The sequence below is a fragment of the Clostridium sp. AM28-20LB genome, from assembly GCF_003480665.1.
GTDB lineage: Bacteria > Bacillota > Clostridia > Lachnospirales > Lachnospiraceae > Otoolea > Otoolea fessa.
In genome coordinates, this window is the sequence record NZ_QUJN01000002.1 from 115344 (window position 1) to 230686 (window position 115343).

Annotated in this window: 106 protein-coding genes, 3 tRNA genes, 2 pseudogenes and 1 other annotated feature (2 of these 112 cut by a window edge); of the genes and pseudogenes, 88 read left to right on the forward strand and 23 right to left on the reverse strand. The window is 46.6% G+C overall.

Features of this window, described 5'->3' with window-relative positions:
* The 5 genes from DW739_RS05290 to DW739_RS05310 all read left to right on the forward strand — a co-directional run.
* Positions 1-774, forward strand: partial view of an NTP transferase domain-containing protein gene (locus DW739_RS05290; protein WP_182427944.1) — the 3' portion only. It extends 216 nt beyond the left edge of the window; the window shows 774 of its 990 coding nt (coding positions 217-990); its start codon lies beyond the left edge, outside the window; its stop codon occupies positions 772-774.
* Entirely contained in the window at positions 749-1225 is a 477-nt protein-coding gene (gene moaC / locus DW739_RS05295; protein WP_118471663.1) for a cyclic pyranopterin monophosphate synthase MoaC, read from the forward strand. Before DW739_RS05290 ends, moaC begins: the two co-directional genes overlap by 26 nt.
* Positions 1222-2202 carry a GTP 3',8-cyclase MoaA gene (moaA, locus tag DW739_RS05300; protein WP_118742751.1) on the forward strand — a complete coding sequence of 327 codons (981 nt, stop codon included), beginning with the start codon at positions 1222-1224 and terminating at the stop codon, positions 2200-2202. The genes moaC and moaA overlap by 4 nt, the downstream gene beginning before the upstream one ends.
* Before the next feature lie 132 nt (positions 2203-2334).
* Positions 2335-2772 (forward strand): MOSC domain-containing protein, encoded by a 438-nt coding sequence (locus DW739_RS05305; protein ID WP_022360487.1) that lies wholly within the window; start codon positions 2335-2337, stop codon positions 2770-2772.
* A 29-nt stretch (positions 2773-2801) separates the two neighbouring features.
* Positions 2802-3290: a MogA/MoaB family molybdenum cofactor biosynthesis protein gene (locus DW739_RS05310; protein WP_117796574.1), complete on the forward strand. Its 489-nt coding sequence runs from the start codon at positions 2802-2804 to the stop codon at positions 3288-3290.
* Positions 3291-3466: 176 nt separating this feature from the next.
* On the opposite strand, the gene DW739_RS05315 is transcribed toward DW739_RS05310, so the two are convergent.
* The 5 genes from DW739_RS05315 to DW739_RS05335 are packed head-to-tail and all read right to left on the reverse strand — an operon-like array spanning position 3467 to position 8496.
* A complete protein-coding gene (locus DW739_RS05315; protein WP_022360489.1) occupies positions 3467-4168 on the reverse strand; it encodes a response regulator transcription factor in 702 nt (233 codons plus the stop codon).
* Positions 4161-6143: a DUF4118 domain-containing protein gene (locus DW739_RS05320; protein WP_243023735.1), complete on the reverse strand. Its 1983-nt coding sequence runs from the start codon at positions 6141-6143 to the stop codon at positions 4161-4163. Before DW739_RS05320 ends, DW739_RS05315 begins: the two co-directional genes overlap by 8 nt.
* 49 nt (positions 6144-6192) lie before the next feature.
* Positions 6193-6477: a hypothetical protein gene (locus tag DW739_RS05325; protein WP_147355659.1), complete on the reverse strand. Its 285-nt coding sequence runs from the start codon at positions 6475-6477 to the stop codon at positions 6193-6195.
* Positions 6478-6494: 17 nt separating this feature from the next.
* Entirely contained in the window at positions 6495-7142 is a 648-nt protein-coding gene (locus tag DW739_RS05330; RefSeq protein WP_117796572.1) for a TrkA family potassium uptake protein, read from the reverse strand.
* Positions 7143-7155: 13 nt separating this feature from the next.
* Positions 7156-8496, reverse strand: a complete 1341-nt coding sequence (locus DW739_RS05335; protein ID WP_118742753.1) for a potassium transporter TrkG — start codon at positions 8494-8496, stop codon at positions 7156-7158.
* Positions 8497-8899: 403 nt separating this feature from the next.
* On the opposite strand from DW739_RS05335, the gene DW739_RS05340 reads away from it, so the two are divergent.
* The 13 genes from DW739_RS05340 to DW739_RS05400 all read left to right on the forward strand — a co-directional run bounded on the left by DW739_RS05340 (position 8900) and on the right by DW739_RS05400 (position 20599).
* Positions 8900-9667 carry an NAD(P)-binding domain-containing protein gene (locus DW739_RS05340; protein WP_118628377.1) on the forward strand — a complete coding sequence of 256 codons (768 nt, stop codon included), beginning with the start codon at positions 8900-8902 and terminating at the stop codon, positions 9665-9667.
* A gap of 261 nt (positions 9668-9928) precedes the next feature.
* Entirely contained in the window at positions 9929-11101 is a 1173-nt protein-coding gene (locus tag DW739_RS05345) for an ATP phosphoribosyltransferase regulatory subunit (protein WP_118672483.1), read from the forward strand.
* A complete protein-coding gene (gene hisG, locus DW739_RS05350; RefSeq protein ID WP_022360496.1) occupies positions 11095-11808 on the forward strand; it encodes an ATP phosphoribosyltransferase in 714 nt (237 codons plus the stop codon). The genes DW739_RS05345 and hisG overlap by 7 nt, the downstream gene beginning before the upstream one ends.
* Positions 11809-11814: 6 nt before the next feature.
* Complete coding sequence (hisC, locus tag DW739_RS05355) at positions 11815-12930, forward strand: histidinol-phosphate transaminase (RefSeq protein WP_118742754.1); 1116 nt, start codon at positions 11815-11817, stop codon at positions 12928-12930.
* A 109-nt stretch (positions 12931-13039) separates the two neighbouring features.
* Complete coding sequence (gene hisB / locus DW739_RS05360) at positions 13040-13636, forward strand: imidazoleglycerol-phosphate dehydratase HisB (protein ID WP_118742859.1); 597 nt, start codon at positions 13040-13042, stop codon at positions 13634-13636.
* A gap of 109 nt (positions 13637-13745) precedes the next feature.
* A complete protein-coding gene (gene hisH, locus DW739_RS05365; RefSeq protein ID WP_022360499.1) occupies positions 13746-14363 on the forward strand; it encodes an imidazole glycerol phosphate synthase subunit HisH in 618 nt (205 codons plus the stop codon).
* A gap of 78 nt (positions 14364-14441) precedes the next feature.
* A complete protein-coding gene (gene hisA, locus DW739_RS05370) occupies positions 14442-15152 on the forward strand; it encodes a 1-(5-phosphoribosyl)-5-[(5-phosphoribosylamino)methylideneamino]imidazole-4-carboxamide isomerase (RefSeq protein WP_022360500.1) in 711 nt (236 codons plus the stop codon).
* A 93-nt stretch (positions 15153-15245) separates the two neighbouring features.
* Positions 15246-16004 (forward strand): imidazole glycerol phosphate synthase subunit HisF, encoded by a 759-nt coding sequence (hisF, locus tag DW739_RS05375; protein ID WP_118742755.1) that lies wholly within the window; start codon positions 15246-15248, stop codon positions 16002-16004.
* A 336-nt stretch (positions 16005-16340) separates the two neighbouring features.
* Positions 16341-17027, forward strand: a complete 687-nt coding sequence (gene hisIE / locus DW739_RS05380; RefSeq protein WP_118742756.1) for a bifunctional phosphoribosyl-AMP cyclohydrolase/phosphoribosyl-ATP diphosphatase HisIE — start codon at positions 16341-16343, stop codon at positions 17025-17027.
* A gap of 414 nt (positions 17028-17441) precedes the next feature.
* Positions 17442-18218, forward strand: coding sequence for a hypothetical protein (locus DW739_RS05390; RefSeq protein ID WP_117796563.1), 777 nt, complete (start codon positions 17442-17444; stop codon positions 18216-18218).
* A 154-nt stretch (positions 18219-18372) separates the two neighbouring features.
* The gene (locus tag DW739_RS15295; RefSeq protein WP_270224331.1) at positions 18373-18498 is read left to right on the forward strand and encodes a hypothetical protein; all 126 of its coding nucleotides are present in this window, start codon (positions 18373-18375) and stop codon (positions 18496-18498) included.
* A gap of 311 nt (positions 18499-18809) precedes the next feature.
* The gene (locus DW739_RS05395; RefSeq protein WP_347560693.1) at positions 18810-19853 is read left to right on the forward strand and encodes an ATP-binding protein; all 1044 of its coding nucleotides are present in this window, start codon (positions 18810-18812) and stop codon (positions 19851-19853) included.
* 152 nt (positions 19854-20005) lie between these two features.
* Complete coding sequence (locus DW739_RS05400; RefSeq protein ID WP_118742757.1) at positions 20006-20599, forward strand: YHYH domain-containing protein; 594 nt, start codon at positions 20006-20008, stop codon at positions 20597-20599.
* A gap of 137 nt (positions 20600-20736) precedes the next feature.
* Here the strand turns inward: DW739_RS05400 and DW739_RS15300 are convergent, their stop codons facing one another.
* Together DW739_RS15300 and DW739_RS05405 are read right to left on the reverse strand one after the other, a co-directional pair.
* The gene (locus tag DW739_RS15300) at positions 20737-20859 is read right to left on the reverse strand and encodes a hypothetical protein (protein ID WP_279221033.1); all 123 of its coding nucleotides are present in this window, start codon (positions 20857-20859) and stop codon (positions 20737-20739) included.
* 155 nt (positions 20860-21014) lie between these two features.
* Positions 21015-24608 carry a hypothetical protein gene (locus DW739_RS05405; protein WP_147355497.1) on the reverse strand — a complete coding sequence of 1198 codons (3594 nt, stop codon included), beginning with the start codon at positions 24606-24608 and terminating at the stop codon, positions 21015-21017.
* Between the two features lie 567 nt (positions 24609-25175).
* Here DW739_RS05405 and DW739_RS14785 point away from each other — a divergent pair.
* From DW739_RS14785 to glf, 26 genes and pseudogenes are all read left to right on the forward strand, one after another.
* Positions 25176-25688 carry a hypothetical protein gene (locus DW739_RS14785; RefSeq protein WP_147355660.1) on the forward strand — a complete coding sequence of 171 codons (513 nt, stop codon included), beginning with the start codon at positions 25176-25178 and terminating at the stop codon, positions 25686-25688.
* Between the two features lie 203 nt (positions 25689-25891).
* The gene (locus DW739_RS05410) at positions 25892-26179 is read left to right on the forward strand and encodes a type II toxin-antitoxin system HicB family antitoxin (protein ID WP_243023737.1); all 288 of its coding nucleotides are present in this window, start codon (positions 25892-25894) and stop codon (positions 26177-26179) included.
* Positions 26180-26424: 245 nt separating this feature from the next.
* Positions 26425-26613 carry a hypothetical protein gene (locus DW739_RS05415; RefSeq protein ID WP_118742760.1) on the forward strand — a complete coding sequence of 63 codons (189 nt, stop codon included), beginning with the start codon at positions 26425-26427 and terminating at the stop codon, positions 26611-26613.
* Positions 26614-26977: 364 nt separating this feature from the next.
* Complete coding sequence (locus DW739_RS05420) at positions 26978-27490, forward strand: transcription termination/antitermination NusG family protein (protein ID WP_118742761.1); 513 nt, start codon at positions 26978-26980, stop codon at positions 27488-27490.
* A 25-nt stretch (positions 27491-27515) separates the two neighbouring features.
* Entirely contained in the window at positions 27516-28862 is a 1347-nt protein-coding gene (locus DW739_RS05425) for an exopolysaccharide biosynthesis polyprenyl glycosylphosphotransferase (protein ID WP_118468912.1), read from the forward strand.
* A gap of 32 nt (positions 28863-28894) precedes the next feature.
* On the forward strand, positions 28895-29842 hold the full coding sequence (locus DW739_RS05430) for a DUF4422 domain-containing protein (RefSeq protein WP_118468910.1): 948 nt from the start codon (positions 28895-28897) through the stop codon (positions 29840-29842).
* A gap of 28 nt (positions 29843-29870) precedes the next feature.
* Positions 29871-30659 (forward strand): ABC transporter permease, encoded by a 789-nt coding sequence (locus DW739_RS05435; RefSeq protein WP_118493379.1) that lies wholly within the window; start codon positions 29871-29873, stop codon positions 30657-30659.
* A gap of 9 nt (positions 30660-30668) precedes the next feature.
* Positions 30669-31430 (forward strand): ABC transporter ATP-binding protein, encoded by a 762-nt coding sequence (locus tag DW739_RS05440; RefSeq protein WP_118471628.1) that lies wholly within the window; start codon positions 30669-30671, stop codon positions 31428-31430.
* A gap of 41 nt (positions 31431-31471) precedes the next feature.
* A complete protein-coding gene (locus tag DW739_RS05445; protein WP_118742762.1) occupies positions 31472-33346 on the forward strand; it encodes a DUF4422 domain-containing protein in 1875 nt (624 codons plus the stop codon).
* Positions 33347-33386: 40 nt separating this feature from the next.
* Complete coding sequence (locus tag DW739_RS05450; protein ID WP_182427945.1) at positions 33387-35717, forward strand: glycosyltransferase; 2331 nt, start codon at positions 33387-33389, stop codon at positions 35715-35717.
* 89 nt (positions 35718-35806) lie between these two features.
* Complete coding sequence (locus tag DW739_RS05455) at positions 35807-37318, forward strand: glucosyltransferase domain-containing protein (RefSeq protein ID WP_118742764.1); 1512 nt, start codon at positions 35807-35809, stop codon at positions 37316-37318.
* Between the two features lie 26 nt (positions 37319-37344).
* A pseudogene (rffA, locus tag DW739_RS05460) lies at positions 37345-38480 on the forward strand (dTDP-4-amino-4,6-dideoxygalactose transaminase).
* The gene (locus tag DW739_RS05465; RefSeq protein WP_118742765.1) at positions 38480-39406 is read left to right on the forward strand and encodes a glycosyltransferase family 2 protein; all 927 of its coding nucleotides are present in this window, start codon (positions 38480-38482) and stop codon (positions 39404-39406) included. The pseudogene rffA and the gene DW739_RS05465 overlap by 1 nt, the downstream one beginning before the upstream one ends.
* Before the next feature lie 4 nt (positions 39407-39410).
* The gene (locus DW739_RS05470) at positions 39411-40424 is read left to right on the forward strand and encodes an NAD(P)-dependent oxidoreductase (protein ID WP_118742766.1); all 1014 of its coding nucleotides are present in this window, start codon (positions 39411-39413) and stop codon (positions 40422-40424) included.
* Positions 40421-41578, forward strand: a complete 1158-nt coding sequence (locus DW739_RS05475; protein WP_118742767.1) for an ATP-grasp domain-containing protein — start codon at positions 40421-40423, stop codon at positions 41576-41578. The genes DW739_RS05470 and DW739_RS05475 overlap by 4 nt, the downstream gene beginning before the upstream one ends.
* Positions 41571-41933 carry a transporter gene (locus DW739_RS05480; protein WP_118742768.1) on the forward strand — a complete coding sequence of 121 codons (363 nt, stop codon included), beginning with the start codon at positions 41571-41573 and terminating at the stop codon, positions 41931-41933. The genes DW739_RS05475 and DW739_RS05480 overlap by 8 nt, the downstream gene beginning before the upstream one ends.
* On the forward strand, positions 41923-42276 hold the full coding sequence (locus DW739_RS05485; protein ID WP_118742769.1) for a multidrug ABC transporter: 354 nt from the start codon (positions 41923-41925) through the stop codon (positions 42274-42276). Before DW739_RS05480 ends, DW739_RS05485 begins: the two co-directional genes overlap by 11 nt.
* 57 nt (positions 42277-42333) lie before the next feature.
* Positions 42334-42504 (forward strand): hypothetical protein, encoded by a 171-nt coding sequence (locus DW739_RS14860; RefSeq protein WP_182427946.1) that lies wholly within the window; start codon positions 42334-42336, stop codon positions 42502-42504.
* Between the two features lie 57 nt (positions 42505-42561).
* Positions 42562-43476: a sugar phosphate nucleotidyltransferase gene (locus DW739_RS05490; RefSeq protein WP_118742770.1), complete on the forward strand. Its 915-nt coding sequence runs from the start codon at positions 42562-42564 to the stop codon at positions 43474-43476.
* A gap of 1 nt (position 43477) precedes the next feature.
* A complete protein-coding gene (locus DW739_RS05495; RefSeq protein WP_182427947.1) occupies positions 43478-44530 on the forward strand; it encodes an acyltransferase family protein in 1053 nt (350 codons plus the stop codon).
* Positions 44531-44554: 24 nt separating this feature from the next.
* A complete protein-coding gene (locus DW739_RS05500; protein ID WP_118742772.1) occupies positions 44555-47026 on the forward strand; it encodes an LTA synthase family protein in 2472 nt (823 codons plus the stop codon).
* A gap of 16 nt (positions 47027-47042) precedes the next feature.
* Complete coding sequence (locus DW739_RS05505; RefSeq protein ID WP_118742773.1) at positions 47043-48269, forward strand: glycosyltransferase family 4 protein; 1227 nt, start codon at positions 47043-47045, stop codon at positions 48267-48269.
* Between the two features lie 148 nt (positions 48270-48417).
* Entirely contained in the window at positions 48418-49467 is a 1050-nt protein-coding gene (locus DW739_RS05510; protein WP_147355499.1) for a hypothetical protein, read from the forward strand.
* Between the two features lie 137 nt (positions 49468-49604).
* Entirely contained in the window at positions 49605-50537 is a 933-nt protein-coding gene (locus DW739_RS05515; RefSeq protein ID WP_118468890.1) for a MarR family transcriptional regulator, read from the forward strand.
* Positions 50537-51304 carry a hypothetical protein gene (locus tag DW739_RS05520; protein ID WP_118468888.1) on the forward strand — a complete coding sequence of 256 codons (768 nt, stop codon included), beginning with the start codon at positions 50537-50539 and terminating at the stop codon, positions 51302-51304. Before DW739_RS05515 ends, DW739_RS05520 begins: the two co-directional genes overlap by 1 nt.
* A gap of 265 nt (positions 51305-51569) precedes the next feature.
* Positions 51570-52682: a UDP-galactopyranose mutase gene (glf, locus tag DW739_RS05525; RefSeq protein ID WP_117796542.1), complete on the forward strand. Its 1113-nt coding sequence runs from the start codon at positions 51570-51572 to the stop codon at positions 52680-52682.
* A gap of 536 nt (positions 52683-53218) precedes the next feature.
* On the opposite strand, the gene DW739_RS05530 is transcribed toward glf, so the two are convergent.
* Genes DW739_RS05530 through DW739_RS05540 form a run of 3 tightly spaced genes read right to left on the reverse strand, consistent with a single transcriptional unit; the run spans position 53219 to position 57631 of the window.
* On the reverse strand, positions 53219-54319 hold the full coding sequence (locus DW739_RS05530) for an alginate O-acetyltransferase (protein WP_118742775.1): 1101 nt from the start codon (positions 54317-54319) through the stop codon (positions 53219-53221).
* Between the two features lie 27 nt (positions 54320-54346).
* The gene (locus DW739_RS05535; protein ID WP_118742776.1) at positions 54347-56890 is read right to left on the reverse strand and encodes a HAMP domain-containing sensor histidine kinase; all 2544 of its coding nucleotides are present in this window, start codon (positions 56888-56890) and stop codon (positions 54347-54349) included.
* 45 nt (positions 56891-56935) lie between these two features.
* Positions 56936-57631: a response regulator transcription factor gene (locus DW739_RS05540; protein ID WP_022360531.1), complete on the reverse strand. Its 696-nt coding sequence runs from the start codon at positions 57629-57631 to the stop codon at positions 56936-56938.
* Positions 57632-58075: 444 nt separating this feature from the next.
* Here DW739_RS05540 and DW739_RS05545 point away from each other — a divergent pair, with 444 nt between their 5' ends.
* The 9 genes from DW739_RS05545 (at position 58076) to DW739_RS05585 (ending at position 67044) form a co-directional block, all read left to right on the forward strand.
* Positions 58076-59038 (forward strand): beta-ketoacyl-ACP synthase III, encoded by a 963-nt coding sequence (locus DW739_RS05545; protein WP_118523435.1) that lies wholly within the window; start codon positions 58076-58078, stop codon positions 59036-59038.
* Between the two features lie 130 nt (positions 59039-59168).
* Complete coding sequence (gene acpP, locus DW739_RS05550; RefSeq protein WP_022360533.1) at positions 59169-59402, forward strand: acyl carrier protein; 234 nt, start codon at positions 59169-59171, stop codon at positions 59400-59402.
* Entirely contained in the window at positions 59402-60328 is a 927-nt protein-coding gene (gene fabK, locus DW739_RS05555; RefSeq protein ID WP_022360534.1) for an enoyl-[acyl-carrier-protein] reductase FabK, read from the forward strand. Before acpP ends, fabK begins: the two co-directional genes overlap by 1 nt.
* 17 nt (positions 60329-60345) lie before the next feature.
* Entirely contained in the window at positions 60346-61278 is a 933-nt protein-coding gene (gene fabD / locus DW739_RS05560; RefSeq protein WP_118742777.1) for an ACP S-malonyltransferase, read from the forward strand.
* On the forward strand, positions 61272-62012 hold the full coding sequence (fabG, locus tag DW739_RS05565) for a 3-oxoacyl-[acyl-carrier-protein] reductase (protein ID WP_118742778.1): 741 nt from the start codon (positions 61272-61274) through the stop codon (positions 62010-62012). Before fabD ends, fabG begins: the two co-directional genes overlap by 7 nt.
* 159 nt (positions 62013-62171) lie before the next feature.
* Entirely contained in the window at positions 62172-63416 is a 1245-nt protein-coding gene (fabF, locus tag DW739_RS05570) for a beta-ketoacyl-ACP synthase II (RefSeq protein ID WP_118742779.1), read from the forward strand.
* Between the two features lie 124 nt (positions 63417-63540).
* On the forward strand, positions 63541-63963 hold the full coding sequence (gene fabZ, locus DW739_RS05575) for a 3-hydroxyacyl-ACP dehydratase FabZ (RefSeq protein ID WP_022359380.1): 423 nt from the start codon (positions 63541-63543) through the stop codon (positions 63961-63963).
* Between the two features lie 20 nt (positions 63964-63983).
* Entirely contained in the window at positions 63984-65876 is a 1893-nt protein-coding gene (gene accD / locus DW739_RS05580; RefSeq protein WP_118493602.1) for an acetyl-CoA carboxylase, carboxyltransferase subunit beta, read from the forward strand.
* A gap of 61 nt (positions 65877-65937) precedes the next feature.
* Positions 65938-67044 carry a nitronate monooxygenase family protein gene (locus tag DW739_RS05585; RefSeq protein WP_107000849.1) on the forward strand — a complete coding sequence of 369 codons (1107 nt, stop codon included), beginning with the start codon at positions 65938-65940 and terminating at the stop codon, positions 67042-67044.
* 139 nt (positions 67045-67183) lie between these two features.
* On the opposite strand, the gene DW739_RS05590 is transcribed toward DW739_RS05585, so the two are convergent.
* A complete protein-coding gene (locus DW739_RS05590; RefSeq protein ID WP_118742780.1) occupies positions 67184-69058 on the reverse strand; it encodes an ABC-ATPase domain-containing protein in 1875 nt (624 codons plus the stop codon).
* Positions 69059-69338: 280 nt separating this feature from the next.
* Here DW739_RS05590 and DW739_RS05595 point away from each other — a divergent pair, with 280 nt between their 5' ends.
* The 4 genes from DW739_RS05595 to DW739_RS05610 all read left to right on the forward strand — a co-directional run bounded on the left by DW739_RS05595 (position 69339) and on the right by DW739_RS05610 (position 72005).
* Positions 69339-69980, forward strand: coding sequence for a nucleoside recognition domain-containing protein (locus DW739_RS05595; protein ID WP_117796537.1), 642 nt, complete (start codon positions 69339-69341; stop codon positions 69978-69980).
* Between the two features lie 164 nt (positions 69981-70144).
* On the forward strand, positions 70145-70681 hold the full coding sequence (locus DW739_RS05600; protein ID WP_022359373.1) for a hypothetical protein: 537 nt from the start codon (positions 70145-70147) through the stop codon (positions 70679-70681).
* 238 nt (positions 70682-70919) lie between these two features.
* On the forward strand, positions 70920-71366 hold the full coding sequence (locus DW739_RS05605) for a MarR family transcriptional regulator (protein WP_022358468.1): 447 nt from the start codon (positions 70920-70922) through the stop codon (positions 71364-71366).
* Between the two features lie 105 nt (positions 71367-71471).
* The gene (locus DW739_RS05610) at positions 71472-72005 is read left to right on the forward strand and encodes a GerMN domain-containing protein (protein WP_022358467.1); all 534 of its coding nucleotides are present in this window, start codon (positions 71472-71474) and stop codon (positions 72003-72005) included.
* Positions 72006-72078: 73 nt separating this feature from the next.
* Here DW739_RS05610 and DW739_RS05615 read toward each other — a convergent pair whose 3' ends face one another.
* A complete protein-coding gene (locus tag DW739_RS05615; protein WP_118742781.1) occupies positions 72079-73923 on the reverse strand; it encodes a DUF885 domain-containing protein in 1845 nt (614 codons plus the stop codon).
* 222 nt (positions 73924-74145) lie between these two features.
* Here DW739_RS05615 and metG point away from each other — a divergent pair, with 222 nt between their 5' ends.
* The 3 genes from metG to rsmA all read left to right on the forward strand — a co-directional run bounded on the left by metG (position 74146) and on the right by rsmA (position 77853).
* Positions 74146-76137, forward strand: a complete 1992-nt coding sequence (gene metG, locus DW739_RS05620) for a methionine--tRNA ligase (protein ID WP_118742782.1) — start codon at positions 74146-74148, stop codon at positions 76135-76137.
* A 21-nt stretch (positions 76138-76158) separates the two neighbouring features.
* Positions 76159-76926: a TatD family hydrolase gene (locus DW739_RS05625; RefSeq protein ID WP_118742783.1), complete on the forward strand. Its 768-nt coding sequence runs from the start codon at positions 76159-76161 to the stop codon at positions 76924-76926.
* 69 nt (positions 76927-76995) lie between these two features.
* Positions 76996-77853 (forward strand): 16S rRNA (adenine(1518)-N(6)/adenine(1519)-N(6))-dimethyltransferase RsmA, encoded by an 858-nt coding sequence (gene rsmA, locus DW739_RS05630; protein WP_118522242.1) that lies wholly within the window; start codon positions 76996-76998, stop codon positions 77851-77853.
* A gap of 92 nt (positions 77854-77945) precedes the next feature.
* On the opposite strand, the gene DW739_RS05635 is transcribed toward rsmA, so the two are convergent.
* Both DW739_RS05635 and DW739_RS05640 read right to left on the reverse strand, forming a co-directional pair.
* A complete protein-coding gene (locus DW739_RS05635) occupies positions 77946-78746 on the reverse strand; it encodes an ATP-binding cassette domain-containing protein (RefSeq protein ID WP_118742784.1) in 801 nt (266 codons plus the stop codon).
* Positions 78740-79222: a hypothetical protein gene (locus tag DW739_RS05640; protein ID WP_118742785.1), complete on the reverse strand. Its 483-nt coding sequence runs from the start codon at positions 79220-79222 to the stop codon at positions 78740-78742. Before DW739_RS05640 ends, DW739_RS05635 begins: the two co-directional genes overlap by 7 nt.
* Before the next feature lie 382 nt (positions 79223-79604).
* Here DW739_RS05640 and dfrF point away from each other — a divergent pair.
* The 9 genes and pseudogenes from dfrF to DW739_RS05690 all read left to right on the forward strand — a co-directional run bounded on the left by dfrF (position 79605) and on the right by DW739_RS05690 (position 87258).
* Positions 79605-80100: pseudogene (dfrF, locus tag DW739_RS05645) on the forward strand (trimethoprim-resistant dihydrofolate reductase DfrF).
* Positions 80101-80203: 103 nt separating this feature from the next.
* Positions 80204-80536: a DUF3784 domain-containing protein gene (locus DW739_RS05650; RefSeq protein ID WP_055304369.1), complete on the forward strand. Its 333-nt coding sequence runs from the start codon at positions 80204-80206 to the stop codon at positions 80534-80536.
* A 40-nt stretch (positions 80537-80576) separates the two neighbouring features.
* Positions 80577-81023 carry a hypothetical protein gene (locus tag DW739_RS05655; protein ID WP_118742786.1) on the forward strand — a complete coding sequence of 149 codons (447 nt, stop codon included), beginning with the start codon at positions 80577-80579 and terminating at the stop codon, positions 81021-81023.
* A gap of 184 nt (positions 81024-81207) precedes the next feature.
* Positions 81208-81738: a dihydrofolate reductase family protein gene (locus tag DW739_RS05660; RefSeq protein WP_002303421.1), complete on the forward strand. Its 531-nt coding sequence runs from the start codon at positions 81208-81210 to the stop codon at positions 81736-81738.
* Positions 81739-82283: 545 nt separating this feature from the next.
* A complete protein-coding gene (locus DW739_RS05665; protein WP_002303262.1) occupies positions 82284-82526 on the forward strand; it encodes a DUF3781 domain-containing protein in 243 nt (80 codons plus the stop codon).
* Positions 82523-82993, forward strand: a complete 471-nt coding sequence (locus tag DW739_RS05670; protein ID WP_002303261.1) for a GyrI-like domain-containing protein — start codon at positions 82523-82525, stop codon at positions 82991-82993. Before DW739_RS05665 ends, DW739_RS05670 begins: the two co-directional genes overlap by 4 nt.
* 127 nt (positions 82994-83120) lie before the next feature.
* Positions 83121-84335 (forward strand): XRE family transcriptional regulator, encoded by a 1215-nt coding sequence (locus tag DW739_RS05675; protein WP_002303260.1) that lies wholly within the window; start codon positions 83121-83123, stop codon positions 84333-84335.
* Positions 84336-85323: 988 nt separating this feature from the next.
* On the forward strand, positions 85324-85533 hold the full coding sequence (locus DW739_RS05685) for a hypothetical protein (protein ID WP_002303258.1): 210 nt from the start codon (positions 85324-85326) through the stop codon (positions 85531-85533).
* Between the two features lie 111 nt (positions 85534-85644).
* Positions 85645-87258 carry a recombinase family protein gene (locus DW739_RS05690; RefSeq protein ID WP_002303255.1) on the forward strand — a complete coding sequence of 538 codons (1614 nt, stop codon included), beginning with the start codon at positions 85645-85647 and terminating at the stop codon, positions 87256-87258.
* Between the two features lie 22 nt (positions 87259-87280).
* Here DW739_RS05690 and DW739_RS05695 read toward each other — a convergent pair whose 3' ends face one another.
* The gene (locus DW739_RS05695; RefSeq protein WP_118742787.1) at positions 87281-87769 is read right to left on the reverse strand and encodes a hypothetical protein; all 489 of its coding nucleotides are present in this window, start codon (positions 87767-87769) and stop codon (positions 87281-87283) included.
* Between the two features lie 221 nt (positions 87770-87990).
* On the reverse strand, positions 87991-89037 hold the full coding sequence (locus DW739_RS05700) for an ABC transporter substrate-binding protein (RefSeq protein ID WP_118742788.1): 1047 nt from the start codon (positions 89035-89037) through the stop codon (positions 87991-87993).
* A gap of 189 nt (positions 89038-89226) precedes the next feature.
* Positions 89227-89477 (reverse strand) — a binding site (T-box leader).
* A gap of 292 nt (positions 89478-89769) precedes the next feature.
* Here DW739_RS05700 and DW739_RS05710 point away from each other — a divergent pair.
* Positions 89770-89842 (forward strand) — tRNA-Phe (locus DW739_RS05710).
* Positions 89843-89864: 22 nt separating this feature from the next.
* A tRNA-Gly gene (locus DW739_RS05715) sits at positions 89865-89935 on the forward strand.
* Positions 89936-90269: 334 nt separating this feature from the next.
* On the opposite strand, the gene DW739_RS05720 is transcribed toward DW739_RS05715, so the two are convergent.
* The 5 genes from DW739_RS05720 to DW739_RS05740 all read right to left on the reverse strand — a co-directional run bounded on the left by DW739_RS05720 (position 90270) and on the right by DW739_RS05740 (position 94309).
* Positions 90270-91403 carry an SLC13 family permease gene (locus DW739_RS05720; protein ID WP_182427948.1) on the reverse strand — a complete coding sequence of 378 codons (1134 nt, stop codon included), beginning with the start codon at positions 91401-91403 and terminating at the stop codon, positions 90270-90272.
* Positions 91404-91507: 104 nt separating this feature from the next.
* Positions 91508-91580, reverse strand: a tRNA-Gly gene (locus tag DW739_RS05725).
* Positions 91581-91730: 150 nt separating this feature from the next.
* Positions 91731-92363, reverse strand: a complete 633-nt coding sequence (locus DW739_RS05730) for a YitT family protein (RefSeq protein WP_243023738.1) — start codon at positions 92361-92363, stop codon at positions 91731-91733.
* A gap of 196 nt (positions 92364-92559) precedes the next feature.
* Positions 92560-93714: a transposase gene (locus DW739_RS05735; RefSeq protein WP_347560983.1), complete on the reverse strand. Its 1155-nt coding sequence runs from the start codon at positions 93712-93714 to the stop codon at positions 92560-92562.
* On the reverse strand, positions 93662-94309 hold the full coding sequence (locus DW739_RS05740; RefSeq protein WP_182427954.1) for an IS607 family transposase: 648 nt from the start codon (positions 94307-94309) through the stop codon (positions 93662-93664). The genes DW739_RS05735 and DW739_RS05740 overlap by 53 nt, the downstream gene beginning before the upstream one ends.
* Positions 94310-94528: 219 nt before the next feature.
* Between DW739_RS05740 and DW739_RS05745 the strand changes: the two genes are divergently transcribed.
* Positions 94529-95419, forward strand: a complete 891-nt coding sequence (locus tag DW739_RS05745; RefSeq protein ID WP_118742793.1) for a DMT family transporter — start codon at positions 94529-94531, stop codon at positions 95417-95419.
* Positions 95420-95556: 137 nt separating this feature from the next.
* A complete protein-coding gene (locus DW739_RS05750) occupies positions 95557-96366 on the forward strand; it encodes a hypothetical protein (RefSeq protein ID WP_118481959.1) in 810 nt (269 codons plus the stop codon).
* A gap of 298 nt (positions 96367-96664) precedes the next feature.
* Here the strand turns inward: DW739_RS05750 and DW739_RS05755 are convergent, their stop codons facing one another.
* Positions 96665-97375, reverse strand: coding sequence for a response regulator transcription factor (locus DW739_RS05755; RefSeq protein WP_107000834.1), 711 nt, complete (start codon positions 97373-97375; stop codon positions 96665-96667).
* Between the two features lies 1 nt (position 97376).
* The gene (locus tag DW739_RS05760; protein WP_118742794.1) at positions 97377-98642 is read right to left on the reverse strand and encodes a DUF4118 domain-containing protein; all 1266 of its coding nucleotides are present in this window, start codon (positions 98640-98642) and stop codon (positions 97377-97379) included.
* 295 nt (positions 98643-98937) lie between these two features.
* Here DW739_RS05760 and DW739_RS05765 point away from each other — a divergent pair, with 295 nt between their 5' ends.
* The 15 genes from DW739_RS05765 to DW739_RS05835 all read left to right on the forward strand — a co-directional run.
* Positions 98938-99810, forward strand: a complete 873-nt coding sequence (locus tag DW739_RS05765) for a methionyl aminopeptidase (RefSeq protein WP_118637744.1) — start codon at positions 98938-98940, stop codon at positions 99808-99810.
* A gap of 424 nt (positions 99811-100234) precedes the next feature.
* The gene (locus DW739_RS05770; RefSeq protein ID WP_022358670.1) at positions 100235-101176 is read left to right on the forward strand and encodes an AEC family transporter; all 942 of its coding nucleotides are present in this window, start codon (positions 100235-100237) and stop codon (positions 101174-101176) included.
* Between the two features lie 337 nt (positions 101177-101513).
* Complete coding sequence (locus tag DW739_RS05775) at positions 101514-101822, forward strand: hypothetical protein (RefSeq protein ID WP_107000830.1); 309 nt, start codon at positions 101514-101516, stop codon at positions 101820-101822.
* A gap of 19 nt (positions 101823-101841) precedes the next feature.
* Positions 101842-103857 (forward strand): V-type ATP synthase subunit I, encoded by a 2016-nt coding sequence (locus DW739_RS05780; RefSeq protein WP_118493581.1) that lies wholly within the window; start codon positions 101842-101844, stop codon positions 103855-103857.
* Positions 103858-103859: 2 nt separating this feature from the next.
* Positions 103860-104327 (forward strand): V-type ATP synthase subunit K, encoded by a 468-nt coding sequence (locus tag DW739_RS05785; RefSeq protein ID WP_022358667.1) that lies wholly within the window; start codon positions 103860-103862, stop codon positions 104325-104327.
* A 45-nt stretch (positions 104328-104372) separates the two neighbouring features.
* On the forward strand, positions 104373-104966 hold the full coding sequence (locus DW739_RS05790; protein WP_118493578.1) for a V-type ATP synthase subunit E: 594 nt from the start codon (positions 104373-104375) through the stop codon (positions 104964-104966).
* 27 nt (positions 104967-104993) lie between these two features.
* A complete protein-coding gene (locus DW739_RS05795) occupies positions 104994-105968 on the forward strand; it encodes a V-type ATPase subunit (RefSeq protein WP_107000827.1) in 975 nt (324 codons plus the stop codon).
* Positions 105961-106281, forward strand: coding sequence for a V-type ATP synthase subunit F (locus DW739_RS05800; RefSeq protein WP_107000826.1), 321 nt, complete (start codon positions 105961-105963; stop codon positions 106279-106281). Before DW739_RS05795 ends, DW739_RS05800 begins: the two co-directional genes overlap by 8 nt.
* A 24-nt stretch (positions 106282-106305) precedes the next feature.
* Positions 106306-108075 carry a V-type ATP synthase subunit A gene (locus DW739_RS05805; protein WP_118493575.1) on the forward strand — a complete coding sequence of 590 codons (1770 nt, stop codon included), beginning with the start codon at positions 106306-106308 and terminating at the stop codon, positions 108073-108075.
* Positions 108076-109449, forward strand: a complete 1374-nt coding sequence (locus DW739_RS05810) for a V-type ATP synthase subunit B (RefSeq protein ID WP_022358662.1) — start codon at positions 108076-108078, stop codon at positions 109447-109449. It abuts the gene before it with no gap.
* A gap of 113 nt (positions 109450-109562) precedes the next feature.
* A complete protein-coding gene (locus DW739_RS05815) occupies positions 109563-110234 on the forward strand; it encodes a V-type ATP synthase subunit D (RefSeq protein WP_022358661.1) in 672 nt (223 codons plus the stop codon).
* Between the two features lie 332 nt (positions 110235-110566).
* The gene (locus tag DW739_RS05820) at positions 110567-111808 is read left to right on the forward strand and encodes a family 10 glycosylhydrolase (protein ID WP_117796524.1); all 1242 of its coding nucleotides are present in this window, start codon (positions 110567-110569) and stop codon (positions 111806-111808) included.
* A gap of 294 nt (positions 111809-112102) precedes the next feature.
* Positions 112103-113023: a sugar phosphate nucleotidyltransferase gene (locus tag DW739_RS05825; protein WP_118493572.1), complete on the forward strand. Its 921-nt coding sequence runs from the start codon at positions 112103-112105 to the stop codon at positions 113021-113023.
* Positions 113024-113218: 195 nt separating this feature from the next.
* Positions 113219-114190 (forward strand): hypothetical protein, encoded by a 972-nt coding sequence (locus DW739_RS14865; RefSeq protein ID WP_182427949.1) that lies wholly within the window; start codon positions 113219-113221, stop codon positions 114188-114190.
* Positions 114191-114525: 335 nt separating this feature from the next.
* A protein-coding gene (locus tag DW739_RS05835) for a hypothetical protein (RefSeq protein WP_118742795.1) crosses the window boundary here: on the forward strand, positions 114526-115343 show its start. It continues 1663 nt past the right edge of the window; 818 of the gene's 2481 nt are visible here — the first part of the coding sequence; its start codon is at positions 114526-114528; the stop codon falls past the right edge of the window.

Below are 115343 nucleotides of genomic sequence, written 5' to 3' on the forward strand. Positions count from 1 at the left end.
CGAAACAAGCGGTATGAGACATCGCAGATGTACGGCTCAATCTGCATGGGACTGCGCCATATCCAGAAAAAAGCCGATCGGGTGCTGTTGTTCCCTGCCGACGTGCCGATGATCACGGCGGACACAATCGAGAAGATGGCGCAGGCGCCCGGAAGCATGGCAGTACCGGTCTGTCAGGGAAAAAAAGGACACCCGGTCATGCTGTCGAAGGAAGTGTTTGGACATATCTTAACGTACCGGGGTGGAAAAGGACTCCGCGGCGCAATGGATGCGTGGGGCGAAGGTGTCCGGGAGATCGAGGTTGAAGATCCGGGTGTTTTACTGGACACCAACACGAAAATGGACTACGAATCGCTGCTTGCCTACGAAAAAGACAGGCAGAAGCGCGGGGAGCTGGCATTTCGGGCGTCGATTTCGCTGAGCCGCGAGGAAGAATGCTTCAGCGCGCTGACGGCGGATTTTCTGGAGGCAGTTGCTGAGAGTGGTTCAATGCTCGGTGCCTGTCAGATCCGGGATATTTCTTACAGCAAGGGCTGGAAAATGCTCAAGATCGCGGAGGCGCAGCTGGGAATCCAGTTTTTAGAGCGCCAGACGGGCGGAAGCAAGGGCGGATTTTCTGTGCTGACGCCGGAGGGAAAGGTATTTTTAGAAAAATTCCGCCGGATGGAAGCAGCAGTGCAGGCGGCAGCAGAAGCAGCGTTTGAGAAAATCTTTCTGGAGCCGGAAGAAGAGGAAAAGGAGGATACAAATGGAAGAGAAATTAACGCATTTTGATGAAAAGGGAAATGCGATCATGGTAGATGTAACGGAAAAGAAGATTACCAGCCGGACGGCGACGGCATCCGGCAAGATTCACGTCAATGAAGCTGTCATGAAGGCGGTTCTGGAGGGAACGGTTGCCAAGGGCGATGTGCTGGGGGTGGCGCGTGTGGCGGGAATCATGGCGGTGAAGCAGACCGCACACCTGATCCCGATGTGCCACACACTTCTCATCACGAAATGCAGCGTGGATTTTGAGGTAGATGAAAAAGAGCTGACGATCAAGGCATTTTGTACTGCGAAGCTGGAAGGAAAGACCGGCGTCGAGATGGAGGCGCTGACCGGCGTCAGCGTGGCGCTTCTGACCATTTATGATATGTGCAAGGCGATCGACAAGCGGATGGAGATCGGAGAGATACATCTCGATGCAAAATCGGGAGGAAAGAGCGGGGAATTTGTGCGATGATAGACGGATACGGCAGAACGATCGACTACGTCCGGATCTCCGTGACCGACCGATGCAACCTGCGCTGTGTGTACTGTATGCCGGAGGAAGGCGTCAGCAGCATTTCCCATGAAGAGATCCTGCGGTTTGGTGAGATCGAGCGGGTCTGCCAGATTCTGGCAGAGAACGGCATTCAGAAAATCAAGCTGACCGGCGGCGAACCGCTGGTGCGCCGGAGACTGCCGGAGTTAGCAGCAGCGTTAAAACAGATTCCGGGAATCAAGAGCCTGACGATCACGACGAACGGTGTTTTATTAGAAGAAATGTACGATGCGCTGGCGGATGCGGGGGTTGATTCAGTCACGATCAGCCTGGATACGCTGGATGCGTCGGTGTACCGGCAGCTCACACGCCGGGATGAGATCGAAGCGGTCAGACGCGGCCTTCGGACGGCGATCCAGAAAGGCAGGATGCAGATCAAGATAAATTGTGTGCCGGTGCTTGGGATCGAGGAGCAAAAGCTTTTAGAGGTGGCGGAACTGGCGAAAAACCATAACGTGCACGTGCGTTTCATCGAAATGATGCCGATCGGCATGGGGACGCAGTTTGCCTTTGTGAAAGAAGATGCGTTGAAGCATGCGCTGGAAGAGGCATTTGGAACCTTTACCCCGTGCGGGGACGTGGCAGGAAATGGCCCGTGCCATTATTTCGCAGTCCCTGGCTTTCAGGGACGGATCGGTTTTATCAGCGCGGTCAGCCATAAATTCTGTTCCGAATGTAATCGGATCCGGCTGACATCGGAAGGATTCTTAAAGACCTGTCTCCAGTATGACAATGGGGTGGAATTAAAGACCATTCTGCGCGGCGGCGGTACCGATGAAGACCTGCGCCGGGCGATCGGACAGGCGCTTGCGGAAAAGCCGAAGGGACATAATTTTGAGAAAAAGACGGAATTTACGGATCGGGAACACCGGGGAATGTCCCAGATAGGCGGATAAGCAGGGTGTTTGTGAGGATTATGATTATGGTTTCTGCGGTGAAAGTGTGAGCCGGCGGAATGTTACAAGTGAAATATCGTATATGAAATATGAAATCGGAAAATTTATGGATAAAGAAAAGGGGAAACAATCATGGGAAAAGTAATCGCAACGTGTACCAGTGAAATCAAAGGTGTTCAGAAGAAAAATGTCCATCAGGTCTGTCTTATCGAGGACTATGGAATCGAGGGTGACGCCCATGCGGGCAAATGGCACCGTCAGGTCAGCCTTCTTTCATATGACCGGATTCAGGAATTCCGCGCGCGCGGTGCAAAGGTCGAGGACGGCGCATTCGGCGAAAATCTGGTCGTGGAAGGAATCGATTTCAAGACGCTCCCGATCGGGACAAAATTTAAATGCAACGATGTCGTGCTGGAATTGACACAGATCGGAAAAGAATGCCACCATGGGTGTGCGATCTTCCAGGCGATGGGCGACTGCATCATGCCGCGCGAGGGCGTATTTACAAAGGTGCTGCACGGCGGCGTGATCAAAGAGGGAGATAATCTGGAGATTCTGGAAGAAGCGTAGGAAAGAGATCAAAGAGAGGTGGGAAACCAATGAGAGCAGCAATTATTACATCCAGTGACTCCGGGTACGCGGGAAAACGGGAGGACGTGAGTGGTCCGGTAATCGCAGAAATGGTGAGAGAGGCTGGTTATGAGGTGGTCTGGCAGAAGGTGCTGCCGGACGACCAGGCGATGTTGGAAGAGGCGATGAAGGAGATCTGCGATGAGGGAAAGGCCGATCTGCTCTTAACAACGGGCGGAACGGGATTTTCTCCGCGCGACGTGATGCCGGAGGCGACGCTGGCGGTCGCGGAACGGATGGTTCCGGGTATCCCGGAGGCGATGCGGGCATACAGCTTACAATTTACAAAGCGGACGATGTTAAGCCGAGCGGCAAGTGGGATCCGTAAACGCACGCTGATCGTCAACCTGCCGGGCAGTCCGAAGGCGGTGCGGGAGTGTCTGGAGTACATTCTGCCGCAGCTGGATCATGGATTAAAAATCCTTTTGGGGCTTGATGGGGAGTGTGCTAGAAAGTAGGGAAAGCAGCAAAAACGAAGATGGAAAAACAGATATAATATATAAGACGATGTATGCTAATAGCGAGGACTTTCAAGTCCTCGCTATTTCAACGATGGTCAGCTTATTTGGGGCAGAATGGAATGACCACAAGAAATCTACTCCATTCAGTCATGAATGTTCAGTTCAGGAATTACTTACTCGATGCGGAGCATCCGATAGCCGATTCCGATGTGTGTTTGTATGTATTGCTGCCCGTCTTTTCCGCGTTCCAGCTTTTTGCGCAGGGTTGCCATGAACACCCGCAGAGAAGCGATATCGTTTTCCCAACTGCTGCCCCAAATCTGCTGCGTGATATAGGTGTGTGTCAGAACCTTACCAACATTTTTGGAGAGCAGGCACAGCAGCTTGTATTCGATGGGTGTCAGGTGCAGCTCTGTGCCGTCAAGATATGCGCAGCCTGCCGCATAGTCGATTTTCAGCGCACCATTCGTAAAAATCGGAGAATCCTGCACGGAGTCTGTTTTCATCATCGACAGTCTCCGCTGCGTCACCCGCAGTCGTGCCAACAGTTCGTCCACGGAAAAAGGCTTCGTTAGATAATCATCCGCCCCAGCATCCAGTGCCCCGATTTTATCGGAATCCTCTGTTCTGGCGCTGATCACAATGATCGGCATATTCGACCACGACCGGATTTTTTGGATGACTTCTACGCCGTCCATATCCGGCAGCCCCAGATCAAGCAGTACAATGTCCGGGTTGTGAGACAGCGCTTCCATCACGGCACTTGCGCCGTTTTGCGCCGAAAGATACCTATATTCGTGAGTTTTTAGTGTCATCGTTATTAAATTTCGCACCGGGGTATCATCTTCTACAACGAGGATGAGCGGCTTATTCATTTAAGTTCACCTCACTAAGTGGTATTGTAAAGGAAAAGATGCAGCCATGCGGCGAATTGTCTTTCAACGTCATTTCACCATGATGTGCATGGACAATAGTTTGACAGAGCGTAAGTCCAAGTCCAAGACTTCGGCGGCTGTCGCCAATTGGATTGCCCCCAGTAAAGAACATTTCAAAAACACGTTCCTTCAGTTCATTCGGAATACCGGGACCGTTATCGCTGACACATATTTCAGCCATATTTTCTCGCGGGATTGCCGTGATCCGGATGTTCGAGCCAACTGGAGTATATTTGACTGCGTTATTCACCAGATTGATGAGCACCTGCATGATGAGTCCTGCGTCCATCCGTGCCAGCAACAGTACGTCTCCGCAATCTACTGCGATGTGATGTTCTGCCGCTCTTCGGTCAATATGCCTGAGTGCTTCCGATATGATGTCATCCACGACCTGATCAGAAAGGTGCAGCTTTACGCTGCCGTCTACAATTTTCGTAATGGAAAGCAAGTTCTCAACCAGTCCCGTCAGCCATTGTGCATCGTCATAAATGTCCGTAAAAATCTGTTTCCGTGTCTGCTCATCCAACACGTCATAGCTGTGCAGCAGCGTATCTGCGTTGCCGGAAATCGAGGTCAGTGGTGTCCTGAGATCATGAGAAATCGAACGCAAAAGATTGGCGCGAAGCTGTTCGTTCTTTGCAAGAACGGCAGCTTCTTCCTTTTCTCTGGCATTTCGCAGGTTATCCAGCGCCAGAGAGCACTCGCCGAGGATGGAGAACAGAACGCTGGATGTAAATGCGTCAGGCTGCGTTTGCTTTTCCATCGGAATCCCGACAACACCGTAAATCTGCTGCCCGGTACGGATGGCAAGATACAGCCGTTTTGCTTTTGGAAAGTTTTGCGTCGTTGCTCCGGCGCGCTTGCGGTTTTGCCAGACCCATTGAACCACGTTCTGTTCCCGGTCGGTATCTGGGATGCTGTATGGACTACTTCCGTCAGCCGGATAAATGTTCCCATCCAGCAGAGCGTTGCCCTGTGCCGGGTAAATCAGAACGTCTCGCTGCATGAGCTTTTGTATCTGCGTCGCGGTCATCCGATAGACCTCCTCCGGCGTTTCCGCTTTTTGGAGCTGTCTGTTCATATCAAAAAGGAGCTTCGTGCGATAAGCGTCCCGTGCGGATAGCTGTGCGTGGGCTTTGAGCTTGGCCGCAAGTGTACTTGTCAAAAGTGCAGCCGCGAACATGACGGCAAAGGTTATCGGGTATTTGCTGCCATAGGCTGCCAAAGACAGCCGGGGCTCCGTCAGAAAATAATTGAACAGGAGGACACTCAAAAAAGCGGACAGCACACCGCAGGTATATCCGCTGGTAAAAGTGGAAGTCAGAAGCACACCCAGCAGGTAAACCATGATGATATTGTCATTTGCAAAGCTGAGCCGCAGAAAGATCCATCCGATGACCGTCGTAACTGCCAGAATTCCGATGGTCAGAAGTAGTTCCCGGGCGGTCGGAAACGCCGGGCGGATAGTAAGCGGCTGATTTCTGCGGCAGTTCTTATAGGCTTCCACATCCGGAATAATATAAATATCTACCTCCGGTGCAAGCGTAATGAGCTGTTCTGTCAGCGTCGATTCGCTCCAGAAATGCCGCCGCTGTACGCCGCTTCGCCCAATCACAATTTTGGTCACATCAGAGAGCCGCACATATTCCGCGATCTGTGTCGCCACATCTTCACCATGCGTTGTGACAATTTCTGCGCCAAGCTGCTGCCCCAGACGCATATTCGCCTGCAAACGGACGGTATCTTCCGCGTTCATATCAGCGTCTCCGGGGGTCTGCACGTAAAGTGCGGTAAGACTGGCGCAAAATGCCTGTGCCATTTTCCCTGCCATTCGTACAATGCGTTCATTGGATGGAGACGAGGACAGGCACACAAGAATATGCTCTTTTGGCATTTCGTTTCCTTTATTCTGCACATTTTCACCCCCTCTTAAACAATATTATAGCACCAAAATGTGGAGGTTTCTACTGCGCCCAATCGGATTCGTTGTCCGGAAAAGAAATTTGCTCTGAATCATAGATCACGATTTCTACATGGGCATGACTATTGCGAAATCGGGAAAACGTTTCCTCAAGTTCGTCAGGAGAAATATTTCCGACCAGATGCACGCACGGTTCAGCCTGCTGTTGTTCGGATGATTCTTTGATGTGCTTCTGATTTTCGTCCAGAAAGCAATCCAGCCGTTTCATCAAAAACCAGCCGAACAGGAACATTAGCGCCGTCCCAGCGATCAAAACGCTATCTTCCATATACCCTCACCGTCCATTCAGATTCGGAAGCACTTTTGCAGCGCTTTGTATTCGCCCAACGCTAAAATCGTTATTTCCCCGGACAGCACCGTATCCGGCGTAATGGAAGCGTCGATTTTTCCTGAATGTTTGATGCCGAGAATGTTAATGCCATACTTTCTGCGAATATCCAGTTCACCAACGCTTTTGCCGATCCACCCGGCCGGAACTTCTACTTCAAAAATGGCGTGCTGCTCGTCGATCTCTATGTAGTCGAAAATATGGTCGGCAGTGTATCGGATCGCTGCCCATTTTGCCACCTGTTTTTCCGGGTAGACTACCTGGTCGGCACCGTTGCGAAGCAGAAACTTTGCCTGCACATCACGCTCGGCACGCGACACCACGCACTTCGCCCCCAGCTCTTTCAGCAGCGAGGTGGTTTCCAGCGAGTTCTGAAAGTTACCGCTGATGGTTACGATGCAGACATCAAAATTTCCGATGCCAAGAGAGCGAAGAAACTCCGCGTTTGTACTGTCGCCAATTTGTGCATTGGTGACATATGGCAGCACATCATTGATTCGTTCCTCGTTTGTATCGACCGCCATGACCTGATGCCCCAGCTGAGAAAGCTGTATTGCAATATGCCGTCCGAAGCGGCCTGTGCCAATCAATAGAATGTTTTTCATGTGAAAAGACTCCTTATCCAATCGTGATTTTTTCCTGCGGCAGCTTTGCATTCCCCACCTTTTTGCTGGAAAATGTCGCATAAATAAGGGTAAGACCGCCGACTCTGCCCAGATACATGAGCGTGATCAACACCATTTGCGATGGAATGTGCAGCTGCGGTGTAATACCAAGTGTCAATCCCACCGTCCCGACCGCTGATGCCGTTTCATACAGGCAGACAGACAGCGGAAGATTCTCATATGCGCTGATAAAGACAGCACCGCCAAAGAACAGCATCAAGTACATCGTCAGAATGGTCGCGGCGGTCTTGACGGCGCTGCAATCGACTCTGCGTCCGAAAAATCGGGCACTATCGCGCTGGCGGAAGGTTGCAGTGGCATTGGCAAGCAGAACCGCCAGTGTCGTTGTTTTCATACCGCCTGCTGTAGAACCTGGAGAACCGCCGATCAGCATCAAAAGGATTATTACGCCCTGTGATGCACCGGACATCGTGGAAAGATTTACCGTGTTGAAGCCCGCTGTCCTCGGCGTGACAGACTGAAAAAAGGATGCCAGCAGCCGGTTTCCGGCGGGAAGCGCGGAAAAGTCTGAAAAGAAGAAAAACATAGCAGGCAGAAAAATTAAAAAACCTGTCGTGACCAGAATCACCTTGCTCTGCATTCGGTAGCGATGAAACCGCCACTTGTTTTCAAAGATGTCATCCCACGTCAGAAATCCAATACCGCCGATCACGATCAGCAGCATAATCGTGATATTGATTACCGGGCTGTCCGCGTAGCCGGTAAGAGATGGATAGTGGTTGCTTTCTGTCCCAAGAATGTCAAACCCGGCGTTGCAAAAAGCGGATATGGAATGAAATACCGCCATCCAGATGCCGCGCCATCCATAGTCCCGGCAGAATACCGGCAGCACGGCAAGCGCTCCCAGCAGCTCAATCAGAAACGTCCCTCGCAGGATGAAGCGTGTCAGACGGACGATTCCGCCGACCTTTGGTGCTGAAATTGCATCCTGCATGGTGCTGCGCTGCATCAGAGAAATTTTTCGCCCGGACAACAGCGCAAACGATGCTGCTACGGTTACGACACCAAGACCACCAATTTGGATCAGTGCCAGAATAACCGCCTGCCCAAAGGTTGACCAGTAGCAGCCTGTATCCTGTACTACAAGCCCTGTCACGCAGACGGCAGAGGTCGCAGTAAACAGCGTTTCATTGAATGGAGTAATATTCTCTCCAGTCGTGGAGATCGGCAGCATCAGCAGTAGCGCTCCGAGTAGAATGACCCCGGCAAACCCTAATGTGATAATTTGAAAAGACGAAAGGCGGCGCTTTCGACGAATAATCTCTTCCGGCATAAAGGCAACTCCTTATTTCTGTGATGGTCATATTATACAGCTGGAGATTTTAAGAGCGGATAAGGGAGATTTAACGATGTATTAAGATTGAATAAAGATGAGGAGATGGCTTATTTCAATCGCTTTATTTGCGGAAGTGGACAATTTCAAAAAAATGGCAAGGAGGATATGAACGATAAAATAAGGCGCCGGATCAAAGGGGGGTGCGAAGGTTGAGGGAGGAATTACGATGAAAACCCGGAAAAGTGCGCCGAGATATGAGTAGGATGCTGGAAAATATGTGTTTTTGGTTGTATACTGTGTATGTGAATAAAATCGGGGGAGTAACTATCAGAAAAGTTCGCTCGGAATCGTCTGGAAAAATTTCGGGTAAACGGAGAGGAGAAAGAGAAGGTAGAAGTTTATGAAACTGGGATTTATTGGAACGGGAATCATTACGACGTCCGTCGTGACTGGATTCTGCGAGAGCGGAATGGAGAATCTGCAGATCGTTGTATCGCCGAGAAATAAAGAACGGGCGCAGATGCTGCATGAGAAATACCCGGAGATCGTGTCGGTCGCGGCGGATAACCAGGAAGTTGTGGACCGGTCGGACTGGGTCTTTGCGGCGCTCCTTCCGAAGGCGGCGGAAGATATCTTAAAACCGCTTCATATCGGACCGGAGAAGAAGTTTATCAATCTGGTTGCAACGCTGAGCTTAAAGCGCATTGAGGAAATGTTTGGACAGAGAGAGATTCTGGCGGATGTTGTGCCTCTGACCTTCGCGGCGAACCGCTTCGGACCGGTGGTGATTTACCCGGATATCCCGGAGGTAGTCGATCTGATGAGTCACGTCGGCAAGCCGGTTCCGGTCGATACGCCGAAGCAGATCGCGATCCTTAGGAGCACGACGGGCCTGATGAGCGCTTACTATATGCTTCTGACCGTCATTATCCAGTGGTGTGAGAGAAACGGGCTGGATGAGCCATCCGCACGGGCATACATCACCGAATTTACTGGGGCGCTGTCCCGCAAGGCAGCGACGTGGGACGGGGATCTGGAAGACCTTGCCAGAGAAATGACACCGGGAGGACTGAACTGGATGGCGCTGACGCATCTGGAGGAAAAGGATGCGTATACGCCTTGGACGGAGATTCTGGGGCCGATTTTGGAGAAGGTTATAAAAGAATAGAGTCGAGGTGGAAAAACTCGGGGCGCACATTTCTCACGCCCCGAGTTTTTCTTTTAATTAAAGTGTGAGTATTCTAAAAAAGTAGTTGCTTTTTTTAAGAAGGAATGATAGTATATAGAAAACACTTTAGTACGCTACCATGATAGCAAGATAAACAAAAGTGATGGGAGCTATAACGGCAGGATATAGACGAGCGGGTGATTGTCCGGCGGATTTTGTTGAGCCGGGGCGGTTGCGGCGGCAGTTGAGAGGAGATAGAGCATGAATTTAGAGATTCAGAGCCTTCGGAGGGCGGAGGCGGCGACGCTTCGCCTGAGAGGTCTTTATGAGAGCTATGGATACCGCAAGTACCGGATGGGGCGGTTTGAGGAATATAGTTTGTATGCAGCGAATAAAAGTTTCCTGCTGGGGGAAAATGTGCCGACATTTACGGATCTGGACGGACGCTTGATGGCTCTCAAGCCGGACGTGACGCTGAGCATCGCGAAGAACACCAAGGCAGATAAAAATACGTGCGAGAAGGTCTATTATCTGGAGAGTGTGTATCGTGAGAGCAAGGAAAGTCACACTTACAAAGAGATCAGCCAGATGGGACTGGAGTGCATGGGCGGCGTGGATGACTGCGTGATCGCGGAGGTGCTGGCGCTGGCGCTCAAGAGTCTGGCGGATTTTGAGACGGACTATGTGCTCAAGATTTCTAACATGGATTTCGTGGTGGGACTGATGGAAGAGCTTCCGGTCAATGCCGAACAGAAAGATATCATTTTAGGGCTGATTCGGACGAAAAACCGCAGCGGATTGGAAAAATTGTGCGCGGATCTGGCACTGCCGGAGGGCGATACAGAGAAATTGATGAAGGTTTCCGGGCTGTACGGAGAGTTTGGGCGGGTGCTGGCAGAGGCAGGTGCGATCGCGGATACGCCGAAAATGAAGGAGGCGGTTGCCCTGTTATCCCGCCTGTATGAGGTTCTGGAGGCGATGGGACTGGGCGGACAGCTTGACAAGGTGCGGCTGGATTTCTCGATGATCAATGACATTGAATATTATAACGGTATTATTTTCCAGGGATTCTTAGATGGTCTGGCACGCCAGGTTCTTTCCGGCGGCCAGTACGACGGTATGATGGCAAAATTAGGAAAGAAAGCCGATGCGATCGGATTTGCCATCTATTTGAAAGAGCTGGAGCGCCTGCCGGAAAAGAGCATCCGCTACGATGTCGATGCGCTGGTACTCTATGAGCCGGATGTCGATGTAGTGCGCCTGTGCCAGGCGGTTGAAAGCCTGCGCCGTCAGGGACTGCGCGTGCGGGTGGAGAAAGCTGTGCCGGAGGATCTGCGTTACTGCTATCTGTACCGGTATGACGGACGTCTTTCCCTGGAAGAGGACCGGGAAAATGCCTTTCAGGAGAATGGAAAGGAGGGCGCGAGATGTTAAACATAGCACTGCCAAAGGGAAGACTGGGCGATCAGGTGTATGAGCTTCTGGCGTCGGTCGGATATGACTGCAAGAGTATTTACGACGAAAATAGAAAACTGGTGTTTGAGAACCCACAGACGGGTGTCCGCTACCTGCTCGTAAAGCCGAGTGATGTGGCAATCTACGTCGAGCACCATGCGGCAGACGTCGGAATCGTCGGAAAAGACATTCTGATGGAGAGCAACCCGGATGTATACGAGCTTCTCGATCTGGGACTTGGAAAATGCCGGATGTGCGTGGCTGGAAAAGAGGATTACGTCGAGGACAAAGACCGACCGGTGCGCGTGGCAACGAAATTTACGAATATTGCGAAAGAGCATTACGCGAAGCTGGGACGCGATATTGACATTATTAAATTAAACGGAAGCATTGAGCTGGCGCCGATTCTGGGACTTTCGGACGTCATCGTGGATATTGTCGAGTCGGGCAGCACGATCCGTGAAAATCACCTGAAAGTGCTGGAAGAGTTCCTGCCGATCAGCGCCCGTTTCATCGCCAACAAGAGCAGCTTTGAGTTTAAAAACAAGCAGATCACCGAGATGGCGGAGAAGCTGAAGGGTGCGGTGGAAGCACACCAGAAGAAAAAGGAACAGGAAAAGAAAGAAAAAGAAGCGAAAGAGAAAGCGGAGAAAGAAACCGCAGCAGAAGATAAAAAGGAGGCGTAGGCAGATATGAGCCGTTTTTTGAGCAAAGCAAGCGAATCACTTCTTCCGTATACACCGGGTGAGCAGCCGCAGGGACGGAAATTTATCAAGCTGAACACAAACGAATGCCCGTATCCGCCGAGCCCGAAGGTTGCGGAAGCGATTCTGGCGGGGTATGAGGAAAAATCTTCTAAAATTATGCCGCTGGAACTTGCAAATTTACGCCTTTATTCGGATCCGGAAGAGCGCGTCCTCATCGAGGCGATCGCCGACCACTACGGCGTGGGAACAAACCAGGTCATCGCGGGCAATGGTTCCGACGAGATTTTAGGTTTTGCATTCCGGGCATTCTGCGACCAGAACGCGCCGCTGCAGTTCGCAGATCTGACGTATGGCTTTTATCCGGCACTCTGCGGGTTCTATGGAATCCCGTTCAAGGTAGTTCCGCTGGAGGAAGATTTTACCTTAAATATCGAACCGTATAAAAATTGCGGAAATAATGTGATCATCGCCAATCCAAATGCCCCGACAGGCATGAACCTGCCGCTTTCTGCGATTGAGGAAGTAGCGGCGTCCAACCCGGACCGCGTTGTGATGGTGGATGAGGCGTATGTGGATTTCGGCGGCGAATCGTGTGTATCACTGCTTCCGAAATACGAAAATCTGGTGATTATCCAGACCTTTTCCAAATCCCGCAGCTTAGCCGGCGCGCGCGTCGGATTTGCGATTGCAAACCCGGAACTTATCGCGGATATGAACCGGATCAAATACAGTTTTAACCCGTACAACGTCAACCGCCTGTCGATTCTGGCTGGCGCGGCGGCGATGCGCGACTGGGACTACACGAAAGAATGTACCGGGCGCATCTGCAAAACGCGTGAAAAAACGACCGAGGCGCTCCGGGCACTTGGATTTACTGTGCTGGATTCGAAGACCAACTTCATTTTTGCCAAGAGCGGCGATATGCCGGGAAAAGTCTATTTTGACGGACTGCGCGAGGCAGGAATCCTGGTAAGACGCTGGGACAGCGAGCGGATCAAAGATTACGTCCGCATTTCCATCGGATCCGAGGAAGAGATGGAAACGTTTGTTGAGGAGACGAAGAAGCTGGTGGAAGCGGCGAGAAGTGCAGTTGTAAGATAGGCTGGAATTCAATAGGTTCACGCATTTACTGTGGGAACCGTATGAAAATGCTGGCAGCATGGTTTTTGTAGATGGGGCAGCTGTGAATAAGAAAGGAAGGCTGGCAGAAATGTCAAGAGAACGCAAGATTTCATTAGAACGAAACACGGCAGAGACGAAAATCCGCCTGTCGATTGATTTAGATGGAACGGGAAAATATCAGGTCGATACGGGCTGCGGATTTTTAAACCATATGCTGGAGCTCTTTGCCAGACATGGACGGTTTGACCTCACATTGAAATGTGACGGAGATACGCAGGTCGATTACCATCATACGACAGAGGACATCGGAATCGCCATGGGACAGGCAATTTTAGAGGCGCTGGGTGATAAAAAGGGCATCCGCCGTTATGGCAGTTTCCTGCTTCCGATGGATGAAACACTGGTAATGACGGCGCTCGATTTAAGCGGACGTTCCTATCTGGTCATGGATGTGGAGATTCCGACCGAAAAAGTGGGCGATTTTGATACCGAGCTTGTAAAGGAATTTATGATTGCACTGTCCTCCAACAGCCGGATGACGCTGCATTTTAAAATGTTCCACGGCGAAAACAGCCACCATATCATCGAGGCGATGTTCAAGGGACTGGGACGCGCGCTCGGCGAGGCGGTGTCGATTGACGAGAGATACCGGGACGAGATTCCATCGACAAAAGGGGTATTATGATCTAAGATAAAAGGTAAGTATAACAAATCTATTTAATGGGTTTATAATGATTCAGCGGGTTCCTGCGTTGACTGCGGGAACATACATGAATTGATATAGGAGGCTGCAAATGATAACAATTATTGACTACGGCGTGGGAAACCTGTTTTCCCTCAGTTCCTCCCTCAGTTACCTGGGACTGGAAAATAAAGTCAGCCGCGATCCGGAAGATTTAAGAAAAGCGGATCACATCATTTTACCGGGCGTCGGCGCGTATGGCGATGCGATTGCGAAACTGCGCGGATCCGGAATGGCAGAGCCGCTGCTGGATGAAGCAAAAGCAGGCAAACCGATCATGGGAATCTGCCTCGGAATGCAGCTTCTCTTTGATAAAAGCTATGAATACGGCGAGCATCAGGGTCTGGGACTGATTCCGGGCGTGATGGCAGACTTAAAAGAAGACATTCCGGCAAACCTAAAAGTGCCGCACATGGGCTGGAACAGCCTGCATCTGACGGAAAAAGGAAAGAAGCATCCACTGTTTAAATACAGCAAAGAGGGCGATTACGTCTACTTTGTCCACAGCTTCTATGGAAAAGATTGTGATGAGAGTCTGCTGGCAACCTCGGAGTACGGCATTCCGGTCACGGCGTCCGCGGCAAATGAAAATGTCATGGGCTGCCAGTTCCATCCGGAGAAGAGCGGGGAAGTGGGACTGCGGATTCTGAAGGCGTTTTCGGAGATATAATTAATAGAAAAACAAGAAAGGTAACTGTTTTTTCAGGCTTGTAGATTGGATTTAAACAGTTATGGAGAGGAAACGGACATGGAGCTATTTCCGGCGATTGATTTACGGGACGGCAAGGCGGTGCGCCTGGTGCAGGGCGATTATAACCAGATGACAGTATTCAGCGACCGGCCGGAAGAGGTGGCGCTGGGATTCAAGGAGCAGGGCGCGAAAAACCTGCATGTGGTCGATCTGGACGGCGCGAAAGACGCGGCGCTGGCAAATTTTGACACGATAGAGAAGCTGATTAAGACAACGGGATTATTTGTAGAAGTCGGCGGCGGCATCCGCAACGAGGCATCCATCGACAAATACCTGTCGCTCGGAGCCGGACGCGTGATTCTCGGCACGGTGGCGGTCACAAATTATCCATTTGTCGAAGAAATGGTCCGCAAATACGGCGATAAAATTGCAGTCGGTGTGGACGCGAAGGACGGTTTTGTGGCGACTCACGGGTGGCTTGAGACGAGCGAGGTAAGAGGCGTTGACTTCTGCCGCCGCCTGCGCGATACGGGAGTGAAAACGGTCATTTACACCGATATTTCCCGCGATGGAAAGATGCAGGGAACGAACCTGGAGCTTTATAAAGAATTATCGCAGATTGAAGGGCTGGATATCGTGGCGTCCGGTGGAATCAGCAGCCTCAAGGAGATTGAGATCTTGAAAAATGAGGTGTATGGTGCGATTTTAGGAAAAGCGCTGTATCTGGGTGCGATTGATTTGAAGGAAGCACTGAAATATTCCGTTTAGGAGAAGCGCCGTATAAAAAGCGGCAAAAAAATCATTCGAATCATTCGAATCGTTCGAATGAATAATCAGAAAAAGAAATCAGGAGGGAACGGCATGATTTCAAAACGTATTATTCCGTGTCTGGATGTAAAGAACGGGCGTGTCGTGAAAGGCGTCAACTTCGAGGGAATCCAGGATGTGGCGGATCCGGTCGAGATGGCAGAATTTTACAACCAGAGTGGCGCGGACGAGCTGGTATTTTATGATATTACGGCAAGTGTAGAAGGAAGAAAAATCTTTACCGACATCCTGACTGAGGCGGCAAAACGGGTTTTCATCCCGCTGACGGTCGGCGGCGGCATCAGTACGCTGGATGATTTCGACCGCGTTTTAAAATGCGGCGCGGACAAGGTCAGCGTCAACAGCGGCGCGATCAAAAATCCGGAGCTTATTACCGAGGCGGCACACCGCTACGGCGATCAGTGTGTGGTGCTTTCGATGGATGTTAAACGTGTTGGAGACGAATACCACGTATTTAAGCAGGGCGGGCGTGTCGATACAGGCATTGATGCGCTGGAATGGGCAAAATCCGGCGTCAGACGCGGCGCAGGCGAGCTGGTGGTCAACAGTATTGATACGGACGGTGTGAAGCAGGGATTTGACATTCCGATGCTTTTGGAGATCGCGAAGCGTGTCGATGTGCCGATTATTGCATCGGGAGGCGCGGGAAAGAAAGAAGACTTTTTAGACCTCTTCCAGTATCCGCAGATCGACGCGGGACTGGCGGCGAGTATTTTCCACCGGAAGGAAGTAAATATTAAGGAACTCAAGCAGTATTTGGCGGAGAATGGGGTGGAGATGCGGTTGATCTAAATCGCATAGATTTCCCAAAAGTTTGAGGGCGGCGCTTTTTCGTGAGAGGGACGGAAAACAGGCATCCAGAAACTTCCGAAAAACGCTTTCGCTCTTGCGCCTACGCAGCGGTGCTAAGTTCGAAAAGACCTCACTAAGCACCGGCGTATGCGATGTTTTCTACAGTTTTTGGATGCCTGTTCTCCTGTGGAGCACGAAGGAGAGCGTCGGCGCTGCGCTGATCGTACGAAAACATGAGCCAGCAGGCAATTTTTAATGGAATTTTGCGCGTGACTGTGAAGGTACTGAACAGTTACGATGTAATTAAAATTTTATGTGATAAGGCAGGATAAAAATATGAGTGAGAATATCAACGAGATTGCAGGCGTAGAGCCGTCGTTTAAGATTGATGAGTTAAAGTTTAATGAGAAAGGTCTGATTCCGGCGATTGTGCAGGATCATTATAGCAAAAAGGTTCTGATGATGGCCTGGATGAATAAGGAGAGTCTGGAGATCAGCCTTCGTGAGAAGAAAACCTGTTTTTACAGCCGCAGCCGTCAGGAACTCTGGAGAAAGGGTGAGACGAGCGGGAATGTGCAGCATATTTCCAGTATTTATGCGGACTGCGATAAGGACACCTTGATTGTCGAGGTAGTCAAGGAAGGTCCGGCATGCCATACGGGCGCGGAGAGTTGCTTCTTTGATCCGGTTTACCAGAACGAGGAGATCACGCCGTTTTCCTATGAGGGACTTTACGACCTCATTATGGGACGTAAGACGAATCCGAAGGAAGGAAGCTATACGACTTACCTGTTTGATAAAGGTCTGGACAAGATTCTGAAGAAAGTCGGCGAGGAGTGTACCGAGGTTATCATCGCGGCAGCGAAGAAAGACAAGGACGAAACGATCTACGAGCTGGCAGATCTGTGTTACCATGCCATGGTTCTGATGGCAGACGCGGGCATCAGTGTAGAGGATGTGACGAAAGAGCTGGCGAAGCGGCATGTGGTGGATCATAAGGTGAAGCAGGAGTATATGCGGTAGAAAGCTCTTTTAAGTTTTTGGAGAGTGACGAATATAGTAGAAGGTAAGAATGGGCTATTGCGGATGCAGGTGTTTGCAATAGCCTATTTTTATACGAAAATTATATATATTAAGTGTATGGAATGCCTGGAGAATCAGGTTAAAAATAGGAGTGCAGAAGGAAAAAATGAAATTTGTGAAACAGCAAATGACAACAGATGCTGTTTCGCAAAATATAAGAAAAATGATATGGTCTTTTTTAATGATATGTGCACTCAATTTTAAATTTACAATGTAAAAAACATAGTTTTTACGAGAATGGACGTAAATAAGAATCAAATTTTGAGCACATTGAGAATCAAATTAAGTTTAAGTCTTGACGAAGTGGATGGTAGATGCTATACTAGACGTGGATTTAAGGAGGGAGATTCTCAGATGGCACAGTCGGCTGAAAAAAATATAAAGGAAAGAAGTTCACTGTATCCCATGTTTTCTATTAAAGAAATTGTGGATTTCATTAATGAAATTGTAAAAATCGGTGGAAAGCGTGTATCTATCAATACTATTGCAAGTGTTCTTGGATTTAGCGTGAAGACAAATTCCTTTCGGGCAAAGATTAGTACTGCAAAGCAGTTTGGATTGATTCGAGGTTCAAATGGAGCGGTTGAACTGACAGAACTTGCCAAGCGGATTGTCTATCCGGTTAATGAATTAGATACCAGACGCGCTATCGTAGAAAGCTTTTTATCGGCTCCGCTATATCGTAAGATCGTGGAAAGATATGAAAACCAGGCCCTTCCTAGTCAAGATAAGCTTAGTAATATACTTCTTTTAGAATACAATCTAACGAAAAGCGCTAAGGATATTGCCGCTGCGAAATTCATTGAAAATGCAGAGCAGGTAGGAATACTGAAAAACGGCATTATTCTTTTGGAATCAGATGAGAATGATATTGACTCCTTTGAGGATGAAAGTTCTTCTAAAGATTCTAAAGAGGTTAGTGAAAATAGTACCGCTGAATCCAAAGAGGAAGTTCTGACGTCGATGGAGCCGTCGGCGTATTGTTTTACAATACCAACACTTTCTGGTTCTGTGGCAAAGGTTATCATTCCCCAGAATGTGACCGAAAAAGATTTAGATTTCATCACACTTTACATTGAAAACATGTTACCCACTTTTATTTCCAACTTAAAAGAAGAGTTGGAAAAATAAAAGCAGACCACCCATAGGTGTTCTGCCTCTTGAATCTGTGTTGCAGCACAAATTCTGCCGACGAGTATGCCGGGATACGTATTTACATTTTTAAATGTATCATACTTTGTCGGGGATTTCAAGAGGAACCTTCAAAAAAGGAGGTGACCGCCTTATGGATAAGGAATATGTCTTAGTATATACTCCATATATTACTCGTAAGGGCGTGCGCATCTGGGCTTCACAATATGGCCTCAAGGTGTTCTGCCTGCGAATCCCTCGCGAAAAGTATCGCGGCTAATTGATGATCAAGATTCTATTCCGGCATAGAATCTTGATTTTTTTTGTAATTGAGAGAGACGGATAGAGTAATTATGAAACATAAAATCAATAAAATAACGGAAAAATCACAAAAATGTTGATATAAAAATCAGAAATTTGTATATTATATAAAAAGAAGGTACAAAACATGTTGGTGCAATTTAAAATGAAAAACGTTCTTTCCTTTAAAGAAGAAACGATTTTTGATATGACAGCAATCAGCGCTTATAAAGAGCACCGTCGAACCTGATTGATATAGATACCAAGGAAAAATTCCTGCGGGTAGCAGCTATTTATGGCGCCAATGCCAGCGGAAAGTCCAATTTCGTGTGGGCACTACAGCTTTTTCGGTGGATTGTTTCCCAATCTTTGAACAATGTTGATGACGGAGCTGAGTCCGTACTCAAAAAATGCAGTAAACCATTTTCTTTTGAAGAGAACAAAGGTAATTCAGAATTTGAGATTGTACAGATTCTGCGGGACGAGGAGTATCAGTATGGGTTTGAGTACAATTCTGAGAAGATCGTGATGGAATGGCTGTACAGAAAGAGTTTAAAGATAAACCGTAAAGTGACGATTTTTGAGAGGACGATGCAAAAAGTAAATTTAGGGGTGTCCGTTAGAAAAGAATGTGAAGCTTATAAAGATCAAATTCCACCAGAGACATTATTGTTATCTTTCTTTAATAAGCTCAAGTTAAAAACAGGTATTTTTAAAACGGTTTATTCAGGAATTACAGATGTACTGGTTTTTATGTCGGATGACTATGAAGATACAAGGTTTTTAGATGCTCTTTTACCTAAGGTGATTGATGGAAAAAAGGAAAAGTTATTAGAGTTTCTTACCGCAATAGATATTGGAATAAAGGATATTACTTATAAAGAAAAAGAAACGCTGTTTTTTACATTTCATAAAGGGGCGGATGGGGAATTATATCCTTTGAATTTATACGATGAGTCAGAAGGTACAATCAAGAGTATCATGCTTTTTATCCATGCACATATGGCAATTATCAATGATTATGTACTGGTGATGGATGAGCTAAATGTAAAATTACATCCATTGTTGTTAAAATTTTTTATTGATTTATTTTATGATAACAATTCAATGGCTCAGCTGATTTATACTACACATGATACGACATTAATGGATAAAAAATTCTTCCGAAGGGACCAGATTTGGTTTGTACAGAAAGACGAGCTGGGACATTCGGAATTATGTGCGCTTTCGGACTTTAAGGTGCGTTCCGATGCATCATTTGAAAAGGATTATCTGGCGGGGGTATATGGAGGAATTCCATTTCTTAAGGAGTTTTCCTTGAAAGAAGGTGAGTAAGAAGAGTATGTGTCAGCTGTGTAATGGCAACCGCATGGTTTTATAAGGCAGAATTAGTGCGGTATTATGGCAATTTTCTTGTGTTTTCTGTATGGAAATGTTACAATTAAATTGGAGAGCATTTCATTTTACAGTTACAAGGGGGAGTTATTATGAAACGTTTTAAAAAGTTTGGAACTGCGCTTTTATCCTGCATGATGCTGACGACATCGTTCGCGACTGTCTCAAACATGACGATGATTACAGCTGAGGCGCATCCGGGACGGACGGATGCACAGGGCGGACATCATGACTACAAGAATAAGAGCGGTCTGGGAAGTTATCATTATCATTGTGGCGGCCATGAGGCACATCTTCATCCAAATGGAGTTTGCCCGTATAAGAATGGGGCGGTTTCGAATGGAAATACGTCCGGTCAGACGCAGACTCAGACACAGGCACAGTCCGCAGGTAATCAGAATCAGGTAGCGGAACAGATGAACATGTATCAGCCGGTGTTTGATGCAAATTATTATTATATGAATAATCCAGATTTGCAGTCGGTCGTTGGCTTGGATTCGCAAAAGTTATTTGAGCATTTTTATACGTGCGGTATGGCAGAAGGACGCAGGGCATCGGAGAATTTCGATGTCAGTGTATATAAGGCAAATAACCCGGATTTGGCGGCAGTGTTTGGAGACGATTTGAAGGCTTACTATACACATTATGTGCAGAGTGGGCAGTTGGAGAACCGGGTTTGCAAATAAAAATAGGTGATGGAAGAGAAAAGCCGTGCGGTTGTGTAATAAAGCCGCATGGCTTTCTATTTTCGCTTTTCTAAAACCAACTTCCGCATCCTTCGTTTCATGGAAGACCAAAACGGGGGCGGGAAAACTGCCCTGTTCTAGAGCTTAGAGAAAGCTGAAAGCATATCTATAAAAGTTAACTGTCCATGTTTCTTTTCAATGTGATACTTTCCAGTATGAAAAACATTTAAAGCATATATGGTTAAACCTATTTTTTTCATGGCATTGGCCTCCGAGGTAATATTTATAAATCTGTAATTTGTAAATGCTAACAAGCCAATTATAGAACTTATGTTCTGCGATGCCAACTGAGTTCGCTATCAGTCCGATATGTATTTCTAAGTAAATATAGAATTTTGCCTTTGTACCCTTTATTTTAAATCAACTCCCGCAAGAAAAAAGCAATCTGCGATCCTCGATTTACCATATACTCCAGCACCGTCTGAGTCTTCAAAGCCAGTTCCACATCGTTCCTGAAATCCATGCGATGGCGTGATACAAAAAGGCCGACGTACTCTTCCATATAATACAAGGTTTGCTGATAAAGCGGTAACTGGCAGTCAGGATCGCGCGTGACCAGTTTATACATCCAGTCGATCCCGTTTTCAAGATAAGGTTCCCGCCCAACGGTATAGAGCAGCCGGGAAATCGCGTAGAACAGGGCTTTGAGACTTCCTGATTTGTCGATAAAATCGTCAAAGAAAGCCGCGTTTCCTTCTGGAAGGAAGGCGCATCGGTGAACATCGGATCTCCAGGGAGAATTGCCAAATAAATAGCTGATAATCACCTTGTCCAGTCCATAAGGATGGCGGTTATCAAAAGAAACCTGTGGTTTGCTGCTTAATGCAAGAAAGTGAGGTTTCAGTAATTCCCATACATTCCAGAAAGCATCTGTTTTCCCGTTGATATCCTGTATCCGGATGAGCTCGGTGAGCAGATATCCTGAGTTATCATTTCGAGTCAAATCTGCATATTGGAAAAATGCATCGATCAGGTTAGTCTGCTTTGTCTGTTCACAATGGAGCAGAACATCTGCCAGCCAGGAAACATAGTTTATTGTATAGCCAGAAAGCTCCCTGCGTTCGGCGCGTAAATCCCTGTTATCTGTAAAAACAAGTTCCATGACAAGATCTTTTGTTGCGTCCGCGAATTTAAATGCCTCTGCTGCTTGGGGAGAGACCAAGGAAAGAAGCGTGAAAATCGTCATATTCTGGAGCTTGGAAAAATCAAAGTCGGTTATATCAACTGAGTCTTTCGCAAGCGCACAGGCAACTACATCCTCATTCTGTTTGAAAAAGTCATCGCTGGAAAATGACTCATTTTTCAAAAGCGCGTCTTCATATGAATCGGCGAGGAGTGAAAACAGATATAGGAAATGCCACGCAGCATTCTGGCTGTGCGCCCAGATGGTTGACGCGATTCCGTTCACGATACGGCTGTTGTAACTCCAGTCATTCAGTGCCAATTTAAGAAGCAGGCACAGAGGATTTTCGTCATTTATGGCGTTTATATTATCTTCATTGCTTAAAAGAACCAGTCCAACGGCAATCGCATCGATTCCATTTCCAGCCTGAACGATTTCAAAGTGAGAAGCGTGTGCAAATAAATCAGCAATAGAGAAAATGATACATTCGCATAATGTCCGATCTTCATGTGACAATGTTTCCTTAAAATCCCGAAGTAAAACAGCACTGGTGTAAGATGCGATCGCGGTAAAGCGGTGCACGATCACAGATATATCGTCGGAAGTGAGTTCCTCATTGCGAACTTCAGCGTTCATATATGCCCAGATTTCGTTCAGCTCTGAGCAAATGGTGCGGACATTCTCATACTTTTTATATTCCCGGAATTTAACGTCATGGTGGAATTTATAATCGCTCCATAACTGTAAATCCATATATTTCAGATGAGGTTCATAGGCGGCAGCGCTCTTCTGGCTTAATGCTTTCATGTCTTCTGTAAAATCAGGGAGAACCGTACAGAGTGTCTGCCCGTGCTCATTTTCCCGAACATCAACAATTTCCTGATAATGTCGTAAATCCATCCGGTAATAGGCAAATTTGTCATTGGATGACCAGGTATCGATATCGGCAGCCGCTCGGTCAATCGCTTGATAAAGTGTTTGTTTTCGGAAATTGAAGGCTTCTGTTGAAAGACCGCTGGAATTTGTTTGATACGATAAAATAACTTCTTCCAGACGTTTTTTCCTGAAAGGAAGCCGGTTACTTTCTAGCCGTTCTTTTTCAAGAAGATCTTTTCCGGTCAACAAAAAGGAAGCTGAGGATTCGGCGGTAAAGCGGTATGAATCCAGATGAAACAGTTCTTTTGTACGCAGAAGCTCACAGGCAATCTCAAATAATTTATCTGGATAAGCTTCTGCGGCGCTGACGATCACGGAAGTTAACATAATATTGCGGGACTTCTGCAGGATATAGCGGCAATAATTAACAACAATAAGAGTTTCTGAATGCTCGATAACCATAAGAAGCCATTTTTCAAACCCCATCAAGAGACTAATCAGAAGATTTGGACCAACCGAAGTTCCGCGGTACATTTTCCAGAGTCGGTCAGATGCAATTTGTTCTACAGGTATATCGTTTACATAAATAGTAATGTTTGTACATTCCCCATAATCCTCATTTAAAGATGAATGTGCGTAGGAATTACCAGCTTGATTGCAAAAATCAATTAACCAATCAGTTGCAAGATTTTGTTCGGCTTGCAGCAATGGGATAATTGGTGTTGCATAAGCACTTGCGGTTTGGTACCAAAAGTCCAGATGAGGATTTAAACCGAAATCTTCTTCAACGTCAGGATGTGCGTAATGGGTACGAAGAGTCATATTGGAGCGAACCCACAATTTTGCCATCAGATGAAGCGCGATTTCAGGCATTGCAGCTGGAACCATTCCATAATGATAAATATCCGATACAGCGCATTTTGCCAGGTCCGTATACATACGGGGAAGAGGAGGATGATTTTCATCGCCTTTTTTTTCGTCTATTACCATTTGAAAAAGGGATTTTAAGGGTCCTTGAATCATCCATGCAGAATTTACCAATACATCCTGCAGCTTTTCTGCCTGCCCTTTTTCAAAGGTATACCGCAGATCCTTGTCATTGGCTATTTTTTGAAACAAAAATACTCCGATTTCTCCCGCCATGCGGGTATTTTCTGATTTGGCATGAGCGAGGTGTTTGGTCCAGGAATCCAGTACCTCAATGATGGTGGAAATCAGACGTTCATCCCAGAGGATTGTTTCTTTCTGCTCTAACAAAAAAGCAAACAAAGCCTGCCAGGCATAGCCGGACGGCTTGGAAAGGCGAAACGGAATCAGATTTCCAGTACTCCAGTATTGTTCCCAGTTCTCTGCGGCGCGGCAGCAGGTGTTGATTAAAATGGCAAGTTTTCGTAACAGCTCATAGTTGTTTGCAGCCATCTTTTGTGTCAGCTTTTGATAAACTTCTTTTAAAGATTCCGTGCTGATAACCGTTAAGAGAATCTCATCTTTCCATATCCGCTCTACCTGTTCGCAGTCGAGAAGGTGGAAAATAAGCTCCTGATGGGTTGGAACAGCGGCAAAATCAGCCAGCCATCCGCGAAATAGCTTTCGGATGCGGAGAGAAGGGTGGAAATCGGCAAAAAACTGCTCATTCAGGGTATCATGCCGGTAGCGTTCAGTAAAAATATGGCTGACAACCAACTCTTCAAATACATCATGGCTGTGCAAATATCTTCTGGCATCGTTGCTCTGGAACAGCACACCACTTTTCTCCAGCTCAGAAAGTGCCTCGGAATCATCCGCTGCGAGAATCTCATAATAATAAATCTCATTTTGAAGCATTTTCGTGGTCAAAGAAATAAGAGCCGTTTCCCTTCTGGTTGGCAGATTGTCCTTCCGCTTCCGGTTGTTACGGATGATATCATTCCAGATCTTTTCCTCGAATGCCTCACGGTTCAAAGAACGCATCGATTCATCCTCGAGGTTTCCCAGAGCCAGATATAAGCCCAGATAGAAAGGCGCACAGAGCAGATCCAGCAGCCGCTTGTCCTGTGGCAGCTGAAAACCATAGGTATGGGATAAAGTGGACAGTTTATCAGAGTCAACCGGTTCGACATGATAGGTCTGAACCTTGCTACCGTGTAATAGGGAGTTTTGAAAAGAATCCCGGTACGCGGTTCGGAGTGTCAGAATGATTTTCCATCCAGCTGCCATAAAGCGGTTCAGGATATCCTCAAACGTTTCCTGATATTCACAAACAAAAAACTTTTCGGCTGCATCGATATAGAGCACACGTGTGTCAGCCATTTTGTATACATCGATCACTTCATCCAAATTTAATTCGCCATAAGGGGTTAAAAAATTTAGGATATCATTCACATCCAGATCGGTACTTTTAAAAGCGAGGAATGCGCAGTCATTTGTAAGTCCATCCGTAAGTTGTTTTACCAGAGCCGATTTTCCGGAACCGGCAGCTCCGTCAATGAGCAAAACAGACATAGCTGAATTTAGAAACGATCTAAGGTTCAGCTGTGTATGTTCCAGCGTAATATCGTTTTCTTTGTATCTTACACTGGTGTGAATATGATCAAATATTTCTTTTTTGTGTTTTTCAAGATTTTCACAGCAGGTCTGTACGGCAGAGTCCACCTGAAAAAACACATTGCGGCAAATGGTAAGCTGCTTATCCAGCATCAGCTGCGCTTCCAGATTGCTGGGAACCCGCCAGACAAGCTCAATGCCAAGCTCTTCAGCGACTGCTTCCACTTTTTTCTGATAGGAGGGCATGATATCGTCCTTTTTAGAACTGGGAGAAAACTCACGGCTGATATAAAAATAAAGCGTTGTAATACCTGGATATCTCTGTACGGCTCCCTTGACAGCACCGATCAGTTCCTGTTCTTTGGAAGACATGGTAACACTGTCCGCATAGTATTTCGACTGGAAGCCAATATAGCGATCGCCCACATGAATGGGATTTGTCTCAATATGGGGCTGGTTGAAATAGCGGAAAATACCATAGGGCTGCTGGAATTCATGGCAGAATAGGTAGTAGGTGAGGGATTCGAAGGCGTGTTGGGGATTGGTGGAGTATTTGTAGTTAAATGCGGTCCAGTTGACGGATGTTTGTGGGATCATGGGTGAGAGCCTCCTTTGGGTGGTGTGATAAGGGTATTGTAGCATAGGGGGGAAGGGGAGGGAAATGGGAAAAGCGGAGATTTGATGGAGTTATTGAAGGAATCAATGATTATGTGGATTTTCAAACAAGTAATATTGCGGATGTAGAAAAAGAATTTCATTGTGCAGTTGACGATTACCTTATATTTTGCAGTGAAGTTGGAAAGGAACCTGAAAAGGAATATAAAGGCACTTTTAATGTCAGGATTAAGCCAGAATTACATAAAAAACTGGCTTTTAAAGCGTTAGAAGATGGCGATTCTTTAAATAAAGCGGTAGAAAAAGCAATTGCTGTTTATTTATCGGATGGCAGAGCAAATGATATAAATAAAGATATAAAAGAACTTGTGAAAATGAGATAAAAGAAAGCAATATTAATAATGCACAAAAATACCCAAACAAGATTATAGACTTTAAAAATTCTACTAGCATAAAGAAGGGATAGAAATGACAATGTTTAATGAATACTTTACTGGAAATTGTTCTATTTCGCTAGAAAATGTTAAGTATGAAAAGATAAATGAATTTGGGGGGAAATCAAATATATAATCGAATAGTAATCTCTTGCAAATAAAAAGAAGTTTATGTGTTAAAAAGGAGTATTGTAATGGCGGCTAATAAGAAAAATAATATTAATGTTGATAGACCAATAATTCAATCAAGTGGATACAATGGAAGTGAGCCTGTACATATTTGTCCGAATTGTAATAAGCCAAAACCAATCAGCGAATTTGGTTTCCGTAAAATGGGAAATGGTCAAATTAGAAACCAGTCCTGGTGCAAAGACTGTAGATAAAGCGGGGTGAAAACTCCGCTTTTATCTTATTAAATTAATTTAAGAATTTCCTAAACATTCCTTCCCACAAACTTCTATTGAATCCCCCCACAAACCGTAGTATAATAAACTAGACTTCGCATAGGCACAAATCCTCTAAAATCAGGGCGTGCCGGATGCGGACGCATGAAAGCGCGTTAAGAGACGCAGAATAAGAATCAAAAGCACGTGGAGTAAGCTGCCTGTGATCAATGTCATGGTCAGACGAAAGATGGAACATAGGATGGATCGAGATCGTATCCGGGCAGCCAGAAGGCGGCTCCGGGATGGCGAAGCATACCCATTGTGCACCTGAAAGCAGAGAAAGTGCAAAGGAGAGTGCGATATGTGGTATGTGATCCAGACACAGACAGGCAGGGAACAGGAGCTGACAGAATGCATCGAACGCGTTTTGAAAGGAAATGGATACCGCGCCTGTTTTGTGATCGAGCAGGAATGCGTCTGGCGCAATGCCGGAGAGTTTCTGGCTTACCAGAAACCGCTCTTTCCATCCTATGTCATCGCGGACACCGATACGCCGGAGGAATTCTTTCTGGCGTTAAAGCGGGTCCCGAAGCTTTCCAAACTCCTGCGGACGGACTGTGAATTCTGGTCGATTCGGGAAGAAGAGAAGAAACTGCTCTGCCAGATGATGGAGTTGGATGAATGTCTTGTCCGCCGCTCCTTTGTCACCCTCGACGAAGACGGCAACATCCTAACTGCCCAGGGACCATTATCCTTCTTCCTGGACAAGATTGTACGCAAGCGCATCCGCAAGCGGATCGTGACGGTTGAGGTCGAGCTTCTGGGAGAAAAGCGCAGGATAGAATTGGGAATCCGTCTGCCGGAAGATAAGTAAAAGAAAGGAACCAAAACACAAAAGCATGAATCAATTTGAGCAATACAAGCGCCTGATCAAGCTGGGATTTGCCCTGATATTGGTCGCGCTTCTGACAGGACTCTATGGCGTCATCTGGATTAACTGGTACAATAAGATCATCTGGGCGCCGTTCTTCCGCAGGGGTAACTGGATGATGATATTCATCTATGGACTCCTGCTTATTTTCTTTATGCAGCTGTACGGCGGATTTAAGATAGCGCTCCTGAAGCGGGGCAATCTGATCTACTCGCAGATACTGGCGGTGGTAGTCACCAATATTATTACGTATTTCCAGATCAGCGTGCAGGATAAGAAATTCACGGCACCGGCGCCACTGGTGGTCAATCTGATAGGGGCGGTTGTCATCATCCTCGCGTGGACGATGACATTTCTCTGGCTGTACCGGGGCATGTTCCCGCCGAGAGAGCTGCTGCTGATCTCCGGCGATCACTCGGATTATCATTTGATTGAAAAAATGAATGCGCGGGAAGATAAATACATAATCAGTCAGATTGTCAGCTACCACGAAGGACCGGAACGCATCAAAGCGGAGATCGCCAAATACGACAGTGTGATTGTCGGAGATATACCGGCTCATGAGCGAAACTATATCATCAAATATTGTTTCGGCCAGAATATCCGGACATACAGCGTCCCGAAAATATCGGACATTCTGCTTCGCAGCTCGGTGGAACTGAATCTGTTTGATTCGCCGCTGCTTCTGTCGCGGAATAATCAGGGACTGCAGATTGAGCAGGAAATTATGAAACGGATCATCGACATCGTCGGATCACTCATCGGAATCGTTATCACGATTCCGATTTTTTTGATTGTAGGAATCTGTATTAAGATGACCGACGGCGGTCCGGTGATTTACCAGCAGACGCGCCTTACAAAAAACGGAAAGAAATTCCAGATATATAAATTTCGTACCATGGTGCAGAACGCGGAAGCGGACGGAAAGGCACGGCTGGCAAGCGAGGACGATCCGAGAATCCTGCCGATTGGCCGGATACTGCGGGCAACCCGCCTGGATGAGCTGCCGCAGATCTACAATATCTTAAAAGGCGATATGTCCATCGTTGGACCGCGCCCGGAACGCCCAGAGCTGGCGGCAGAACTGGAAAAAGAGATACCGGAATTTTCCTTCCGCCTGCAAGTCAAAGCCGGTCTGACCGGCTACGCGCAGGTGTATGGAAAATATAACACGACCCCTTATGACAAGCTGAAACTGGACTTGACGTATATACGCAACTATTCAGTGCTGGAAGATCTGAAGCTGATTATCATGACGCCGAAGATTATGCTGATGAAGGAAAGTACGGAAGGAGTCAAAGAAGAACAGCAATAACGGAATAAAAAGCTATAAACAGGAAATAAGACATGGAAAAACAACCAGATATACGCATTTTTATTGCCTGCCATAAGCCGACCTATGTACCGGAAAATCCAATTTTTTATCCGGTACAGGTGGGAACGGCGTTGACGGAAAAACGTCTGGAACATATGGCATATCGAGATAATGAGGGCGATAATATATCCGGGAAAAATCCGGATTACTGTGAATTGACGGCACAGTATTGGGCTTGGAAAAATATAGACTGCGACTATTATGGATTCTTTCATTACCGCCGCTATCTGACGTTTCACAGGGTCTGCCCCGTGATGGCGAGTGGACGAATCCTTGGAAAACGCCAGCATCCGTATATAGAGCTGGATTCCGTCTGGGACGATCTGACACCATATTGGATGGAAGCCGAGTGGATGGTACAACAGATCGCGAAATACGATCTTTTGACCGTTTACCGGGAGCGGATCAATACGACGGTATACCGCCAGTACTGCCAGTATCATGAAGCAGAAGAACTGAATCATATGCTGGAGATTGTAAACCGGGTTTACCCGGAATATACAGATTCGGCAAAGGCATATATGAGTTCCAAAGATATCTATTATATGAATATGTATATCATGAAAAAAGAGCTGTTCCATACCTATATGGAATGGCTTTTTACACTTTTAGATACATTCGAGCAGGAGAGAAAAGAGATAAACAAACCGCAGGAACCAAGGCTGTATGGCTATCTTGCGGAGCGGTTGTTTGGTATCTTTTACTTTTACCAGAGGAAGAAAGGCATACAATGTGCCGAGCTTCCTTATCTTAAATTCTATCATACTGAACCGGGAAAGGAGGAAGAAGTATCGAATATACGGGAGTTTCGTTTAAAACCGACCAACTTAAAAATTAAAATAGATATGCGTAAGTTAAACCGTCTGTTTCCGGCAGGAAGTTTCCGGCGGGTATTGCTGCGCGGTTTTTTTTTGAAATAAAAGCAAAATCGAAGAAAGAGGAAAAGATATGAATTTGTTCTTAAAACGACTGGGCGGATTTTACAAATACCGCTTCCTGATGCAGCAGCTTGTCACAAAAGACATCAAGCTGAAATACCGCCGGAGCTTTCTGGGGTATCTTTGGAGTATTCTGAATCCGCTGATGGTTATGGTTATCATGGTAATTGTATTCTCCAATATGTTCCGGTCGGATATTACCAATTTCCCGGTATACCTGATTATCGGACAGACTCTTTATAACTTTATGAGTGAATCAACCACACAGGCGATCTTTTCCATCATTGGAAATGCGTCCCTGCTAAAAAAAACGTATGTACCGAAATATGTATTTACCGTCTCCAAAATCACAAGTTCCTTTGTAAATATGATATTTGCTCTGGGGGCACTTATTATCGTATTTATCGTGTGCCGGGTAGTCCCGAATGTATTCTTCCTGTTCATTCCGGTGATTCTTTTGCAGGAATATCTGTTCTGCCTGGGACTGGGAATGCTGTTAGCACAGGGATGTGTATTCTTCCGTGATATCCAGCATATTTACAATGCAGTACTGACCGCATGGATGTACCTGACCCCATTATTTTATCCGATCACCCTGCTTCCGGAGGCACTGCGGAAACTGGTTATGACCCTGAATCCGATGTACTTCTATATCACGCAGTTCAGACAGATCGTTCTGGAATGCCGGATGCCAGATTTGTATCTGATCATCGCCGGATTCGTGGCAGCAGGTATCGCACTTCTGGTCGGAGTGGGCGCGTTCTTAAAGACGCAGGATAAATTTATCTTATATATCTAGGAGGCAGAAATGGCATCGGACAAAGATACAATCATAAAAGTAACCAATGCGGCGGTCCGTTTCAATATGGCTTCCGAGCGCATCGATAACTTAAAAGAATATTTTGTAAAACTAATCAAACGGGAGCTCATGTTTCAGGAATTCATGGCTCTGAAAGATATCAATTTTGAAGTAAAACGCGGGGAAGCATGGGGCCTCATCGGAACCAATGGTTCCGGAAAATCAACCCTGTTAAAACTGATCTGCGGCATCCTGAAGCCGTACCGGGGCACGGTAGAGGTAAAGGGAAGTATCGCGCCCTTGATCGAGCTGGGCGCCGGATTCGACGGCGAACTGACTGCGACGGAAAACATCTATCTGAATGGTGCCGTTCTCGGTTACAGCAAAGAATTCATGGATGCACACTACGATGAGATCGTCGAATTTGCAGAACTCAAAGACTTCATGAATATGCCGATCAAGAACTACTCCTCCGGTATGGCAGCCCGCCTGGGATTTGCTATCGCCACGATCGTGCAGCCGGAGATACTGATCGTCGATGAGGTGTTGGCCGTCGGAGATGCGGCATTCCAGGAAAAATGCCAGGAACGCATGCATCATATGCTGGAAAATGGAACGACACTTCTCTTTGTCTCCCATACGATGGCAACCGTGCGGCAGCTCTGCGACCATGCAATCTGGCTGAACAAGGGAAATGTGGTTATGCAGGGCGAGGCAGAGAGCGTCTGCGATGCTTATATGGAAAGCCTGAATCTGCCGGAAAACGCATAAAAATCCCGCAAAATGCTGTAGATGAAAGGAATGTAATATACATGGAAAAACAAGCAGGACAGATCCCGGATATCCGGATCTATGTGGTCTGCCACAAACCGGCCTATGTGCCGGAAAACCCATATTTATACCCGATTCAGGTAGGAACGGCACTCTCCGGAAAAAAACTTCCGGGGATGCTGCATGACGATGAGGGAGACAATATTTCCGAACGGAATAAGACATACTGTGAGCTGACGGCACAGTATTGGGCATGGAAAAACGAAGAGGCGGATTACTATGGATTTTTCCATTACCGCCGCTATCTGGCATTTGATCCGTCTCTGAACAAAGACGATGGATGGGGGAATATTGCCTATGACCGCATCTCAGAAGAAGCGATCGAGGAAATGAAACTTCAGCCGGAGATTATGCGCGATCTGATCACAAAATATGACGTGATCAGCGTCCGCGGACGCCGGTATCCGCGCATTAAGACAGAAGGAAAAACGATGGATGTATACCATGAATATGGCATGGTTCCTTTCCAGCACCGGAAAGATCTCGACATTACCCTGCAGATTTTGAAAGAAAAATATCCGGCGTTTGCACAGACAGCAGATTCGTATATGCAGTCCGAAAACGCCCATGAGTGCAATATGTTCATCATGAAAAAAGAGATCTATAAAGACTACTGTGCATGGCTCTTTGACATCCTTTTTGAGACAGAAAAGCGGATCGACAGTACCTGGTACAGCGTGGAAGAATACCGGGTGATGGGATATCTGGCAGAACGCCTTTGCGGCATCTACTATGAGTGGCTGAAAACCCAGCCGGGAATCCGGGCGGGAGAATTGCCGAAAACCCTGTTCAAAGAGACAGCGCCGAAAGCGGTTCTGGAGCCGGTTTATCCGGCAGGCGTGCCGATCGTGCTGTCTGCCAACGATAAATTTTCACCGTATCTTGACATCATGATCCGCTCGGTGATTGTGAATGCCTCACCGGAGAGAGAGTATGACATCATTATTCTGTACAACGACATTTCTGAGAAAAATCAGCATCTGATTTCCATGGCAGCCAGGGACAAACAGAATATATCGATTCGTTTCATCCGAGTATGTGAATACTTCGATGCGGGCAAATTATTTGTCGATCAGCACTTGTCCGTAGAGACATATTACCGCCTGATCATCCCGGAAATCATGCCGAATTATCACAAGATTCTCTACCTGGACTGTGATATGGTAGCCGATCATGACGTAGCAGAACTGTATGATTTCGACCTGAACGGAGCTGTGATCGGGGCAGCAAAAGACATCGATGTGGCAGGACAGCTGAATCTGAACCAGAACAACTGGCAGACCTATGCGACCGAGATATTGGGTCTGGATAGCCCGTATGACTATTTCCAGGCAGGTGTCCTGATTCTTGATCTGGACGGACTCCGCAGGACGATGAGTTCAGAAGATATGATTCAGATGGCACTGACCCATTCCTATCGCTGTCACGATCAGGATATCCTGAACATCGTGTGCAAAAACAGAGTAACTTACCTGCCACAGCAGTGGAACACGCTGATGGACTGGCAGGAGATTGGACGCAGCCGTATGGACATTCTCAAGATGGCGCCGAGACAGCTCTATGAAGCATACACACAGGCGAGAAAACGCCCGTATCTGATCCATTTCGCTGGATACCAGAAACCTTGGGATGTGGTGGACTGTGATTTTGCGGAATATTTCTGGGAGTATGCGAAGCTGTCGCCGTATTATCCGATGATCCTGAGAAAAACGAAACGATGCCTGATGGATGAGAGAGAAGCGGAACTGTCAAGAATCGCAAGGATGGAGCAGAACGCGGGCATCCGGAAGATTGCCAATAAGGTGCTGCCGATTGGGAGTCGGAGGAGAGAGTGGGTTAAAAGAATTATAAAGTGATATGCTCATAGAATAATGATGATTAGGAGAGAGTATGAAAATGAAATTTGATTATACAAAACAGCCAGGATTAAATTTATGGGAACGACCATTGAAAATGGATCAAAAACCGTTAATCTCTATTATTACAGCTTTTTATAATGCCGGAGCTTATTTTGAACAGACATACAACTGTGTGATGAATCAGACATTTCCATGGTTTGAGTGGATTATTGTGGATGACGGTTCTACGGATGACAGTTCGTTGCGCTTATTAGAAAAGTTAGCGTCAAAAGATCCTAGAATAAAGATTTTGCATCAAAATAACATGGGACCAAGTGCGGCACGAAATAACGGTATCAATGCAGCAACGACAGAATATGTCTACATATTAGATGCAGATGATTTAGAAGAGCCAACGAGTTTGGAATATAATTATTGGGCATTGATGAAGAACCCTAAAAAAAGTTGGTCATTTACGGCATCTACGGGTTTTCAAGAAAAAGAATATTTATGGGATGTAAGATTTGATCCAGAAGGAATGAAAACACAGAATACATTAAGTGTTTCTGCATTGATTCGTAAACAGGATGCACTTAGTGTTGGGGGGTATACGATAAAAGAAGAAGCGTTTGATGAGGATTGGCATTTTTGGTTAAAATTGATGGCTAAAGGCTATTCATGCGTGCAGTTGCGTAATGAATATTTACATTGGTACAGAATTCTTAATAGTGGAAGAATGGCATCTATTCATACGGATAATCAAAAGAAGGAAAGAAATAAGAAGATTATTTCTGAACAAGCCGCATTCGTGATTAATCCGAAAGATCCGATCATCTATCCGATTACTACATATGAAGAATTTGCTAATATAAATGAATCTAAAGATGTAGAAAGTATTTATAAAGAACATAAGAAGATTCATGTGTTATTTGTACTTCCGTGGCTAGTGATGGGAGGAGCCGATAAATTTAATTTAGATTTGATAACTAGATTAGATAAGAGCAAATTTGAGGTTAGTATTATAACGACATTGGAAAGAGATAATGATTGGTTGCAGAGATTCAGAGAAGTAACGCCTGAAATCTTTAATTTGCCAAATTTTTTATCTCCTAATGATTATCCGGAATTTATTGATTATTTTATTAAAAGTAGAGAAATAGATATATTATTTGCGAGTAATTCAACCGAGGGATATTATTTACTGCCATGGATTCGTAAAAACTTTCCGCATTTAGCAATTGTGGATTATGTTCATATGGAGGAATGGTATTGGAGAAATGGCGGACATGCTAGAAGTAGCGCGATTATGGGGGAAATTGTTGAAAAAACATATGTTTGCAATAGTGTAACGAGAGATGTTATGATTCAACAGTTTCACCGAAATCCAGAATCTGTAGAAACAGTACATATTGGAATTGATGAAGTGCAATTTGATGCAAGTAAGGTGCGTTCAGGCATATTATATGAGGAATTAGGTATTTCTGAAAAACGTCCGATTGTACTATTTATCTGTCGCCTTCATCCACAAAAACGTCCATTTTTAATGTTAAAAATAGCGAAACAGGTGCAAAAAAAAATTAAAAATGTTGCATTTGTAGTTATTGGTGATGGATCACAAAAAGAAGAATTAATATCAGCTACAAAAACAATGGAGTTAGATAATACGGTTTATTTTTTAGGCTCTAAAAATGAAGTACGACCGTATTATAAAGATACCAAAGTTACGCTTATATGCAGTATTAAAGAAGGATTAGCGTTAACAGCATATGAGTCCTGTGCAATGGGAGTCCCAGTAGTTAGTGCAGACGTAGGAGGCCAAAAAGATCTAATAGATAGTTCGGTAGGAAAATTAATTCCATTTATGCTGGATGAGGATAAGCATTTTGATTCAAGAGATTTTTCTGATAAAGAAATAAACGCATATACAGATGCGATTGTAGAGATTTTATCCGATGAAGAAAAATGGAAGGAATTATCTTTGAATTGCAGAAACCGAATTGAACAGAAATTTACGATAAAGGAAATGGTTCAATACTTCGAAAATGAATTTCAAAGGCTTATTCAAGATGAAACATTATTGAAGCAGAGAGAAGAAAAATCTGAATGCTTGAGAAAGTTAGGAATGTTGGCAGATGAAATATACACAGAAGTCTTAATGGAGCACGAAGAGAATCATGCAGAGAGTTCCCATTATTATAAAGAAGATTTAAATGATAATATAAAAAATATTATTAATCAAGACAGAGAAATTTTGGAACGCCATGAAAAGTCAATTAATCATCAATGGGAGATCCAAAAATGGCATGAAGAAAGAATCAAACGGCTTGAAAATGGAACATTGAAAGGAATTATAAAGAGAGTATTAAGAAAAGTGGGGGTAAAGAAGTAAAAGGTCCCATTTGTTAAGAATATTTTGAATTAGTATAGTGTCTATTTTTTAGACATCTACGAAAAATTAAGGAGAATAGGTTTGAAAAGATGAATAAAAAAGAAAAGGTAGATTTGTTGAATAATAATACTTTTGTATTATTAGTAGTAAATTGCATTATTTCGATTGTTTTCTATTCAATAACGCTTTCAGCAAAACATTATAGTGCAGACTTTTTTTCTACATATTATGAGTCTTCAGCAAATCAGCATTTAAGATTAGGAAGGATATTTCATTATATAATTTATAAAGGACTAGAATGCTTTGGGATAAAAATTGAACATCATGTATTGTTTAATCAAGCGTTTTTGATTTTTATTATAGCAATGTTGACAACGCTATTGTGGAATTTGTTTTCAGAACTTATTGGTGTTGAAAATAAAAGAGATGCGGCTGTTTTGGATGCTGTAATATGGCTGAATTTTTTTAATATAAGCATTTTGGAAGGTTGGTTTTTATTCCCTGAAACTTGTTTTGGAGCAGCGATTTCATTAATGATTTCTTATGGCGCAATTATTTCTTTTTGCAAATCAATTGATTGGAAAGGCTATTTGAAAACTTTTTTGCTTTTAGTTGTTGCATTAGGAATGTATCAAGTATATATAGAGATTTTTTTGATAATAACAGCTACATATGTTTTGATAAAAAATCAATGCGTTTTAACAAGAAAAACAATTTTTGACTTTTTAAAGATTGTTATGATTGGTGGAGCGGCATCGATAGTGAGTATACTAATTATAAAGTTCTTAAAAATTTGTAAAATATCTTCAGGAGATAGTAGGACAGTTGTTCTGGATAAAAATATAATAATACATAATAGCATTGAGATTGCGCGGGATTTTTGTGGAGCGATTGATGATTATTGTAGATATTTACCAAAACATAGCGCGTTGATTTTTTTGCTCATCATATTAGGAATATTAATTCTGAGTTGGTATAAAGAAAAGAAATTTGTTTTAAGATGTGTAACACTGCTGATTTTTATAATAGCCTGTGTAATAGCAGCATATTTGCCGCATTTTATTGTGTCAACGCTGTGGTTGTCACCAAGAACAATATTAGGAATATCGTCACTGATTTTTTCGATTTGTATAATAACGTTTACGTATTCGAAGCATGAAAATGTTGAAAAGAGTATCTTTGCAATATTTTTAATGCTTTTTTTATTTGTTAATTTTATACAAGCGCAAAAAATAATTGTTAATAATGCAATTCTTGCGGGAATTGAAGAAGAAAATGTGCATCAATTAGGGGAAAAAATCAAGGAATACGAACAGTCTACAGGTAATCAGATTAAATATATTTCATATGAGAAAGATGCGAATTGTAAATGGACATTTGATCCAATTGAATACTGTATTTATGACACAAATCTTCGTAGAGCTAACGTAGAATGGACATTTGTTAATATGATTAATTACTATTTGAAGCGAAATTTTAAAGAGAAAAAATTTAAAGAAGATAAATTCGAAAGATTATTTGGAAGTAAAAATTGGGATTATATTGAGTTAGATGAGCAGATATATTTTGAAGGCGATACGGTGTATATTGCTGTGTATTAACAAAGGATAAGGAAGGAGTGTAAGTGATGGTAAATTTTAATAGACCTCCATATGTGGGAGGAGAATTAGATAATATTAAACAAGCTGTTGAAAATTTGAAAATTTGTGGCGATGGTCCATTTACAAAGAAATGTAATACATGGTTAGAAGAACGTTTTCATGCACAGAAAGTATTGCTGACCACTAGTGGGACCACAGCGTTGGACATGGCGATGCTCTTGTGCGATTTAAAACCAGGAGATGAGGTGATCTTACCGAGCTATACCTTTTCAAGTACAGCAACATCAGCTGTTCTGGCGGGAGCAAAACTTGTATTTGTGGACATTCGTCCAGATACGATGAATATTGATGAAGATAAGATAGAGGCAGCGATTACTAAACATACAAAGGTGATAGTGCCGGTTCACTACGCAGGAGTAGCTTGCGAGATGGATAAAATTATGGAGATTGCTTATAAGCATAATTTAAAAGTAGTTGAGGATGCTGCACAGGGAGTTATGAGTACTTATAAGGGAAAGGCATTAGGAACAATAGGTGATTTTGGCTGTTATTCCTTCCATGAGACAAAAAATTATTCGATGGGAGAGGGGGGGCTCTTGTAATCAATAATCCTATTTATAATGAAAAAGCTGAAATTTTGAGAGAAAAGGGAACGGATCGAGCAAAGTTTTTTCGAGGACAGGTGGATAAGTATACATGGGTTGATTTTGGTGACAGTTATCTTCCAAGTGAATTGAATGCGGCTTATCTTTGGGCGCAGCTTCAGATAGCAGATAAAATTAATGAAAATAGACTAGAAAGTTGGAATAGATATCGGGAGGCATTTGAGAAAATAGCGAAGGACGGAAAAATTGAACTTCCTCAAATTCCAGAGGAGTGTGTCCATAATGCTCATATGTTTTATATTAAATTAAAGAACTTGGAAGAGCGAACTCGCTATATTGCTTATATGAAAGAGCGAGGAGTTCAGACGGTATTTCATTATGTGCCGCTCCATTCAGCTCCGGCTGGTTTAAAGTTTGGGCGCTTTAGTGGTATAGATAAGTATACAACAAAAGAGAGTGAGCGTTTAGTGCGTCTTCCACTTTATTATGGTTTAAATAAAAAAGAGATTGATATGGTAATTCAGGGAACACAGTCATTCTTTCAGGAGGAAATTTGATGGATATTTCGGTTGTAATTCCTGTATATGGATGTAAAGCAGCTTTGCCAGAATTGCATAAGAGATTAACAGAATCATTGTCTCAGATTACGGATGCATATGAGATTATCTTAGTGGATGATCATTGCCCACAAAATTCCTGGGAGGAGATTGTGAAGCTTTGTCAGAAGGATAAAAGAGTAAAGGGATTTCATTTGTCTAGAAATTTTGGCCAAATTCGTGCAATTACAGCAGGACTCGATAAATCAAAGGGAGATTGGATTGTTGTTATGGATTGTGATTTGCAGGATCGTCCTGAAGCAATTATAGAGCTTTATAAAAAAGCTCAGGAAGGCTATGATGTTGTTTTTGCCAGAAGACAGGAGCGGGTGGATTCGGTTATAACAAAGTTTTTATCGAAAACTTTCTATAAGGTGTATGATTATTTTACAGATGGAGCTTTTGATAGCTCGATTTGCAATTTTAGCATTTCTAAACGAAGTGTAATTAATAGTTATTGCAGTATGAGAGAACATAACCGGGCATTTACCATGTTTATACGCTGGCTTGGGTTTAAAGAAACAGCGATTGATTTGAGAGCGGATGCCAGATTTGAGGGAACTTCTTCTTATAATTTGAAAAGAAAGATAAAAATGGCGTTCGAAATTATTACATCTCAATCAAATAAACCGTTATTTTTTTCAGTTCATGCAGGTTTTGTAATCGCATTTTGTGCATTCCTTTATATTGTATATCTAATGCTTCGGGCAGTGATTATTGGCGATGTGTTAAGTGGATGGACAACGATAGTAGCTTCCATTTATTTAATGGGAGGTATTCTTTTAATTGCGATTGGTATTGCAGGAATCTATATTGGAAATATCTTTGAAGAAGTTAAGAATCGTCCGCTGTATGTAATTGCGGAAGCATTGAATGAGAAGGAGTAGATAAATGGTATTGATTATAGGTGCTACTGGCTTTATAGGTATGTATACAACTCAGGCGTTTTTAAAAGCTGGAAAACAGGTAATTGCGACTGGAAGAAATAAAATACTTGGAAGGAAACTGGAAGAGATGGGGGCAGAGTTCCTTACGTTGGATATAACGAACAAGGATGAATTTGATAAGCTTCCAACAGAAGGGGTGGAAGGGGTCATTCTCTTGGCGGGACTTCTTCCAGCCAATGCGGCAGTTAATCTTGACGTAGATGAGAATGCAGCAGACTATTTTGAAGTAAACGTAATAGGAACGATAAATGTTTTGGAATATTGTAGACGGAATGGAATCCGAAAAGTGATAGGAAACTGTAGTTACAGTGATGTGTCTGGGGCATGGGGAAAGAAATATCCAATTACGGAAGATGAACCTAGAAATTTTAAATTTATGGGCGATCATGCGATTTATGTCATTAGCCGAAATGCGGCGAATGATGTAATGGAGTACTATAATCAGCAGCATGGTATGCAATGTGCATGGTTTCGATTTCCACCTGTTTATGGCGTGGGACCACATGGAACGATTTATGTGAATGGCACACCGAAAAAATCAGGAATTGCTACATTTATTGATAATGCAAGAGAGGGGAAAGCGATTGAGATTTGGGGGGATCCACATATCAAACGTGATATTATCTACGTAAAGGATGTAGCGGATGCTTATGTAGCTGCATTAAAGAGTAATTTAACCTGTGGCCTGTATAATATGACCGGTCATGTTCAGATTGATTTGGATGAACAGGTAAAGGCGGTTGTGAATGTGTTTGGAGGAGAGAAAAAGAGTCCACTTATTTACAGACCAGAAAAATCAAATTCAACACCATCATTTTTATATAGCATGGATAAAGCAAAGCGTGATTTTGGATTTGAACCGAAATATACAGATTATTTGAATATGATGATGGATTATAAAAAAGAATTAGAAAGCGATTTTTGGAATGTTCTTGTTGAGTCTGGAGAGAAGAAATGAAAAAATTAGCAATTATTGGGGCGTCTTATCTTCAAAATCCGTTAATTGTGAAAGCAAAAGAGATGGGACTTGAAACGCATGTATTTGCATGGAAATCTGGAGATATTGGAGAAAAAACGGCAGATTATTTTTATCCAATTAGTATTGTTGAGAAGAAAAAAATCTTAGATAAATGTCTGGAAATCGGTATTGATGGAATTTGTAGCATTGCATCAGATCTGGCTTCCATTACAGTAAATTATGTGGCGATGGAAATGGGACTTGTCGGAAATAGTCTAGTATGCACAGAAAAGTCGACAAATAAACATAAAATGAGAGAAGCGTTTGAGAAAAACGGTGATCCGTCGCCTAAAAGCTTTCTGATTCATTCGGTGGAAGAGTTAGAAGCAGTTTCGTTTCAATATCCTCTTATTGTGAAACCGGTGGATCGTTCGGGAAGTCGAGGAATTACGAAATTAGAATCCTCAGATGGTTTGGTGGAGGCCATTGAATATGCAAAAGAACAAGGATTCGAAAAAGATGCATTGGTAGAAGAATTTGCCACAGGTCAAGAGTATAGTGTTGAATGCATTTCTTATGGAGGAGGACATTATTTCTTAGCAATGACAAAAAAGTTTACTACAGGTGCGCCAGGTTTTGTTGAGACGGGACATATAGAGCCTGCGCCGATTGCTGAGGAGATGTTGGAACGGGTGAAAAGAGTGGTCTTTCATGCGTTAGATACGTTGGAGATATGCAATGGTGCGTCCCATACAGAATTGAAGATTTCATCAGATGGTAGAATTGTATTAATTGAAATTGGTGGACGAATGGGCGGGGATTGTATTGGAAGTAGTCTGGTTAGGTTATCTACGGGAATTGATTTTGTACGCGCAGTGATACAAATTGCGTTAGGTCAGAAGCCGGATTTGAAAAAACAACAGGAGGGAAAGACGGCTGCTGTTCGCTTTGTTTTTTCTAAGAAAGATCTGGATGTTTTGGAATCTTTGAAACAAGATCATCCAGAGTATTTGATGGAAGAGGATATACAGCCGATTCATCCAGGAATTGTGACGGACAGTTCGGCTCGATTTGGTTATTTTTTAATGAAAGCAGAAAGTTATGAAGAATTGCTTCCATATTTACCGGAAGAAAAAGAGGTTACTAATGAATAAATCTATGATAAAAATGCTATTAGGACTCCATGCAATGCTGATGATATATTCAATGAGTGGAATATGTAGCAAGCTAGCTGCAGGTGAGAAGTTTTTAAGCATTCGCTTTTGTATCTATTATATAATTATTATTGGACTTTTGGGAGTTTACGCTATTGGGTGGCAGCAGGTCATAAAGAATATTCCTTTAACAACTGCATTTGCAAACAAGGCGGTAACGGTTGTTTGGGGGATCGTCTGGGGAAGGCTGTTCTTTGGAGAATCTATAACATTTGGAAAACTTGTTGGAGCGGCAATGGTTGTTGGGGGTGTAATTATATTCGCAAAGACAGATGAGGTACAGGATGGACAGTAAGGCTTATTTTTATGCAGGGTTATTGTTATGTGGTGTTTTCATCAGTGCTATTTCGCAAGTGTTGTTAAAAAAGGCGTCACAGAGACAGTATTCTTCTTTACTTCGTGAATATGTGAATCCTTTGGTTATCATTGCATATTCAATGTTTGTTGGAACAACAATTTTATCAATTTTTGCATATAGGGGGATTCCACTTTCTATGGGACCGATACTGGAAGCCACGAGTTATATATATGTAACATTTTTTGGCGTGACAATATTTAAAGAAAAAATGAATACAAAAAAATGGATAGCATTAGGATTGATTATTGTAGGAATTGTGATTAGCGCATTGCGTGGTTAATAGAAAATGTAGTTTATTATAAAAATGTTTAGAAACGTAAAAAGGAGAAATGATTATATGCCATATGGAAAAGATTGGGCGGAATGCCCGCGGTGCGGAAAAAGAGCAAAAAATAAGGATAAGATTGAAGAGTGGTTTGGCTATAGAGATATGGGTGATGGAAGGTATATTCCTCAATCACATTGTAGAGACTGTAGGATAGAGGAGCTCGGAAAGCAGGCTGATTAATTACTTGCGATAGTTATAGTAGTAGCTATAGGTAAAATATGCTTCTAGGAGAAAAATATGAATGCGACGCTTATAATTATGGCTGCTGGCATCGGTTCCCGCTTCGGAACCGGTATCAAGCAGCTTGCAAAGATGGCTCCCAATGGGGAGATTATTATGGATTTTTCGATTTACGATGCGAAAGCAGCTGGATTTACCAAAGTTGTTTTTGTGATTCGAAAAGCAATCGAAGCGGAATTTAAAGAAGTGATTGGAAATCGCTTATCGAAAGTTATGCCAGTAGAGTATGTCTATCAGGAATTGGAAAACTTGCCGGATGGATATGAAGTCCCTGCAGGGCGCGTGAAACCATGGGGAACTGGACAGGCAATTTTGGCTTGCAAGAGTGTGGTCAAAGAGCCATTTGTGATTATTAATGCAGATGATTATTATGGAAAAGAAGCATTTATAAAGCTTCATGATTTCTTGAGTTCCGAGAATGAGAATAAAGAGAAGATGAACCTTGCCATGGCTGGATTTTCTTTGAAGAACACGCTGAGTGAGAACGGATCTGTAACTAGAGGTGTCTGTGTGGCAGATGAAAATGGATATCTGGAGAAAGTGATTGAGACAACGGGAATTCAGATAGTGGATGGAAAAATCCAGTGCGATAATGCGGAAGTCAGCAAATGGATCACACTGGATACGATGGTATCCATGAATATGTGGGCGGGATATCCGGACTTTTTGAAGTACATAGACGAAGGATTTACCAGATTCCTTGATACATTAGGAGAAAATCCGGAGAAAAAAGAATATCTTCTACCGAACATTGTAGCTGAATTGTTGGAAAAGAATTTGGCTTCTGTAAAAGTTCTGAATACATCGGATCGGTGGATTGGAATTACGTATAAGGAAGATATAGAACCGGCGCAGGAGAAGTTTCATCTTATGATAGAAGATGGTACATACCCGAAGGAGTTATGGAAGTAGTATGGTGGAAAAAGTAGATGTATATTCAGATAAGTCAAACGGTTCAAAAATATATGCGTTTGATTATTTACGTGTAATTGCACTGGTTATGATTTTATATGATCACTTGGGAGGCTTTTATAATCCTAATTGGATTGTAAAAAAAATAATAGATTTCTTTTTTGCAGTTCCGTTAGATATAATTCAAGATTTTGGCGCTTTTGGTGTTTCATTATTCTTTTTGCTTAGTGGTTTTTTGTTTACATATAACGGAAATTATAAAAATGAAGCAAAAAAGACTTTTAAAAAGACAATGAAAACCTATGTGGGATGTTTAATGGCATTTTTTTTGTTTTATATTCTACAAAGATTGACTTGGATAATAAAAACAACTTATTGGAGTCAATTTTCGATAAAACAATGGATTGAAAGTATGACTTTGGTTGGATATTTTACAGGTCATGGAGATGTCATTAATGGCACCACGTGGTTTTTAATTCCTTTGTTTTTATTTTATCTAGTAAGAATAGGATATGCATGGATTTATGAAAAAATAAAACCAGAGTATAACTTTTTATTTTTAGAATTATTTGTATTATTGATAATGTTTTTATTAAAGGGGTTTCATCTTTCGGTTTCCTCAACGTTAGTGTTCGTTTACATGCCTCTGATGGGAATGATTTTAGGAGAAATCTTTCGAAAAGAACGGCGAATTTCAATTTTTAATGGGAGTTTATTGCTGATTGTAAATTATGTGCTTATGGTGATATGGTTTTGGGTATTTGCCAGAGAGTATCATGATACATATTGTTATTTTGTATCATTTATATACTCTCTTTTTTTAATTATAATATTTGCAATTTTTAAAGAACAATTCAAAAAGAGTCAGATGATAGATTTTTGCTGTAAGATCAGTTTGTCGGTGTATTTGATGCATATGACATTTGGAAGATTTTTATTGTCGTTTTTTTCATATATAAGCATTCCGTTTTCATTGTCATTTGTTATAACTATAGCTGTGATTTTCTTGATTTCGTATATACATATGAATATATTAAGTCGGATTATAAGATAAAATTCAGAATGAGAATTTATAGCAATGAAACAAAAAAAGAATTTATATTTTAAATATGGAGTGAGTTTACTGGCAGCACTGGTAATCTCGCTCTTCTTTTCGTATACGATTTTTAATGATATATTTGCTAGTCCTGTAAAAGAAGCAAGGCTGACGATTACAGCAACAGCCGAGCGAAATATCAAATCAGGTGGATCAGATATAAGGATTGTCCGAATTCTTCTGGATGGAGAGGAAGTCCCCTTTGATTCAATAGAAAAGCAGGGAGATTGGAAGCATGCAGATGGTGTCTGGATGGTGGTCAATCCGGACAGCCCGGCTACGCTTTCTTATACAGCAGAAAATGTGAAAGAGCTTCAGGTGGATTTCCAGATGCATGATGGCTCTGGTGTGGCAGAAGTTTGGTCTAATGATAAGAGAATCAGCCGCACAGATTTGTATTCTTCTGGGTGGGAGTCTTACTATTTGCGGAAAACAATCGGCAGAGTTTCTATTTTTAATAATCTAGTGATGTTTGACGGAGTATTCCTGATAACACTGTTTTGTTTGGCAGGGATGGAACAGTTGATTGTGAATTTAAGAAAAACGATCGGAATCAAAAAGGTAGTAGCATTTTTTATTGGATTTTATGCTGTCTTATATGTTATTTCCTGTTATTTTCACATCTTGGATTTAGGAATTCGATGTAGCTTGACATTATTAGTCATATCGGCGGTTGGAGCAAATGTGCATGAATGGCATGAGAAGCGAGACAGTGACAAAAAGATTTATCAGATAGTGACAGATGGCGTGTGGCTGATTCTGTCATCTGTTATTTTATTGTACATGGTCGAACTGGTGGAACAGAATCTGGCAAATATTGGGGCAGAATATATTTTCGGAAATATTGTGATTTACCTTCTGTTCTTGATGATGGTGTATATGCTGGTTCGAAGTATTTTTTATTCGGTATCGGCGGTCATGCTGGTTATGTACATATTTTCCGTAGCAAATTCGTTTGTGCGTTTGTTTCGTGGTTCGCCTATCGTGCCGGGAGATTTTCTTGCGATGGGAACGGCTAAAAATGTGTTTATGAATTACCACTACAGTGTGACGGGACCGATGCTTCTGGCATTGTGGCTTCTGATAGCGTTTCTTGTATTGACTTTTTATTTTTATGGAAGAGAAAAACGTGTTTTTTCGTGTGTTTTAGTGTGGTCGCTTCCGTCTGTATGTCTGCTTAGTTTTATGATGGGTGGAACTTTATTTGCCCCGGATATGGATTTTTGGAACCAAAATATAAACATTCAGAGGTATGGGATTGCTCTTAGCTTCATTTCGGATATCCGCCATATGAAACTGGAAGAGCCAGCGGGATATTCGTCAAAAGATTCGGAAGAGATGATTTCGAAATTTGTAGAAACGGAAGATGAGAAGGAACAGAATTGTCCGAATGTGCTCGCGATTATGAATGAGAGTTTTTCGGATCTCAGTGTGATTTTCCCGGAATTGGATAATGAAGTGTATATGTCGAATTTTAATTCTTTATCGGGAAATGTAGTAAAAGGTTATATGCAGGTATATCCGATCGGAGGCGGAACGGCAAATACAGAGTATGAATTTCTGACAGGAAATTCGATGGCATTTCTTCAAGGATCGATTCCGTATCAGCAGTATATCACACGGAATGGCACGTATTCGATTGCACAGATTTTGAAAACCAGAGGGTATCATACTACGGCAATTCATCCATACGATAAGAGAGGATATAATCGCGCTCAGGTGTATCCCAAAATTGGCTTTGAAACGTTTCTGGATGTGTCTGATTTTGAAAATGCAGAGCTGATTCGAGATCGTTATATTTCGGATCGGGATTCTTATAAAAAGGTAATCGAAGAGTTTGAAAAAATCCGTCAAAGTGGACAGCCGGCGTTTATTTTTAATGTGACGATGCAGAATCACAGCGGATACGACGCAGGATGTTTTACAGAGAATGCAGTCCGGATTCCGGGGCATGAGGGAGAATTTCCAAATGCAGAAGAGTATCTGACATTGATTCGTGAGTCAGATGCGGCGATTCCGATGTTGATTGATTATTTTAGCAAGATAGAAGATCCAACGGTGATCGTATTCTTTGGGGATCATCAGCCGATGGTGGAAGAAAGTTTCTATGAGACGTTAGCAGGAAAGCCGCTGACGGAGTGGATACTTGCGGAAGCGCAGAGCCGCTATATTGTCCCATTTTTTATCTGGGCGAATTATGAGATCGATGCGGAGGAAAATGTATTTACCAGTGCGAATTTTCTCTCGGAACTGATGTTTGAAAAGGCGGGGATAAAATTGCTTCCGTATCAGGAGTTTTTGAAGGAAGTGAGAGAGGAGATCCCTGCGATGGATGGTGGTGCATGGCGCGATAAGGATGGCACCTGGGAAGTGCTGGACACCAGCCAGCCGATTTTGGAGGAGTACTGGAGATTGCAGTACCGGAACATGTTTGACAAGAAGGTTCACTATTAAGTCTGGGGGTGCCTGAATGGAGAGACAGGAAATGGAAGGAAAGCAGCGCGGGAAGGTGCTTCTGGTTACCCATGTCAGCGGCTTCGTTCCGCAGTTTGAGATGAACAACGTCCGGATTTTACAGAGCATGGGATATGAAGTTCATTATGCTTCGAATTTTAATACGCCGTCCTATGGGACGGATAATCACCGTCTGGATGGAACGGGGATTATCTGCCATCAGATTGATTTTGTGCGGAGTCCGTTTGACAAGCGGAATTTTCAGGTGTATCGTCAGATGGTTGAGCTGATGCGCAGGGAAGATTTTTCGCTGGTGCACTGCCACACGCCGATGGGAGGGGTGATGGCGCGTCTGGCGGCACATGTGACGGGGACAGGCCCGGTGATTTATACGGCCCATGGATTCCATTTTTTTAAAGGGGCGTCATGGAAGAACTGGCTGTTTTATTATCCGATGGAAAAGTTTTTATCGAGGTATACGGATCAGCAGATCTGTATTAACCGGGAGGATTATGAACTGGCGAAGCGGAAATTCCATGCGAAGTATGTAGATTATGTGCCGGGAGTGGGGATAGATCGTTCTCAATTTCGCCTTCCTGGGGATAAAGAAAGGCAGAGGAAGAGAGAAAGGCTGGGGGTGCGGCCTGATCAGGTGGTGCTTCTGACATCCGGGGAGATGATACCCAGGAAGAATCAGGAAGTTCTGTTCCGGATGCTTGCCAGAATGAAGGATGAGCCGCATCGTAGTGCATATGAAAAGCTGCACCTGCTTTTGTGCGGACATGGAGAATTGAACGAGCATCTTCATGGGTTGGCGGACAGGCTTGGAATTGCAGATCATATATCGTTTTTAGGATACAGGGAAGATATGCTGGAGATCTTTGGAGCTTCGGATATCTTCCTTTTTCCATCCTTTCAGGAGGGATTGCCTAGGGCGATGCTGGAGGCCATGGCAAGTGGCCTTCCGGTGATTTGTTCGGAGATCCGGGGCAATACGGATCTGATGGGAGATAGATGGACCGAGTCAGAAAATCAGAGAATGAAGCTATGCCCGGGCGGAATCATGCTGAATCATTTTCAGGATGCGGATGTCTGGGCGGAAGCTCTTCGGGATATGCTTTCTAGGAGGAGCAGCTGGAAAGAGATGGGAGAAGCCTGTATCATGCGAAGTAGGGAGTTTGGCCTAGATGTGGTGGAAAAGAAGATGAGGGAGATCTATGAACGTTTTACAGAAAAGGAATAGAAGTATACCGGATGGAAATGAGACGGCAGCGGTCTTATTTTTTTTGCTTTTTATATTTTTGAAACAATTTTATTTATTCCCTTCAGGGGGGATGGAGGCGGCGGATGTATGTCTGTTCGCCTCTTTTTTTATGCTGTTATGTGACTGTATGAGAAGAAGACCGGAGCGGCTCTTGCAGCTGAAGACCGAAAGCCTGTTTTATGGGTTTCTGGCATCGGTTGTGGTGATTAATACATATTATGGAATTCGCCTGGGACGTGGTGAATTTTTTAGGTATACCTGCTTTTGGATCTTCAATGCCTGTGCTATTTGGAGTTTCTGCTATCTGACGGAGTATGGCGGAAAAGCTTTTTTGACCGGGATTAATCGTGTGGTAAAAGTGAATATCGGAGTGCAGCTGCTGATATATCTGTCGGGTCATGGACGCATATTTCGTGAATACTGGGGAGCGATTCGCTATCAGGGAACCTTTAATGATCCGAACCAACTGGCATTTTTCCTGTTTATGATGATATTGCTTTTGTATCTGTACCGGTGCCGGTTTGGGGATCGGAGCTTTCCTGTGTTCTATGTGCTGGCCTTGCCGGTGCTCGCAGCATCGAAGTCTACGGGAATCTTATTGGGATTTTTTGTATTTACTATTTTGGCTGTTTTGTATGAACTGTATCGAATTGGATGCAAAAAGGGTGTATCAGTGAAGGTATGGATCTTGGGAATCTGTATGGGAGTGCTTATATTTGGTTTGTTTTTATGGTGGATATGGCCTGCAGCGGATTTTGATGTGAAGACGGTGGATTATAATATGCTGACACGGATTCAAGAGAAGATATGGAAGGTTGCTCATGGTGGCCTGTTGGGACTTTTTCTGGATCGTGGAATGGAGAAGCTGGTACTGTACCCTCAGTATCTTTTGTATGGAGCTGGAGAGGGCGGTTTTGACCGATTTACATTGGCAAGTCAGGTGAATGAGATTCATTGCTGCCTGTTCAGTGTGATGTTTTGCTATGGTTTAATTCCGACTAGTTGTTTGTTGGTCTGGCTTGGACGCAAGCTGCGACGCATAGATGCGGCTATGACCTGCGCTGTGATTGGACTTCTGGCGGAGAGTTTTTTCCTTGTGAATTACCGGCAGCCGATGTTTTGGATGATACTCTTGTATGGGAGTGTGGCAGGCGGATGTAGAGGCGGGGACGTATGAAAAAAATGAAACATATAATTAGTTGTAAAATTTCTGGAAGTTCACATTAGCAATAAACTTAAAATAACTCAAAAACTTTACTTTTAACATCAGCTAAGTTAAAATGAAAGAAATTGAGTTAAGGGGGAATGGGAAATATGCTTACAAGCGTATTCGGGATTTCTATAAAATATGAAGCATGGAATCATCAGGATTCTTTGCCTGTTTATATTGCAGGGAGTTATAATTTTCACACAGCATATATTGGAAACAGACGCTGTATAATGCTTACTCCGACAGAAGAACTTGCCACACTTCCGGCATTGAAAAAACAGATTACAAAAATACAGCAGATTGATAATGTACCAGTCGTATTTGAACTTGCGTCGGTATCTAATTATCGAAGAAAAAGCCTTATAGAAAATAATATACCGTTTATTACTGATAAGCAGGTCTTTCTTCCTTTCATCGGGACAATGCTTTCTGATGAGAAAGAACCCCAAAAGCTGACAGGTAAGTTTGTTTGCTCAACACAGCAGTTGTTTTTGTTTTATCTGTATAGTAAGAAAAAACGATTGTATATTTCAGAAGCCGGAAAAGTGCTTCCATTTACAGCAATGACCTTGACCAGAGCAGTAAAGCAGTTGGAAGCGACGGATTTGTTTCTTGTAGCAAAAGACGGTGTCAACAAGTTTATTGAGTCAAAATATAACAGAGATGAATTATTTGAAAAAGCAAAAGTATATTTGACAACACCTGTCCGCAAAGCAGGATATATAGATAAGACGCAAGTTACAGAAAATATGGTCTTTGCAGGGGGGACGGCACTTTCTGAAAAAACAATGCTAAATCCAAGCCGAGTTGCTACCTATGCAATCAGTGAGAGGGATTATGATAAAACTTTGCTGACCGATGAATTGATAGACCCGGATAAGCAGGTAAGACTTGAATTATGGGCATACAACCCGAAACAATTTTCAGAGGATAACAGTGCTGACGATATTTCCATTGTTTTATCTTTTGGAGATACAAACGATGAGAGAATTGAAGAAGCAGTAGATGAATTGCAGGAAAGAAGGTTGAAGGAGTAATGGTCAGCGGATTTACAAAATTTAAGGAAAGATTTCAGGGTTTTGAAAATCAATATGTTATCATCGGCGGGACAGCTTGTGATTTGATTATGGAAAATGAAGAATTACCGTTTCGTGCTACAAAAGATGTAGATATTGTATTGATTGTCGAATCCATAACAGCGGAGTTCGGTAGGCAGTTCTGGGAGTATGTCAAGGAAGCAGGATATGAGCATTTGAATAAAAGTACCGGAAATACACAGTTTTATCGTTTCACATCTCCGAAAAGCAAAGAATATCCATATATGATAGAAATATTTTCCAGAAATCCGGATTTTGTTATATTGGAAGATGATGCAGTTCTCACACCGCTTCCGATAGACGATGAAATCTCCAGCTTGTCGGCAATCCTTTTAAATGAAGCGTATTATGAATTGCTAAAAACCGGACAATTGATGGTTGATGGCATTCCGGTATTAAGTCCGACTTGTCTGATACCATTTAAGGCGAAAGCGTGGCTGGATTTAAAGGAACGCAAGCTGAATGGAGAGCAGGTTGACAGCAAAAATATAAAGAAACATAAAAATGATGTGTTCCGATTAGCACAGTTAATCACAGCCAATACAAGGCAAGTTCTCAGTCCGGAAATAGCAGAGGATATGAAAAAGTTCTTATCTGAAATAGCTGATGAAACAGTGGATTTAAAGTCCTTGGGTATAAGAGGAACAGATAAGAAGAAAATGACAGATATGTTGTACCAGTGTTATGGGTTGAAGGATAATACATAGTAAAAGTGTTCTTGAAGATTTTGGACTCGCCCTGAGAGGGGAGGGTGCGGACATTTTCTTGGACAGGTTAAACAGCCAATCCAAGTCTACGTCTGTACTCCATAGGACTCATGTATCCTAATGGAGTATTAATAAGGTATTGTGTCCAAATTGAGAGTTTGTTTTGGGGAATGCTTGAAGCTGACGGGATATTCTTGTTTAAATTGTCGTTGTATGTTATAAATAAATCACAAGTATAACAACACGTAACAAGGAGAAAACCAACATGTACGATTATTTAATAGTAGGCGCCGGTCTCTACGGTGCCGTATTCGCCCATGAGGCGAAGAAAGCGGGCAAGAAGGTTCTGGTGATTGACCGCCGCCCGAATATTGCAGGAAATGTGTATACAGAGCCGATGGAGGGCATCCAGGTTCACAAGTATGGCGCGCATATTTTCCACACGAATAATAAGGAAGTCTGGAATTATGTAAATCAGTTCACGGAGTTTAACCGTTTTACGAACTCTCCGGTGGCGAATTACCACGGCGAGCTGTATTCCCTGCCGTTTAATATGTACACCTTCAACAAGATGTGGGGTGTCGTGACTCCGCAGGAGGCAGCGGCGAAGATCGAGGAACAGCGCAAGGCAGCAGGCATCACGGAGCCGAAGAACTTGGAGGAGCAGGCGATCAGCCTGGTTGGTACGGATATTTATGAGAAGCTGATCAAGGGCTATACCCAGAAGCAGTGGGGAAGAGAGTGCAAGGATCTTCCGTCCTTCATCATCAAGCGTCTTCCGGTTCGTCTGACTTTTGACAACAACTATTTTAACGCCCTGTATCAGGGAATTCCGGTGGGCGGCTATACGAAGATGGTTGCCAATATGCTGGACGGCATCGAGGTTCGCCTGGAAGAGGATTATTTTGAGAATAAGGCTGATTGGGATGCGATGGCAAAGAAGGTAGTTTACACCGGCGCGATCGATGCGTATTTTGAGTATTCGCTGGGCGTTCTGGAGTATCGTTCTGTGCGCTTTGATACCGAAGTGCTGGATATCCCGAATTTCCAGGGCAATGCGGCAGTGAACTATACAGATGCGGAGACTCCGTGGACGCGTATTATCGAGCATAAATGGTTTGAGTTTGGTAAGGATGCCGATGGCAATGATCTGCCGAAGACGGTCATCAGCCGTGAGTACAGTTCGGAGTGGAAGTTAGGCGATGAGCCGTACTATCCGGTCAATGATGCGAAGAATGGTGCTCTGTATGAGAAGTACAAAGAGCTGGCCAAGAAGGAAGAGAAGGTAATCTTTGGCGGCCGTCTGGGCGAGTATAAGTATTATGATATGGATGCGGTGATTGCTTCGGCGTTGGAGCTGGTGAAGAAGGAGCTGTAGGAGAATTTTTGATTTTTATCCGGATCGGCGGATGGTTTCGGAATCATGAAATGGATGGGAAGCTATCTGCTGATTCAGATAAAATGGTGAAATGAAAATTGCAAATTTTTAAATTGCTAAAAAATTGTAATTTCGCTTGAATCTTACGGACTATAATGTTATATTATATATAAAGGATGCCACCGATAGACGGTTTGGTTCCCTAGTGATTAAGACAAGAAAATAGCCGCAATCGTGTCAGGATGGGCGGCTATTTTTTTGCGCTTTTTTCTACATCTTTGCCAAGTGAATATCCGGCTTTGAAGCAAGTTGCGCCGAAACTCAAAATCGCTAGTACAATTCCAATGATTTCCATATGGCATCCCTCCTCTCAGGTAGATTCCCTTGCAGGTATCTATGTAATCAGAGGGTACGCAGCCCTCTGAAAGAGGACCAAGCCGCCTACCGTGTTATGGTGGCATCCATAGATTGATTGTATCACATTTCTTTTAAATTCGAAAGTTTTTTTGCACTGTTTAAATATAAAAATGCACATATTATTTTTGCGTGGGCATCAATTTCTCCAAATCCTCCATCATTCTCCCCAAATCCCGTTCCACCACCTCATACACCAGCACATCCGGCTTATTTTCGTTCAAAAATTCCGGCTCAAATACCTGCCAATGGTAAAAATCGGTATACGCAAAGTATTTCGGCAGTCCTGCCAGCAGGGCGGTGCCGAAGGAGTCACGGTAGATCGCGATGCGGCGCGGGTCGGGCGCCTGGTCGGCTGAGATGTGGGCGATGCTGCCATCGTCGGTGGCACTGTCGTAGTGGATGGTTACATTGTTTCGGTAACCGGATACATCTGCTTTGGTATCGTCGCACATGGATTCTGGCATGTGGAACAGGTTAGCCAGATCGCCCGGATCGCGCGGCTCATAGGTGACAGTGACGTTTTCGATCGGCGTGGAGGTGCCGCCAGCGGCATCGATGATCTGCCCGGAGACGAGAAATCCGGCAGCATCGTTCCAGTGGGTGTCGGTTTTGAAATACCACTGATAGTCCCGGCGGTTTTTGAGCTCCGTGTATGGATTGACAACTGGGACATTTGTGTGTATTTCCAGATAATCGAGCAGTTCACTGCGGCGGGTAGGTCCGTCCGGTGCGGTGAAGCCATCCGGGAGGAATTCGCTGTATACGCCTTCTTTATTGGGAGCACACAGGAAGATAAATTCGGTGCCTTTTTCTTTCCAGGCGTCGTGGACGGTCTGGAGTTTGTATGCCAGCATCTGGAGTTCCCCGGCGGAAAAACGGTTGGTGCCGAGGAAGTCCTCGACAGAGCTTCCGAGCGTGTAAAAGTACCAGCCATCTTTTCCGGTGATGACGTCCTGCGAGTCTCCAAACTGAAATAAGGAGAGGTTTAAGCGAGCGTTCAGGCTTAAGAAGCGGTTGCGGAACGCCGCGTGGTCGTTGATCCAGTCTTCAACACCGGATGGAAAGGTATCGATGGTTTCCAGCGACAGAGTTGGAAATGCCGCCAGACTGCGGTTTTCACCGGTGCCCTCATCGGCTGTGGTTTTCAGGATAGGAAACAGCAGGTTGGGGGAGAGGATGCAGGCGAAGAAGACTGCGATCATGATATGAGTGCGTTTCATAGGATAAAGTCCTCAATTCATAAATTTTTATTCATTTCTTGAATTTTCCGTAGTGTTTATGGTTTCATTGATAGCATTTTCGGAAGATTCGCCGTTTACCTCTTTTTGAATAGTAGCTTCTTCCGGTATATTTGTTTTTTTCAGTTCATCGTCCTTTTTCGGCTTTTCAGCCGCTTCGGAAGCATCGGTTTCTTCTATTATTCCTGCGTCCTCAACCGCCTTCTCCGTCGTTTTCTCCACCAAATCAAACGCCACCTGTGCCTTAAACAGATCCCCATCGATATACAAACTAAACTGCCCTTTCTGCAGTTCTGTCAGATCTTTGGCGATCGATAGTCCCAGTCCGCTTCCCTCGGTGGTGCGGGCGACGTCGCCGCGCACGAAACGTTCGGTCAGCTCGTCAGCACGGATGTTGAGCGGATTGGCAGATATATTTTTGATGGTGAAGACTGCCTGGCCAGCAATACCGGTTTCTGCATTCCCGGGAACGCGGGCGAGGTCTACGTAGACGCGGCTGCCCTCCATCGCATATTTGCAGACGTTGTTGTACAGGTTTTCAAGTACGCGCCACAGGCGGCGTCCATCGGCGCGGATCATCAGCGGTTCCCGCGGGGCATTGATGATGAGCTGCAGATGTCTGGCATCCAGTTTTTCTTCAAATTCGCCGTTGGTCTGAAATGCCATCTGGACGAGGTCAATGTCGGTAAATTCAAGCTTCACATTGCCGGAGCTTGCCTTGGATGCCTCGACGAGGTCTTCAATCAGTGTTTTGAGACGCTGTGATTTCTGGTCGAGCACATCAAGATAGGCGTTGATCCGCGCATCTTCAATATGTTCCCGTTTCATTAGGTTTACATAATTTATAATCGAGGTCAGCGGCGTTTTGATGTCGTGTGAAACGTTGGTAATCAGGTTGGTTTTGAGGCGTTCGCTCTTCATTTTCTCCTGAAGGGCGGTTTCAAGACCGGAACTGATGTTGTTGAGTCCCTCTGCCAGCGTGAGCTCCGGACCGTCAAATTCATCGAGATCAAGCTGATAGCTGGTCTCCCCGGCGGAGAGCTGGCGGACGGCATCGCGGATGGATTCCTGTTCGCTTGCCTGCCGGAACAGTATGTAAAAGATCCACAGGTTAAACAGCAGAAATACCAGCACAGTCAGACCTGTCAGCAGGTAAACAACGTATAAATTTGCATACACGCGGTCCCAGAAATACCAGGCAAGGCTGATAAGCGCTGTGTTGATTGCAAGATAGAGAACAAATCCGATGCCTAGGCGGCTGCGGAAGTTCTGCCGTGTTTTGAGGATCAACATTTTCTTCTGAATCCGGCAGATCAGGCTGGAGGTCCACAGGGTACCGGCGCGGTAGCGGCGCAGGAGGCTGAAAAAGAGCAGCAGTCCGCCCAGATACAGGACCAGCGCCTGCAGGCTGTGATCGGAGAAGTACCAATACTGCGATGGAATGACCAGATGCAGGATGCGGATGAGAATCAGGTCGCTTACAACCAGGGCGATCGCGGTCATGGCGGCAAAAAAGACGATGCCGGTTTCAGTGCCGCTCTTGTCGAAGCCGTGCAGCGTCACGTCGAAGCTGCGGTAACTCTGGTAGCCGGACACCCGGAACAGAAACAGGAAGCTTAAAAGCAGTCCGATCGTTGCAAAGATTGTCAGTGCAAATCCGGTCAGATACAGGTGCTGCCGGTGCAGGTATGCGGTATGCGTGCGCGCGTAAAGGTCAGTGACTGGATAATTTGTATCGATTCCGATCAGCAGATAATAGTCGCTGCCGGTGTACGGGTTATTGGATGCCAGTGCGGAAATGCTGCTGAGCGGGATCGCTTTCATGTTGGTGTCGTAGAAAACGGAATTGCCCGGCAGGTACGCGTAGCGCCCGTATTCCTTGACATTTTCCGGTGTCAGGGAATCGGTGTTTGTAAACTGGGTTGTTTCGCTCTGATCCGAATCTGGCTCCGTGTACTGGATTTTAAAATGCAGGTTGGATGGATTGGCGACGAAACGGTTATACACTGTGTAATAACGATGCAGTGTGTCCATGATCTCGACCGCCGCATCCTCCAATGTGCTGCGCTTCCGGCTGGCAGAACGGTAGCTGTAGATCCGCTGCGGCTCTTGAACCGACCATTCGACGTAGCCTTCGCGGCTCTTGACGCCGTCTGCCGGTTCAGAAACCTTCTGGCAGTTAAAGTCGTCGTCGAGCTGGTACCCCATGGATTCCAGATAGGAAATCAGGGAGGACAGGGAGAAATTTTCGGTCTCGCTTGGTCCAAAGGTCATTTTGAGCATCCGGCGCGAGAGGTCGATCGAGCTGTCGGCACCGAAGACGTCCTGATATTCCATATATAGGAAGATATCGTTCAGATCGTTATTAAATTGTGTGTTAAATTCCGCGGTGTCCTCATAAGGAACCGAGCCAATGCCGGTCAGCCCCAGCCCGAAATTTCCATTGATATACATGAGGCTGATACCGATGAGTCCCAGAATCAGGAAAAACAGATGCGCGAGGCTGGCGATCCATTTCTGGATCTGCATCGGAATATGTGAGAGTTTTGTCATAAATTTTGCAACTCCTAACTTCTGTTAGATGGATGATTCACATTTTTACTGCTTCTCAATTTTATATCCAACACCCCAGACAACCTTCAGATAGCGCGGCTCCCTCGGGTTAATTTCGATCTTTTCGCGGATATGGCGGATATGAACCGCAACTGTATTGTCCGCGCCGATCGCCTCCTCATTCCAGATCGCCTCGTAGATCTGGTCGATGGAGAAGACTTTTCCGGCGTTTTTAACGAGCAGAAGCAGGATGTTGTACTCGATCGGTGTCAGCTTGATGAGTTCGCCGTCCACGGTTACTTCCTTATTTTCATCGTTGATCTGCAAGCCGCCGCATTTGAATACGTGGTTGCCCATCTGATTGTTCATATTTCCCAGCTGCGTGTAGCGGCGGAGCTGAGATTTCACGCGGGCGACCAGTTCCAGTGGGTTAAAGGGCTTCGTGATATAATCATCTGCCCCGATATTTAAGCCCAGAATCTTGTCCGCATCCTCAGACTTCGCGGAAAGAATAATGATCGGGATGCTGCTGGTTTCACGCACCTTCAGCGTCGTCCGGATGCCATCTAACCCTGGCATCATAACGTCCAGAATCATCAAATTCACGGTGTGCGTTTTTAAAAGTTCCAGTGCCTCCGCGCCGTCATATGCCTTGATAACCTCAAATCCCTCACCGGTTAAGTATATGTCAATCGCTTCCACGATCTGTTTGTCATCGTCACATACAAGAATACTCTGCATAGCAACTCCTCCTTTTAATAGGGTAATATATAGATAATATAGTATACAAATTTCTGTATAGATACAATAAAGATACCTATGTCTTATAATTATACAACGAAAAAGGAAACCGCGGTATCCTAATTTTTATGTATTTCAAGTGATGCGTATTTCAGGAGAAGAGCCGCTCCCAATCTGTAGGAAACATCACTCGCGCCGGCACTTAGCGAGGTTTTTTCGAGCTTAGTGTCCGCTGCAGCGAGTGCAAGAGCGAGAGCGTTTTCCGGAAGATTGGGAGCGGCTCTTCTCTGTCCGGGTTGCGTCTTCTCACCAGAATCCTGCCGTTCATTTACAAGTTATCCTTGACAAACCCCAGATTCTCCGCTACACTCTAAATTAATTTGAATATCAAACCATTTGAAATTAAAACTATCTTTTATAGAAGAAGCGGAGTTAAACGAGAAAATGACAGCTAGAATCATTGGAATCGGCGCGTATGCGCCGGAGCAGGTTGTGACGAATCAGGATTTGACGAAATTTCTTGATACAAATGATGCCTGGATCCGGGAACGGACGGGTATTGGAGCCAGACATATCTCGACGAGCGAGGGAACCTCGGCGTTGGCGACAGAGGCGGCGAAGCGCGCGATCGCGGACGCGGGCATTTCTCCGGAGGAGATTGAGATCGTGATCGTGGCGACGTCTTCCCCGGATCGGGCGTTCCCGAGTGCGGCGGCGGATGTACAGGGAGCCATCGGGGCGAAACACGCGGTGGCGTTTGACATCACGGCGGCATGTTCCGGATTTATTTACGCCTTACATATTGTGCAGGGATTTATTCAGGCGGGCATCTATAAGACGGCGCTGATCATCGGTGCGGAGACACTGAGCAAGGTGTTAGACTGGACGGACCGCAGTTCCTGCATCCTGTTTGGCGATGGAGCGGGCGCGGCGGTTGTCCGGGCGGACGAGACGGGTGTGGTGAAGACGCTGGTCGGCAGCGACGGAACGAAGAACGACGTTCTGTACTGCCAGGCGAGAAGTCTTGAAAACTGCCTGACGGGCGGCAGACCCGAGCTTGGTTTTATGCAGATGGACGGTCAGGAAGTCTTCAAGTTTGCGGTGAAGAAGGTACCGGAGATTGTGAATGCGATTCTGGAGGAGACCGGAACGGACCGCGAGGCGGTACAGCATTATCTGCTGCATCAGGCGAATATCCGGATTCTGGAAGCGGCGTCGCGCCGTCTGAAGGTTCCGATGGACAAGATTCCGGTCAATATCGAGCGCTACGGCAATACGTCGGCGGCTTCGATTCCGATTCTCCTGGATGAAATGCACCGGGACGGACGCTTAAAACGCGGCGATACGCTGGTGATGGCAGGTTTTGGCGCGGGTCTTACCTGGGGCGCGGCATTGATGACCTGGTAGGTGCCTGGAGAAGCAAAAAATATATAGCAAAACTAATGTACATTATTCCATTTTTTGATAAAATATAAGAACAGTGATTGCATTTTTGCGGTCACAAAAAGAAAATTCATTTAAAAAGGAGATTGAAACGATGTTAGAGAAAATGAAAGAAATTATTGCAGAGCAGCTGAGCGTAGACGCAGATTCCATTACCGAGGCTTCCTCTTTCAAGGATGATCTGGGTGCTGATTCCCTGGATCTGTTTGAGCTGGTTATGGCTCTGGAGGACGAGTACTCCGTAGAGATCCCGGCTGAGGATCTGCAGAACCTGGCAACGGTAGGCGATGTTATGAACTACTTAAAAGAAAAAGGTGTAGAGGCATAATGAAAACAAAGATCACAGAAATGTTGGGGATTGAATACCCGATTATTCAGGGCGGCATGGCATGGGTGGCAGAACATCATCTGGCAGCAGCCGTTTCTGAAGCTGGCGGTCTGGGCTTAATTGGCGGCGCCAATGCACCAGGTGAGGTTGTACGCGAGGAGATCCGCAAGGCGAGAGAGCTGACAAAGAAGCCGTTTGGTGTCAATGTCATGCTGATGAGCCCGTATGCGGATGACGTGGCAAAGGTAGTTGTAGAAGAAGGCATCAAGGTCGTAACGACCGGCGCCGGTATTCCAGGCAAATACATGGGCATGTGGAAGGAAGCCGGCATTAAGGTAATTCCGGTTGTCGCTTCGGTTGCACAGGCACGTCTGATGGAGAAGAGCGGCGCAGATGCAGTCGTTGCAGAAGGCATGGAGTCCGGCGGACACATTGGCGAGGCGACGACGATGACGCTCGTTCCGCAGGTGGTTGATGCGGTTTCGATTCCGGTGATTGCGGCTGGAGGTATCGCAGATGGACGCGGCATTGCGGCGGCATTTATGCTGGGCGCAGAGGCGGTCCAGATGGGAACCCGCTTCGTCGTATCGAAGGAATCTATCGTAAGCCAGGCTTACAAGGACAGAGTCATCAAGGCGAAAGACATTGATTCGACCGTAACCGGTATGAGTCACGGACATCCGATCCGCTGTCTTAGAAATAAGATGACGAGAGAGTATCTGAAGCTGGAAAAAGAGGGACGCCCGTTCGAGGAGCTGGAGTATTTAACCCTTGGAACGCTTCGGAAGGCAGTCATGGAAGGTGACGTGGACAACGGAACCGTGATGGCTGGACAGATTGCAGGTATGGTGAAGAAAGAGCAGACCTGCAAGGAAATGATTGAAGAAATGATGGCCCAGGCGGAGGCGCTTTTGGGCAGAAAGTAGAGAGTGAGTGTAACGCTATGAGCAAAATTGCATTTATTTTTCCGGGTCAGGGCGCACAGACCACTGGCATGGGACAGGATTTTTATCAGGAAACGGAAACGGGACGCGAGATGTTTGAGAAAGCAAGCGAGATCCTTGGGTTTTCAATGACCGATCTTTGCTTTGATCCGGCGCAGACGGACCGTCTGAATATCACGGAGTATACGCAGCCGGCGATGGTAACCGCCAGCCTTGCGATGATGCGTGTATTCATGGAACGTACCGGAATCTGCCCGGATGTGGCTGCGGGCCTGAGCCTGGGAGAATATCCTGCAATGGCGGCTGCAGGCGTTATGTCTGACGAAGATGCCATCCGTACCGTGCGGCAGAGAGGTATCCTGATGCAGGGCGAAGTCCCGGTTGGTCAGGGCGCCATGTCTGCCGTACTGGCGATGGATGCAGAGAAGATCGAAGAGGTGATCGCGCCGATCGAGGGCGTGCAGATTGCCAACTATAACTGCCCGGGACAGATTGTTATCTCTGGTAAGACAGAGGCGGTTGCCGAGGCAGGAGAGAAATTGAAGGAAGCGGGCGCAAAACGCGTTCTTCCGTTAAAGGTAAGCGGACCGTTCCATTCCAAGATGTTAGTGGGAGCTGGCGAGAAGCTTGGAAAGGTACTCGATACCGTTGAGATTCATACACCGGAGATTCCGTATATTGCGAATGTGACGGCAGATTATGTGACCAATGCAGCCGATGTAAAGCCGCTTCTGATGAAGCAGGTTTCTTCCTCTGTCCGCTGGGAGCAGACGATCCGGAAGATGTTAGCAGACGGTGTGGACACATTTATTGAGATCGGACCGGGTAAGACCCTGACTGGTTTCATGCGTAAAATCGACAAAAACGCGAAGGCGTTCAATATAGAGAAACTGGAAGATATCGACAAAGTAAAGGAGGCGTTTGGATGTTAAATGGAAAAGTAGCAGTTGTGACAGGTGCCAGCCGCGGCATTGGCCGTCAGATCGCTATTTCGATGGCGAAAGAGGGCGCTGTGGTGATCGTCAATTATAATGGCTCTGCGGCAAAAGCAGAGGATGTCGTAAGGGAAATTACCGAGGCGGGCGGACAGGCGGAAGCCGTTCAGTGCAATGTTTCGGATTACAGCGCGGCGGAGGTGTTCTTAAAGGACATTATCAGCCGCTATAAGAGAATTGATATTTTAGTCAACAACGCGGGCATTACCCGTGACAATCTTCTGATGAAGATGAGTGAGGAAGAGTTTGACGCTGTTATCGATACGAACTTAAAGGGCGCATTTAACTGCATTAAGCACGTATCCCGCCAGATGTTAAAGCAGAAGGGCGGACGCATCATCAATATTTCCTCTGTTTCCGGCGTGATGGGAAATGCGGGACAGGCAAATTACTGTGCGTCCAAGGCGGGCGTGATCGGACTGACCAAATCCGTGGCAAGGGAGATTGGAAGCCGTGGTATCACGGTCAACGCGATTGCACCGGGATTTATTGATACGGAAATGACCGCCGTTCTTCCGGACGATGTGAAGAAAGCGATGGGCGAGCAGATTCCGTTAAAACGTTTCGGTACGACCGAGGATGTAGCGCAGGCAGCCGTATTTCTGGCTTCTGACCGCGCAGCCTACATCACAGGACAGGTTCTGTGCGTGGACGGCGGAATGGCGATGTAGGGAAAAGGTGCTTTACAGATAGGCACTTTTGGAACCGAAAGTGGCGTACGATAACGTAGTGGCAGCAGATTTTGCCGATTTGGAATGCGAAGCATCGGCAAAATCGTGTCGCAGTTTGCACAACGTGTGAACTGTGACGATAGAAAGGCAGGTTTTTAGATGGGAAATAAGACACGTGTAGTAGTAACCGGTCTGGGAGCGATCACTCCGATTGGAAATGACGTAGCAAGCTTCTGGCAGGGATTAAAGGATAAAAAAGTCGGTATTGCGCCGATCACATATTTTGATACAACTGATTATAAGGCAAAGCTGGCAGGCGAGGTAAAGGATTTTGATCCGAAGAAATACATGGATCCGAAGGCGGCGAGACGTATGGAGCCGTTTTCTCAGTATGCGGTAGCGGCAGCCGGTGAAGCGATCGCACAGGCGGGTCTGGATATGGAAAAAGAGGATCCGTTCCGCGTGGGAACCAGCATCGGTTCCGGTATCGGAAGCTTACAGGCGATGGAACGTGAGCATAAAAAAATGCTGGAAAAAGGACCGAACCGCGTGAATCCGCTGCTCGTTCCGATGATGATCAGCAACATGGCAGTCGGCAATGTAGCACTGCATTATGGTTTAAAGGGCAAATCCATCAACGTTGTAACTGCCTGCGCGACCGGTACAAATTCCATCGGTGAGGCGTTCCGCTCGATCCAATACGGCGAGGCAGACGTGATGGTAGCCGGTGGTACCGAGTCTGCGATCACACCGCTCGGTATGGCAGGTTTCGCGGCTCTGACGGCTCTTTCTACCAATGATGACCCGGAGACGGCATCCCGTCCGTTTGATAAGGACCGCGATGGTTTCGTCATGGGCGAGGGCGCTGGTATCGTAGTTCTGGAGTCCTTAGAGCACGCGCAGAAGCGCGGCGCAAAGATTCTGGCAGAGGTAGTCGGCTACGGCGGAAGCAACGATGCATTCCACATCACTTCTCCGGCAGAGGATGGAAGCGGCGCAGCGTATGCGATGGAGATGGCGCTCAAGGATGCAGGTATCGCACCGGAGAAGATTGATTACATCAATGCACATGGAACCAGTACACACCATAACGATCTCTTCGAGACGATGGCAGTGAAAAAAGCGCTGGGCGATCACGCTTACAAGGTAAAAATTAACTCCACTAAGTCGATGATTGGACATCTTTTAGGTGCAGCGGGCGGTGTTGAGTTTATCGCCTGCGTGAAATCCATTGAGGATGGATTTGTACACGCAACCGCAGGTTTAAAAGAGGCAGGCGAGGGCTGCGATCTGGATTACACGATGGGCGAGGGTGTTCCGATGGATATCCACTATGCCCTGACCAACTCCCTGGGATTTGGTGGTGTCAATGCCAGCCTGGTAATCAAGAAATTTGAGGACTAAATATAATTTGAGGACGTTTTTGTGTGGATGATTGAATGATTGGAAGCAGCGCACTGGAGCTGGCGGAAGAGACTTGCAGCATACAAAAATGATGTCTGGGAAAGCGAAAGAGGTAACTGAAATTATGATGGGAATTAAAGAGATCCAGGAGATCATCCCGCACCGTCATCCGTTTCTTTTGATCGACTGTATCGAGGAAGTGACACCGGGCGAGGGCGCGGTTGGATATAAAAATGTAACATACAACGAGCCGTGGTTTGCAGGTCATTTTCCGCAGGAGCCGGTCATGCCGGGCGTCCTGATCGTGGAGGCGCTGGCGCAGGTCGGCGCGGTTGCGATTTTAAGTGAAGAAGGAAATAAGGGCAGGACGGCATATTTCGGGGCAATCAACAACGCAAAATTCAAGAAAAAGGTAGTTCCGGGCGACAAGTTAAAGCTGGAGTGCCATATCATCAAGAGAAAAGGACCGGTCGGCATCGGAAGTGCGACGGCAACCGTCGATGGCAAGCTGGCTGTTTCCGCAGAGCTGACGTTTATGATTGGCTAATAAGTGAGGTTGAATAAGAGATGTTTAAAAATCTGTTTAAGAAATCGTATACTTCGATCAATACAAACGACCACGGTTCTGCCGGCGTAAGCCGTGCGGAGAGTGCGAAAGCAGATAAAAGGGCGGCAGAGGCAGCACAGGAAAAACCGGAGAAGATTCCGAGCCGTCCGACGGCGATGACGCCGGAAAGTCTGCGTTCTTTATGGCGTAAGTGTAATAAATGTGAGAAACCGATTCTGGTGCAGGATGTCAAGGACAACCTGTATGTGTGCCCGCGCTGCGGCGGATATTTCCGGATGCATGCGTACCGCCGGATTGAGATGCTGATCGATGAAGGTACCTTTGAAGAGTGGGATAAGGAGATGTCTGTGGTCAATCCGCTTGCATTTCCGGGCTATGAGGGCAAGGTTGAGGCAGCCAGAGAGAAAACTGAGTTAAATGAGGCGGTTGTCACTGGTAAAGGAAAGATTCACGGTTATGAGACTGTGATTGCGGTCTGCGACTCCCGTTTCCTGATGAGCAGCATGGGTCACAACATGGGAGAGAAGATTGCCCGTGCGGTAGAGCGTGCGACCGAGGAACGGCTTCCGGTTATCATCTACGCGGCTTCCGGCGGCGCGAGAATGCAGGAGGGCATGATCTCCCTGATGCAGATGGCGAAAACTTCCGCAGCCTTAAAACGTCATTCCGAGGCGGGACTTCTCTACATAAGCTTTATGACGGATCCGACCACCGGCGGCGTAACGGCAAGCTTTGCGTCCCTGGGCGATATCATCCTGGCAGAGCCGGGAGCGCTGATTGGATTTGCGGGTCCGCGTGTCATCGAGCAGACGATCGGCCAGAAGCTCCCGGAGGGCTTCCAGAGAGCCGAGTTCCAGCTGACACACGGTTTTGTGGATCAGATCGTGGAAAGAAAAGATCAGAAGCGTGTTCTGGGACAGATTTTGAAGCTTCACAGCCAGGAGCATGGCTGGGAGAAATGGAACGACGAGGCGGAGAACCACACAGAAGCGGCATCTGCATCCAAGGCAGAAAAAGCAGCTTCTGTGGAGGAAGGCAAGTTAAAGAGCCGGAAAGCACCGTTCTCCGGTATCATGCGCCAGAAGACCTTAAATAAGATCGCAGGCCGAGAGAGAGACGCCTGGGAGGCAGTACGCCAGTCCCGTAGCGCCGGACGTCTGAACGCCAGCGATTATATCCGGATCCTGTTTGACGATTTTACCGAGTTCCACGGCGACCGGTATTATGGCGATGATATGGCGGTCATCGGCGGTGTGGCATCCTTCTATGGAATGCCGGTCACGGTCATTGGACAGGAGAGAGGTAAATCCCCGAAAGACAGCATGAAGCACAACTTCGGCATGCCGTCTCCGGAAGGATACAGAAAGGCGCTCCGTCTGATGAAACAGGCGGCGAAATTTAACCGTCCGATCATCTGTTTTGTCGATACGCCAGGTGCATTCCCGGGTATGGAGGCAGAGGAGAGAGGCCAGGGCGAGGCGATTGCCCGCAACCTCTTTGAAATGTCGGATATGAAGGTGCCGATTCTGGCGATTATCACCGGTCAGGGCGGCAGCGGCGGCGCACTGGCGCTGGCGGTTTCCAACGAGGTATGGATGATGGAGAATGCGACCTACTCGATCCTTTCTCCGGAGGGCTTTGCTTCGATTCTGTGGAAAGATGCCAAGAGAGCCAGCGAGGCGGCGAAGGTCATGAAGATGACGGCAGAGGATCTGTATGAGCTTGGCATGATCGAGCGCATTATCTGCGAGGATGAGCCGGCAACCGATGACAACATCGAGGAGATCGGACGCATCATCGACCGCCATATGCGTGAGTTCTTCCAGTCCTGCGCGGAAAAGACGCCGGATGAGATCGCGGAGCAGCGGTATGAACGTTTTAGAAAAATCTAAAAAATAGATATTGAAAGGGGGTTGCCGCGCGGCGGTCCCCTTTGTGAATATAGGAGATCGTATGAGTACAATTTTATCACAGTTGAAACCGCTGAAAATTGGTGATCTGACGGCGAAGCTTCCGATCATCCAGGGCGGTATGGGGGTTGGCATCAGCCTGTCCTCGCTGGCAGGAGCCGTGGCGGGGGCTGGCGGCATCGGCATTATTTCCACTGCCCAGATCGGTTTCCGGGAGCCGGATTTTGCCGAACATCCGCAGGAGGCGAACCTGCGCGCGATCGGTTCAGAGTTACAGAAGGCGCGCGCGATCGCGAAGGGCGGCATCGTGGGCTTTAATATCATGGTGGCAACGAAAAACTATGCGGAGTACGTTAAAACGGCGGTCAAGGCGGGCGCTGACCTGATCATATCGGGCGCAGGACTTCCTGTTTCCCTGCCGGAGTATGTGAAAGGGACGGCGACGAAGATTGCGCCGATCGTTTCCTCCGTTAAGGCGGCGACGGTCATCTGCCGGATGTGGGACCGCAAGTACCAGACCGCACCGGATCTGGTGGTCGTTGAGGGACCGCTGGCGGGCGGACATCTGGGATTTGACCGTGAGAAGCTGACCGAGCTGGAGGTAGACACGCCGCACGCAGCCGAGACATTCCATCAGGCGGAATATGACGAGGAAGTGCGGGGAATTATCGCGCTGGTTAAAAAATACGCGCAGAAATATGGCAAATCGATTCCGGTTGTGACGGCTGGCGGCATCTACGACCATGCGGATGTGATGCACCAGATGGAGCTTGGCGCGGACGGCGTGCAGGTGGCAACCCGTTTTGTGACAACCGAGGAATGCGATGCACCGATGGCATATAAGCAGGCATATCTGGATGCGAAGGAAGAGGACATCGTGATTGTCAAAAGTCCGGTCGGCATGCCGGGACGCGCGATCAAGAATGCGTTCTTAAAAGAACTGGAAAAAGGAAGACAGGCAGTGACACACTGTTACCAGTGTCTGGAACACTGTGATCCGGCGAAGATCCCATACTGCATCACGCAGGCACTCGTCAATGCCGCCCGCGGTGATGAGGATCATGCTCTGATTTTCTGCGGCGGAAACGCGTGGAGAGCAGAGAAGATAGAGACGGTTGAGGGCGTGATGCGGGCGCTGTGCGAAGGGTAGGATAGATCTTGGCACCATAGATTTTGGCAGAGTTCAGGGATAAGCCAAGATGAAACTTGCAAATAGTTTGATATAAGATGCAAAAATATAAAAAGAGGGTTTGCAAAATGCAGCCCTCTTTTTATATTTATCTTAAAAATCATCCCCTAAAACGATTCAAACAAGCATAAATTTCCTGCACGCGCGGCATTGCCAGTCCCATGGCCGCATATGAAGCATCGCTGAACACAGAGAGCCCGTCTGCTTCATAGGCTTTTAAGAGTGTGGCAACCGTTTCCTGTACGGTGCAGCGCTCCAGAAGGCCTTTTTCTAGGCAGTAGCGCACCATCTGGGCGAGTGCGGCGGTCTGCTCGCTGTCGGCAAGCTGTTCGACGAAGCGCAGATCGACCGGCTCTTTGGCAACCTGAAAAGAGTGTTTGTCGTGGACACGGACTTTGATACGCGTGTTCCGGTCGGAATTTCGGTCAGCTTCGCGGCGCCCTCCGCGACCGCGTTCAAAGCGTCCTGCATCGGAGGCGCTGCCGCCGCGATTGACAAACCGTCCGGAACGACCGCTGTTTTCGCCCTCTTCCTGAGATTCACCGCCAGCTTCTGCGCGGCTGTCGCCAAAATCCAGCGCCATCGCGCCCACAGCCCGTCCTGTCCCGCCAGCCGCCAGCCTCCGTCCAGCCGTCGGGAGCTTGAACCCAGGCGCCTGGATGGCGGGTTTGGAAGCCTCCTGTTCGCAGGCATTTTTTACCATCTCCGTGATATCAAACGGGCGGTATGCATCCATCTGGATAATAGTGTCTGCGATGAAGAAGTAGGCGCCGGAGCTTCCAGCTACGAGGACGGTGGAGATGCCTGCCTGCTTGTAGAGATCGCGGGCGCGTTCGATGAACGGGGTGATCGGCTCTTTATCGCGGCTGACGATGCGCTGCATCAGGTCGTCCCGCAGCATGAAGTTGGTAGCGGAGGTGTCCTCGTCGATCAGGAAAGCGCGGGTTCCTGCTTCAATGCTTTCGATCACGGCTGCCGCCTGGGAGGTACTGCCGCTGGCATCGGCGGTGGAAAAGCAGGTGGTGTCTTTTTTGTTCGGCAGATCCCGGATAAAGAGGGAAATATCAACGTGGTTGATGCTGCGTCCATCCTCGGCGCGCAGCTTGACTGCGGTTTCATCGGTGATGACATATTCACGTCCATCCCCCGGAATATGGTTGTAGACGCCGGATTCCAGCGCTTTTAGCAGTGTGGATTTGCCGTGGTAGCCGCCGCCCACGATCAGGGTGATGCCGCGGTGGATTGCCATGCCGGAGATCGGACCGTGTCCCGGAAGATTCAGAGTGATTCTTAAGGAATCCGGGGAATGGAACGCCACACTGCCCTTCATCGGACGGTCGGAGACGCCGGTTTCACGCGGCAGGATTGAGCCGTCTGCGACGAAGGAGACGAGGTCTAAGCGTTTTAACTCATTGCGGATAAAATGCTGATCGTCCGCCAGCGTGATGCGTTTTTTGATTTCAGCGGTGTTCTGGCGGCGGTAGAAAAAGACGTTTTCGACACAGCCTGGAAGAAAATCAAAGAAAATCCGGATCAGTTCACCGGAGTTGATGGTGCGCCCGAATGCCGGGAAACCAACCTCAAAACGGGCTGTAATCTCATTTCTTCCGATCTCGCAGGCGGTCCGGGAGAGGACCTCCTGACCGGGGCGGCTGGTGGCGATCAGACCACTTTTTCCAGAACCTTTTGCCTTGAAAGAAAGACGACCGATTTCACGGGAAAAACAGCGGAGCAGGTAATCTTCAAGTGCTGTTTTTTTCCACGGCGTATCAAAGAGCTCTGCCGGGAATCCGGCTTTCGTATGGCGGATCTGGACACTGACCTTGGAAGGGGAAGCAAATGGGTCACCCTGTACATGGTCGATGGATAAAATATACGTATTAAAATCATAAGCGCCGCGCACATCCTTGTAAGCCGGGTAGCTTTTGTGATCGATGGAGGTGAGGAGACGCTTTAAATCTGCGGATTGTTTCATTCTGAATACCTCGTTTTCATAATATTAAATCATATTTCAATGCCTTCACGGTTTTTGGCAGGAGAATCCATATAAAATGACCTTTTTCAAAGAATGTCTGTCATGTGAAGGAGATGATAGTTCTTATTTTAAAGATCCAAATTCTGAAATGCAAGCGGAATGGACGAAAAGAAACGATATAATTGTATCTATTTATGATGGTGTATATTTGGCGTCTTTTTATACTTGTCTGAGTATAAAATGTTCTGAGCGTACCATATGACAGCAGGGAGGTAGATGCATGTTAAATGCACTCTGGGCGTTTATGATGCTTACGGGGCTTGGCTGGGCGGCGGTGCATGGGACGCTGGGGGCGGTGACGGAGGGAATGCTTGCAGCGGCGGGGGATGCAGTCTCGCTGGGAATCACGATGCTGGGGGTGATGGCGTTCTGGACGGGAATTTTGGAGATCGGACGGCGGGCGGGGCTGATTGAGCAGTTGTCGGCGGGGATGCGGCCGGTGCTTCATTTCCTCTTTCCACGCATTCCAGCGGGTCATCCGGCGCTTTCTTCGATGGCCGCCAATATGATTGCCAATATGCTGGGGCTTGGCTGGGCGGCGACCCCGGCGGGGCTTACGGCGATGAAGGAGCTGGAAGAATTGGAGGAGGAACGGAGAGCGGCGGGGGATCCGGCGGCGGTCACACAGGGAACGGCGAGCGATGAAATGTGTACGTTTCTGGTCGTAAATATTTCATCGCTGCAGCTCATTCCTATCAATATGATCGCCTACCGGAGCCAGTACGGATCGGCGCATCCGCTGGCAGTGGCCGGTCCGGCGTTCCTGGCGACCTGTGTCAGCACGCTGGCAGGAGTGGCGGTGTGCCGCGTGATGTGCAGGAGAAAGCAATATAAATCAATAAAAAAGGATGGCTGGAAATAGAAAACGCAATTTGGCGTCATGTAGGGGAAAAATTTCACACAAAAAACAAATTTATCCCCTATAATGCCCTTGTTAAAATAAGGGGCTCTGGAAACAGATCCGTTATCATAGAACGCGGATTCAAACCATACATATAAAACAAGTATAGACACGGGAGCCGTCAAATGCGCTGCATCAATTACCTCTCTGAATACCTGGTTCCGGTTGTTTTGTTTTATATCGTTGGGTTTGCGGTGCTTCAGAAACGCCCGGTTTTTGATGATTTTATCGAAGGGGCGCTTGCGGGGCTTAAAACGGTGGCTGGAATCCTGCCGACGCTGGTGGGACTGATGGCGGCGGTCGGCGTGCTTCGGACCTCCGGTTTTCTCGATTTCCTCTCCGGGGTGCTGGCGGGACCGGCGGCATTTCTGCATATACCGGCACAGGTGGTTCCGCTGCTTCTGGTGCGTCTGGTGTCCAGTTCGGCGGCGACGGGGCTTCTCTTAGATATTTTTAAAACGTATGGACCCGATTCGCGGCTCGGCATGATGGTGTCGGTTCTTGAGAGCTGCACGGAGACGGTTTTTTATACGATGAGTGTCTACTATCTGACCGTGCGGATCTCAAAGACGCGATGGACGCTTGCGGGGGCGCTGATTGCAACGTTCGCGGGGCTTGTGGCGAGTATCTTATGTAGTGCTATGGTAACTGTTCACGGGTAGGCACTTTTGGAACCGAAAGTGCCGTAAGAAAACGTGGTGGCAGCAGGAATTTGCCGTATTTAAATGCGAAGCCACGGCAAATTCCGTTACTGGGCACGTGTGCGTGAACAGTAACAAGTGCTATGGTATAAGAGAAGATGTAAGAAATTTGCTAGTTGTCTTGCCGCACAGAATATTGTATAATCGGTAGGGTAAATTGCCGTTTTGCGCGCTGAAACCAAGGATGAGAGGGAAAACTGTGGGAAATTATGAGACGCTGAATGAGCTTCTGGTGACGCTGTTCCGCGATGTGATGGACATAGAACAGAAGGTAATCATTACGCCGGAGTTTAAAGACATCACGAATAACGATATGCATGTGATCGAAGCGATCGGGATTGGTGAACCGAAAAATATGTCATCGATTGCCAGAGAACTGTCCGTTACGGTGGGAACGCTCACGATTGCCATGAACAGCCTGGTCAAAAAAGGCTATGTGGAACGAAGCCGGGGACTCGAGGATCGGCGGGTCGTATATATTTCTCTTTCAGAGCGGGGCAGAAAAGCGTATGGGCATCACGCCCGGTTCCACCGGGAGATGATCGAGAGCCTGACAAGCGATCTGTCGGAAGATGAGATGCAGACGTTGGTAAAGGCGCTGATGAAGCTGAATCAGTGGTTTAGGAGTAAGGATGGGCAGCGGTAAAAAGAATGGATGTAGTCTGCACTGGATGGAAACAGGTGTGAAAGACAAAAACGGTTGCGAAAACCGTGAAGCAACTGCTGCGAGGAGAATACAAGGAGGTACATTATGAAGAAATTTATGGTAATGGCAGCTGGTCTTATGATGGCAGCTGTTCTGGGCGCATGTGCGCCGACGGCAAGAAATACAGGAGAAACCAGCGAACATGGAACTGCCCCGGCAGGTGCGGCGCAGCAGGAGACTGTAGACGGCGTGGCTGAGAAAGAAAGCATGGTGGTAACGGATGCAGATCCGACGGTAACCGTTTGCGTATATTCTGTAAAATCTGATAAGAGCGGCTTAAAACAGAATATGGATGGCATTGACGGCGATGAGCTGGATGCACAGGAACTGCTTGATAAGATGGCAGAGGTGGGCGTCATTGAAGAGGGAATCACCGTGGATAAATTTGAGCAGAAGGACGGCGCCCTGACGCTGGATCTCTCCTCCTTAAAGGAGTCCTCTGACAAGCTGGTTGTCATGGCCATTGCCAATACATTTATCCAGAACTACGAGGCAAAGACGCTGGAGTTGAGCGTAGCAGGCGAGAAGATCGGCGACGGTCCGATGAGCTTTGAGAAGAATTACAAGAAAGTAAACTAAAGCATGAAAATGCGAAAAGAGCGGGATCCCTGAAGTCTGCGGATGCATACAGGGAGATACCGCTCTTTTTCTCTTATACGTGCAATTTCTCCGTCATCAGCCATGTTTGAAAATACGGTTTGATGACCCGGAAGGAAGCGCCGTCCATGTTCAGGATGAACTGGTGGAAGCTCTTGGCGTTGAATTTGTTTCCAAGTACCTCCTCGGCTTCCTGGCGCATGGTCAGGATTTCCAGATAGCCGGTATAGTATTTCAGGTAATTGCCCGGATTATCAATGATTGCCAGGTATATCTCGCGCGCGGATTCCGGATCCGTAAATCCGTAGGAATTTTCCAGATAACTGGTGGTTGTGGCGAGATCCCAGCCATCATAGTGGATGCAGATGTCGAGAAGCGCGTACAGCCCGTAGCTGCTGGCTTCGCTGCAGCGCATCAGCGGTTTGACCGCTTCCGGCAGTCCGTTGTCGAAGGAGTAGGCGTACAGTTCGCTGTAGAGTCCCCAGCCTTCGTTGTAGCCGCCGCAGGCAAGAAGCCGCCGTACCGGAACCGGCTCCCGGTCATTGAAATAAGCCGACTGGTAGAGATGCCCCGGATAGCCCTCGTGCGCCAGCATGGTGTAGAGGTTCTGCTCAGTGCTTGCTTTTTCGTTGATGTAAATGGTGTTGGAACCGTCGGAATCGATCGGCGGTACGAGGAAAAACGCCGGGGACAGGGAAGATTCCAGCGCTTCCGGGACGTATTTGATCGCGTAGGAGGTATCTGTAAGCGCTGGGAAATCATCCTGAATCTGCGTCTGTAAATTCTGAAGGATCTCATCCGGATCGGAGAGTGTGATGGCAGAGTCGGTCATCTGCCGGACGAGTTCCGGATGTTCCTTTAAGCGGACGCGGATTTCGGATAAATCTGCCTGCATCTGCTTCTCAATCCGCGTTTTGAGCGCATCGACCGAAGAATCTGTGCCGGTCAGCGCCGCCGCAAGATAGGCATAATACTCCCTGCCGTGTTCGTAGGTGCTAAGTCCTCCTGCCTCCGGATGGGAGCCCTTGAGCGATTCCAGTGCTTTAGAGAGGTTTGTATATGCCGGGATAAAGTGTTCCTTTAAAATGGTCAGATGTTTTGCTTTGTAGGACGCCTTTTCTGCATCGCTTAAGCCCTCAACCGCATTTAAGCGGGAGGCAAATGTTTCCGTCAGCAGGCTGTTTTCCGGGCGGATGAGGTAGCTCTTACAGGATTTTAAAATCCGGTCGATGGTGTCGTCGGACGGTGCGAGACCGGCGTCTGCCTGTGCCTGTTCATACGCTGCGAGCTGCTTGTAATATGTGTCGATCTGCGAAAGCAGTGCCAGGTAATGGTCGATGTCGGCACGGTTGTAAAATGTGTATTCGGCTAATAAGGTCGGAAGTTCCGCCTGCGTGCCGATCAGGGCGCTTAACGGCTGATTGTAGAGTTCCAGTCCCTTCGAGCCGGCTTCCGTCTCCAGTGTGTCCTTCATCATCCGGTAGGTGAAGAGCTGGTCGGAGGTCAAGAGAGAGGTATCGAAGGAAGAAAGTTCCTCAAGAACGGCCGCGTTTTCCTCGGAATCCTTTTGAAGCTGTTCCAGGGAATATTCTGGAAATTTCATCTCCGGTTCGGTGATACCGTAATTTTCCGGATTCCGGACAAGAAAATGAAGGGAGAGCGGATCGTCCTGCACGCTTTCTTGAAACTGGTGTGCCAGAAACGCATCAAAACGCGCCTGTTCGCTGGCAGCATCGGACGATGCATTGGAAGGAGAACCAGTCTGCCCGGAAGCGGCGTAGGATTCGGCGGGGGTTCCTGAGCCGGAAGAACCAGTGCATCCGGAGAGCGCCAGGGCAGCAGCTGCAGCGAGCGCGAGCGCTGTGCGCGGCAGGGGCGGGAAGGAAAAGCGTTTCTGCATAATATAATACCTCCAAAACAAATATATATGTCTGCAAGTATACCATACTTGACAAAGGGATGCAAAACAGATAGACTTAATCTATATATTTATATATGAAGAAAAGGCAGAGAAAAGAAGGTGGCTTGCCTTTAATCGCAGATGGAAAACCATGGGCGGTTAGAGGCTTTTTTTGTGAAGAACACAATTTAAAGCGCAATTTTAATAAGGAGGGCATGATAAATGTGTCAGAACTGTAAGAAACCTTACTATATAACAACTGCGATTGCCTATACATCGGGCAAACCGCATATCGGAAATACCTATGAGATCGTACTGGCGGACAGCATTGCGCGCTACAAGAGAGCGCAGGGCTACGATGTGCGTTTCCAGACGGGCACCGATGAGCATGGTCAGAAGATCGAGTTAAAGGCAGATGAGGCTGGCATCACGCCGAAGCAGTTTGTCGATAACGTGGCGGGTGAGATCAAGATGATCTGGGATCTGATGAATACATCCTACGACAAATTTATCCGCACCACTGACGAGGATCATGAGGCGCAGGTAAAGAAGATTTTCAAGAAGCTCTATGATCGGGGCGATATTTACAAGAGCTGCTACGAGGGACTTTACTGTACCCCGTGCGAGTCCTTCTGGACCCAGTCCCAGGTCGTAGACGGCAAATGCCCGGACTGCGGACGCCCGGTACAGCCGGCGAAGGAAGAGGCATATTTCTTCCGTATGAGCAAATATGCGCAGAGACTCATCGATTATATCAATGAGCACCCGGAGTTCATCCAGCCGGTTTCCCGTAAAAATGAGATGATGAACAACTTCCTGCTTCCGGGTCTGCAGGATCTGTGTGTTTCCCGTACTTCCTTTAAATGGGGGATTCCGGTTGATTTCGACCCGAAGCACGTTGTATATGTATGGCTGGATGCACTGACCAACTATATCACCGGTCTTGGATATGACTGTGACGGCGAGAGCGGAGAGCTGTTCAAGAAATACTGGCCGGCAGACCTGCATCTGATTGGTAAGGATATTATCCGTTTCCATACCATTTACTGGCCGATCTTTTTGATGGCACTCGACCTGCCGCTTCCAAAGCAGGTATTTGGTCATCCGTGGCTGTTACAGGGCGACGGCAAGATGAGTAAATCCAAGGGAAATGTGATTTACGCCGATACACTGGTTGATTTCTTTGGCGTGGATGCAGTTCGCTACTTCGTTCTGCATGAGATGCCGTTTGAGAACGACGGCGTTATTACCTGGGAGCTGATGGTAGAGAGACTGAACTCGGATCTGGCAAATATCCTCGGCAACCTCGTAAAGAGAACGGTATCGATGACGAACCAGTACTTTGGCGGCGTGGTAGCCGACAAGGGCGTGACGGAGCCGGTGGACGAGGATCTGAAGAAGGTAGTGCTGGAAGCAGTCCGCAAGGTCGATGAGAAGATGGATAAGCTGCGCGTTGCCGATGCGATCACCGAGATCTTCAATATTTTCCGCCGCAGCAACAAATACATTGACGAGACAACCCCGTGGATTCTGGCAAAGGAAGAGGACAAGCAGGATCGTCTTGCGACTGTTCTCTACAACCTGGTTGAGTCTATCACGATCGGTGCGTCCCTGCTTGAATCCTTCATGCCGGAGACCTCTGAGAAGATCTTAAAAGAATTAAATACCGTAAAACGTGAACTGCCACAGATGGATGAATTTGGCCGTTATCCGTCCGGTAATAAGGTGACTGAGGAGCCGGAGGTTCTCTTTGCCCGCCTGAAACTCGACGATGTGATGAAGAAAGTCAAAGTTATCCAGGAAGAGCAGAAGAAGGCAGTTGCTGCAAAGGCAGAGCCGGAGAAGGAAGAGGACGAGAAAGCAGAGGGCATCGATATCGAGCCGAAAGCAGAGATTACCTACGATGATTTTGCAAAACTGCAGTTCCAGGTTGGCGTGATCCTCTCCTGCGAGGCTGTTCCGAAGTCCAAGAAGCTTCTCTGCTCCCAGGTTCAGGTCGGAAGCAAAGTGCGCCAGATCATCAGCGGCATCAAGCATTCCTACTCCCCGGAGGAGATGGTCGGCAAGAGAGTCATGGTTGTGACCAACTTAAAACCGGCGAAATTGGCAGGTCTGCTCTCCGAGGGCATGATTTTGTGTGCCGAGGATGCAGACGGAAAGCTGTCCCTGATGACAACGGAGAAAGAGATGCCGGCGGGTGCGGAGATCTGCTAAGAAAAAAGGAATATAACTTATATGATATTTGATACACACGCTCATTACGATGATGAGGCGTTTGACGGGGACCGGGAAGAACTGCTTTCCGGTCTGGCAGCAGGCGGGATCGGAACGGTTGTCAATGTGGGTGCCGATATGGAGAGCACAAAGACCACCATTGAACTGACGAAGAGATATCCCTTTATCTACGGCGCGGTCGGTGTCCATCCCAGCAGCACGGCAGAGCTTGACGAGGAAAAATTTGCCGAACTCCGTGTGCTGGCACAGTCCGGGAAGATCGTGGCGATCGGCGAGATCGGTCTCGACTATTACTGGGAAGAGCCGGATCATGAGACCCAGAAGAAATGGTTCCACCGCCAGTTAAATCTGGCGCGGGAATTAAAACTTCCAGTCATCATTCACAGCCGCGACGCGGCGAAGGATACGCTCGATATCATGAAGGAAGAGCACTCCGAGGAGATAGGCGGCGTGATTCATTGCTTCTCCTATGGAAAAGAGATGGCGGCAGAATATTTAAAGATAGGCTTTTACTTAGGCATCGGCGGCGTACTGACCTTCAAGAACGCGAAAAAGCTTCTGGAAGTAGCCGAGATGGCGCCGCTCGACCGTCTGGTACTCGAAACCGACTGCCCCTACCTCGCTCCGGTTCCCAACCGCGGCAAACGCAACTCCTCACTGAACCTGCCATATGTGGCGGAAAAGCTGGCAGAAATCAAGAAATGTACACCGGAAGAGATCGTCCGTGCGACTGAAGAGAATGCGCGGAGGCTGTACCGGTTAATGTAAAGAAGAGAGGAGGAATCTGGCTGGGTGGTGTCTCGGTCAGGTTCCGGACTCCGGGAAAGGATTTTCGGAATGGATCTTGGAAACCCGAAGAATACAATCGAAGTAATACAGAAATACAATTTTGCCTTCCAGAAAAAATTCGGTCAGAATTTTCTGATTGATACGCACGTGCTGGACAAGATTATCTCAGCGGCGGGCATGACCAAGGAGGACACCGTCCTGGAAGTCGGTCCTGGCATCGGTACGATGACACAGCGCCTTTCACAGGCGGCAGGACAGGTCATCGCCGTGGAGATCGACACAAATCTGATTCCGATCTTAAAAGATACGCTTCAGGACTGCGAAAATGTAACTGTCATCAATGAAGATATTTTAAAGATTGACATAAAAAAAATGGCGGAAGAAAAAGGCGGCGGACGTCCGGTTAAGGTCGTGGCGAACCTGCCGTACTATATCACGACCCCGATCATCATGGGGCTGTTTGAGAGCGGTGCGCCGATCGACAATATTACGGTTATGGTGCAGAAAGAGGTCGCAGACCGGATGCAGGTTGGTCCGGGCTCGAAGGATTACGGCGCGCTGTCGCTGGCGGTTCAGTATTATGCCGAGCCATACATCGTGGCAAATGTGCCGCCGAACTGTTTCATTCCGCGTCCGAATGTCGGCTCAGCGGTCATCCGTCTGACCCGCCATGCGAAGCCGCCGGTGGAGGTAAAGGATAAAGATTTAATGTTCCGTCTCATCCGCGCGTCCTTCAACCAGCGCCGGAAAACCCTGCAGAACGGGCTTTCCAACGCGCAGGATCTCTCCTTTAGCAAGGAAGAGATCGCAGCCGCAATCGAGTCGCTGGGACTTTCCCCGTCCGTGCGCGGCGAGACGCTGACGCTGGCGCAGTTTGCAGCGCTTTCGGATGTGCTTGGGAAATAGAAATTGGATAAGAGAAATATAAAAAAGTCCCATCCTTATGCAGATTCAAATCTGAAAGGATGGGACTTTTTGAATTTTTTGCTTTTTTAAAATTATTCCGACAACAAAATTCGGTCATTATCCAGCGCGTGGCCTGCGCCGGTCTTGAAGCGGGCGATCAGATCTTCGACAGTCATGGAAGCGCGCTCTGCGCCGCCGACGTCGAGCACGATATTTCCGTTTGCCATCATGAGTGTGCGGTTCCCGAGCTCCAGCGCCTGGTTCATATTGTGGGTGATCATCAGGCAGGTGATTTTCTCCTCAGCAACGATATTTTTCGTCAGTTCCAGTACTTTTTCAGCTGTTCCCGGATCGAGGGCGGCAGTGTGCTCATCGAGCAGCAGAAGCTTTGGCGTGATGAGGGTTGCCATGAGCAGAGTGAGGGCCTGGCGCTGACCGCCGGAGAGAAGTCCGACCGGCTGGGTCATCCGGTCTTCAAGCCCCATATTTAAGAGGGAGAGGCGTTCGCGGAACGCATTCTTATCTTTCTTGGAAATGCGGGAAAATGGTGATTTTCCTTCTGCTGTCCGCAGATAGGCGAGGGCAAGATTTTCTTCGATCGTCATGCCCGGAGCCGTGCCCTTTAACGGGTCCTGGAAGAGACGGCCAACCATCAGGCTGCGCTTGTGCTCCGGCATATAGGTGATGTCCTCGCCGTCCAGCTCGATAAAGCCGTCATCGACGTAGAAGCTGCCGGCAATTGCATTGAACAGGGTCGATTTTCCGGCGCCGTTGGAGCCGATGATTGTCACAAAATCGCCGTGGTTCAGATGCAGGGACAGCCCGGAGAGCGCCTGTTTGGCGTTGACAGTTCCCGGATTAAAGGTTTTTGATATCGACTGAATATTTAACATGCTCCGTGTCCTCCCTTCCGGCGTGCAGCTGCATTTTTACGTGTCTGGAATGCCGCCCATTTCCGGATTGTCGGAAATGCGATTGCCAGCGCCACGATCACAGCGGTAACCAGTTTCAGTCCCTGTACCGGCATAATTTTTGTATACAGGACGATGGCGTAGATAAAACGGTAAATAATCGAACCAATGACGGTGGCGATGACGCCTCTTGCCACACCGCGGCGCCCGAGGACGGTTTCACCGATGATCAGGCAGGCAAGACCGATCACGACGATACCCGTGCCGCCGTTGATGTCGGCGGTATTCTGGTACTGACCGACCATTGCGCCGGAGAGCGCGGTCAGCGCATTGGCGATGCATAAGCCGATGGTGATGGTAAATGCCGGGTTGATGGAGGAGGCACGCACCATGTCAATGTTGTTGCCGGTTGCCCGGATGGTGTTTCCCAAACAAAAAGATATTAAGAAACAGCCCATGTTTACCTGCTTGCAAACAAAAGAATATTGCTACTAGACTAAGAGATACTACATAAGTGTGTTGGTATCTCTTTTTTGTTGCCGTGAAACAGCAGACTATTTCATTTCTGCTTGATTACCTTAAAACTTATTAGTCTATGGTTTGTCAAGGGCTTGTTGCGTGAGAAATGCTGAATATCACCCTTTACAAAACATAGGCTGATAAGTAACTTTTCAAAAGCAGAAAAGAAATGGCAATGCTTATAACAATATGATATAATGCAGATGAAGACAAAAAAGGAATTTGTCGAGCTGGTTAGTTCGAGATAATTTTGAGTTTGTTAAGATGTGGTGCACTTGATGGAATCACAGGTACGACATCATATTATGGAGGATGAAATAGATGATAGGTTTGATTGTTGCGAGGTCAAAGAATAATGTTATAGGCAAGAATGGTAATATACCATGGAAAATAAAGGGAGAACAAAAGCAATTTAGAGAGTTAACAACGGGTAATGTGGTTATTATGGGGCGAAAGTCTTATGAAGAAATCGGTCATCCGTTGCCTAATAGAATGAATATTGTTGTTTCCACCACAACAGAGTATCAAGGAGATAATTTAGTTTCAGTTAAATCATTAGAAGATGCATTATTATTGGCTAAAGGACGAGATGTATACATATCTGGTGGATATGGACTATTTAAGGAAGCTTTGCAAATAGTAGATAAAATGTATATCACAGAAGTAGATTTAAATATTGAAGATGGAGATACATTCTTTCCAGAATTTGATATCAATGATTTTGAAGTTTTGATAGGGGAAACACTTGGTGAGGAAGTGAAATATACGAGAACATTTTATGTAAGGAAAAAATGAATTGAGTAAATTTTGGATTTAGGGTGTTTTCATAAATATATTGCTTTTTATGCATATATAAATTGTTGTAAGACAAATTCCAGTTTATAGAATTAAGAAAATGAAATGTAAGGAGGAGTATGTAAATGAAATTAGCAGATTTAGCAACAGGCTCTGATTGGATAGTGTGGATTGTCTTTGCGATATTTGCTGTACTTTCTATTATTTTACTTTCTGGACATGGAAGCTGGTTCATTTCTGGATATAATACAGCTTCAAGAGAAGAAAAGGAAAAATATGATGAAAAGAAGTTATGCAGAACAATGGGAATTGGAATGTCTATTATAGCAATTCTTGCATTAACTATGAGCTTGTTTGAAAATATTTTGCCTGCATTTTTTATATATATTGCATTGGGGATTATTTTGGTTGATGTCGTGGTAATTATCATTTTAGGAAACACACTATGCAGAAAGTAATAACATCAAGTTTGGAGAATTGAGAAAATCGAAGTTTGTGATGGTAGATAATATGGAATGGTTTAATGTTTTTGGGCTGATTTTTATTGCAGTCATTATGATACCCAATGTTGTATTTGTGATTAAGTGCAAAGATGGATTTGATAATAAGTGGAACAATAAATATGTTGAGGTCACAGAACAAGTAGGGAGATTGGGTTGTTTCGGATTCATGATAATCAATATTCCGGGAACTTGGTTCGGGTGGTGGTCTGACGAAGCATTTGCACTATATCTGATTGTAGATACCATATTGGTAATGCTTTATTGTGCTATTTGGATTATATGTTTTAAGAAAAACAGCGTTTTCAGAGCATTAGCACTTTCTATTATTCCTTCAATGTTGTTCTTATTTAGTGGGATTATGAGTAGGTCAGTGCTATTGATTATTGCATCAGTATTATTTGCACCAAGTCATATTATGATTTCATATAAAAATGTAAAATGATATTTACAAATTCCAGTTTGTAGAACTAAGGAAATTGGAATTTAAGGAGGAATAAAGTATGGTTAGTGATTTTATAAGAGCAGCATTTCCATGGATTTTAATGGGTTTATTTGTAGCAATCAGTTGTTCCCTTATGAGTAAAAAAGAGAAATAAATTCCTGTTTGTATTTATAAAAGAGAAAAAATGAGAAAAGTAGTTTTATTTATTGCCATGAGCCTTGACGGATATATTGCGGACGGTAATGGTGGAGTAGCTTGGCTAAATGGTCATGGAAATGACAATGAAAACATCGACACTTATACAGAATTTACCAAAGATATAGATACTGTCTTAATGGGGTGGAATACTTCTCATCAGGTTGTTACTGAACTTTCTCCGCAAGAATGGGTATATAATAAATTTACAACTTATGTATTAACACATAAAGAGTGCAATTCTTCCCAACAAATTCATTTTACAAGTGAAAATCCTGTTTTATTATTGGAACGGCTAAAACAAGAAGCAGGAAAGGATATTTGGATTTGTGGCGGAGCAAATCTTGTTCAGCAGTTGGTAAGCAAAAATATGATTGATAAATATTACATTTCTGTTATTCCTACTCTGTTAGGAAATGGGGTTCGTCTTTTGGGCAACATAGACAGGGAAATAAAGTTAAGGCTTTGTAAAACACAGACTTATAACGGAATAACCGATTTGATTTATATGCGTAGATAACTAGAGAGAAACAGAAAAGCTGTTAAACCGACGGAGCGATCCGACCACGTTGGCGGGAAAATCCTTAAGATTTTTCCGCCATGCTTGCAAGGGGGCGGTTCGCTTCGGCGGTTCGGCGAGCTTGCGAGCCGTTCAAAGCCCCCGTTATCTAACAAGGGGGGCACAAAAAACAAGAAACACTATACACTAACAAGCGGAAAACGCTGTATTTATAAGGCAAAACCCCATTTTTACAGTAGTGATATAAATTGTACCTATATCACTATGAAAATTGAATAGTAAATATGAGAAAGACAGTTGATTTCAAAAAATAAGAAATTGATTGTCGTTTTCTTTTGCAGAAATTTAAGTGCAGGCAATTATGGTAGTTGTCGTAATTGCTGTCAGCTCAGTGTTTATCACTGATGGTGTGAAAGATTTACGGTTGGAGATGTTCAATAAGATTATTGGTGCTTAATTATTTTTATTGTAGTGCTGATATGAGAATGTTATAATTGGGGTATAAAACATACAAATAAATTTGCTGAAAAATGAGGTATCAAAATATGGAAAATGAATTACTGGAAAACTTAGGAAGACTTCACACAACTGAACTTGGCGTTATTAGAATTAAAAAGAACTTATCTTTGAATGTAGAAAATGTAATTGAATGGTGCAAAGAAAAAATTAGCCTTTCTAATGCGGAAATCACAAGAAAAGGAAAAAACTGGTATATAACGATTGATAATTGTATTATAACGGTAAATGCGTACAGTTATACCGTTATCACTGCTCACAAGGTAAAATGATAAATTTTTCTATAAAGGAATTAAACGCATTTGCAGTTATTGGGCAGGAAGTAGAACTGACTAATTATCAAAAAAAGAATATTCAGATTAGTACACAGTTTTGGAGAAAGTTTAACAGTAGTTTGAAAAAAGCGTATCTTTCACAATCAGGAAATTGGGTAAAATATGCTTTTATGGAAAGAAGAAATGGAAAACTTTATTATTTCTGTTCTATTCCCCAAAGAACCATTACCCCAGAGGGCTTTCTGTATAAAGAAATACCGTCTTATAAATATTTGGTTGTGGAGCATATTGGTGCTATGGATAAAATATATGAAACTTATGGCAAGATTTATGAAGAAATTATTCCTAGTACATCGTATATTCCTATAAAAGATATTATCCTACACTTTGAAAAATACGATTATCGTTTTCATTGGAATAGTGATAATTCAGTTATTGAAATTTGGATACCTATTCAAGATTAGAAGCAATTTTATATCCATACACACAAAGCAGTTAGTCTTAGGATTGACTGCTTTTTCTATACAGATTTTTAATGACAGGCAATTATCAATTATGGTAGTTGCCTTTTTTGATTGGAGGAATTGAAGAATGAATGATAAAAACTTTATTGAAGAACTAAGACAAAAGCGTGAGGAATACGGAGTAACACAAACAAGGCTTGCTGTTGCCTGTGGTATCAGCCGTGAATATTACAACCGCATTGAAAAAGGAAAACAGCCATTGAATGACGAATTAAGAGAAATCATAGAAAAACAGATTGAGCGTTTCAATCCGCAAGAACCACTATTCTTATTGATTGATTACTTTCGTGTCCGCTTTCCTACTACGGACGCATTGGCGATTATCCGTGATGTATTACAACTGAAATCTAATTACATGCTTTATGAAGATTATGGAAAATACGGATATGAAAGCAAATATGTACTTGGCGACATCAATATCATGTGTTCCATGCAGGAGCATTTAGGTGTTTTATTGGAACTGAAAGGCAAAGGCTGTCGGCAAATGGAATGTTATCTGCTGGCACAGGAACGCTCATGGTATGACTTCATGCTGGATTGTATGACGGCTGGTGGTGTGATGAAACGGCTTGATTTGGCTATCAATGATAAAGCAGGAATATTGGATATTCCAAAGTTAAAGGAAAAATACAAGGCTGGCGAATGTATGTCCTACTTCCGTATGCAGAAAGATTACAGCGGTACAGAAAAATGCGGTAGCGATTTACCAAAGAATACAGGAGAAACCTTATATCTCGGTTCAACAAGTAGCGAATTATATATGTGTGCTTATCAGAAAAATTATGAGCAGTATGTCAAGAATGGCACAGAAATTGAAGATACGGAGATTAAGAACCGTTTTGAAATACGCATGAAGAACGAACGAGCCTATTATGCGGTTGTAGATTTACTGACCTATCGGGACGCTGAACGCACCGCTTTTTCTATCATCAATCATTATGTCCGCTTTGTTGACAGAGAGGACGACAAGCCAAAAAGTCAATGGATAACAAATGATGATTGGGCATGGTTTGTAGGGGAAAACAGAGAGCCGATACGCTTAACCACAAAGCCAGAGCCTTACACTTTACAAAAAGCGTTGCATTGGCTACAAAGACAAGTCGCACCAACCATAAAAATGGTACAGGCATTAGACAGAGAAAATCGTACAACGATACTGAAAGATATGATTGAGCAGGCAGAACTAAAAGACAAGCATAAACATTTATTACAATTAGAGAAATCAACCATAGAAGAACGTATAGATACCGCTGTTCCACAAGAGAATGACGGTATTTTTTAATGTAATTGAAAAATTTCAGATTTAGTCAGCAAAGAGCTGTTTTCATTCCCTATGTGAAGTGAAAGAAGAAAAATAAATTTTTTATTAAATCTGCAACAAAATGGCTACTTGCGTACAGATATGGTGCGAGAAAAGGAAATCTAAACTTTTTTTGAAAATAGGTCATTAAATCGGGGCTTGCTGTCCCTATATGAAGTGAAAGAAGAAAAAAGTTTTGAAAAAATGACGGAAATTCGTGATTAGTGGACAGTCTTCTGTGAAAAGAGGAAAAACATCATCATTTTGTATTCAAACAGGCATTAGCAGTTGAGTGTTGATGTGAAAAGATGAAAATACTTTGTTCTCAACTTAACAATTTAAGGTTTCCGTTCCCTATATGGTGCAAAGAAAATATTTCATTCTATTGTTGGCAGTAACGGTATGGTTTGGGTAGTTAGGGTGTGAAAAGGAAAATATTCTTTTTTCATCATCAACTTAGCAAAATGACATTTTCTATCCCTATATGGTGCATGAAAAGAAGTTAAAATTTTTCCATTTAAACTTAGCAAATGGACGTTTGCTGTACAGATAGTAGTGAAAAAGGAGAAAATCAACCGTTGATTGCCAAAATGAACCGTTCCATTTGTACTAATAATGGAAAAAGTTTTGGATTTTGGTTACGTTTCTCCTCTTTTCCAACGCGATATATAGGAAAGACGATTTTTTTCTTTCAATCGTTCTTTGACAACTGAATAAAGCTATTCAATACGTTTGACAGACAGCTAGCCGTTGAAACAAATACGCCACGACCTTTCCCCTGCAAGAGCGAGCGAAAACCTATTTGTGTTCTTGTAAAAGATTTGTCCTCTTTTATCGCCATGACCTGTACTGTCAGATAATGATACTCCCGTACAGCCACAGCTTGAGCATTAAGAGCGTCGCACGCAATGGGTACGGCTACATAAGAACTATGCAGAGGTGGAACTCCTGTGGGCTATGACAAAAGCCGTTGAATTGCTTAGAAAGATTTTACAGAAAGGGGGTATGTGTTATTGATAATGCTGTAAAAACAATTCAAAAGAAAAATGGCAAGTGTGGCATTGGCAACAGAGGAAAGACAAAGATTGTAGTAAAAGAGCATTTTTCCGAAAAGGGCAAAACAATGGAAGAACTTCTAACTGATGTCATGCTGGAAAAAGCAAAGCAGACAATCGCATAAAATCGGTGCAGTTGTAAGAAATAGATTGAATGACAAAAAGTACCCGTGTTATACTTTACTTGCAAGCAGGTATTGTAAACACGGGTTAGTTATAAAGGAGGATAACTGACAATGAAACAACAGATTTACAATACTGCACTTTATCTTAGGTTAAGCCGAGATGATGAATTACAGGGCGAAAGTTCCAGCATTACCACACAGAGAAGTATGTTGCGTTTATATGCAAAAGAACATCATTTGAATGTCATTGATGAATATATTGATGACGGCTGGTCGGGAACAAATTTTGACAGACCGAGTTTTCAAAGAATGATTGAGGATATAGAGGCAGGAAAAATCAACTGTGTTGTAACGAAAGACCTTTCCCGTCTTGGCAGAAATTATATTATGACAGGACAATATACAGAATTGTATTTCCCTAGTCATAATGTCCGCTACATAGCGATTGATGACGGTGTAGACAGCGAAAAAGGCGAAAGTGAGATTGCACCATTTAAGAACATCATCAATGAATGGGTGGCAAGAGATACAAGCCGTAAAGTCAAATCAGCATTTAAGACAAAGTTTGCGGAGGGGGCTCATTACGGTGCTTATGCTCCGTTAGGATATAAGAAACACCCTGACATCAAAGGAAAACTGTTGGTTGATGATGAAACAAAATGGATTATTGAAAAAATCTTTTCCCTAGCCTATCAAGGTTACGGAAGTGCAAAAATCACAAAGCAGTTAAGAGCAGAAAAAGTTCCGACAGCGTCATGGCTAAATTTTACAAGATACGGTACTTTTGCACATATCTTTGAGGGAAAACCCGAAAGTAAGCGTTATGAGTGGACGATTGCTCATGTCAAGGCGATATTGAAAAGTGAGGTTTATATCGGAAACAGTGTTCACAATATGCAGTCTACGGTATCGTTCAAGAGCAAAAAGAAAGTGCGTAAGCCCGAAAGTGAATGGTTTCGAGTAGAAAACACTCACGAGCCGATTATTGACAAGGAAGTGTTCTATCGTGTGCAGGAGCAGATAAAATCAAGACGCAGACAGACAAAGGAAAAGGCAACGCCGATTTTTGCAGGGCTTGTCAAGTGTGCGGATTGTGGTTGGTCTATGAGATTTGGAACGAATAAGACAAATAAAACGCCTTACAGTTATTATGCTTGCAGTTACTACGGGCAGTTTGGCAAAGGTAATTGTTCTATGCACTACATTCGTTATGATGTGCTGTATCAAGCCGTATTGGAACGCTTGCAGTATTGGGCTAAGGCAGTACAGCAGGACGAAGAAAAGGTATTGAACAAGATACAGAAAGCTGGCAATGCAGAGAGAATACGGGAAAAGAAGAAAAAGGCAAGTACATTGAAGAAAGCCGAGAACAGACAAAATGAGATTGACCGTTTATTTGCGAAAATGTATGAAGATAGAGCCTGTGAGAAGATAACAGAGCGAAATTTTGTGATGTTGTCCAGCAAGTACCAAAAAGAACAGATAGAACTGGAACAGCAGATAACAAGCCTAAGAGAAGAACTAAGTAAAATGGAACAGGATATGATAGGTGCTGAAAAGTGGATTGAGTTAATCAAGGAATATTCCGTACCAAAGGAACTGACAGCACCATTATTAAATGCCATGATAGAAAAAATCCTCATACATGAAGCAACAACGAATGAGGATAACGAAAGAATACAGGAAATTGAGATATATTACCGATTTATTGGAAGAGTTGAGTAATCAACAAGAGTAATATTTTTAACTAAGGGAAACCGGAGAGTCCCAGACGGGTACCGAGGAAATAAACGAGCAGTGCGCCCGCAAGCACGGTCACGCAGATTGCCAGAAGTGCTTCATACCAGTCGCCCCCGATACCGGTTTTTTGAAGCACGGAAAAGATGGTCTCTGCCTTTAAAAGACTCACGTTAGCGCTCCAGCCCATCACCATCAGATTGATGGTGTAGAGTCCCATATTGGTGATGATACCGGCGAGAATGGACGGCACACCGAGACGGGTCTGCTGAAATGCGGTGACAAATCCGGCGCAGATGCCTGCAAGCATGGCAGCCGGAACCGCGAGAAATGGATGCCCTGCCGCAGCCATTGTGACGGATACCGCTGTGCCGAGGACGAAACAGCCGTCCGTCGTCATATCTGCGATATCCAGTATGCGGAAACTCAAGAACAGCGCCATTGGCACAAGCGCATACAGAAATCCCAGTTCCAGAGCGGTTTGTAAAATATGAAGCATGGGAAATTACCTCCGTAGAATGATCGGTACTCCCAGAACGTTCATAAGGCAGATGCGCCAGCCGCGTGGTAAGTGGGGGATGCGGCGGGCGTCTGGCCTGTCTTGCGGCTCTGAGAGTACATGAAAGTTAGTCAAACATTATAATATGTAAAAATTGGTGGATCGGTTATGAAACAAATGTCAGGCAAATGAAAATCAAAGTGCCGCCGGATGAGGATGCATTAGTCCTCGGTGGTTTTAACCTCTACAATATCGCCAAAGTCCTTAAATACAGCTGTGTCGATATTCAGGGCTTTGGCAGTCTCGGTATTTACGGTTACGATGCCGCCTTCTGCGGTGTAGTAGTCTTCCATACCGTCCATGCCTTCGGTGATTGCCTGATAAGCAAGGTCAGCGGTCTGTGCACCAAGGTCCGTGTAGTTGACGCCGCAGGTAGCAAATGCGCCGTTGCGGACGAAGGAATCAGCGCCGGTATAGTGCGGGATGCCTGCAGCAGCCAGATCCTTGAAGATAGCCAGCTCAGCTGCCATGATGACATTGTCGGTAGGAGTGAAGATAGCGTCTACTTTGTCGGCAACCAGGGAGGAAGCAGCGGTGATAACTTCGTCGTTGGTGTTTGCTGTCTGCTCGGTGTAGGAGATGCCTTTTTCATCTAAGTATGCCTTTGCATCCGCGATCGGTTTGGTTGAGTTTGCCTCGGATAAGGAGTATAAAAGACCCACATTTTTAACATCTGGGTTTGCGGCAAACATCATATCCATGATTTTCTTAGTGTTCAGCGCATCGCTGGTACCGGTTACATAGTCGATGCCGGTCAGCTCAGCGGCTTCCGGATCGGAAACAGCGGCGTAGACAACCGGTGTCTGGGTCTGCTGTGCGGATACGGTCGCTACCTGTGCAGCCAGGGTTGCAATCGGGATGATGGCGTCAACACCGTCAGCAACCGCCTGATCACCAATCTGCTTTAAGGTTGTCTGGTCATTCTGGCCGGAGTACAGTTCGTAGTGAATGGTTACATTGTTATCCTCGGCGATTTTATCTAACTCTGCCTCGACTGCATTTGCAATCTCATCGAGGGAAGCGTGGTCGAGCTGTTTGACAATCGCTACATTATAAATTTCTTTGTCCGCGGAAGCTTCCTGAGAGCTTTCGGCGGTGGTGTCTGCTTCGGAAGCGTTGTTGGATGTGCTGGAAGAGCATCCTGCGGTTGTCAGTGTCAGGGCTGCGGTGCATCCAAGTGCAAATAATTTTTTCAGATTCTTTTTCATAGTCATTTTCTCCATTCTTTATTCTTATTTTGATATTTGTTTTGGATGGCAGATGTATCAGTCTGCCTTGCCGGAGCAGAGTAAAGAATGTGTCTGGAAAGAAGATTCTCTTTGGTTTGGCGCCGCGCGCCGTGATGAAAGATTTTACTGAGAATGTTTCCAGAAACTAAAAAACGCCTCTGTCCCCATACATGGGACAAAAGCGTAAACTTCTGCGATACCACCCAAATTGACATTTGTGAAAATGTCCACTCGCTTACACGTACCATCATACGTGCCCCGATGGATAACGGGTGGGGTCCCGTCAGCCCCTACTGAAGCAATCGTTCAAGGCTGCCCTCGGAAGTCCATTCACTGACGGTAAGGCGTTCCGTTTCCACCATCCGGAACTCTCTGTGGCGATACATAGGTCAGATACTCCTCTTCCTCATCGGTTTATCTGTGTTCTTCGTTACATGCATTATAAACACACCCAAAAGGATTTGTCAACCATCAAAATCAAAAAGATGCAGGAAAATGAAAAAAGGTCGGTTTTTTCATTGTTTACGGAAAATTTGGAGATGAAGATGTGGACGTTGGCTGTGCGGCAGGAACAGCAAGTTGAAAAAGTTTTTGAAAAAATTTAGAAAAGTAGAAAAAACAGTTGACATTTAAAAGGCTCTCTAGTATAATAACACATGTCGCTGAACAAAAGACGAAAGCGAACATGAGAATCACAGGATTCCTCAGGATGCCCAGATAGCTCAGTTGGTAGAGCAGAGGACTGAAAATCCTCGTGTCACTGGTTCGATTCCGGTTCTGGGCATTACAATTTCATAATTTATCATGCGGGTGTAGTTCAATGGTAGAACACCAGCCTTCCAAGCTGGATACGTGGGTTCGATTCCCATCACCCGCTTTTTCTTTTGTCACGTTTCGTTCTTGCGGGATGTGTTTTTTTGTACTATGGAGAATTCTATTTAGTGATAAAATATCGTTTGAGATGGATGTGTAAATATTGATATTTTGTCAGAAATAGAATAAGACGTGGCTAGCTAAGGAATGTGAGAAGATTCTACGCAGCAAAAACGAAAGCCCCCAGAGTTGCCGCTCTGGGGGCTTTCTTGTTTCATAGGAAATTACGTCCCATGAAACAAAAAACGCTTCGCGAGGATGCGCACTCGCGCGAAGCAGAAACATGTCGCAAGCGACCGCGCTCGGCGCGAGAATGTGACAAGCCGCATTCTTTTTTATCAGATGCTATAAAAAACTAGAAAATATACCGCCATCAGGACTGCTAGAAATCCCGCATTTGCAATCGTGAACCAGCGGAAGTAGATTCCTTTTTTCTCTGGGCAGGAGCGGACGATATATTTGTAAGAAATAAGACTCGCCATGGATGCGATCAGGGTGCCGAGACCGCCGAGGTTAGTTCCGATCAGAAGGGAAACTCCTTTTTCGGTAAATCCGGACAACAGGATGGCGGCCGGAACGTTGCTGATTACCTGGCTGGACAGAACGGAGACTATCACTTCGTGTCCCGTGATCATACTGGAAAGCAGGGAGCTTACCGCAGGAATGTGTTTCAGATTCCCGATGAAGATGAAGAATCCGATAAAAGTCAGGATGAGAGAGTAATCTACCTGACAGAAGATCTTCGGGTCTGCCAGACAGCCAATCGCCAGAATGCAGATAAACAGGATTGGAAGCGGCAGAAGACCGGCTACGGTGCAAAGGCACAGGAAAAACATTCCCAGACAGCAGAAAAGGCAGCGTTTAGGAAAGGCCTCATCGGAGGTTGTATCTCTATCGGCTGTATCTAGTGAGATAGTCTCCCTTGGTGTAAACATTGTGACGAGCAGCAGCAAAACCAATGAAAGCAGCGAAAATGGACCGATGCTCCGGATAAATGTATCAAGTGAAAGCTCAAAGTGGGAATACAGATACAGGTTCTGGGGATTCCCCACCGGAGTTGTCATGCTGCCGAGATTGGCTGCCAGTGTCTGGCAGACGACAACCGGAACGATCTGGTCTTTGCGGTTTACCATCCGCAGTAGTTCCAGAGCAAATGGAACGAAGGTAATTAAGGCCACATCGTTGGTGATCAGCATGCTGGAAAAGAAACACAGAAGAATCAGAAGCTGTTCCAGCTGCCTGAGTGAATGGATTCGAAGCAACAGTAATTCCCCGAGCTGTCGAAAGAAACCGATGTTTTGGAGGCCTGTGGTTGCTGTCATCAGGCCAAAGAGCAGGATCAGTGTGTGCAGATCCAGATATTTCAGGTATCCGGCAGACGGTGGTATGATAAACATGGAAAGGACAGCCAGAGCTAGGGCGATGGTTAAAACGGTATCCTTTTTGAGAAAAGAACTTACTTTTTGTATCATGGTAAAATACTCCCTTGAAAAAGAAAAAGTGTAACTGTGACCAGTAACGAAAATAGCGGAAACCCTCATGAAAATGAAAAAGGTTTCCGCTATAAAATAAAAAGAGCGCGAGACGGGACTCGAACCCGCGGCCTCGACCTTGGCAAGGTCGCGCTCCACCAACTGAGCCACTCGCGCATTTCTGAAGCATCGCTTCAACGAGTTATATATTATCACAGGTCGGTTGATTTGGCAAGGGTTTTTTTGAAAAAAATCAAAAAATATAGAAAATTCTTGTTGCTCTATAGGTCAGGTACTTTTGGAACCAAGAGAGCCGTATGAAACCGATCAAGTTTCCATATTGTTCACTGGATGTGTTCCCACGGTTTGCACAAACCCGATGATCTGTCCGGACAGAAGCACAGTGAGGATGGAGTATGCCATGCGGTTTAACGGAATGTAGCTCAGTGAAAGCCCCAGTACAGCAAAATCGGACAGGAGGTAGATCCACTGGATTTTGATGTGCGTCACGTGAGAAAGGCTCATCGCAAGCGCATCGTCCCCGCCCGGAGCACCGCCGATCCGCACGCAGAGCCCGGCACCGATGCCGACAAAGATTGCGCCGAGCAGGGATGCGGCAAGCGGCATATCGGCAAGCTGCGGCCACAGGGGCGGAAACTGCTCACAGATCCGGTAAGACAGGGAGAAGCTGGCGCTGGAAAGAATGGAGTAGGCGATGAACTGCCGTCCCAGAAGCTTCCATCCCATCGCGTAGCAGGCGAGGTTCATGACGAAGCCAGATACGGATGGGGAGATATGGAACCAGTGATCAAGCAGAAGCGTCATTCCTAAGACACCGCCCTCGGTGACACCGGAAAAGGAATGGACATGGTACAGCCCAAATGCCAGAAATGCACTGCCAAACAGTGCAATCAGGCAGGATTTTAGTTTTAAATCGAGGGAATGGAATAATTTCAGCAAAATAACAGGTTGCCACTCAAAATGTGTGTAAATATACTCACATCGAGATGTTGTAAGTTCTCACGAACATTACTTACTGCTTCATCGTATATGCTTTTACAATCTGTAAACAGATAGGCTACTCACAAGTTCTTGTATACTCCACAGTCATTAATTCCCGAAATAGCCTTCGGTACATACTTACATTTGCTTTTCATTATGCAATCTTGTAAGTTTTAGCATCTTTCAAATTAAGTGCCGCATTGAGATCCCTATCTGCAACATAGCTACAATCACATCTGTAGATTCTATCTGAAAGTTTTAAATCTTTCTTTATAGAACCGCAACAATGACATAGTTTAGAAGATGGATAAAATCTATCTACAACCCTAAGTTCAATATTGTTATCATCACATTTGCTTTTCAATTTAGTTCTAAACTCGTAGAATTTCTGTGATGCAACAGCTTTAGAAAGATGCCTGTTCTTCATCATACCTGACACATTCAAATCTTCAATCGTTATATAAGATGGTTTGGTTTTCACTATCTCAGCAATTATCTTATTGATGTAATCAGTATGGATATTATCCAGTCTATGATAAAGTTTCTGTACTTTGAGCTTTTGCTTTTGTATATTTGCTCTTTGAGTGGACTCTCCTTTCTTTAAATATTCATATTTACGAGAGAGACATCTTTGCTCTCTTCGTAGTTGTTTTTCAAGTTTCTTTAGTCTTGCTGATTTATTAATGTTCTTGTACGTCTTTCCGTTTGAAACAATAGCAAAATTTTTTAAGCCTAAGTCTATCCCAATGCCATCATTATTACTGCTATCAATAAGCATATCAGGAATCTCTACAAGAACGGATACGTAGTATCTACCAGCTTTAATAGATACCGTACCGCTTTTAATTACATACCCATCTTTTGTCGTAGGAATATATCCTTTTTCTTTGATACGAACCCAACCAAGTGATGGAATATTAATTCTGTGTCTTTCGCATCGGCAATCCTTTGGATTATTCTTTACGAAATACATCTTCACATCAGATTTGCCTTTCTTTTTAAAATTAGGAAAAGCACTTTGATGTTTGAAAAATCTGGTAAATGCGATACAACCATTTTCGATTGAACGCTTTACAGATTTTGAACTGACTTCCTTAATCCATAGCTTATCTGGATTTTTGGGAAGATACTCATTGTTCAGCCAGACACTAAAACTTTTACCACTCATAAACTTTTCTCCATTGTCATGAAGCTCTTTGTTGTGAGCGAGATAGAAGTTGTAAATATATCTACAAGTTCCTATTGTTTTACGGATCTTAACTTTCTGTTCCTCTGTCGGATTTATTTCCGTTTTGAAGCTCTTTAGCAATTTCCACATCCCTTTCTATTTGTTTTTTATACTTACGAAGTCCGTACAACCTACAAGAGAACGCATGGAGTATTGAAACAATATCCTGCACGAGTTCTTCTTGTGGTGATAGTTCTTCATTGTTCACTACCACGATGGTCGTATTAAACTTTGTACAGAATTTTTCAAACCAGTCGTAACCAAATCTGATAAATCTATCTTTGTGAGTTACGATTATGGTTTTGATTTTTTGTTCCATCACTTCATCTAATAATTCGTTCCACTTTTTACGATTGTAATTAAGACCACTTCCATAATCTTCAATGCACTGGTCTACAATAATACCTTTCGCATTACAAAACTGTCGTAAAAATGCAACTTGGTTTTGTAAATCATTTTTTTGATTTTTTGTAGATACCCTGGTATAAATAACTACCTGACGTTGGTCATCTTCAGTATTTATTCCTTTGAATTGCAGATATTGGTCATAAGTGTAATAACGTCTATCAGTTGGAGTTCGGTTTGCCTTTAGAGTTCCTTCTCTATCCCAACGCTGTAATGTTTTTACGGATACCCCTAACAGTTCAGCAAAATCTTTTGGCTTGTAATTTGTGATATTTGATGTGTTCATAATAATTTACTCCTTTGAGTATATTTAAACACATTTAATCATGTTAGTCAATAAATTCGATTACTTAATATACTCTCCTTACAAATGATAGTGTTGTTAAAGGTTTCTTTATTTTAGTATGGAAACAAATTTGTGTCAAGAATAGACAAAAATGTGGGATGTGCGTATACTGGAAGGTAGGAAGATGGAAAGGGGAAGGAAAACATGGTAGAAAATCATCCGGACAGCCGGAAGCAGGAGTATCGGGGAATTGCCTGCCTGGTGCTGTCTGCGTTCTGTTTTGCGCTGATGAGCATGTTTGTACATTTGGCGGGCGATCTGCCATCGATGCAGAAGAGCTTTTTCCGCAATCTGGTGGCGGCGCTGGCAGCGGTTGTTTTGCTTTTGCGGGCGGGAGAGCCGTTTCGTATCCGCAGGGAAAATCTGCCGTATTTTCTGATGCGGTCAATTTTCGGCACGATGGGAGTGCTGTGTAACTTTTATGCGGTGGATCATCTGGTGCTGGCGGACGCATCGATTCTAAATAAAATGTCGCCGTTTTTTACAGTGCTGTTCAGCTGGCTGATCTTAAAGGAAAAAGTTATGCCAATTCAGCTTTCGCTGATCTTCGGTGCGTTTCTCGGCAGTATATTCGTGGTAAAGCCGACATTCTCCAATCTGGCACTTGTGCCGTCGCTGCTGGGCTTTTTCGGCGGCATCTGCGCGGGCGCGGCGTACACGATGGTGCGGAAACTGGGAGAGGCAGGAGAAAAGGGACCGGTGATCGTGCTGTTTTTCTCGGTATTTTCCTGTGTGGTTGTGCTGCCGTGGCTGATTTTTGACTATCATCCGATGACCTGGCAGCAGATGGGGATCCTGCTTTTGGCGGGCTGCGCGGCGGCGGGCGGACAGTTTGCGATCACGGCGGCATACCGCTATGCCCCGGCGAGCCGTATTTCCATCTACGATTATTCGCAGCTGATCTTCTCGACGATGCTCGGTTTCTTCATCTTCGGGCAGGTGCCGGACGGCTGGAGTTTCCTAGGATATGGAATTATCTGCCTGATGGCAATTTTCATGTTTGTGTATAACAATCGGAAGGAAAAGTGCCCGTAGATACGCTTTACAAGCGTTGTCAAATTATATATACTGGAGATAAAGCCGGTGTGAGTTCCATGTTTCAGAGAATAAAGTTCTGGAATAAAGTGGATTGCCGACATGGTTCGAAAAATGGTTTACAGGAGGGAATAGGAATGAAAAAATTAGCAACCGCACTTGTGAGTGCAGCAGCCATTATGACAATGTCAACAACCGCATTTGCAGCTGAAAATCCGGCGGAAGTATTTGACCGGGTGATGGAGAAGAACAATACGATTCAGTCTGTGGAGATTCAGAGCGGCGTCCATTCGGTCGTACTTGCAAGGGATGTCATTCCGGACGGTCAGATGAAAGTTGATATGGCGATGCATGCAGAGATGGATATGCAGGATACCACCGATCTCAAGTACCTGGCACAGGTCGCTTCCTCGATTCTGGGACAGGACAGCTATTCACAGGTTTTTTATACGGACGGATACTATTACGTAGATGCCAACGGTGTCAAACTGAAATATCCGATGCCATTAGAGCAGATCATATCTTCCGTCCAGACCGGAGTCAACACCAGCAATATGGAATCCAGCTATATGAAGGGCATTTCCTTAAACGAGGTCAATGGAAAACGTGTGCTGGCATATGAGGCAAATCCAAAGAAGCTAAACAAGAACGTCAAAGAAGCCCTCGGAACCGTGATGAACACACTCGGCACCGATGTCAATCTGGACATGAACATCCAGGAAATGAAAGGCGCTTACGTGCTGGATGACAACGATTACATTATCTATATGACAAACTATATCGTATACAACATGGAAGTCCTCGACCAGCCGATGACCTGCATTACTCTGATGGAGACCGAAGTCCAGAACCCGGGCGAGCCGGTCGTAGTGACACTTCCATCCACGGATGGCTATGAAGACTTAATTGGTTTATACGATGGAGTCATTGAAAGCGAAGTAGAATAAAAAAACAGACAAAAACAAAAATAGACAATCAAAAGCCAGCCGAGCAAAGCAAAGGCTGGCAGGAAAAAGCGATCCATAACATAACAAGAGGAAAGTGGCGTCCGGGAATCTGTAGAGCCAGCGTTCCAATTATCGATTGTACGCATCCCACGCCAGCTGTCCGGCTGGGGCGGACATTTTTGTCCGATCCAGACGAACAGATGTAGCGAAAGCAAGCGAACAATGATAATTGGAGACGCAGGCGGTGCAGATTCCCGGACGCCTCTTTCCGCATCACGACAATCAATCAATCTATCTATTACTGCATCTCATCCTCAATCATCCGATACCCAATCCCGATCTCCGTAAACACATACTGCGGTTCCGCTGGGTTCTGCTCCAGTTTCCTTCGAATATGTGCCATATTCACGCGCAGAATACTGTTATCATCGTCCGCATACGGCCCCCAGATATTCGAAATAATCGTATCATACGTCATGACTCTGCCGGAATTCTGTGCCAGCAGGGAGATAATCTTAAACTCGATCTGCGTCAGATGGACATCCCTTCCATCAACCGATACCAGATGTTTTTCAAAATCGATCGTCAGTCCCTTTGCATGGAATGGGCGCTTATAAAGCGGAGAAGCTGTGTTTAAGCGGTTGCTGTGGCGCAGGGCAGTCCGGATGCGCGCGAGAAGCTCGGAGGTGCCGATCGGCTTGGTCAGATAATCATCCGCGCCAAGGTCGAGCGCACGTACCTTTTCCTGTTCCTGCGTGCGGGCGGAGAGGACGATGATCGGGATGCTGGACCAGGTGCGGACCTGGCGGATGATCTCCATGCCGTCCATGTCCGGAAGCCCCAGGTCGAGGAGAATCAGATCCGGGCACTGGGACGTGATGATCGGAAGTGCTTCTTTTCCCGTGTGTGCGGTGGAAATGCGGTAATCCTGTGCGGACAGGGAGGCGGAGATGAAGTCGCAGATGTTTTTTTCATCTTCTACTAATAAAATAGAAAGTTTATGTGTCATGTTATTTGTCCTCCTTTGGAAGAGTAAAGTAAAATTCGGCACCGCGTGTGTGGTTGATTGCCCTGATTTCGCCGCCGTGGGCGAGAATGATTGTTTTACAGATGGAAAGCCCGATTCCCATGCCTTTTCGTCCATCCGGCGAAGTGCTGGTCGTGGAAGAAGAGCCGTCAAAGATGGTTGCCAGCTTCTCCGGCGGGATGCCGACGCCGTAATCACGCACATGAAAAATCGCATAGTCGGAAAGCGATTCCACATAGCACTCGATCGGTTCGGTGCTTTCCGCGTGGACAACGGAATTTTCCAGCAGGTTGATGAGAACCTGTTCGATGAGAACTGCGTCCATCGGGACCATCAGGAATTCCTCCGGCACGCGCACATGGATATTGGCGTCTGGAAGTCTCTTTTTTAAGCGGATCATCGCCTCGGAGAGAACTTCCTCGACCGGTTCCGAGGTCTTAGTTACCTTTGCCGTCTCATTGTTGATACGCGTGACGGAGAGCAGGTTTTCAACCATGTTTAAGAGCCAGTTGGAATCCTCAAGAATATGGCGCACCAGCGCATTTTTCTCAACCTCCGGGAGGCTGCTGCCATTTTCCAGATATACGGTACTGGAACCGATGATGCTGGTAAGCGGGGTGCGGAGGTCATGGGAGATTGCCCGCAGCAGGTTCGCCCGCATCTTTTCCTTTTCCGCTTCCATCAGCATCTTTTCACGTTCTGCCAGCACGCGCGCCTGTGTTTTCATGTTGCTTGTGATGGCGCTTGTAATGCTGGAAATTGAAAACATTGCCACGAAGGTAATCGGATAGCCGGCCATCGTGAAATCCAGCGCGAAATACGGATACGTGAACAGAAAATTGACGCAGACAACGCCGACAAAGGAGGAGAACAGGCCGAAGCTGTATCCGTCTGTAAAACGCGCTACCAAAAAGACCGCCAGAATGTAGGTTAGCGCGATGTTGGCAGTCGGATTTTTGAGCGCATGAAAAAAGCAGAACGCGATGATCGTGGCGGTACCCATGAAAAACAGGGTAAGTCCCCAGCTCTGTATGTATGTCGGAAGCGCACAGAATTTTTCAACGATCGGGCGGGTCCGGAACCAATTTTTTAAGGCGTCAATTTTGTGCGGATATGTTTCGCTGCCATTGGAAATGCTGGTATCCGGAGAGCTGGGTTCGGCTGAACCTTGAAGGCTGCTGGCTGATTCTGTTTTCAGGAAAGTTTCATTGGAAGTTCCAGAAACAGAAGGTTTACTTGAATGTTTCATTTAAATAAAGAAAGTCTCCTTTCAAAAAATTCATATGGATGTTTCTATTATACAATGTTTCTTCTGAAAAATAGAGAGGAAGACTGTTAAAAAGTTGAAAAAATCGTGAAAATTTGGGATAAAAACAGTAACACAATTATTGAGAATCTGGCTGGATAAGGGCGATTTCATTGCATTTTCAGCGTCGGTGTGTTAAACTCCAAACAGTCTCCCGAATGAGGGAAGCAGGCTGACCCGCCTGTTAGAAAGTGACAAACGGGCTGCCGGAGTGCAGGACGAAAGGAATGAAAGTAAGATGAAAAAATTAGGAAGAAATGATCTGTGCTGGTGTGGAAGTGGAAAGAAGTACAAACATTGCCATGAGGTGTTTGACGAGAAGCTGATGGAGGCGGCGGACGCCGGATATCAGATCCCGGATCACGACATGATCAAGACCCCGGAGCAGATCGAGGGGATCCGCGAGAGCTGCAAGATCAATGTGGCAGTTCTGGACTATGTGGCTGAGCATATCAAAGCTGGCGTCACAACCGAGGAGATCGATCAGTGGGTATATAATGAGACGACCCGCATGGGCGGAATTCCGGCGCCACTTGGCTATGAAGGATTCCCGAAGAGCGTGTGCACATCCATCAATGACCAGGTCTGCCATGGCATTCCGTCAGCGGATGTCGTATTAAAGGATGGCGATATTATCAACGTGGATGTTTCGACCATTTATCACGGCTATTATGCGGATTCTTCCCGTATGTTCTGCATCGGAAATGTCAGCCCGGAACATAAAAAACTGGTGGATGTTGTCAAAGAGTGTGTGGAATTAGGTCTGGAGCAGGTAAAACCGTGGGGCTTCATGGGCGATATGGCGGAAGCGGTCCAGAAGCATGCGGAAGAAAATGGCTATTCTGTGGTTCGTGAGATTGGCGGTCACGGCGTCGGCATCGAGTTCCATGAGGATCCGTGGGTTGGATATATTGGCCAGAGAGGCACCGGCATGATGTTTGCACCGGGCATGATGTTCACGATCGAGCCGATGATCAATGAGGGAACCGAGGAAGTATTCGTGGACGGCGATGACGACTGGAGTGTATACACGAAGGATGGAAAAGCATCCGCCCAGTGGGAGATTCAGGTGCTGGTAACCGAGGATGGCCATGAGGTGCTTTCCTGGTAGTTTGCAGAGTACATAAAAAGAGACGGCGTCAAACCGTCTCTTTTTTGTACCCAAGGTGGGGGTTCTTCACAGCCGAAGGGGGATAAAAGACTGCGAAGAAATATCTATATAAAGGAAATTGTTGTTAGTCGAGCCAGATAACGATTGCGCGCATCTTGTAGTGTCATCTGCCTCATTGATGTTATGCCATTATAATACTGGATAATTGTGTCCATATTTTGACCAATATCTAAAATAAATCTAAACGAGTATTACATAATTCGAAACTTTTTCGGAAGTGTTTATGAGGCTGGCACGCTTGAATTTTTCTTGTCGATTTCTTGGATGGGGTATATAATAAATCTGGTGATTAAAGGGGTGCGGCCTGACTGGATAGAAACCGCGTCCAGAACAAAGCAATTAAGAAGAAAGTGGCAGGAATTATATGGAAAATTTTTTATTTGCACTTAATACAGTCCTTCCGTTTCTGCTCTATATCGCATTTGGATATGGAGTCAGGATGTCGGGGCTGGCGGATGAGGATTTTATGAAGCGCCTGAATAAGGTGATCTTTCAGGCATTCTTTCCGATTCTGATGTTTAACAACCTGTATTCCATTCCGGAGGGAATGACATTAAATCTGCGCCTGGTGGCAGTCGCCATTATCAGCGTGCTGCTTTTGCAGGCGGTTCTGCTTGCTGTGGTTCCGCGTCTGGTAAAGGAAAATGAGCGGCGCGGCGTTATCATCCAGGCGATTTACCGCAGCAATTTCGTCCTGTTCGGCATTCCGCTGGCAACCAGCGTGTTCGGTGAGGAGGGAACACTGCTGGCGACGATGATGGTGGCGATCGTGATTCCGGTCTACAACATAACGGCGGTCGTGATTCTGGAATTGTTCCGGGGCGGCAAGGTCCCGGTTTTCGTTTTGATTAAGAATATCCTGAAAAATCCGATGATCCGCGGCGCGCTCATGGGCTTTATCTTCCATATGTTAGGGATTAAACTTCCGGTTTCCGTGGAAGGACCGATCAAGCAGTTTGCCAATCTGACAACGCCGCTGGCACTGTTCGTACTGGGCGGAACGCTGCATTTCAATGCGATCGGCGGCAATCTGAAATATGTGGTTCCGTCGATGACCGTCAAGATGGTGATCCTGCCGGCAGTGATTCTGGCGGTTGCGACGCTGCTCGGCTTTTCCGGTGTGGAACGTTTTGTTTACTTTGAAATGTACGCGACTCCGGTTGCGACGGCGTCCTATGCGATGGCGCAGAACATGGGCGGCGACGGCGAGCTGGCGGGACAGTTTGTCGTGTTGAGCACGGTCGCCTCGGTTGTGACGATCTTTTTGTGGGTCTATTTCCTTAATTCGATCGGGTGGCTCGCATAAAAATAAATATATAATAGGGGACTGCCAGACAGTGGTTTGTGGAAGAGCAACAATTGTCTGGCAGCTTTTTTTGTGGAAACAAACACTGTTTTTCATGAGAACCGAAATTTTTTTTCATAAATTAAGATGTATGTATAATCTTTTCAAAATTAAAACATTTAATAGACAAAACTGATTGAAAAAGTTATAATAGTATACAAATGCGAGAAAACTTATTTATTTTCCATGTGCTTTTGATGCTTCGAATCAGCGAATTGTATGGAATGGGAGGATGTGAAACATAATAAGGATATTGCATTATTGTTGAAAAAAAATTAGGGGAAAAGGTGGTGGTTCAATGATCAAGGAGACGATCCAGGCGGTCGAGGACGCAGAGGCGAAGGCATCGGAACTGGTCGCGCAGGCTTCGGAGGATGCACGCCGCGTTAAGGCGGAGGCGGAGGCAGAAGCGGATCGAATGCTCGCAGATGCACAGAAAAGGGGGAAAGAAGCAGCTGTGAAGCAGGAAGAAGAACTGACTCTCAGAGGGGAGGAGTACGTAAAACAGGCACTGGCAGAAGCCGAGGCGGAGTGTCAGACGCTCAGAGAGACGGCGGACAGACGGAAACCGGAGGTGGTTGACCGGCTCATAGCGGAACTGGTCTAGTGAATGGAGGGATGTAGATATGGCAGTATTGCAGATGCAAAAGCTATGTATCTGTGCCCTGAAGAAGGACCGTAAGTCCCTGATGGAGTTTCTGCAGGCTGCCGGAGTGCTGGAGCTCTCTGCGGAGGCGGAGCCGGACGAGGTATTTAAGCGGACGGACACGCTGGAGGATCGGCAGAAGTTTGAGCGAAATGCGGCGACGGCGGACCGCGCATTGGAAGTGCTTGCCGCGGTGGTTCCGGAGGAAACATCGATGCTTGCTGGGCTTGCCGGAAAGCCGCTTGCAAAGGCAGGCGCGTACCGGGAGACGGAGGCGAACGCAGAGGCGCTTTTAGGTCAGGCGGAACGCATTTTGAACCTGCAAAAGCAGATCACGGAGGAAAAGACTGCGGCGCTTAGACTGCTGGCGGAGGCGGAAAGCCTGAAACCGTGGCAGAAGCTGGAGATTCCACTTGCGTATCAGGAGACGAAACGGTGTGCTATCTTAGCTGGCGCGGTCGGCGGAGGCGCTTATACGCAGGAAGAAATTTACGCTTCGGTGGCAAAACAGGAGCCGCAGCTTGAAAAATGGGAGCTGGAGGTTGTCGGAAGCGATGCCGACCAGACCTGCATTGCGGTAATTTGCCTGAAAGAGGACGAGGAGAAGCTGGAGACAGCACTCCGGTCGATTGGATTTGCCCGTCCGGCGCGTCCGGTGGAGGAAGTTCCGGCAGCTTACGCTAAGAAACTCAAAGCGCAAGCGGCAGAGCATGAGGGACGCGCGGCAGCGACGGAAGAAGAACTGAAACAGTGCGCTCCGGCGAGGGAAGATTTGAAATTGTTATCCGACTATTACCGCCTGAGGGCACAGAAGTATGAGGCGCTCGGCGAGATCTTACAGTCGGAAAAAACGTGTATGATCACGGGATTTATCCCGAAGCGCGATGCGAAAGGACTGGAGGAGAAGCTGAATAGCCGGTTTGAACTTGCAGTGGAAAGTTCAGATGTGCCGGAGGATGAGGAAGCACCGGTGCTTCTCTCCAACGGAACCTTCGCGGCGTCGGCGGAGGGCGTGACCGCGTCCTTTGGCTTACCGGCGAAGGGGGAGATGGACCCGACCGGCATCATGGCAGCGTGCTATGTATTTTTGTTTGGTCTGATGCTTTCAGATGCGGCATACGGATTTATTGTATTTTTGATGTGTTTCCTGGCACTTAAGAAATTCCCAAGGATGGAAGAAAACCTGCGGAAATCACTGCGGCTCTTTATGTACTGCGGACTTTCGACCCTGTTCTGGGGCGTCATGTTCGGCGGTTATTTCGGAGATGCGGTGGACATCGTGAGCCGGACGTATTTTGGACATACGGTGACGATACCGGCGCTCTGGTTTGTCCCGCTAAATGACCCGATGAAGCTTTTGGTTTATTCGATGTTATTTGGCGTGATTCACTTATTCCTGGGGCTGGGACTGAAAGGATATATGCTCTTAAAGGATGGCAAGGTTGTGGATTTTATCTGCGACGTGGTACTCTGGTACCTCCTGCTTCTGGGGCTGATCCTGATGCTGCTTCCGACGGAACTGTTTGGTTCCATCGCGCAGATGAATATCGTATTCCCGCCGGTGCTTAATTCGCTGGCAAAGGGAATGGCGATCGTGGGCGCGCTGGGAATTCTGGTGATGTCGGCGCGCGACAAGAAGAATCCGCTCCTGCGGCTGGCGCTTGGCGCATATGATTTGTACAATATTACCGGATGGGTGTCGGATGTGCTTTCCTACTCGCGCCTTCTGGCGCTCGGACTGGCAACCGGCGTTATCGCATCGGTTATCAACCAGATGGGAAGTATGGTTGGAAATAATGTATTTGGCGTGATTGTATTTATACTGGTATTCTGCTTCGGACACCTGTTTAACCTGGCGATCAACCTGCTCGGCGCGTATGTGCATACCTGCCGTCTGCAGTACGTCGAGTTTTTCGGAAAGTTCTATGAGGGTGGCGGAAAGGCGTTCCGTCCGTTTAAGCAGATAACAAAATACGTGGAAATCAAGGAGGATTAAATATGAGCGGAATTGTATTTGCATTGTTGGGAGTTGCAGTGGCGGTTATTCTTGCAGGTATGGGTTCAGCCTACGGCGTAGGCGTGGCAGGTCAGGCAGCAGCCGGAGTCGTAACCGAGGATCCGGATAAATTCGCGAAGGTGCTTCTGCTCCAGCTGCTTCCGGGTACCCAGGGTATCTACGGTCTGCTGGTTGGTTTCATCGCTCTTTCTAAGATTGGTCTTCTTGGCGGCGGCGCTGACATGAGCATGTCGATCTCCCAGGGACTCTTATATCTGGCAGCATGCCTTCCGATCGGCGTGGTTGGTCTGGTATCGGCGAGACATCAGGGAAGAACGTCGGTTGCTTCCATCGGTATCGTAGCGAAGAAACCGGAACAGTTTGGTAAAGCGATGCTGTTCCCGGCGATGGTTGAGACCTATGCGATTCTGGCACTTCTGGTTTCGATTCTGGCAATCAATGCACTGTAATCTGGCACGGCGGAAAGAATCAAAATCAGTTAAGGAGTGAAGCGTATGAATGGATTAGATAAGATTATTGCTCAGATCCTTGACGATGCAAAGCAGGAATCCCTTGCGATTCGGGAAAAAGCAGCCGGTGAAGCGGAGACGACTCTTGCGGCAGCCGGTGAAAAGGTAAAAAAGCTGGAGGAAGAGCAGGCGAAATCGGCGGCGCAGCGTGAAAAAAGCTATGAGGAACGGCTTCGTTCTTCGGCGGCGCTAAAGAAGCGCCAGGCGATCCTTGCGGAAAAGCAGGCGATCATCGAGGAAATGCTTGCGGCGGCACACAAGGAGCTGCTGGCAAAGCCGGATGAGGCGTATTTTGCATGGATGGAGCAGCTTCTTTCCCGGTTCGTGACGGATCGGGCAGGAGAAATCTATGTTTCAAAACGTGATTTAGAGCGGATGCCGGATGATTTTCCGGCAAAGATAGAGAAGGCAGCGCAGGAAAAGGGCGGAAGCCTGGTACTGAAAAAAGAACCGAGGGAGATCGACGGGGGCTTTGTTCTGGTGTATGGCGGTGTCGAGGAAAATTGTTCTGCCGGGGCGTTGTTTGCGTCGCAGCGGGATGAGCTGGCGGACAAGGTACATGCGATGCTGTTTGGATAACGGCGGGAGAAGGTAAGGAGGGCTTATATGTCTGATACAAAATATGCCTACGCGGTCGCCCGGATCCGGGCACTGGAAAATGGGCTTTTTTCCTCCGCACAGATTGAACAGCTGCTGTCCGTAAAAAGCTACGAGGGGGCGCTGCGTTTCCTGACCGAACACGGCTGGGGGGATGCAGATACACCGCTCAGCGCGGAGGCGATCCTGACCCGGGAGAAGGCGAAATCCTGGGAGACGGTCCGCGACCTTTTGAAGGGCGACGACGCGATCCTGGCAGTGCTTTCCTACGGGGATCTCTACCACAATTTAAAGGCGGCGATCAAGGATGCAGCGGCGCCGGGCAGCCACGGCAATGTCTATTTTGACGACTGCGAGGTGGACGGCGCGCGGATGTCGAAGATCGTGGCGGAGAAGGACTGGCAGGCGCTTCCGGCACATATGCGGGAGGCGGCGAAGGAAGCCAGCGAGACATTTCTGCACACGGGCGACGGGCAGCTCTGCGATATCATTGTTGACCGGTCGGCGCTCGCAGCTATCTATGAGTGCGGAAAGAATGCGTCCGACGCGATCATCCGCGATTATGCCGAGACAACGGTCGCGGTGGCGGATATCAAGATAGCGGTGCGCTCCCAGAAGACGGGAAAACATCTGGATTTTATGCGGCGCGCGATGGCACCGTGCGATAGCTTGAATATCGAGCGCCTGTCACAGGCGGCTCTTGGCGGTGTCGGCGCGATCTGCGAGTATCTGGAAGGAACCCGCTATGGGGGCGGCGCGCAGGCATTAAAGGAATCGCCGTCGGCGTTTGAGCGGTGGTGTGACAATCAGCTGATCGAGACGATCAAGCCGCAGAAATACAACCCGTTTACGGCGGGACCGCTGGTTGCCTATATACTGGCGAAGGAAAATGAGATCAAAACGGTCCGTATCATCCTGACCGCCCGTCTGAACGGTCTTGAGGAGGAACAGATTCGGGAAAGGATAAGGGAGATGTATGTATAAGGTTGCAGTAGTCGGAGATTACGACAGCATCTACGGATTTGCGGCGCTGGGACTGGAGACATTTCCGGTGTCCGATGTAAATGAGACGGAGAAAGTATTTCTGGAACTGGCTTCTGGTTCCTACGCGGTGATCTATATCACCGAGGCGGCGGCTGCCGGGATTGAGACAGCCATCGACCGCTACCGGGAACAGCCGCTTCCGTCCGTGATCCTGATTCCGGGGATTTCCGGGAATACGGGAAAAGGCGTGGAGTCGGTCAAGCATTCGGTGGAACAGGCAGTTGGATCGGATATTCTGTTTGGAGATGCATGATAGAAAGGTGGGTGAAACCTTCCAATGAGCAAAGGAACGATAAAGAAGGTAGCAGGACCGCTGGTTATCGCCAGCGGGATGCGGGATGCCAATATGTTTGACGTCGTCCGCGTCAGCGACGAACGTCTGATTGGCGAGATCATAGAGATTCACGGAGATGAAGCGTCGATTCAGGTATATGAGGAGACTTCCGGTTTAGGACCTGGCGAGCCGGTAGAGTCGATGGATGTGCCGCTTTCGGTTGAACTGGGACCGGGACTCCTGACGAGTATCTACGATGGAATCCAGCGACCGCTGGACGATATCATGAAGGAGACGGGCAGCAACAACTTAAAGCGCGGCGTTGAGGTTCCGTCCTTAAAGCGTGATAAGAAATGGCAGTTTGTGCCGACCGTGAAAGCGGGCGACAGCGTGGAAGCAGGCGACATCATCGGTACCGTGCAGGAGACGCTGATCATTGAGCATAAAATTATGGTGCCGTATGGTGTAAAAGGTACGGTCAAAGAGATCAAGAGCGGTGAATTTACGGTGGAGGAAACCGTAGCGCTCATTGAGACGGAAAACGGCGAAAAAGAGCTTACGATGATGCAGAAATGGCCGGTTCGGCGCGGACGTCCGTACCAGACGAAGCTGCCGCCGATAAAACCGCTGATCACCGGACAGCGTGTCGTTGACGCATTTTTCCCGATCGCCAAGGGCGGCGTGGCAGCTGTGCCGGGACCGTTCGGAAGCGGCAAGACCGTCATCCAGCATCAGTTAGCGAAATGGGCAGAGGCGGACATTGTTGTTTACATCGGCTGCGGTGAGCGCGGCAACGAGATGACGGATGTTTTAAATGAGTTCCCGGAGTTAAAGGATCCAAAGACCGGGCACTCCCTGATGCAGCGGACCGTGCTGATTGCCAATACTTCGGATATGCCGGTAGCAGCCCGCGAGGCATCAATTTACACGGGTATTACGATCGCAGAGTATTTCCGCGACATGGGTTATTCGGTGGCACTGATGGCGGATTCCACCTCCCGATGGGCGGAGGCGCTGCGAGAGATGTCGGGCCGTCTGGAAGAGATGCCAGGCGAGGAAGGTTATCCGGCCTACTTAGGAAGCCGTCTGGCACAGTTCTATGAGCGTGCAGGTCATGTCATCTGCCTTGGCAGGGACGGACGCGAGGGCGCCCTGTCCGCAATCGGAGCCGTATCCCCGCCAGGCGGCGATATTTCCGAGCCGGTTTCCCAAGCGACGCTGCGTATCGTCAAGGTATTCTGGGGACTCGATTCAGCGCTGGCATACAAGCGCCATTTCCCGGCGATCAACTGGCTGACCAGCTATTCCCTGTATGTGGACAATCTGGGAAAATGGTTTGATGAGAATGTATCGGATGAGTGGATGAGCTGCCGCCAGGGTCTTATGAGCCTTCTGCAGGAAGAGGCAGAGCTGGAGGAGATCGTAAAGATGGTCGGCATGGATGCATTATCCCCGATCGACCGCCTGAAAATGGAAGCGGCGCGCTCGATCCGTGAGGATTTCCTGCATCAGAACTCCTTCCATGAGATTGACACGTATACACCATTGCAGAAACAGTTCCGCATGATGAAGCTGGTGCTGGCGTTCTATGAGCAGTCGAAGAAAGCGCTGGAAGGCGGCGCTTCCATCCAGAATCTCATCAAGATGCCGGTGCGCGAGCAGATCGGACGTTTTAAATATACGAAAGCAGAAGACGTGGAGAAAGAGTATCAGGCGGTCCTCGATGAACTTGCGAAAGAGGTTGCCGATGCGGCTGGAAAGGGGGCATTCTAAATGCCGAAAGAATATAGAACCATACAGGAGGTTGCAGGTCCTCTGATGCTGGTGCAGGGCGTGGAAAATGTTACCTATGACGAGTTGGGTGAGATCGAGCTGGCGAGCGGCGAAAAGAGACGCTGCAAGGTGCTGGAGATCGACGGCGGCAATGCGCTGGTACAGCTTTTTGAGAGTTCCACGGGTATCAACCTTTCAAATAGTAAGGTGCGTTTTTTAGGCAGAACGATGGAACTTGGCGTATCGGAGGATATGCTGGGACGCGTCTTTGACGGTCTGGGCAATCCAATCGACGGCGGTCCGGAGATCCTGCCGGAGGAACGCCGCGATATCAATGGTCTGCCGATGAACCCGGCGGCGAGAAGCTATCCGCAGGAGTTTATCCAGACGGGTGTTTCCGCGATCGATGGTCTGAATACACTGGTTCGCGGTCAGAAATTGCCGATTTTCTCGGCGTCCGGTCTGCCGCATGCGAATCTGGCAGCCCAGATTGCGAGACAGGCGAAGGTGCGCGGCACGGACGAACCGTTTGCCGTTGTCTTCGCGGCGATGGGTATCACCTTTGAGGAAGCGCATTTCTTTACCGAGAGCTTTAAGGAGACGGGCGCGATCGACCGTACCGTCCTGTTTATCAACCTGGCAAACGATCCGGCGGTTGAGCGTATCGCGACCCCGCGTATGGCGCTGACGGCTGCCGAGTATCTGGCATTTGAGAAAAATATGCACGTTCTCGTTATCCTGACGGATATCACAAACTACGCGGATGCGCTGCGAGAGATTTCGGCTGCCCGCAAGGAAGTTCCGGGACGTCGTGGTTATCCGGGTTATATGTACACGGATCTTGCATCCCTGTATGAGAGAGCCGGACGCCAGAGAGGCAAGAATGGTTCGATCACGATGATTCCGATCTTAACCATGCCGGAGGATGACAAGACGCACCCGATTCCGGACTTAACCGGATATATTACCGAGGGACAGATTATCTTAAGCCGTGATCTGTACCGCAAGGGCATCACACCGCCGATTGACGTACTTCCGTCGCTGTCCCGTCTGAAAGATAAGGGAATTGGCGAGGGCAAGACGCGTGCCGACCATTCGAACACCTTAAACCAGCTCTTTGCGGCGTATGCGCGCGGCAAGGAAGCAAAGGAACTCATGGTGATCCTGGGCGAGGCGGCATTGTCCGATGTTGACTTAATCTATGCAAAATTTGCGGACGCCTTTGAAAAAGAATATGTTTCCCAGGGCTACAATACGGACCGCGATATCGAGGAGACGCTGCGGATTGGCTGGAAACTGCTTTCCATCCTGCCGAGAAGCGAGCTGAAACGTATCGATGAGAAGTATCTGGATCTGTATTATGGGAAAGAGTAAAAATGCCTGTGCATGGCGGATGCGCTTGAAAACGAAAGCGGCGTGTCATAACGCGGCTGCGGGAGCTGGCGGATCTGTTGTGACAAAGTGATTGCAGGAGAGAGGTGGTACGCATGGCATCGACACAGGTCAACCCGACCCGAATGGAGCTTACGAGGCTGAAAAAGAAGCTGGCGACAGCCACGCGGGGACATAAACTGCTGAAGGATAAGCGGGATGAGCTGATGCGCCAGTTCCTGGATCTGGTCCGGGAAAATATGGCGCTGCGCCAGAAAGTGGAGGCGGGCATCCGGAGTGCGAATGTGAATTTCGTCATCGCTAAAGCCGGGATGTCCGAGCAGGCGTTAAATACCGCGCTTGCCGCGCCGAAACAGGCGGTTTATCTGGAAGCAGACAAGAAAAACGTAATGAGCGTCGATATTCCGGTGTTCCATTATAAGACCCGGACGGCGGATGAGAACGATATTTACTCGTATGGATTTGCGTTTACTTCGAGCGATCTGGACGGGGCAGTCAAGTCGCTGGCGGACATTCTGCCGGATATGCTGCGGCTGTCCGAGACAGAGAAAGCCTGCCAGCTCATGGCAGCCGAGATCGAGAAAACGCGCCGGAGAGTCAATGCGCTGGAGCACGTAATTATTCCGGAGGCGCGCAAAAATATCAAATATATCACGATGAAGCTGGATGAAAATGAGAGAAGCACGCAGATCCGCCTGATGAAGGTAAAGGATATGATGCTGGAGGAGAAGCATCATTATAAGGAGAAGCGGGAGCTTTGTTCGTGATGATGAAAATGCCTCTTCTGGCGGCTTTAGGGCTGTCAGGGGAGGTTTTTTTGCACATAGTTGTGAAAATGACGGGACGAGCCCACGAGGTTCGAACCGCCCTTTCGATATACCTTTGTTCGCTTGCTTTCACTACAGATGTTCGCCCATGACGGACTGCGTCCGCCCTGTTCGGACACCTGTGTTCAAGATGCGTACAAAGATATATGAAAGGCGGTTCGGACCTCGCGGGCTCGTCCCTGTGTATTGGAAAAATAAAAGAGACAGAAAAAAGTAAAGTATTTATTGGAAATATTTGGTAGAATAGGAGGAAATGAGGGGAGGAATTTTGCATGGCAAAGCAGGTACAGAGGGCGATCGGCTGGGTGGCAGCATTTCTTTTGGCGGTGGGGATGTTGTTCCTGCCGGTTTCGAAGGCGTATGCGGGTCCGGTATCGGGCGGCAGTCCTGGAAGTGGAGAGATGAGAGGTGTCTGGGTTTCGTATCTGGACTGGAATGGATGGGCGAAGGATGAGGCTGGATATAAGAAGGCGATGGATCAGACACTGGACCTCTGTGTACAGAAGGGGTTAAATGCGGTTTTCCTACAGGTTCGCCCGGATGGAGATGCGATGTATCCGTCACAGTATTTCCCGTGGTCGAAATTTGCCTCTGGAAAACAGGGAAAGAATCCGGGGTATGATCCGCTGGCATATGCGGTGCAGGCGGCGCATCAGCGGGGCTTGCAGCTTCATGCGTGGATCAATCCGTACCGGATCACGGGGTATCTGAACCGTTATTCGGATCTGTGTGCGTCAAATCCGGCGATCGCGTGGGCGAAGGACGGGGACAGTTCGAATGACCGGTGGGTATTGTGCCAGAATGGTGAGTATTATTACAATCCGGCGATTCCGCAGGTGCGCCAGCTGATTATTGACGGTGTGAAAGAGATCGTGACGAATTATGAGGTGGACGGCATCCATTTTGATGATTATTTCTATCCGAATCTCGATGACAGCAAGGCGGAAACATGGTTTGATTATCCAGAGTACCAGGCGGGCGGCACATCGCTGAGTGTGGCGGCGTGGAGACGGAATAATGTCAATGAGCTGGTAAGGGGCGTTTATAGTGCGGTCAAGTCGATCCGTCCGCAGGCATTGTTCGGTATCAGCCCGGAGGGATATTTACAGAACCTCCGAAAAGATACCCGCCAGTTTACAGATGTGGATGCGTGGATGACCCAGAGCGGCTATGTGGATTACCTGATGCCGCAGATTTACTGGGGATTTGAGGCGAAGCAGAACGGCCAGGCAGCGGGCTATGCGTTTGCAAACTGCCTGAATGAGTGGGTGACGCTGAAAAAGAAGGGCAATGTGAAGCTGTATGTCGGTCTGGCGCTCTATAAGACCGGAACAGATGCAGTGGACGGCAACGAGGTGCCGGAGTGGCAGCGGTATCATGATATCATGAAGCGCGAGGTGCAGGCTGGACGGGCAACCGGACAGGTGAGCGGTTACTGCTTCTATGATTTATCGTCCCTGACGCGTGCGGCGGCAGCGGAGGAAGTGGCGAATGTGACGGCGCTGTTCCATTAAGTGCTCCCAGATAGTTACTGTTCACGCATACGTGCCCAGTAACGGAATTTGCCGTGGCTTCGCATTTAAATACGGCAAATTCCTGCTGCCACCACGTTTTCTTACGGCACTTTCGGTTCCCAAAGTGCCTACCCGTGAACGGTAACCATGATACCTTGTTGGGGAAATGGAAACCCCTGTGGATGATTGCAACCACAGGGGTTCTGTGCTATACTGGACATACGATTGCAGTAAAAATGTTGTTGTTTACATAATGTTCAGATGGCAGCAAATATACGGACGAGGAGAGGGAAGATGAAAAAAACAGCACTTGTCATTATGGCAGCCGGAATCGGAAGCCGTTTTGGCGGAGGGATCAAACAGCTGGAGTCGGTGGGTCCGAATGGGGAGATCATTATGGATTACTCTATCCATGACGCGCTGGAAGCTGGATTTGACCGGATTATCTTTGTGATCCGTCATGATTTGGAGGAGGACTTCAAAGAAGTGATCGGGAACCGGATTGAGAAGATTGCGCCGGTGACATACGCATTCCAGGAGCTTTCGGATGTACCGGAGGGATTCAGTGTCCCGGCAGACCGGAAAAAACCGTGGGGAACTGGACAGGCGATTTTGAGCATTCGCGGACTGGTCGAAGAGCCATTTCTGGTGATCAATGCGGATGATTATTATGGAAAAGAAGTGTTCCGAAAGATTCATACATACATGGTGGAACAGATGGACGTGAACGCACCGGTGTATGATATCTGCATGGGCGGCTTTATTCTGGCAAATACGCTCAGCGAGAACGGCGGCGTGACACGCGGCGTCTGTGAGGTGGGCGAGGGAGAGATTTTAAAACGCGTAACCGAAACCTACAATATCCAGAAGACAGCGGACGGCATGACGGCGACGGACAAAGAGGGGAATCCGGTTTCGGTTCAGGAGAACCAGCATGTATCGATGAATATGTGGGGACTCACACCGGGCTTTGTGGAGGAGCTGGAAAAAGGATTTCCAGAGTTTCTTGCGGGGCTGAAAGAGGGCGACGTGAAGTCGGAGTACCTGCTTCCGACGATTATCGATCAGATGATCCACGACGGGCGCGCAAGGGTGAAACTTCTGGAGACGCACGACTGCTGGTTTGGTGTGACCTACCGTGAGGATAAGGAGAGCGTGACGGAGTCGATCCGGGCGCTGATCCGTGATGGCGTGTACCCGGAAAAACTGTTTTGATAATTTGAGGAACAGTTTAAAGAAACAGAATTATTTGAAAAGATAAAACATCATGAGAACGATACTGCGAAATGGTGCAGCTGATTCGGCTGTGCAGAGGATAACGTGAAAAACGGTACGTGAGAATAACATGATACGCATAAATCCTGCATAGGATACCATGTAAGCCTTGAATTAAGGGGGAATGGCAGTCCGATGCAGGATTTTGCATATTTTAAGAGTCTTTATCCGGCTGCATGTAAGCAGATGCAGCTTTGCGTGGAAGCGGTCTGTGATGAGCTGGAGTATGAGGGGAGTCCCATCTATGATGAATATCCGGATCGGATCTTTCTGGAAAAACTGACAAAACGGGCACTGGAAAAATGGCAGAAGGTTTATCCGGCTGGAACGGAAAGGACGGATACACTGACGAACTATATAAAGGCGGCGGACGTGGGCACCGTATCCACAGAAGAAGGAACGGCGATGGTGGAAAATTCCCTGAAAATAGATTCTCCTGGTGGAGAAAGAGAAGAGAATCTGGCGGGAACCAGCATACAGCCGCATCTTCCTGGAAATGATGTATGGTATGGACCACTTCGGGGCGAACAGAAGGGCGGAAACGCTGGATATATGGTGTGGGAGGCGGATGAGCCGAATCTGACCGCGCAGGAGCGCCGTCCATGGAGTCCGCCGCCGGGACCGCGCCCGGGAGGACCGGGAAATCCGTGGGGACCGCCACCCCCGCCGCCGGGACCGCGTCCGGGAGGACCAGGAAATCCGTGGGGACCGCCGCCCCCGCCGCCGGGACCGCGCCCGGGAGGACCGGGAAATCCGTGGGGACCGCCGCCCCCGCCGCCGGGACCGCGTCCGGGAGGACCGGGAAATCCGTGGGGACCGCCACCCCCGCCGCCGGGACCGCGCCCGGGAGGACCGGGAAATCCGTGGGGACCGCCGCCCCCGCCGCCGGGACCGCGTCCGGGAGGACCGGGAAATCCGTGGGGACCGCCACCCCCGCCGCCGGGACCGCGCCCGGGAGGACCGGGAAATCCGTGGGGACCGCCGCCTCCGCCGCCGGGACCGCGCCCGGGGAGACCGGGGAATCCGTGGGGAGCGCCGCTTCAGGATTTTCTTCAGGTTTTATTAATGAATGAGCTGCAGGAGCGAAGACGGTGTCGGAAGTGCTGAAATTGCGGTTTTCAGGTGTAAATTTTTTAAATTAAAATGCGGTAACATCCAGGTGTGACAACGAATTTTACCGATTTGGAAAAAGAACAATCGGGTTACTGGGCACGTATGCGTGAACAGTAACACAATCGGAGTTCTTACAAATCATAGAAATTCTGGAATTTGAAGCCTGCTTGTGTTATACTGAAACAAAGGCTGCCGCCGGGACAGATGGGTGCCTGCGGCAGTTTTTGGCGTGCATGACAAAACGGAAACAGTTCGGCGGGTAGATTTTCCTGTACCTGTGAAGATACGGAACTGGTATGGTGGAGAGATAAAAGGAATTGATTTGATATATGAAGAAAAACCTGAAAAAGATACTGATTTTACTGATCTTATTTGTGCTGGCAGCAGCCGGTTATTTTACCTGGTCCTGGATGCAGCTGCGGGAGGATGGGGCGGTCTATACCTCGATTGAGGACGCGAACCTTCCAGTCGCTTATGTGAATATTCTGGGACGGCGGATGAACGAGCTGGACGGTTTCGTGGAGGACAGCCAGAAAGCGGCTGGACGCGGGGATCTGACGCTGCTTCCGGCAGACCGGAAACTGTCGGTGACGATCGACAAGCTGGACTCCCAGATTACGGGGATGCAGTATGAGATCCGCAGTTTGGACGGCGAACGTCTGGTAGAACGGACAACGCTTGACCACTGGGAACAGTCAGGGGAAGAGGTTTCTGCGGAGCTTCCGATCCAGAACCTTCTGACGGAGGAAAGCGAATACCGCTTAACGATTGCGATCGCGACGGAAAAGCACCCGGCGATCTATTTTTACACGCGCGTGATGTGGCAGCAGGAGAGCCGTGTGCAGGAGATGGTCGATCTGGCGGTGTCCTTTTCTGAAAAGACGTTTGATTATGATTCAGCGAGGGAGCTGACGACCTATCTGGAGACGGATCCGAATGCGGACAACAGTTCGTTGGGACATGTGACGTTAAAAAGCGATTTCAGCCAACTGACCTGGAAAGGGCTTTCGATGGAGCGGGTCAGCGAACCGGAAATTCATCTGCGGGAGCTGCAGGGCATCATTGGGACGATCGATTTAAAGTATGTTGTAAGTGAGATGAAGGATGGCAAGGCGGCTGCTTATTACGATGTGATCGAGAGCTTCAC

Excerpts from the sequence above, each read along its gene's own strand:
- DW739_RS05425 (WP_118468912.1), top strand. The coding sequence starts at position 27,516 with ATGAATCAATTTGAGCAATACAAGCGCCTGATCAAGCTGGGATTTGCC.
- DW739_RS05795 (WP_107000827.1), top strand. The coding sequence starts at position 104,994 with ATGTCTGATACAAAATATGCCTACGCGGTCGCCCGGATCCGGGCACTG.
- DW739_RS05540 (WP_022360531.1), bottom strand. The coding sequence starts at position 57,631 with ATGCAGAGTATTCTTGTATGTGACGATGACAAACAGATCGTGGAAGCG.
- DW739_RS05530 (WP_118742775.1), bottom strand. The coding sequence starts at position 54,319 with ATGAAACGCACTCATATCATGATCGCAGTCTTCTTCGCCTGCATCCTC.
- DW739_RS05485 (WP_118742769.1), top strand. The coding sequence starts at position 41,923 with ATGGACAGTAAGGCTTATTTTTATGCAGGGTTATTGTTATGTGGTGTT.
- DW739_RS05595 (WP_117796537.1), top strand. The coding sequence starts at position 69,339 with ATGTTAAATGCACTCTGGGCGTTTATGATGCTTACGGGGCTTGGCTGG.
- DW739_RS15300 (WP_279221033.1), bottom strand. The coding sequence starts at position 20,859 with ATGAAAAAAATAGGTTTAACCATATATGCTTTAAATGTTTTTCATACT.
- DW739_RS05330 (WP_117796572.1), bottom strand. The coding sequence starts at position 7,142 with ATGAAAAACATTCTATTGATTGGCACAGGCCGCTTCGGACGGCATATT.
- DW739_RS05765 (WP_118637744.1), top strand. The coding sequence starts at position 98,938 with ATGAAAAAATTAGGAAGAAATGATCTGTGCTGGTGTGGAAGTGGAAAG.
- DW739_RS05635 (WP_118742784.1), bottom strand. The coding sequence starts at position 78,746 with ATGTTAAATATTCAGTCGATATCAAAAACCTTTAATCCGGGAACTGTC.
- fabD (WP_118742777.1), top strand. The coding sequence starts at position 60,346 with ATGAGCAAAATTGCATTTATTTTTCCGGGTCAGGGCGCACAGACCACT.
- fabF (WP_118742779.1), top strand. The coding sequence starts at position 62,172 with ATGGGAAATAAGACACGTGTAGTAGTAACCGGTCTGGGAGCGATCACT.
- moaC (WP_118471663.1), top strand. The coding sequence starts at position 749 with ATGGAAGAGAAATTAACGCATTTTGATGAAAAGGGAAATGCGATCATG.
- hisIE (WP_118742756.1), top strand. The coding sequence starts at position 16,341 with ATGAGTGAGAATATCAACGAGATTGCAGGCGTAGAGCCGTCGTTTAAG.
- DW739_RS05505 (WP_118742773.1), top strand. The coding sequence starts at position 47,043 with ATGGAGAGACAGGAAATGGAAGGAAAGCAGCGCGGGAAGGTGCTTCTG.
- DW739_RS05440 (WP_118471628.1), top strand. The coding sequence starts at position 30,669 with ATGGCATCGGACAAAGATACAATCATAAAAGTAACCAATGCGGCGGTC.
- DW739_RS05815 (WP_022358661.1), top strand. The coding sequence starts at position 109,563 with ATGGCATCGACACAGGTCAACCCGACCCGAATGGAGCTTACGAGGCTG.
- DW739_RS05790 (WP_118493578.1), top strand. The coding sequence starts at position 104,373 with ATGAATGGATTAGATAAGATTATTGCTCAGATCCTTGACGATGCAAAG.
- DW739_RS05770 (WP_022358670.1), top strand. The coding sequence starts at position 100,235 with ATGGAAAATTTTTTATTTGCACTTAATACAGTCCTTCCGTTTCTGCTC.
- fabK (WP_022360534.1), top strand. The coding sequence starts at position 59,402 with ATGAAAACAAAGATCACAGAAATGTTGGGGATTGAATACCCGATTATT.
- hisF (WP_118742755.1), top strand. The coding sequence starts at position 15,246 with ATGATTTCAAAACGTATTATTCCGTGTCTGGATGTAAAGAACGGGCGT.
- DW739_RS05745 (WP_118742793.1), top strand. The coding sequence starts at position 94,529 with ATGGTAGAAAATCATCCGGACAGCCGGAAGCAGGAGTATCGGGGAATT.
- DW739_RS05490 (WP_118742770.1), top strand. The coding sequence starts at position 42,562 with ATGAATGCGACGCTTATAATTATGGCTGCTGGCATCGGTTCCCGCTTC.
- DW739_RS14860 (WP_182427946.1), top strand. The coding sequence starts at position 42,334 with ATGCCATATGGAAAAGATTGGGCGGAATGCCCGCGGTGCGGAAAAAGA.
- DW739_RS05430 (WP_118468910.1), top strand. The coding sequence starts at position 28,895 with ATGGAAAAACAACCAGATATACGCATTTTTATTGCCTGCCATAAGCCG.
- hisB (WP_118742859.1), top strand. The coding sequence starts at position 13,040 with ATGTCAAGAGAACGCAAGATTTCATTAGAACGAAACACGGCAGAGACG.
- acpP (WP_022360533.1), top strand. The coding sequence starts at position 59,169 with ATGTTAGAGAAAATGAAAGAAATTATTGCAGAGCAGCTGAGCGTAGAC.
- DW739_RS05690 (WP_002303255.1), top strand. The coding sequence starts at position 85,645 with ATGAAACAACAGATTTACAATACTGCACTTTATCTTAGGTTAAGCCGA.
- DW739_RS05545 (WP_118523435.1), top strand. The coding sequence starts at position 58,076 with ATGACAGCTAGAATCATTGGAATCGGCGCGTATGCGCCGGAGCAGGTT.
- DW739_RS05475 (WP_118742767.1), top strand. The coding sequence starts at position 40,421 with ATGAAAAAATTAGCAATTATTGGGGCGTCTTATCTTCAAAATCCGTTA.
- DW739_RS05675 (WP_002303260.1), top strand. The coding sequence starts at position 83,121 with ATGAATGATAAAAACTTTATTGAAGAACTAAGACAAAAGCGTGAGGAA.
- hisA (WP_022360500.1), top strand. The coding sequence starts at position 14,442 with ATGGAGCTATTTCCGGCGATTGATTTACGGGACGGCAAGGCGGTGCGC.
- DW739_RS05340 (WP_118628377.1), top strand. The coding sequence starts at position 8,900 with ATGAAACTGGGATTTATTGGAACGGGAATCATTACGACGTCCGTCGTG.
- DW739_RS05390 (WP_117796563.1), top strand. The coding sequence starts at position 17,442 with ATGGCACAGTCGGCTGAAAAAAATATAAAGGAAAGAAGTTCACTGTAT.
- DW739_RS05480 (WP_118742768.1), top strand. The coding sequence starts at position 41,571 with ATGAATAAATCTATGATAAAAATGCTATTAGGACTCCATGCAATGCTG.
- DW739_RS05585 (WP_107000849.1), top strand. The coding sequence starts at position 65,938 with ATGAGTACAATTTTATCACAGTTGAAACCGCTGAAAATTGGTGATCTG.
- DW739_RS05420 (WP_118742761.1), top strand. The coding sequence starts at position 26,978 with ATGTGGTATGTGATCCAGACACAGACAGGCAGGGAACAGGAGCTGACA.
- DW739_RS05755 (WP_107000834.1), bottom strand. The coding sequence starts at position 97,375 with ATGACACATAAACTTTCTATTTTATTAGTAGAAGATGAAAAAAACATC.
- DW739_RS05615 (WP_118742781.1), bottom strand. The coding sequence starts at position 73,923 with ATGCAGAAACGCTTTTCCTTCCCGCCCCTGCCGCGCACAGCGCTCGCG.
- DW739_RS05450 (WP_182427945.1), top strand. The coding sequence starts at position 33,387 with ATGAAATTTGATTATACAAAACAGCCAGGATTAAATTTATGGGAACGA.
- DW739_RS05500 (WP_118742772.1), top strand. The coding sequence starts at position 44,555 with ATGAAACAAAAAAAGAATTTATATTTTAAATATGGAGTGAGTTTACTG.
- DW739_RS05590 (WP_118742780.1), bottom strand. The coding sequence starts at position 69,058 with ATGAAACAATCCGCAGATTTAAAGCGTCTCCTCACCTCCATCGATCAC.
- DW739_RS05820 (WP_117796524.1), top strand. The coding sequence starts at position 110,567 with ATGGCAAAGCAGGTACAGAGGGCGATCGGCTGGGTGGCAGCATTTCTT.
- DW739_RS05650 (WP_055304369.1), top strand. The coding sequence starts at position 80,204 with ATGAAATTAGCAGATTTAGCAACAGGCTCTGATTGGATAGTGTGGATT.
- metG (WP_118742782.1), top strand. The coding sequence starts at position 74,146 with ATGTGTCAGAACTGTAAGAAACCTTACTATATAACAACTGCGATTGCC.
- DW739_RS05335 (WP_118742753.1), bottom strand. The coding sequence starts at position 8,496 with ATGCCGGAAGAGATTATTCGTCGAAAGCGCCGCCTTTCGTCTTTTCAA.
- DW739_RS05495 (WP_182427947.1), top strand. The coding sequence starts at position 43,478 with ATGGTGGAAAAAGTAGATGTATATTCAGATAAGTCAAACGGTTCAAAA.
- DW739_RS05750 (WP_118481959.1), top strand. The coding sequence starts at position 95,557 with ATGAAAAAATTAGCAACCGCACTTGTGAGTGCAGCAGCCATTATGACA.
- DW739_RS05305 (WP_022360487.1), top strand. The coding sequence starts at position 2,335 with ATGGGAAAAGTAATCGCAACGTGTACCAGTGAAATCAAAGGTGTTCAG.
- DW739_RS05470 (WP_118742766.1), top strand. The coding sequence starts at position 39,411 with ATGGTATTGATTATAGGTGCTACTGGCTTTATAGGTATGTATACAACT.
- DW739_RS14785 (WP_147355660.1), top strand. The coding sequence starts at position 25,176 with ATGTTCCAGCGTAATATCGTTTTCTTTGTATCTTACACTGGTGTGAAT.
- DW739_RS05640 (WP_118742785.1), bottom strand. The coding sequence starts at position 79,222 with ATGGGCTGTTTCTTAATATCTTTTTGTTTGGGAAACACCATCCGGGCA.
- DW739_RS05785 (WP_022358667.1), top strand. The coding sequence starts at position 103,860 with ATGAGCGGAATTGTATTTGCATTGTTGGGAGTTGCAGTGGCGGTTATT.
- DW739_RS05810 (WP_022358662.1), top strand. The coding sequence starts at position 108,076 with ATGCCGAAAGAATATAGAACCATACAGGAGGTTGCAGGTCCTCTGATG.
- DW739_RS05625 (WP_118742783.1), top strand. The coding sequence starts at position 76,159 with ATGATATTTGATACACACGCTCATTACGATGATGAGGCGTTTGACGGG.
- DW739_RS05695 (WP_118742787.1), bottom strand. The coding sequence starts at position 87,769 with ATGCTTCATATTTTACAAACCGCTCTGGAACTGGGATTTCTGTATGCG.
- DW739_RS05655 (WP_118742786.1), top strand. The coding sequence starts at position 80,577 with ATGGTAGATAATATGGAATGGTTTAATGTTTTTGGGCTGATTTTTATT.
- DW739_RS14865 (WP_182427949.1), top strand. The coding sequence starts at position 113,219 with ATGCAGGATTTTGCATATTTTAAGAGTCTTTATCCGGCTGCATGTAAG.
- DW739_RS05310 (WP_117796574.1), top strand. The coding sequence starts at position 2,802 with ATGAGAGCAGCAATTATTACATCCAGTGACTCCGGGTACGCGGGAAAA.
- DW739_RS05445 (WP_118742762.1), top strand. The coding sequence starts at position 31,472 with ATGGAAAAACAAGCAGGACAGATCCCGGATATCCGGATCTATGTGGTC.
- DW739_RS05415 (WP_118742760.1), top strand. The coding sequence starts at position 26,425 with ATGGCGGCTAATAAGAAAAATAATATTAATGTTGATAGACCAATAATT.
- hisC (WP_118742754.1), top strand. The coding sequence starts at position 11,815 with ATGAGCCGTTTTTTGAGCAAAGCAAGCGAATCACTTCTTCCGTATACA.
- DW739_RS05720 (WP_182427948.1), bottom strand. The coding sequence starts at position 91,403 with ATGATACAAAAAGTAAGTTCTTTTCTCAAAAAGGATACCGTTTTAACC.
- hisG (WP_022360496.1), top strand. The coding sequence starts at position 11,095 with ATGTTAAACATAGCACTGCCAAAGGGAAGACTGGGCGATCAGGTGTAT.
- fabG (WP_118742778.1), top strand. The coding sequence starts at position 61,272 with ATGTTAAATGGAAAAGTAGCAGTTGTGACAGGTGCCAGCCGCGGCATT.
- DW739_RS05345 (WP_118672483.1), top strand. The coding sequence starts at position 9,929 with ATGAATTTAGAGATTCAGAGCCTTCGGAGGGCGGAGGCGGCGACGCTT.
- rsmA (WP_118522242.1), top strand. The coding sequence starts at position 76,996 with ATGGATCTTGGAAACCCGAAGAATACAATCGAAGTAATACAGAAATAC.
- DW739_RS05665 (WP_002303262.1), top strand. The coding sequence starts at position 82,284 with ATGGAAAATGAATTACTGGAAAACTTAGGAAGACTTCACACAACTGAA.
- DW739_RS05520 (WP_118468888.1), top strand. The coding sequence starts at position 50,537 with ATGGTCAGCGGATTTACAAAATTTAAGGAAAGATTTCAGGGTTTTGAA.
- DW739_RS05805 (WP_118493575.1), top strand. The coding sequence starts at position 106,306 with ATGAGCAAAGGAACGATAAAGAAGGTAGCAGGACCGCTGGTTATCGCC.
- DW739_RS05455 (WP_118742764.1), top strand. The coding sequence starts at position 35,807 with ATGAATAAAAAAGAAAAGGTAGATTTGTTGAATAATAATACTTTTGTA.
- hisH (WP_022360499.1), top strand. The coding sequence starts at position 13,746 with ATGATAACAATTATTGACTACGGCGTGGGAAACCTGTTTTCCCTCAGT.
- DW739_RS05400 (WP_118742757.1), top strand. The coding sequence starts at position 20,006 with ATGAAACGTTTTAAAAAGTTTGGAACTGCGCTTTTATCCTGCATGATG.
- DW739_RS05660 (WP_002303421.1), top strand. The coding sequence starts at position 81,208 with ATGAGAAAAGTAGTTTTATTTATTGCCATGAGCCTTGACGGATATATT.
- DW739_RS05435 (WP_118493379.1), top strand. The coding sequence starts at position 29,871 with ATGAATTTGTTCTTAAAACGACTGGGCGGATTTTACAAATACCGCTTC.
- DW739_RS05535 (WP_118742776.1), bottom strand. The coding sequence starts at position 56,890 with ATGACAAAACTCTCACATATTCCGATGCAGATCCAGAAATGGATCGCC.
- moaA (WP_118742751.1), top strand. The coding sequence starts at position 1,222 with ATGATAGACGGATACGGCAGAACGATCGACTACGTCCGGATCTCCGTG.
- DW739_RS05405 (WP_147355497.1), bottom strand. The coding sequence starts at position 24,608 with ATGCGTTCTTTGAACCGTGAGGCATTCGAGGAAAAGATCTGGAATGAT.
- DW739_RS05760 (WP_118742794.1), bottom strand. The coding sequence starts at position 98,642 with ATGAAACATTCAAGTAAACCTTCTGTTTCTGGAACTTCCAATGAAACT.
- DW739_RS05600 (WP_022359373.1), top strand. The coding sequence starts at position 70,145 with ATGCGCTGCATCAATTACCTCTCTGAATACCTGGTTCCGGTTGTTTTG.
- DW739_RS05800 (WP_107000826.1), top strand. The coding sequence starts at position 105,961 with ATGTATAAGGTTGCAGTAGTCGGAGATTACGACAGCATCTACGGATTT.
- DW739_RS05700 (WP_118742788.1), bottom strand. The coding sequence starts at position 89,037 with ATGAAAAAGAATCTGAAAAAATTATTTGCACTTGGATGCACCGCAGCC.
- DW739_RS05325 (WP_147355659.1), bottom strand. The coding sequence starts at position 6,477 with ATGGAAGATAGCGTTTTGATCGCTGGGACGGCGCTAATGTTCCTGTTC.
- accD (WP_118493602.1), top strand. The coding sequence starts at position 63,984 with ATGTTTAAAAATCTGTTTAAGAAATCGTATACTTCGATCAATACAAAC.
- DW739_RS05315 (WP_022360489.1), bottom strand. The coding sequence starts at position 4,168 with ATGAATAAGCCGCTCATCCTCGTTGTAGAAGATGATACCCCGGTGCGA.
- DW739_RS05670 (WP_002303261.1), top strand. The coding sequence starts at position 82,523 with ATGATAAATTTTTCTATAAAGGAATTAAACGCATTTGCAGTTATTGGG.
- glf (WP_117796542.1), top strand. The coding sequence starts at position 51,570 with ATGTACGATTATTTAATAGTAGGCGCCGGTCTCTACGGTGCCGTATTC.
- fabZ (WP_022359380.1), top strand. The coding sequence starts at position 63,541 with ATGATGGGAATTAAAGAGATCCAGGAGATCATCCCGCACCGTCATCCG.
- DW739_RS05780 (WP_118493581.1), top strand. The coding sequence starts at position 101,842 with ATGGCAGTATTGCAGATGCAAAAGCTATGTATCTGTGCCCTGAAGAAG.
- DW739_RS05515 (WP_118468890.1), top strand. The coding sequence starts at position 49,605 with ATGCTTACAAGCGTATTCGGGATTTCTATAAAATATGAAGCATGGAAT.
- DW739_RS15295 (WP_270224331.1), top strand. The coding sequence starts at position 18,373 with ATGGATAAGGAATATGTCTTAGTATATACTCCATATATTACTCGTAAG.
- DW739_RS05775 (WP_107000830.1), top strand. The coding sequence starts at position 101,514 with ATGATCAAGGAGACGATCCAGGCGGTCGAGGACGCAGAGGCGAAGGCA.
- DW739_RS05610 (WP_022358467.1), top strand. The coding sequence starts at position 71,472 with ATGAAGAAATTTATGGTAATGGCAGCTGGTCTTATGATGGCAGCTGTT.
- DW739_RS05825 (WP_118493572.1), top strand. The coding sequence starts at position 112,103 with ATGAAAAAAACAGCACTTGTCATTATGGCAGCCGGAATCGGAAGCCGT.
- DW739_RS05465 (WP_118742765.1), top strand. The coding sequence starts at position 38,480 with ATGGATATTTCGGTTGTAATTCCTGTATATGGATGTAAAGCAGCTTTG.
- DW739_RS05510 (WP_147355499.1), top strand. The coding sequence starts at position 48,418 with ATGAGAAGAAGACCGGAGCGGCTCTTGCAGCTGAAGACCGAAAGCCTG.